The 115,343-nt window shown below is 42.7% G+C and carries 89 protein-coding genes and 3 pseudogenes; 48 read left to right on the forward strand and 44 right to left on the reverse strand.

Features of this window, described 5'->3' with window-relative positions; translation table 11 throughout:
- The first annotated feature begins 115 nt into the window (after positions 1-115).
- From L4D78_RS10170 to L4D78_RS10180, 3 genes are all read left to right on the forward strand, one after another.
- Positions 116-562 carry an NUDIX domain-containing protein gene (locus L4D78_RS10170; RefSeq protein ID WP_428466814.1) on the forward strand — a complete coding sequence of 149 codons (447 nt, stop codon included), beginning with the start codon at positions 116-118 and terminating at the stop codon, positions 560-562.
- A gap of 128 nt (positions 563-690) precedes the next feature.
- A complete protein-coding gene (locus L4D78_RS10175; RefSeq protein WP_428466926.1) occupies positions 691-1,410 on the forward strand; it encodes a DUF3581 domain-containing protein in 720 nt (239 codons plus the stop codon).
- A 166-nt stretch (positions 1,411-1,576) separates the two neighbouring features.
- On the forward strand, positions 1,577-2,122 hold the full coding sequence (locus L4D78_RS10180) for a hypothetical protein (RefSeq protein ID WP_428466815.1): 546 nt from the start codon (positions 1,577-1,579) through the stop codon (positions 2,120-2,122).
- Positions 2,123-2,181: 59 nt separating this feature from the next.
- On the opposite strand, the gene L4D78_RS10185 is transcribed toward L4D78_RS10180, so the two are convergent.
- Positions 2,182-3,768 (reverse strand): hypothetical protein, encoded by a 1,587-nt coding sequence (locus tag L4D78_RS10185; protein WP_428466816.1) that lies wholly within the window; start codon positions 3,766-3,768, stop codon positions 2,182-2,184.
- A gap of 394 nt (positions 3,769-4,162) precedes the next feature.
- On the opposite strand from L4D78_RS10185, the gene L4D78_RS10190 reads away from it, so the two are divergent.
- The 8 genes from L4D78_RS10190 (at position 4,163) to L4D78_RS10225 (ending at position 16,906) form a co-directional block, all read left to right on the forward strand.
- Positions 4,163-5,059 (forward strand): LysR family transcriptional regulator, encoded by an 897-nt coding sequence (locus L4D78_RS10190; protein WP_428466817.1) that lies wholly within the window; start codon positions 4,163-4,165, stop codon positions 5,057-5,059.
- A gap of 179 nt (positions 5,060-5,238) precedes the next feature.
- The gene (locus L4D78_RS10195; RefSeq protein WP_428466818.1) at positions 5,239-6,408 is read left to right on the forward strand and encodes an efflux RND transporter periplasmic adaptor subunit; all 1,170 of its coding nucleotides are present in this window, start codon (positions 5,239-5,241) and stop codon (positions 6,406-6,408) included.
- Between the two features lie 9 nt (positions 6,409-6,417).
- Entirely contained in the window at positions 6,418-9,552 is a 3,135-nt protein-coding gene (locus tag L4D78_RS10200; RefSeq protein ID WP_428466819.1) for an efflux RND transporter permease subunit, read from the forward strand.
- Entirely contained in the window at positions 9,549-11,045 is a 1,497-nt protein-coding gene (locus L4D78_RS10205; protein ID WP_428466820.1) for an efflux transporter outer membrane subunit, read from the forward strand. Before L4D78_RS10200 ends, L4D78_RS10205 begins: the two co-directional genes overlap by 4 nt.
- Positions 11,046-11,263: 218 nt before the next feature.
- Positions 11,264-12,268: an N-acetyltransferase DgcN gene (gene dgcN / locus L4D78_RS10210; RefSeq protein ID WP_428466821.1), complete on the forward strand. Its 1,005-nt coding sequence runs from the start codon at positions 11,264-11,266 to the stop codon at positions 12,266-12,268.
- Between the two features lie 12 nt (positions 12,269-12,280).
- A complete protein-coding gene (gene dgcA / locus L4D78_RS10215) occupies positions 12,281-13,249 on the forward strand; it encodes an N-acetyl-D-Glu racemase DgcA (protein WP_428466822.1) in 969 nt (322 codons plus the stop codon).
- A 426-nt stretch (positions 13,250-13,675) separates the two neighbouring features.
- Positions 13,676-15,145, forward strand: a complete 1,470-nt coding sequence (locus L4D78_RS10220) for a DUF1800 family protein (protein ID WP_428466823.1) — start codon at positions 13,676-13,678, stop codon at positions 15,143-15,145.
- A gap of 3 nt (positions 15,146-15,148) precedes the next feature.
- Positions 15,149-16,906 carry a DUF1501 domain-containing protein gene (locus L4D78_RS10225; protein ID WP_428466824.1) on the forward strand — a complete coding sequence of 586 codons (1,758 nt, stop codon included), beginning with the start codon at positions 15,149-15,151 and terminating at the stop codon, positions 16,904-16,906.
- A gap of 115 nt (positions 16,907-17,021) precedes the next feature.
- Here L4D78_RS10225 and L4D78_RS10230 read toward each other — a convergent pair whose 3' ends face one another.
- Positions 17,022-18,587, reverse strand: a complete 1,566-nt coding sequence (locus tag L4D78_RS10230) for a BCCT family transporter (RefSeq protein WP_428466825.1) — start codon at positions 18,585-18,587, stop codon at positions 17,022-17,024.
- A 338-nt stretch (positions 18,588-18,925) separates the two neighbouring features.
- Positions 18,926-19,876, reverse strand: coding sequence for a Gfo/Idh/MocA family protein (locus L4D78_RS10235; RefSeq protein ID WP_428466826.1), 951 nt, complete (start codon positions 19,874-19,876; stop codon positions 18,926-18,928).
- A gap of 151 nt (positions 19,877-20,027) precedes the next feature.
- Here L4D78_RS10235 and L4D78_RS10240 point away from each other — a divergent pair, with 151 nt between their 5' ends.
- Positions 20,028-20,771 carry a phosphatase PAP2 family protein gene (locus tag L4D78_RS10240; protein WP_428466827.1) on the forward strand — a complete coding sequence of 248 codons (744 nt, stop codon included), beginning with the start codon at positions 20,028-20,030 and terminating at the stop codon, positions 20,769-20,771.
- Between the two features lie 107 nt (positions 20,772-20,878).
- Here L4D78_RS10240 and L4D78_RS10245 read toward each other — a convergent pair whose 3' ends face one another.
- A complete protein-coding gene (locus L4D78_RS10245) occupies positions 20,879-21,235 on the reverse strand; it encodes a helix-turn-helix domain-containing protein (RefSeq protein WP_428459220.1) in 357 nt (118 codons plus the stop codon).
- Positions 21,236-21,937: 702 nt separating this feature from the next.
- Between L4D78_RS10245 and L4D78_RS10250 the strand changes: the two genes are divergently transcribed.
- Positions 21,938-22,387 carry a DUF411 domain-containing protein gene (locus L4D78_RS10250; protein ID WP_428466828.1) on the forward strand — a complete coding sequence of 150 codons (450 nt, stop codon included), beginning with the start codon at positions 21,938-21,940 and terminating at the stop codon, positions 22,385-22,387.
- 61 nt (positions 22,388-22,448) lie between these two features.
- Here L4D78_RS10250 and L4D78_RS10255 read toward each other — a convergent pair whose 3' ends face one another.
- Positions 22,449-23,423, reverse strand: coding sequence for a hypothetical protein (locus L4D78_RS10255; RefSeq protein ID WP_428466829.1), 975 nt, complete (start codon positions 23,421-23,423; stop codon positions 22,449-22,451).
- Positions 23,424-23,676: 253 nt separating this feature from the next.
- Between L4D78_RS10255 and L4D78_RS10260 the strand changes: the two genes are divergently transcribed.
- Positions 23,677-24,372 (forward strand): DUF2786 domain-containing protein, encoded by a 696-nt coding sequence (locus L4D78_RS10260; protein WP_428466927.1) that lies wholly within the window; start codon positions 23,677-23,679, stop codon positions 24,370-24,372.
- Between the two features lie 220 nt (positions 24,373-24,592).
- Positions 24,593-25,897 (forward strand): inosine/guanosine kinase, encoded by a 1,305-nt coding sequence (locus L4D78_RS10265; RefSeq protein WP_428466830.1) that lies wholly within the window; start codon positions 24,593-24,595, stop codon positions 25,895-25,897.
- Positions 25,898-26,062: 165 nt separating this feature from the next.
- Here the strand turns inward: L4D78_RS10265 and L4D78_RS10270 are convergent, their stop codons facing one another.
- The 4 genes from L4D78_RS10270 to L4D78_RS10285 form a co-directional block, all read right to left on the reverse strand.
- Entirely contained in the window at positions 26,063-27,028 is a 966-nt protein-coding gene (locus tag L4D78_RS10270) for an ABC transporter permease subunit (protein ID WP_428466831.1), read from the reverse strand.
- Positions 27,025-27,879 carry a taurine ABC transporter ATP-binding protein gene (locus tag L4D78_RS10275; RefSeq protein WP_428466832.1) on the reverse strand — a complete coding sequence of 285 codons (855 nt, stop codon included), beginning with the start codon at positions 27,877-27,879 and terminating at the stop codon, positions 27,025-27,027. The genes L4D78_RS10270 and L4D78_RS10275 overlap by 4 nt, the downstream gene beginning before the upstream one ends.
- A 25-nt stretch (positions 27,880-27,904) precedes the next feature.
- Positions 27,905-28,924, reverse strand: a complete 1,020-nt coding sequence (gene tauA, locus L4D78_RS10280) for a taurine ABC transporter substrate-binding protein (protein WP_428466833.1) — start codon at positions 28,922-28,924, stop codon at positions 27,905-27,907.
- A 217-nt stretch (positions 28,925-29,141) separates the two neighbouring features.
- A complete protein-coding gene (locus tag L4D78_RS10285) occupies positions 29,142-30,521 on the reverse strand; it encodes an aminotransferase family protein (RefSeq protein WP_428466834.1) in 1,380 nt (459 codons plus the stop codon).
- 219 nt (positions 30,522-30,740) lie between these two features.
- On the opposite strand from L4D78_RS10285, the gene pdxR reads away from it, so the two are divergent.
- The 4 genes from pdxR to ald all read left to right on the forward strand — a co-directional run bounded on the left by pdxR (position 30,741) and on the right by ald (position 35,011).
- Entirely contained in the window at positions 30,741-32,270 is a 1,530-nt protein-coding gene (pdxR, locus tag L4D78_RS10290; protein WP_428466835.1) for a MocR-like pyridoxine biosynthesis transcription factor PdxR, read from the forward strand.
- Positions 32,271-32,348: 78 nt separating this feature from the next.
- On the forward strand, positions 32,349-33,092 hold the full coding sequence (locus tag L4D78_RS10295; RefSeq protein ID WP_428466836.1) for a TSUP family transporter: 744 nt from the start codon (positions 32,349-32,351) through the stop codon (positions 33,090-33,092).
- A gap of 11 nt (positions 33,093-33,103) precedes the next feature.
- A complete protein-coding gene (locus L4D78_RS10300; RefSeq protein ID WP_428466837.1) occupies positions 33,104-33,871 on the forward strand; it encodes an SDR family NAD(P)-dependent oxidoreductase in 768 nt (255 codons plus the stop codon).
- Positions 33,872-33,889: 18 nt separating this feature from the next.
- Positions 33,890-35,011, forward strand: a complete 1,122-nt coding sequence (gene ald, locus L4D78_RS10305; protein ID WP_428466928.1) for an alanine dehydrogenase — start codon at positions 33,890-33,892, stop codon at positions 35,009-35,011.
- Positions 35,012-35,236: 225 nt separating this feature from the next.
- On the opposite strand, the gene L4D78_RS10310 is transcribed toward ald, so the two are convergent.
- Positions 35,237-35,557 carry a hypothetical protein gene (locus L4D78_RS10310; RefSeq protein ID WP_428466838.1) on the reverse strand — a complete coding sequence of 107 codons (321 nt, stop codon included), beginning with the start codon at positions 35,555-35,557 and terminating at the stop codon, positions 35,237-35,239.
- Positions 35,558-35,681: 124 nt separating this feature from the next.
- A complete protein-coding gene (gene hrpA / locus L4D78_RS10315) occupies positions 35,682-39,596 on the reverse strand; it encodes an ATP-dependent RNA helicase HrpA (RefSeq protein ID WP_489686020.1) in 3,915 nt (1,304 codons plus the stop codon).
- A 395-nt stretch (positions 39,597-39,991) separates the two neighbouring features.
- Between hrpA and L4D78_RS10320 the strand changes: the two genes are divergently transcribed.
- Together L4D78_RS10320 and L4D78_RS10325 are read left to right on the forward strand one after the other, a co-directional pair.
- On the forward strand, positions 39,992-40,525 hold the full coding sequence (locus L4D78_RS10320; RefSeq protein WP_428466839.1) for a hypothetical protein: 534 nt from the start codon (positions 39,992-39,994) through the stop codon (positions 40,523-40,525).
- Positions 40,526-40,751: 226 nt separating this feature from the next.
- Positions 40,752-41,201 carry a tellurite resistance TerB family protein gene (locus tag L4D78_RS10325; RefSeq protein ID WP_428458725.1) on the forward strand — a complete coding sequence of 150 codons (450 nt, stop codon included), beginning with the start codon at positions 40,752-40,754 and terminating at the stop codon, positions 41,199-41,201.
- A 91-nt stretch (positions 41,202-41,292) separates the two neighbouring features.
- Here L4D78_RS10325 and L4D78_RS10330 read toward each other — a convergent pair whose 3' ends face one another.
- Positions 41,293-43,677: a DEAD/DEAH box helicase gene (locus L4D78_RS10330; protein ID WP_428466840.1), complete on the reverse strand. Its 2,385-nt coding sequence runs from the start codon at positions 43,675-43,677 to the stop codon at positions 41,293-41,295.
- Positions 43,678-43,921: 244 nt separating this feature from the next.
- Here L4D78_RS10330 and L4D78_RS10335 point away from each other — a divergent pair, with 244 nt between their 5' ends.
- The 6 genes from L4D78_RS10335 (at position 43,922) to L4D78_RS10360 (ending at position 49,994) form a co-directional block, all read left to right on the forward strand.
- Positions 43,922-44,185: a hypothetical protein gene (locus L4D78_RS10335; protein ID WP_428466841.1), complete on the forward strand. Its 264-nt coding sequence runs from the start codon at positions 43,922-43,924 to the stop codon at positions 44,183-44,185.
- Positions 44,186-44,224: 39 nt separating this feature from the next.
- Positions 44,225-44,890 carry a PEP-CTERM sorting domain-containing protein gene (locus tag L4D78_RS10340; RefSeq protein WP_428466842.1) on the forward strand — a complete coding sequence of 222 codons (666 nt, stop codon included), beginning with the start codon at positions 44,225-44,227 and terminating at the stop codon, positions 44,888-44,890.
- Between the two features lie 203 nt (positions 44,891-45,093).
- Complete coding sequence (locus L4D78_RS10345; RefSeq protein ID WP_428466843.1) at positions 45,094-45,411, forward strand: hypothetical protein; 318 nt, start codon at positions 45,094-45,096, stop codon at positions 45,409-45,411.
- A gap of 499 nt (positions 45,412-45,910) precedes the next feature.
- Entirely contained in the window at positions 45,911-46,681 is a 771-nt protein-coding gene (locus L4D78_RS10350) for a PEP-CTERM sorting domain-containing protein (RefSeq protein WP_428466844.1), read from the forward strand.
- A gap of 173 nt (positions 46,682-46,854) precedes the next feature.
- A complete protein-coding gene (locus L4D78_RS10355; protein WP_428466845.1) occupies positions 46,855-47,751 on the forward strand; it encodes a 1,4-dihydroxy-2-naphthoyl-CoA synthase in 897 nt (298 codons plus the stop codon).
- A gap of 173 nt (positions 47,752-47,924) precedes the next feature.
- Positions 47,925-49,994, forward strand: a complete 2,070-nt coding sequence (locus tag L4D78_RS10360) for a di-heme-cytochrome C peroxidase (protein ID WP_428466846.1) — start codon at positions 47,925-47,927, stop codon at positions 49,992-49,994.
- Positions 49,995-50,087: 93 nt separating this feature from the next.
- On the opposite strand, the gene ltrA is transcribed toward L4D78_RS10360, so the two are convergent.
- From ltrA to L4D78_RS10380, 4 genes are all read right to left on the reverse strand, one after another.
- On the reverse strand, positions 50,088-51,371 hold the full coding sequence (gene ltrA / locus L4D78_RS10365) for a group II intron reverse transcriptase/maturase (protein ID WP_428466930.1): 1,284 nt from the start codon (positions 51,369-51,371) through the stop codon (positions 50,088-50,090).
- Between the two features lie 838 nt (positions 51,372-52,209).
- Positions 52,210-53,391, reverse strand: coding sequence for an OmpP1/FadL family transporter (locus L4D78_RS10370; protein ID WP_428466847.1), 1,182 nt, complete (start codon positions 53,389-53,391; stop codon positions 52,210-52,212).
- A gap of 44 nt (positions 53,392-53,435) precedes the next feature.
- Complete coding sequence (locus L4D78_RS10375; RefSeq protein WP_428466848.1) at positions 53,436-54,449, reverse strand: tetratricopeptide repeat protein; 1,014 nt, start codon at positions 54,447-54,449, stop codon at positions 53,436-53,438.
- A 12-nt stretch (positions 54,450-54,461) separates the two neighbouring features.
- Positions 54,462-55,784 (reverse strand): anaerobic sulfatase maturase, encoded by a 1,323-nt coding sequence (locus L4D78_RS10380; RefSeq protein ID WP_428466849.1) that lies wholly within the window; start codon positions 55,782-55,784, stop codon positions 54,462-54,464.
- Between the two features lie 243 nt (positions 55,785-56,027).
- On the opposite strand from L4D78_RS10380, the pseudogene L4D78_RS10385 reads away from it, so the two are divergent.
- Together L4D78_RS10385 and L4D78_RS10390 are read left to right on the forward strand one after the other, a co-directional pair.
- Positions 56,028-56,741, forward strand: a pseudogene (locus L4D78_RS10385) (formylglycine-generating enzyme family protein); the annotation flags it as partial.
- Positions 56,742-56,795: 54 nt separating this feature from the next.
- Positions 56,796-58,484 carry an alkaline phosphatase family protein gene (locus L4D78_RS10390; RefSeq protein WP_428466850.1) on the forward strand — a complete coding sequence of 563 codons (1,689 nt, stop codon included), beginning with the start codon at positions 56,796-56,798 and terminating at the stop codon, positions 58,482-58,484.
- A 100-nt stretch (positions 58,485-58,584) separates the two neighbouring features.
- Here L4D78_RS10390 and L4D78_RS10395 read toward each other — a convergent pair whose 3' ends face one another.
- Positions 58,585-59,103, reverse strand: a complete 519-nt coding sequence (locus L4D78_RS10395; protein ID WP_428466851.1) for a phosphoribosyltransferase — start codon at positions 59,101-59,103, stop codon at positions 58,585-58,587.
- 507 nt (positions 59,104-59,610) lie between these two features.
- Between L4D78_RS10395 and L4D78_RS10400 the strand changes: the two genes are divergently transcribed.
- The 4 genes from L4D78_RS10400 to L4D78_RS10415 all read left to right on the forward strand — a co-directional run bounded on the left by L4D78_RS10400 (position 59,611) and on the right by L4D78_RS10415 (position 63,646).
- Entirely contained in the window at positions 59,611-61,386 is a 1,776-nt protein-coding gene (locus tag L4D78_RS10400) for an SgrR family transcriptional regulator (protein WP_428466852.1), read from the forward strand.
- Between the two features lie 421 nt (positions 61,387-61,807).
- The gene (locus L4D78_RS10405; RefSeq protein WP_428466853.1) at positions 61,808-62,728 is read left to right on the forward strand and encodes a permease; all 921 of its coding nucleotides are present in this window, start codon (positions 61,808-61,810) and stop codon (positions 62,726-62,728) included.
- Positions 62,729-62,781: 53 nt separating this feature from the next.
- Positions 62,782-63,177 carry an ArsR/SmtB family transcription factor gene (locus L4D78_RS10410; protein WP_428466854.1) on the forward strand — a complete coding sequence of 132 codons (396 nt, stop codon included), beginning with the start codon at positions 62,782-62,784 and terminating at the stop codon, positions 63,175-63,177.
- A gap of 10 nt (positions 63,178-63,187) precedes the next feature.
- The gene (locus tag L4D78_RS10415; RefSeq protein WP_428466855.1) at positions 63,188-63,646 is read left to right on the forward strand and encodes a pentapeptide repeat-containing protein; all 459 of its coding nucleotides are present in this window, start codon (positions 63,188-63,190) and stop codon (positions 63,644-63,646) included.
- A gap of 64 nt (positions 63,647-63,710) precedes the next feature.
- On the opposite strand, the gene L4D78_RS10420 is transcribed toward L4D78_RS10415, so the two are convergent.
- Complete coding sequence (locus L4D78_RS10420; RefSeq protein WP_428466856.1) at positions 63,711-64,610, reverse strand: LysR family transcriptional regulator; 900 nt, start codon at positions 64,608-64,610, stop codon at positions 63,711-63,713.
- Positions 64,611-64,783: 173 nt separating this feature from the next.
- Between L4D78_RS10420 and L4D78_RS10425 the strand changes: the two genes are divergently transcribed.
- From L4D78_RS10425 to L4D78_RS10440, 4 genes are all read left to right on the forward strand, one after another.
- On the forward strand, positions 64,784-66,475 hold the full coding sequence (locus L4D78_RS10425; protein WP_428466857.1) for an L-lactate permease: 1,692 nt from the start codon (positions 64,784-64,786) through the stop codon (positions 66,473-66,475).
- Between the two features lie 33 nt (positions 66,476-66,508).
- Positions 66,509-67,648, forward strand: a complete 1,140-nt coding sequence (gene lldD, locus L4D78_RS10430; protein ID WP_428466858.1) for an FMN-dependent L-lactate dehydrogenase LldD — start codon at positions 66,509-66,511, stop codon at positions 67,646-67,648.
- A 97-nt stretch (positions 67,649-67,745) separates the two neighbouring features.
- Positions 67,746-70,586 (forward strand): FAD-binding and (Fe-S)-binding domain-containing protein, encoded by a 2,841-nt coding sequence (locus tag L4D78_RS10435; RefSeq protein ID WP_428466859.1) that lies wholly within the window; start codon positions 67,746-67,748, stop codon positions 70,584-70,586.
- Positions 70,587-70,895: 309 nt separating this feature from the next.
- Positions 70,896-71,603 carry a GntR family transcriptional regulator gene (locus L4D78_RS10440; protein ID WP_428466860.1) on the forward strand — a complete coding sequence of 236 codons (708 nt, stop codon included), beginning with the start codon at positions 70,896-70,898 and terminating at the stop codon, positions 71,601-71,603.
- Between the two features lie 50 nt (positions 71,604-71,653).
- Here the strand turns inward: L4D78_RS10440 and L4D78_RS10445 are convergent, their stop codons facing one another.
- Positions 71,654-72,853 carry an enolase C-terminal domain-like protein gene (locus L4D78_RS10445; protein WP_428466861.1) on the reverse strand — a complete coding sequence of 400 codons (1,200 nt, stop codon included), beginning with the start codon at positions 72,851-72,853 and terminating at the stop codon, positions 71,654-71,656.
- 474 nt (positions 72,854-73,327) lie between these two features.
- Here L4D78_RS10445 and L4D78_RS10450 point away from each other — a divergent pair, with 474 nt between their 5' ends.
- Positions 73,328-74,779: a PTS transporter subunit EIIC gene (locus L4D78_RS10450; RefSeq protein ID WP_428466862.1), complete on the forward strand. Its 1,452-nt coding sequence runs from the start codon at positions 73,328-73,330 to the stop codon at positions 74,777-74,779.
- Positions 74,780-74,881: 102 nt separating this feature from the next.
- On the opposite strand, the gene L4D78_RS10455 is transcribed toward L4D78_RS10450, so the two are convergent.
- From L4D78_RS10455 to L4D78_RS10490, 8 genes and pseudogenes are all read right to left on the reverse strand, one after another.
- Complete coding sequence (locus tag L4D78_RS10455; protein WP_428466863.1) at positions 74,882-75,811, reverse strand: LysR family transcriptional regulator; 930 nt, start codon at positions 75,809-75,811, stop codon at positions 74,882-74,884.
- Between the two features lie 141 nt (positions 75,812-75,952).
- A complete protein-coding gene (locus L4D78_RS10460) occupies positions 75,953-77,263 on the reverse strand; it encodes a BatD family protein (protein ID WP_428466864.1) in 1,311 nt (436 codons plus the stop codon).
- A complete protein-coding gene (locus L4D78_RS10465) occupies positions 77,256-78,956 on the reverse strand; it encodes a VWA domain-containing protein (RefSeq protein ID WP_428466865.1) in 1,701 nt (566 codons plus the stop codon). The genes L4D78_RS10460 and L4D78_RS10465 overlap by 8 nt, the downstream gene beginning before the upstream one ends.
- Positions 78,949-80,031, reverse strand: coding sequence for a vWA domain-containing protein (locus L4D78_RS10470; protein ID WP_428466866.1), 1,083 nt, complete (start codon positions 80,029-80,031; stop codon positions 78,949-78,951). Before L4D78_RS10470 ends, L4D78_RS10465 begins: the two co-directional genes overlap by 8 nt.
- A complete protein-coding gene (locus L4D78_RS10475; protein WP_428466867.1) occupies positions 80,024-80,530 on the reverse strand; it encodes a DUF4381 domain-containing protein in 507 nt (168 codons plus the stop codon). Before L4D78_RS10475 ends, L4D78_RS10470 begins: the two co-directional genes overlap by 8 nt.
- The gene (locus L4D78_RS10480) at positions 80,527-81,591 is read right to left on the reverse strand and encodes a DUF58 domain-containing protein (protein ID WP_428466868.1); all 1,065 of its coding nucleotides are present in this window, start codon (positions 81,589-81,591) and stop codon (positions 80,527-80,529) included. Before L4D78_RS10480 ends, L4D78_RS10475 begins: the two co-directional genes overlap by 4 nt.
- Positions 81,592-81,599: 8 nt before the next feature.
- Positions 81,600-81,947, reverse strand: a pseudogene (locus L4D78_RS10485) (AAA family ATPase); the annotation flags it as partial.
- Between the two features lie 80 nt (positions 81,948-82,027).
- Positions 82,028-82,607, reverse strand: a pseudogene (locus L4D78_RS10490) (AAA family ATPase); the annotation flags it as partial.
- Between the two features lie 439 nt (positions 82,608-83,046).
- Here L4D78_RS10490 and L4D78_RS10495 point away from each other — a divergent pair.
- Positions 83,047-84,612 carry an arylsulfatase gene (locus L4D78_RS10495; protein WP_428466869.1) on the forward strand — a complete coding sequence of 522 codons (1,566 nt, stop codon included), beginning with the start codon at positions 83,047-83,049 and terminating at the stop codon, positions 84,610-84,612.
- 139 nt (positions 84,613-84,751) lie between these two features.
- Here L4D78_RS10495 and L4D78_RS10500 read toward each other — a convergent pair whose 3' ends face one another.
- The 9 genes from L4D78_RS10500 to L4D78_RS10540 form a co-directional block, all read right to left on the reverse strand.
- Entirely contained in the window at positions 84,752-85,357 is a 606-nt protein-coding gene (locus L4D78_RS10500; protein ID WP_428466870.1) for a LysE family translocator, read from the reverse strand.
- Between the two features lie 20 nt (positions 85,358-85,377).
- On the reverse strand, positions 85,378-86,208 hold the full coding sequence (locus L4D78_RS10505; RefSeq protein WP_428466871.1) for a helix-turn-helix domain-containing protein: 831 nt from the start codon (positions 86,206-86,208) through the stop codon (positions 85,378-85,380).
- A 239-nt stretch (positions 86,209-86,447) separates the two neighbouring features.
- Positions 86,448-87,677, reverse strand: a complete 1,230-nt coding sequence (locus L4D78_RS10510) for a patatin-like phospholipase family protein (protein ID WP_428466931.1) — start codon at positions 87,675-87,677, stop codon at positions 86,448-86,450.
- A 291-nt stretch (positions 87,678-87,968) separates the two neighbouring features.
- Complete coding sequence (locus L4D78_RS10515) at positions 87,969-88,679, reverse strand: HAD family hydrolase (protein ID WP_428466872.1); 711 nt, start codon at positions 88,677-88,679, stop codon at positions 87,969-87,971.
- 222 nt (positions 88,680-88,901) lie between these two features.
- Positions 88,902-90,266 carry a TrkH family potassium uptake protein gene (locus L4D78_RS10520; RefSeq protein ID WP_428466873.1) on the reverse strand — a complete coding sequence of 455 codons (1,365 nt, stop codon included), beginning with the start codon at positions 90,264-90,266 and terminating at the stop codon, positions 88,902-88,904.
- Between the two features lies 1 nt (position 90,267).
- Positions 90,268-90,921, reverse strand: coding sequence for a potassium channel family protein (locus L4D78_RS10525; protein WP_428466874.1), 654 nt, complete (start codon positions 90,919-90,921; stop codon positions 90,268-90,270).
- A gap of 72 nt (positions 90,922-90,993) precedes the next feature.
- Complete coding sequence (locus L4D78_RS10530; RefSeq protein WP_428466875.1) at positions 90,994-91,692, reverse strand: response regulator transcription factor; 699 nt, start codon at positions 91,690-91,692, stop codon at positions 90,994-90,996.
- A gap of 11 nt (positions 91,693-91,703) precedes the next feature.
- Positions 91,704-92,723, reverse strand: a complete 1,020-nt coding sequence (locus L4D78_RS10535) for a sensor histidine kinase (RefSeq protein ID WP_428466932.1) — start codon at positions 92,721-92,723, stop codon at positions 91,704-91,706.
- A gap of 156 nt (positions 92,724-92,879) precedes the next feature.
- Positions 92,880-94,157 (reverse strand): YeeE/YedE family protein, encoded by a 1,278-nt coding sequence (locus L4D78_RS10540; protein WP_428466876.1) that lies wholly within the window; start codon positions 94,155-94,157, stop codon positions 92,880-92,882.
- 299 nt (positions 94,158-94,456) lie between these two features.
- Between L4D78_RS10540 and L4D78_RS10545 the strand changes: the two genes are divergently transcribed.
- The 4 genes from L4D78_RS10545 (at position 94,457) to L4D78_RS10560 (ending at position 100,145) form a co-directional block, all read left to right on the forward strand.
- Positions 94,457-95,491, forward strand: a complete 1,035-nt coding sequence (locus L4D78_RS10545) for a polysaccharide deacetylase family protein (protein WP_428466877.1) — start codon at positions 94,457-94,459, stop codon at positions 95,489-95,491.
- Positions 95,492-95,983: 492 nt separating this feature from the next.
- Positions 95,984-97,672, forward strand: coding sequence for an NAD-dependent malic enzyme (locus L4D78_RS10550; RefSeq protein WP_428458691.1), 1,689 nt, complete (start codon positions 95,984-95,986; stop codon positions 97,670-97,672).
- Between the two features lie 220 nt (positions 97,673-97,892).
- Positions 97,893-98,093 carry a hypothetical protein gene (locus L4D78_RS10555; protein WP_428458690.1) on the forward strand — a complete coding sequence of 67 codons (201 nt, stop codon included), beginning with the start codon at positions 97,893-97,895 and terminating at the stop codon, positions 98,091-98,093.
- Positions 98,094-98,663: 570 nt separating this feature from the next.
- Entirely contained in the window at positions 98,664-100,145 is a 1,482-nt protein-coding gene (locus L4D78_RS10560; RefSeq protein WP_428466878.1) for an alanine/glycine:cation symporter family protein, read from the forward strand.
- A gap of 84 nt (positions 100,146-100,229) precedes the next feature.
- On the opposite strand, the gene pepT is transcribed toward L4D78_RS10560, so the two are convergent.
- The 3 genes from pepT to L4D78_RS10575 form a co-directional block, all read right to left on the reverse strand.
- A complete protein-coding gene (gene pepT, locus L4D78_RS10565; protein ID WP_428466879.1) occupies positions 100,230-101,468 on the reverse strand; it encodes a peptidase T in 1,239 nt (412 codons plus the stop codon).
- 150 nt (positions 101,469-101,618) lie between these two features.
- Positions 101,619-102,980, reverse strand: coding sequence for a C4-dicarboxylate transporter DcuC (dcuC, locus tag L4D78_RS10570; protein WP_428466880.1), 1,362 nt, complete (start codon positions 102,978-102,980; stop codon positions 101,619-101,621).
- A gap of 146 nt (positions 102,981-103,126) precedes the next feature.
- Entirely contained in the window at positions 103,127-103,987 is an 861-nt protein-coding gene (locus L4D78_RS10575; protein WP_428466881.1) for a MurR/RpiR family transcriptional regulator, read from the reverse strand.
- A 676-nt stretch (positions 103,988-104,663) separates the two neighbouring features.
- Between L4D78_RS10575 and L4D78_RS10580 the strand changes: the two genes are divergently transcribed.
- The 3 genes from L4D78_RS10580 (at position 104,664) to L4D78_RS10590 (ending at position 107,612) form a co-directional block, all read left to right on the forward strand.
- Positions 104,664-106,649 carry a bifunctional metallophosphatase/5'-nucleotidase gene (locus L4D78_RS10580; protein ID WP_428466882.1) on the forward strand — a complete coding sequence of 662 codons (1,986 nt, stop codon included), beginning with the start codon at positions 104,664-104,666 and terminating at the stop codon, positions 106,647-106,649.
- 115 nt (positions 106,650-106,764) lie between these two features.
- Positions 106,765-107,043 carry a hypothetical protein gene (locus tag L4D78_RS10585; protein ID WP_428466883.1) on the forward strand — a complete coding sequence of 93 codons (279 nt, stop codon included), beginning with the start codon at positions 106,765-106,767 and terminating at the stop codon, positions 107,041-107,043.
- 203 nt (positions 107,044-107,246) lie between these two features.
- Positions 107,247-107,612 (forward strand): hypothetical protein, encoded by a 366-nt coding sequence (locus tag L4D78_RS10590; protein WP_428466884.1) that lies wholly within the window; start codon positions 107,247-107,249, stop codon positions 107,610-107,612.
- Positions 107,613-107,701: 89 nt separating this feature from the next.
- Here the strand turns inward: L4D78_RS10590 and L4D78_RS10595 are convergent, their stop codons facing one another.
- The 3 genes from L4D78_RS10595 to L4D78_RS10605 form a co-directional block, all read right to left on the reverse strand.
- Positions 107,702-108,466 carry a substrate-binding periplasmic protein gene (locus L4D78_RS10595; protein ID WP_428466885.1) on the reverse strand — a complete coding sequence of 255 codons (765 nt, stop codon included), beginning with the start codon at positions 108,464-108,466 and terminating at the stop codon, positions 107,702-107,704.
- A gap of 263 nt (positions 108,467-108,729) precedes the next feature.
- Entirely contained in the window at positions 108,730-109,530 is an 801-nt protein-coding gene (locus L4D78_RS10600) for a tetrahydrofolate dehydrogenase/cyclohydrolase catalytic domain-containing protein (RefSeq protein ID WP_428466886.1), read from the reverse strand.
- 216 nt (positions 109,531-109,746) lie between these two features.
- The gene (locus L4D78_RS10605) at positions 109,747-111,027 is read right to left on the reverse strand and encodes an L-lactate MFS transporter (RefSeq protein ID WP_428466887.1); all 1,281 of its coding nucleotides are present in this window, start codon (positions 111,025-111,027) and stop codon (positions 109,747-109,749) included.
- 485 nt (positions 111,028-111,512) lie between these two features.
- Between L4D78_RS10605 and L4D78_RS10610 the strand changes: the two genes are divergently transcribed.
- On the forward strand, positions 111,513-111,710 hold the full coding sequence (locus tag L4D78_RS10610; RefSeq protein ID WP_428466888.1) for a hypothetical protein: 198 nt from the start codon (positions 111,513-111,515) through the stop codon (positions 111,708-111,710).
- A gap of 97 nt (positions 111,711-111,807) precedes the next feature.
- Positions 111,808-112,539: a dipeptidase PepE gene (gene pepE / locus L4D78_RS10615; protein ID WP_428466889.1), complete on the forward strand. Its 732-nt coding sequence runs from the start codon at positions 111,808-111,810 to the stop codon at positions 112,537-112,539.
- Between the two features lie 104 nt (positions 112,540-112,643).
- Here pepE and L4D78_RS10620 read toward each other — a convergent pair whose 3' ends face one another.
- Both L4D78_RS10620 and L4D78_RS10625 read right to left on the reverse strand, forming a co-directional pair.
- Positions 112,644-113,183: a putative ATP-dependent zinc protease gene (locus tag L4D78_RS10620; RefSeq protein WP_428466890.1), complete on the reverse strand. Its 540-nt coding sequence runs from the start codon at positions 113,181-113,183 to the stop codon at positions 112,644-112,646.
- 237 nt (positions 113,184-113,420) lie between these two features.
- Positions 113,421-115,103: a hypothetical protein gene (locus L4D78_RS10625; RefSeq protein WP_428466891.1), complete on the reverse strand. Its 1,683-nt coding sequence runs from the start codon at positions 115,101-115,103 to the stop codon at positions 113,421-113,423.
- Positions 115,104-115,343: the final 240 nt, after the last annotated feature.

Raw genomic sequence — 115,343 nt, forward strand, 5'->3', positions numbered from 1 at the left:
AATCAATATTCATTACTGATAAGAATTTTACCGAATTATCAAATAATTTGCATCAATAAATTCAGTGTTTATCAATAATTTACATAAATTAACTGTAAAACATGAAGGACTTCACATGAAACCAAGGTTATCGATTCGTGCTGTTATCTATACTGACAATGCCATCTTGCTTTGCAAGCACCATGATGAGCGGGGTTTTTGGTATATCACACCCGGTGGCGGAGTCGAACACGGTGAAACCTTAGAAGAAGCATTTCATCGAGAACTCAAAGAAGAGCTTGGTGCGAAAGCGACAATGGGGGATGTTATTTGCATTCGAGATTTGATTTCAGATAGAGCCCCTACCCCATACTTACCTGACAACTTCCATCAAGTTGAAATTTTTGTATCCGCATCCAATATCGAGTTTCATTCTACAGCAACGAACCTCGACCCCAATCAAGTCGGCTACGAATGGGTCGCTATTGATAAACTTGAGGATATTCTTTTTTTCCCACAGGAACTTGCCGACCACTTTCGCCAGCAATTATTCTCCAAAATCTATCAAGGCCATAAGCTTTAGGGCTAATAAAGCGAGAATATTCATATAAAATCGAGTAAAATCATGTTTTTCACTGGCTAGACCATTCAGTGAGTACTTATCATGTAGAATGGCCTCAGTTTGATTATCAAGGTATCAATAAGTTAGGCATGTTTTTAGAATCTTATTACTCTGAACAGAATGGTGAATTCACATTTACCCGAGAGCAAGCGAGCCATTTTGCAAAAAAGATCGCTGGCGACTTTAACCCCATTCATGATGAAGACAACAAGCGATTCTGTGTTCCTGGAGATCTCCTTTTTTCTGTCGTTCTTGCTAAAGCTGGCTTAAGCCATAAGATGCGCTTTGAATTTGCAGGCATGATCAGTGATGGTGTCGCGTTAAAAGGCGCCCACAGAACATTCGATGATTTTTCTGTTGTTGATAACAATGCTAAAGAGTATCTACATATTACTCGTGAAGGTGAGATTAATACAGATCCCGCTTTAATTGAGCAAGTTACCAAAAGCTATGTGCAATTTTCTGGAATGAATTTCCCGCACATCATGGTGCCTTTGATGAAATCAAAAGACATTATGATTAACCCAACCCGTCCACTTGTGATCTATGAAAGCATGGAATTAGACTTCAGCCGACTAGACATAACAGCCCCAACTGTTGAGCTAATGGACTCTGAAATTGACGTTCAAGGCAAGCGTGGTAGTGTGACGCTTAAGTTTTGCTTTAAAGAAAACGATGAAATCGTTGGTACGGGTAAAAAGCGTATGGTAATGAGCGGTTTAAAACCTTATTGCCAAGACGATATTGATGATTTAGTTAGCCGTTTTAACCAACGCAAAGCAGACTTTTCATCACTACTAGCGGCTTAGTATCGCTTCTACTCAATAAAGGCTAGCAACTGCTGGCCTTTTTATTACCTTTTTCTACCTAGTTATTAATCCTGCTAACACCCATCTCTCCTATACTTTACTTTGTCTTTATCCTCCGATGCTGGCACCCCATGATGTTACTTTCAAATAATGTGGAGAAATAATCATGGTTAAAAAAACACTCTCGGCACTATGTGTCACGGCTTTACTCGGCTCCCCATTTTTAACTTCAGCAGTATTCGCCGAAGACGATGTAATGACAGATAAAATTGGTCGAGCTAAATCTGCAGCACCCGCTTCTATTAGCGATCATGCAACCGTCATTGTTGATGGCAAAGAAGTCGTTACAGGAACGAATGGCTGGACCTGTCTACCGGATACATTTCCCGGTGATGGTATGCCAATGTGTAACGATCAAGTATGGATGGATATGTTAGGGGCGATGGTAAATAAGGAAGATTTTACGGCGACTCAAATTGGCATTTCATACATGCTGCAAGGTGATCTAGGGGCTGGCGTTAGTAATTCAGACCCTTATCACTCAGAGCCTAAAAAAGCAGATGACTATGTCGAAACGGGCCCTCATTTAATGATCATCGTTCCGAAAGAAATGCTAGTAGGCATTACTGATGATCCTAGCTCTGGTGGACCTTATGTCATGTGGAAAGATACACCTTATGTCCACATCATGGTACCTGTTGCTGAGAAATAATATTTCCCCCGATATGGCTCATACGAATAATGCCTGAACATATCGGGGCTTTTAAAAGCCTAGTATTCAGTCACCGCTTGATTTAAAGCCAACGAATCAATATATGACTGGCTCTTAGTGACTTCCGGTTGAAGCTCAAGCCGCCTAACAACATAATTGCTGCGTTTTAAACGCTTGATAATCGTTTTTGTATATTGCTTTGTCCCTTTTTCATAATCGAGCAGTATCGTCAGTAATAGACAATTCAAATCAAATGAAAAAGGATAACGATCCATAACCGTTGGTATCTTGGCTAATTGATCTCGTTGGTGCTTTTGTTTTGTCAACCAATGGTAGGCCTTCTGAAGCTGGCTATAAGGTGAAGCTGCCCACTTAAATTGTTCAGGGTAGCGCTTTGACACATCTGGTACATTCAAAGTGTTTATGATCTGTACGCAGAGTTTAGCCTCTCCGCAAATTGCCAAACATCGAAGCGCCGTTAACACGAGTAGTACAGATGGCTTACGTTTACGTCTAACGACATTATGAAAGATATCTAATGCGATAGCTCTCGCTTTTAGTTGCTTACCTTCTCTATGAAAATGCATCGCCACCAGCAGTTTAACAGTTGCAGTATACTCCTCTCGTTTATCTAATGAGATACGCTTAGTTATAATTCTATTGATTGGGTGAATATACTGCTTATATTGCGTTGCACGTATTCCAACAGGCATACACATTAAAGAGTTAAACATTGAAATCACCAAAAACTGGTAACTATCAAGGCTTTTAGATATATAAAGTGTTCGTTTGGATACAATCGAAGCTAATGACTCTAACTTTCCCTGCCTTATTTCACAATCAATCAGCTGATTATAAGCGTCGCCATCAACAGGGTGGCACTCAAACGCACTATGACGATGATGGCTCATCGCTTCATAGTTTTTTAATAATCGATACTCTTCGGCTAAACGACAATGTGCCATAAATAAGCAATCATTCTTTTTTAAGACCCATTTTAACGATGCAATACTACGCTTGCTATCATCACAAAACTCACTAAATCGAATAACATTTATCGTGGATATCTCAGCTCTTTCATATTTATTATAAATAGAAATAAACTCTTCTTTATTGTGACTTTTATATAAAGATTCCAACGCTAAATTTATAAGAGGCTTACTTTTTATTTTATTATTATATTGAGTGACACTCTGTGAAAACAAATTATAATTCTTTTTTGCGCCAACGTATACTTTATCGTAAAACTGCTTAAGTGAAATAAGTCGATTTAGTAATTCTCTAAATTGCTCGTAGTTAATTAACCCTGTAATAACATGATCAGAGTTGAGCATTTTTGCACTATCAACATCAATAGCTTTTGAAAAATCAGGCAGGTTCAAGATAACAACTGGGTATGTTTTAAAGTACAACTTATCCTTCATTTTACGTGTAAAATCATTAAGTTCCCTTACATAATCATAAGAATACTCAAAAATACTTACATCATACTTTGTTACAGATGTTGCCTTAAGTTTTTCATGGTTAATAACATCAACATTGTTAACGCCTGCTTTAATAAACATTTGTTTAACTTGAGATGCTTTCTCCCTGTTATCAAAGCAAACTAACGCTGTTAAATCTGATAGCGGAATAATTGATGACATTGGTAACAGCCTTGATAGACGAAAAACATAGAACACCGAAATATACATTAGTCGTGGATAATCACACAACTAGCTTACAGTTATTTATGTAAAACAATATAAAATACATCCTAATCAGGTGCTAATATTTATAAACCCATCAACACTAGCCAATATACTGTCACCATCCTACTCAGTTCGTCAATATACTGTCATCACTCATTATTGTTTGTAAATCATACATATTCAATTCATATTCACCTTCTTGTGTATTATCAACGAAGTTACTCATACCAAATTAATGTAAGAGCTTCGTTCTGCGCTAGGTAATCATTAAATCTTGTATTATATTCGCCTTAGCAGCGTGAACGGATTCGAGAAATGTCGCTAGCCATTTTAACCGTAGGGATAATGAATGAACCTAAGACAAATAGAAGTTTTTTACGCCATAATGAAAGCAGGTTCAGTATCTGGTGCCGCTAAACTGCTACATGTCTCACAGCCGAATGTCACTCGAATACTCGCGCATACCGAACAACAACTTGGATTTACGCTTTTCCATCGCGCTAAAGGCCGTTTAGTTGCAACTGAAGAAGCTCAAAAGTTATTACCAGAAGCGGAAAATGTCTACCAACAACTGAACCGTTTTCACTCGCTAACCAGTAAAATCCAAAAAGGTCATCAGCATTTACGTATCGGTGCACCTCCTATCCTGGCCTCTTCTTTGTTGCCCAAGGTGATCAATCATGTTTGTGCCGATGAACAGATTTCAATCGAGCTTTCCACAGATAACCGAGCAGAGCTTTGTAATGCACTGATACAGAACCAATTAGATTTTATCGTTTGCTTTGGTAGCGAGATTCCACCCGCGATTTCGGGTGAATCACTACTCTCGACTAAAATGGTTGCGCTCCTCCCACTCGAACCACAAACAACGTTAACGCCTCACTTAACCTCACCTTTAACTGAGATCACGTTAAATCAGCTTGTCGATGGGTCATACAATATTATTGGCTTAGATGCACGTGACCCTTTAGGCTTTATTGTCTCGCAAGCTATTCAACAGATATCACCGCAATACCGTTATCAAATTTCGGTGCGTTCATATTCAGCGGCAGCTCAATTAGTCGCTCAAGGCTACGGAGTTGCAATCGTCGACCCTTGGACTGCGCAAATGGTTAATAAAGACGTACAGGTTTGCTCACTCAAGCATGCATTATCGATTGATGTTTCCATTCTATATGCTGACCATAACCCGCTTTCACCAATCGCGATGACATTTATTCAACAACTCAAACGAATGAGCCAATAGCCATATAAAGTACAGCGATATAGGCAATCGCTGTACTGTTTGATTGCATAACCTTCTCACCCCTTATAATTAAGACAGCCTCCTTCTCTATATCTAATATTCTTACGAATTAGCACATACATTACCTAGGGTGCATTGCCATTAATGCACTTCATCGCAAAAGGTTCGGTGGACGCCCAGTGAAAACACTAACTATCAAACCTCAGAAATTATTCAGCATTATTATTACTTTGCTTTTCACAATCATAATAATTGGGTGTAGCGAGGAACAAACGACTTCGCAACAGGGGCCTGTTTATGACATTGGGTATGTTGTAATCACACCCAAAACAATTGAGCTTCGCGATGAAATGCCAGGTCGAACGGTCGCCTCATTCGAATCGGAAGTTCGGCCACAAGTTGGCGGAATCATCCTGAAGCAACTCTTCGAGGAAGGTTCAATGGTGACAAAGGGCCAACCTCTGTATCAGATTGATCCTGCCCCCTTTCAACTTAGCCTTAAAAGTGCACAATCAGAGCTACGTAAAGCCAAGGCAAATCAGAATACAGCACGAAATAGAGCAGGACGTTACCAACGGCTTGTTAAAGAGCAAGCCGTTTCACGCCAAGATTATGATGATGCCGTTGCCACTTATCAGCAAGCGCAATCAGACGTTGCAAGTGCAGACGCCGCAGTTGAAAATGCAAAGATAAACCTCAACTACACCAAAGTTAACGCCCCTATTTCAGGGCGAGCTGGACGCTCAACGGTAACCGCAGGTGCATTAGTCACCGCCAATCAATCATCACCATTAGTTACCGTGCAAACCTATGATCCTATGCATGTTGACTTAACAGCCTCGAGCACTGAATTACTGCAGTTTCGTCGTGATTTAGCTAAAGGGGCTTTTTCGCGTAATCAAGATGAGCTAAGTGGCATTGATTTATTTCTAGAAGATGGCACCACGTATGATCACACCGGCAGCATCCTTTTTTCCGATATCAATATAAACCAAACGACTGGCTCCTTTGTTTTGAGGGTTTCTTTTGCTAATCCAGACCGTATCTTATTGCCCGGCATGTTTGTCAGAGCATCATTGCCTCGCGGGATCGTTAAAAGCGCCATTACGGTGCCAGCTAAAGCCCTATCACGCACGCCAAAAGGCGAAGCGCAAGTCAACGTGATTGGTAGCGATAATAATATTGAATTACGCACGGTAGAAACCCAGAGCATGATCGACAATAGCTGGTTCATATTAGATGGTTTAAAAGCCGGCGAAAAAGTGGTTGTAGAAGGACTGCAATTCATTCGCCCCGGCGCACCGGTCGCTAAGTCTCATGAAGTTACCACAACAAGTACAAAACAATAGGATTAAACCATGGCGCATTTTTTTATAAACCGCCCTGTTTTTGCTTGGGTACTTGCGATCTTAGTTATGCTCGCTGGCGTTATCTCACTGTTTATTTTGCCTATCGCTCAATACCCAACTATCGCCCCACCAGCCATTCAAATTTCGGCAGTGTACCCAGGGGCATCCGCTAAAACGGCAGAAGACTCGGTCACTCAAGTTATAGAACAACAAATGAATGGCTTAGATAACTTACTGTACATGTCTTCAACCTCTGATTCATTTGGTAATACGACAACAACACTTACTTTTGCTTCAGGCACCGACCCGGATATTGCCCAAGTACAAGTCCAAAATAAATTATCTGCGGCCACGCCATTACTTCCACTCGATGTTCAAAACCAAGGGGTACGCGTTGAAAAAGCCAGTAACTCCATTTTAATGGTTATCGGTTTCGTGTCTGAGGATGACTCTCTTACGAACGCTGATATCTCAGATTACATTTCAAGTAACGTGCTTGACCCCCTCAGTCGAGTTAATGGTGTTGGCCAAACTCAACTATTCGGTGCTGAGTACGCCATGCGTATCTGGTTAAACCCATATCAGTTGGAAAGTTTTAACTTAATGCCTTCTGATATCGTCGCTTCAATACAAGAGCAAAATGCACAGGTTTCAGCAGGCCAACTCGGCGCTGCACCCGCCGCGGCTGGACAAGAGCTATCTGCGACAATAACCGCACAATCTCGATTGCAAACCATTGAGCAATTCGAACAAATTCTACTAAAAGTAAACGAAGATGGCTCGCAAGTATTACTGAAAGACGTAGCTAACGTTGAACTTGGCTCAGCGTCATATCAAACCGTCTCGCTTTATAATAAAAAGCCTGCCACTGGTATTTCCATTGCACTTGCCACCGGTAAAAACGCACTTGAAACGGCAAATGCCGTCCGTGAAAAACTCGCAGAGCTAAAGCCTTTTTTCCCAGAAGGTATTCAAATTGTTTACCCCTACGACACAACCCCATTCATCGAAATATCAATCGAAGAGGTCGTTAAAACCTTACTTGAAGCCGTGTTTTTAGTTTTCTTAGTTATGCTGCTATTTCTTCAAAGCTTACGCGCGACACTCATCCCAACGATTGCTGTTCCTGTTGTTGTCTTAGGCACATTCGCTGTATTACAAGCGCTCGGCTATTCCATCAATACGTTAACCATGTTTGCACTTGTACTTGCTATTGGCCTATTAGTCGATGATGCCATTGTGGTTGTTGAAAACGTGGAGCGAATAATGGAAGAAGAAGGATTAGAGCCGCGTGCTGCTACCGAAAAATCAATGACCGAAATTACCAGTGCACTTATCGGTATTGGTATGGTGCTATGTGCCGTATTTATTCCTATGGCGTTTTTTGCAGGTTCAACTGGTGCGATTTATCGTCAGTTTTCAATTACCATCGTTACTGCTGTCGCCCTGTCCGTTTTAGTTGCTATCATTTTAACCCCGACCCTGTGTATCAGTTTATTGAAAACCACTGACGGCCATAAAGACACAGGGTTTGCAGGTTGGTTTAATCGCCATTTTAGCAAGGTAACGGAAAAATATACCTCTGCTGTGACCTTTATAACTCACCGAAGTGTACGTTTCATGTTGGTGTATTTAGGTATTGCAGCCATTATGGCCTTTATTTTCCTACGCTTGCCCACCAGTTTTTTACCCGACGAAGACCAAGGTACCATGATGAGCATGGTGCAGCTGCCGAGTGGTTCAACCCAAGAACAAACTCTGGCCATTCTTGATAAGGTGGAAAATTATTACCTTGAAGATGAAAAAGCCAATGTAAAATCAGTCTTTTCCGTCGCTGGGTTTAGCTTTGCTGGTGCAGGTGCAAATGCAGGCATGATGTTCATCTCATTAAATGATTGGGGTGAGCGTACAAATGATGCAGACAAGGTTAACGCAATTGTTGGACGGGCAATGGGTGCTTTCACCCAAATACCAGAAGCACTTATTTTTGCTTTTGCCCCCCCTGCTATCATGGAGCTTGGTAATGCCACAGGCTTTGATATGTTCCTTCAAGACCGAGCAGGACTTGGTCATGAAAAAATGACAGAAATTCGAAATCAATTATTAGGGATGGCAGCACAAGACCCTGAGCTTACGGCAGTGCGACCAAATGGGCTTGATGATACGCCTCAATATCACATAGAAATCGATCAGCTCAAAGCTCGAGCGCTGGGCGTATCGATTAATGACATCAACAGCACATTGGGCACCTCATTAGGCAGTAGTTACGTTAATGACTTTGTTGATCGAGGCCGGATCAAACAAGTTTATGTTCAATCTGATATGCCTTATCGCATGAACCCTGAAGACATTATGGAATGGAAAGTACGAAATGCAGAAGGTGACATGGTCGCCATGAGGGTCTTTAGTAAAGGGGAATGGACATACGGATCACCGCGCCTTGAGCGTTACAATGGCATTTCCGCGATGGAAATCCTCGGAGAGCCTGCCGCGGGCGTAAGTACAGGTGCTGCGATGGCCAAGATGGAAAGCCTGATTGCACAGCTTCCTGATGTGGGTGTTGAATGGACCGGCATGTCATATCAAGAACGTATCTCAGGTGGGCAAGCCCCCATGCTCTACGCACTTTCCATTCTCATCGTATTCCTCTGCCTTGCCGCACTTTATGAAAGTTGGGCCGTCCCTTTTTCTGTAATATTGATTATCCCACTAGGTGTACTAGGCGCAGTAAGCGCAACATCGCTGTTTGGACTCGATAACGACGTCTATTTTCAGGTCGGATTATTAACAACGATAGGTTTAGGTTCAAAAAACGCCATTATGATCGTGGAATTTGCTAAGTCATACCATGATGCTGGTGAGGAGTTATATAAAGCAACAATCCGCGCAGCCAAAATCCGTCTCCGCCCTATTTTAATGACATCACTGGCATTTGGTATGGGTGTTCTTCCCCTCGCTATTTCAAGTGGTGCTGGCTCTGGGGCACAAAATGCTGTCGGTACTGGTGTACTCGGTGGAGTATTAACAGCTACCTTCCTCGGTGTACTCTTTGTCCCATTGTTTTTTGTGGTGGTAACAAAAGTCTTTCTTGGTGAGGATGCAGAACACCCTATCGAGGCAAAAGCAAAGGAGCCAAAATTATGAAAATACAAATTTCATTCATGTTGGCAACCTCGGTATTAATGAGTGGCTGTGCCAATTTCATCCCTGATTATGCTCGCCCTGAAGCTCCGGTTAATACGCAATGGCCAGTCGATGAAAGTAATCAAACTTACTCTATCTACCAAACAGGCGATCCATCCAACAGTGTAAATAGTCCACCCCGAGCCTTCGTACCGAGCGTTTCACCCTATAGTGACTGGAGGAACTTCGTCACAAATGACAAAATCAAGAGTGTTGTTGACCTTGCACTAAACAATAACCGTGATGTACGTATTGCTGTATTGAACATACTTCGAGCTGAAGCACAATATGGTATTCAGCGTGCAAATCTTTTCCCTAACCTCGAGTTAAGCGCTGGCGGCACAAATCAGCGATTACCTGAAAATGTGTCTAACGGTAATTCCACCATTAACCGGCAATATAGCGTTGATCTAGGAGTGACCAACTATGAGATTGATTTTTGGGGGAGAATATCAAGCCTTGAGAAACAAGCTCTAGAACAATACTTAGCAACTGTAGAGGGCCGACGCAATACACAATTAAGTTTAGTCAGTAGTGTCATCGAAGCCTACTTAACCCTAATGACCGATGAGAATTTACTGCGCTTAGCGAATGAAACCCTCGTATCTCAACAGCGATCACTCGATTTAACCCTTAAAAGTTTCAACAATGGCGTTGCAACAGGGCTAGATGTCGCTCAAGCCAAAACCACTGTCGCTACTGCATTGAAAGATGTTGCCCGTTTTACCAGTCAGGTAAACGTCGATAAAAACGCGCTGAATGCATTAGTGGGGGCTACTGTCCCTATACACTTACTGCCTCAAGCTGGAGATAATAATCAGTTTGCCCCGGTTTACGTGGGGATGCCGTCAGATGTACTGCTACAACGGCCTGATATTCTTGAAGCCGAGCATCAATTAATTGCCGCTAATGCAAATATAGGCGCAGCACGAGCGGCCTATTTCCCAACCATTTCACTGACTGCAACGGGTGGATTACTTAGCGCATCTGCAAGTGATTTGTTTTCTGGTGACAGCCGCAGCTGGGTATTTAATCCTGCGCTGAACTTACCAATCTTCAACTGGGGAGAGCTAGATTCAAGACGTGATGTTGCTATAGCCGATCAACAAATTGCATTAAACAATTACGAAAAAGCAATACAAACCGCTTTTCGTGAAGTGGCTGATGCCTTAGCCAATCAGGCTACATTAAAAGATCAGGTCACAGCACAACAAATGCTTGTAGATGCCACAGGCGATAGCTTTAGGCTCTCAAACCTTCGCTTTAATGAAGGCGTAGACGACTATTTTACCGTACTTGATTCACAACGTTCATACTACACAGCACAACAAGAATTATTAACCACCAAGCTCTCTAAAGAACTCAATCTACTCACTCTTTATAAAGTGCTTGGTGGTGGCTGGGTTGAGACTGATGTCCCTATGCCCGAAACACTCTCACTGAGTGAAGAATAACGCTAAAGTAAATTTTATCGCTTTTTGCGAACGTTGAATTCACCTAACAGGACATTACAAAATACGTTAATGTCCTCGCAGACGTTTTATTCTCGACCTAAGCCCCGTCAAAGCTATAACGTCAAGTTATACCCCAAACACATTAAAGCATTCGTTAGCAATGCTGTTATTACATAGACTTAAGGAATCAAAGCAAATCACAAATTCAAGGATGTAATATGCTAATCCCTCAACCTTACTTACTATTCCTCGGCGATGTTACCGACCCGCTATCAGCTAAAACCGCTAAAGGGATCCAGCAATGGCGACCAGAACTTTGTGTTGGTCAAATCCGCCTGACAAAGGAAACCGTCTCGCTAGGCCTTAATGATTTGTCGTTGAAAGAAGCTAAAGCGCTAGGTGCAAAAACCTTGGTACTCGGTACAGCAAATGCTGGCGGTTACATTCCTGAACAATGGCTTAGTACTCTTTCAGATGCACTCGATTTAGGCTTTAATATCGCTTCGGGTATGCATCAGCGTCTTGTTGATTACCCTGAATTAAATGCAAAAGCAGCAGCCAATCAATGTCAGCTCTTTGATGTTCGCCATTATGATAAAACACTTGATGTTGGTAACGGCAAGCCACGTGACGGTCATCGCCTTCTAACCGTAGGAACAGATTGTTCAGTCGGAAAAATGTATTCATCTTTAGCCCTCGAAAAAGAAATGAATAAACAAGGCTTATCAACACAATTTTGTGCAACTGGGCAAACGGGCATTTTAATCTCAGGGCGAGGCATTTCAATTGATGCTGTGGTTGCAGATTTTATCTCTGGTGCGACAGAAGCCATTAGTCCTAGCTTTACCGATCACCAATGGGATGTGATTGAAGGACAGGGTTCGTTATTCAATCCGTCTTACGCTGGCGTTAGCCTTGGCTTGCTACATGGAGCACAAGCAGATGCCCTTATTTTATGCCATGAGATCGGCAGACAACATATTCGCCACTTATCACACATGGCTGTACCAGAAATTCAATCGACTTTAGATGCAAACTTGCAAGCGGCCAAGCTAACCAACCCTAACGCTAGATTCGTTGGTATTTGCCTAAATACCTCTTCGCTTTCCGAAACAGAAGCCCAGCAGCTATGTCACGAATGGAGCGAGCTCTATAATTTGCCAGTTACCGACCCTGTCAGATTCGGTGTCGCGAACATTGTTGATAAATTACATTCACTTTAATTAGGAGGGTTTATGAAAATCACCACACAGCATGAACGCTTCTCGATGGCGCAACCTTTTACAATTTCACGGGGCACTCGTACCCACCAAGATGTTGTCACTGTCGAAATTGCGCATCAGGGAATAACCGTAGTAGCTGAATGCACCCCCTACCCACATTACGGTGAAACTGTCGACAGCGTGATCTCACAAGTTCAATCTGCCTCAATGAGCTGCGATGATAACGCCCTAACACGAGATAAATTACAGTCAATACTTCCTCCTGGTGCCGCAAGGAATGTTATCGATTGTGCTTTATGGCGGTTAGAAAACCCTYCAACGTTTCCTACACCACGCTTTGACATTAAACATCGTATTGTGACGGCCATGACTGTATCACTAAGTGATGCCGATAGCATGGCAAAACAAGCCAAAGAGCGTTGCCAGCAAGGCGCGAAGTTACTGAAGGTAAAACTAGATGATAAAGCGATCATCGAGCGAGTAACTGCCATAAGAAAAGCGGCGCCCAACGTCGATATTATCTTGGATGCAAACGAAGCATGGGGAGAACTAGATCTACCTGCGCTATTTGAACAACTCGTTGCATTTAATATATCAATGATCGAGCAACCCGTTCCGAAAGGTGAAGATCACAAACTTTTGGGTATTCACCACCCTATCCCTCTTTGTGCTGATGAAAGTTGCCATACCCGCGCCGATCTCGATGCATTAGTTGGCCATTATGAAATGATAAACATCAAGTTGGATAAAACTGGCGGACTTACTGAGGCATTAGCACTTGAAGCTCAAGCGCGTGAGCTTGGCTTTAAAATCATGGTTGGATGTATGGTTGGCAGTTCACTTGCCATGGAAATGGCACTGCCTATCGCAACCAGAGCCGAAATTGTTGATTTAGATGGACCAGTACTGCTAAAACACGATAGAAATAATGGCCTGAAATACAATGATGGGTATTTATATCCGACTAAGAGCACACTATAAAATAACACCCACGAGCAGCATTTTGCTGCTCATTGCAACTGTCGATTCATTAAATCTACACAATCATTTTTCTTCTTCCACGCAAATTATAAACCAATTTTTCACCAGTTAATAAATATCAAGCATGCTGTCTATAGCATAATAGTTAATTATTCTCATCACAATAAACATAAATTAATTCAACCAAGATAGGGCTTCAAACAAGATATTTATTCCAACAGAATACTATAGCAAGACAACGCCTGTGCTATTTCCTTCAGAATATACTTTTATTAATTATGGACATAAACTCACAGTTATAAATCACTCGTATTTATGTATTCAACTGAATTGATACTGTTTTATCTCACATACAATCTTAACAGAAAAATAACGTCACTAGGTTTTAATCTATTCGCGTTTTTATTTCCGGCTAGGAGACAAATAATGTCAGAGCAATATCGTCAAGCATACAGGTCATTAGTGCAATGCACTTTTGGTCCCAAAGAACAAGATATCGATAACTTTCTTTCATTTACATCGATATCACAATGGGCCGAACAACAAAAAGCATTACCAAGAACATCGTGGCAGAGCTTATTTGAATACAACCAAAATAACCACGATAAACCAGGCTGGACTGATGTTCATCTAAATTGTAGTTGGATGCACATGACAATCGAAAAAGAAGATATCTTACGCCAGCGTATTGCTTATATTTTCACTCAGCTGTTTGTGATAAGTAAAAATGTTCCGACACTCAGAAGCCACGACCGCAAAATTGCCTTTGCAAATTATTATGATCAGTTATCACAGCATTGCCTTAGCTCTTTCCGAGATACACTTGGGGTAATGGCACGTCATGCGTTAATGGGCGAGTTTCTTACCTATCGTGACAACAACTATAAAGAAGGAAAAAACCCCGATGAAAACTTTGCGAGAGAAATTCTACAACTCTTTACCCTAGGCCCTATCAAACTCAATCAGAATGCTACGCCAGTACTTGATGATGATGGCAAAGAAGTACCAAGTTATACCCAAGCTGATATCGAAAACCTTGCTCGCGTATTTACCGGCTGGCAACTTGATAATGGTGATTGGCTGAAACCGATGGTTGATAGTGGCTCTCATGATACGAGCAGCAAATTCTTTCTTGGCCAAGGTATTCCAGGCGGCATGAGCGCGGATAACGAAATGGATCTAGTGCTGGATATACTGACAGACCACCCTAATACCGCGCCATATATAGTGAAGTTTTTTATCCAGAAAATGGTTACGGCAAACCCGAGTCCGGAATATATACAGCGCGTGGCCAATGAGTTTAGCCACTCTCAAGGTGACATGATGGCTATTCTTGTTGCCATCCTTGATGATCCAGAAGCAAAACAATCCGGTGGAAAATACGACGGAAAACTCCGAGAACCTGAGATTGTCTATATTCATGCCCATCGCGCCTTAGGCATACAACGTCGACCAGAAAAGTTAACTTGGGATAATTTATACTCGTGGCGTGGGCAGCGCTTTTGGCCAATGGCTGCCCCTTCTGTTTTTTATTACTACCAACCTGATGGCTCACCGAGTGATGAGGCCTTTGCGAACCATGCCAGTCCTGAGTTTGCAGTTTATAACTGGATAGACTGCCACTATTACCATGATCAAATCCGTCGTGCTTGCCATCAACACGGAGGCATTGAATATGACTTTTATCAGTTCAAGAGCCTATTTGAACAGTTTGAGGATGAAGCATTAATCACCAAGCTCGATCACCAATTGTTTGGCTATACCATGCCTGAAAAAGTTAAAGCTGCCGTCAGGAAATACCTTGTTGCCACCCCCAGCAATCGCAGTAGTAATACGCGATTATGGCAGCTTTTTATCCAACTTATTTTTTCACCATCATTTCATACTCAGGGGTAAACGATGAAACTATCTCGCCGCAACTTTTTAAAAACGGGTATGAGCAGCCTTGGTGTGTCGACTCTAACCTTGAACAGTTCATTTGCACGCGCGTTTGAAACCTGTGAGCAAAAACAATATAAAGCCTTAATTGCCATAAACTTGTCAGGGGGAAATGATGGCTTCAATATGTTTATTCCACGGGAGCAAGGAAAATACCAAGAATATGCATCATCAAGACAAAGTTTGGCAATAAAACAAGATGATATCGTCCCACTCTTTCTAAATGATGATAATAATCAGCTTGGGTTACACCCAGCAATGACAGCGTTACAGCCTTTATTTGATCTAGGCTTTGCTAGCCCTATTGTTAATACAGGCCCGCTGCTAAGGCCTGTTACCAAAGAGCAGCTAAGTAACGATCCAACCCTTTACCCTAATAGACTATACGCTCATGACTATCAATCACAGTTAGTGCAAACCAACACCGGAGCAAGCCTGGTTCAAGATGGTTGGGGAGCTAACGGCCTAGATCTCGTACTTAGTCACTTCAATCAGTTATCTTCTATGTACTCCATGACGTCGGCCAGCAATGTTTGGGCACAATCCAGAAATGTAGTACCGAACCTAATCGGTGATTCATTACCGCCATATCTTAATTTTGATGGTCATGATCAAGCAGAAGATCTATTCGATGACTTACATAACGCCGACTCGTTAGATCATAATATCCATCGTCAGCATTTCAGCACTGAAACTCAGCGAGCTCGGGAGCAATATTCACTCTTCGATGACATTATGTCAGACGAGCAAGACTACGGCTTTCCCAGCTCCGATTTTGGTCAACAGTGTCGACGCGTATATTTAATGATCCGAGAACAAGCTCAGCTTGCGCAAGACATTCAGTGCTTTTCACTAACACTTGGTGGGTTCGATACACACTCAAATCAATTAAGAGAACAACAGGAACTATTCACCACCCTCGCAGAAAGCCTCACGGCTTTATTCACTCGACTACAAGAAGATGGGCTTACCGATAGCGTTACGGCTTTTACCTTTTCAGAATTTGGTCGAACCATAGAGCCAAATGCAACTGGGACAGATCATGGTTGGGGAAGCAATCACCTCGTTATCAGCGGTGACTTAAACGGTAACCAACTCTACGGTGCTTGGCCGTCATTGGTTATTGATGGAGAGCAGTCTTTAAGTCGGGGTCGAATGATCCCGACCCTAGCCAGTGACCAGCTTCATGCCACTTTACTAAATTGGCTTGGTGTCTCTGAAGATGGCCTAAATTTTCTATTCCCATCGTTGAAGAACTTTAATCCTCAACTATTACCGCTTTTTGCGAGCTGTGGGAATGGCAGCAGTGATTACCAAGTCACTCCTGCCGCTATCGAAGCTGAAGAACAAAAGCCTAGCGAGCCACCGAGTCACGCCATCGATGGCTTGTTAGAAACAAAATGGTCAGCCAAAGGCATCGGTATCCCATTTACTTTGCACTTCAACAAACCACATCAGATTCACACGCTTAAAGTGGCACAAAATAAAGGGGATCTGAGACAGTATTTCTTTTCTGTCGAATATAGTGAAGACGGTCACAAATTTGAAAAGCTATCGGATATCACCACTCCTGGTGACTCTGAACAACGTATTAGCCTGAATCTAGGCAGCGTTTCAGCAAAAAGTGTCCGACTGATATGTAACGGCAATAACGATAGTCAAAACCAAAGTCTTAGAGAGTGGAATAACTTCAGAGTAATTGAGGTATGGGCGCGTTAACTTAACCGCTATTTCTGCTATAAAAAAACCGAGAGTGAAATAAATTCACTCTCGGTTTTTTCTATATAGCGTCTAACTCACATTAGCAGTGTGCTCATGTGGATTTACAAAGACATTAAAGCGTTTGACCAGCAACTTCTGTTTGTTGCCAACTCGCTTCTTTTTCTGCAACTTTCTGCTTCTTCATTCGAACAGCTGCAATAGGGCCTGTTACCAATGTCACCGCAATTAGCAACGATACTGGTACCGCTGTGATAACGATAAATGACTGTAGAGCATTCAAGCCGCCATCGCCCGCAACAAGTAGAACCGCAGCAATACAACCCATCGAAATCGCCCAGAATAAACGCTGACCTTTCGTTGGTTCATTATCACCAGAAACTACCATTGCAATGGAGTAAGCCATTGAGTCGCCTGTTGTCACAACAAATGTTGTCGTCAAAATCAGGAAAGCAGGAATAAGTAGATCGCTAAACGGCAGCTGAGCTAGTGTTGCAAGCAATACTGCTGGCAGTCCAGCTTCAGCCAATGGACCAGAAATACTACCTACTGTTTCTAGTTCAAAGAAAATGCCTGTGCCACCAAGTACAGTAAACCAGAAGTTCGTCACAATCGGAGCACCAATGGCAACCGTTAGGACTAATTCACGGATACTGCGACCTTCAGAAATACGTGCAATGAAGATAGCCATCATTGGTGCGAAACCAATAAACCAACCCCAGAAGAACCATGTCCACCACGGATTCCAAGTTGGGTCTTCTACATTGACACTCATTTCAGGGAAATGCTGTAAATACGTCGCAAATGCTGAACCAAAGTGTTGGAAGATAAACTGCGTTGGCCCAAACACTAGCATAATCATTAGCAGTGCAAATGCACCAACTACATTGAATCGACTAAGCCACTGAAGGCCTTTATCCATTCCAGTAAATGCTGAGATTGAGTAAATCGCGACAACAACCGCAAGAATACCCATTTGACTTGAGATAGTGTTCTCAATGCCCATTACAGCTTCAAGGCTATAACCTAACTGAGAAGCTAAGAAACCTATAGGACCAATTGTACCTGCTGCAACCGCAATGATTGAACAAGCATCAATCACAGAGCCCACCCAGTGGTTCTCAAGACGATCGCCAACAATCGGATATAGCAGTGCACGAGGACGTAGTTTTACGCCACCTTGATGGTGCGCATACATCAGTACAATCGTTGCTAATGTGCCCAGTACAGCCCAAGCAAGAAAACCCCAGTGCAAAAAGCTTTGGCTTAATGCTGGCGTTACAGCTTCAGCTGTTGCTGCTGTCACATCAGGAAAACTTGGAGATGGTGTTAAAAAGTGATAAATCGGTTCTGCTGCAGACCAGAAGACACCACCACCCGCAAGTAATGTGCACATAATCATCGCTAACCAGCGAAATGTACCGATATTTGGTTTTTTCAGCTTACCCATACGTGTTTTGCCGTATGGACTAAGTGCAACTACAACAGCAATGATAAAGTTAATTACCATTAGCCACTGCCAAAATTCACCAAAGTACGCAGCCGACGCAGCAAATGCCACACCAATAAAGTGGGTTACTGAACCTAGGTCAATGAGGGAAGATAGAAGAAAGAGTCCCATGAACCCGATCGTTAAAGCTGGAACAAGTTTGTCGCTACCTTTTGGGGTATTGCTTAGCATAATATTCTCACGCTGTGTGTGAGGGGCGGCACTTTACCAGCATGATCTTGACTAGACCAGTTAAATATTTCCGATCGAGCACTTGTTTTATCGAAAACATAGAAGCAAAAATGTGACAAATATCAAATTTTTACTGTGTTACTAATAAGTTAGCTTGTATAAAAGAAAAATGAAAAATATTTCGTGTACGAACCATTCTCTGTACAAATTTAAAGCATGAAAAGGTTGATTCAGATCTCAGATTGCAGCTAAGGGCTGGATTTTTATGCACCTTATAGAACGCACCTAAGCTACTCAAAACTGAATAAATATCGTTACATCGAACGTTTTCTGTTAAATCAGTCTATTTTGGTAAGCACTTTTTGATAAATAATTTCAGCTAAGCGGTGAGAATGTAAATTACGCATTGTAACCGAATGCATTTGCTTACCAGAACGAATGACATCGAGCCAATGCTCAGCCATACCTTGAAAACCCTTTGCCGCTAACATTGGTGTCCAGTCTGCAAGCCTCACGACTTCATGACTATTATCTTGCCATTTATTCCCTTCGGTAAATGAATCAAAGCGGAAGCTGGTATTCTTATAACTTGCGCTTATCACTTCATTCGTGACCCCATACAAGCGATTCATGGAAGCATGGAAGATGGCTCCTTCCTGCTGCCATTGCACATCTAATCGTGCCAGTTTTGTGGGGGTTGATGACAATTGATCACATTGGGAAGTGATGTAGAGATCATCTTCCGAGACTGACCCGTATACATTGATACTATCGAGAGGATGAATAAAGTCATCAAAGATAAACGTTCTCGCATCACCAACTAAGTTGTGACGATTCTTTTCCCAGCGCAACGACAGTAATGGGTTTGTCTCGCTCACATTGGCTGTTACTGTCGGCAAATGCTGTTGATATAGCGGTATGTAACGACGATTAAACCCTAAAAAGAGGGGCTGCTGCTTCTGCTCAGCAAAATCATGTAGTTGTTCGCACTCTTTATATGTAGAGGCCAACGGCTTATCGACAAAAACGGGAATGCCAACGTTCAAGAAAAAATGCGCAATTTCATAATGTGAAGCAGTTGCACTATGAATCATAACGGCATCAATATTTGCATTCACCAAGCTTTTATAGTCGGTATAGTACTCTTGAATCCGGTATTTGTTCGCTAATTGCTTCAGCCGCTCTATATTTCGAGTACAAAAGACAAGCTCAACCTCCTCAAATTGCGTCAATATCGGTAAATGAGCTTTCTCGGCAATGTCGCCTAAACCAACCACAGCTATTTTCATTTTCTTCCTTATTAAGTTCATGCATCGGTATGCATTCTGCCCTGCAACTGTACATTAGCTGAATACGTGACTTAATAAAATGACATTCTTTTTACAGTGAGAACAGTATCCTCTGTTAAACTTCAGCCCCTTTTAATTCATAGCAGCAATTATGTTTAATAAAGAATTTCTTACCGCAAAAGTCCCCGGCTATATAGCATTACTACTTTTTGCTACGATTTTATCGGGTTCATTAATGTTCTACTCTCAAAGCAATCTAGCGGGAGAAGTATCTAATACCACTGGCTTCGTCTTTTCAATGCTCAGTCATTCAGCAGGCAACCCTGGCTTCCTCATTGCTGTATGTTTATTCTGCTTGATACCTATTGCCCTTAAGCTTCCTAAGCAACAGATTTTAAAACTGCTTATTCAATTTGGTATTTTACTTGCGCTTAGCTTTGTCGCCAAAACAGCAATGAAGCACCTTACAGAGGTGCCCCGCCCTTATACGTATCAATTACAAGCATTAGGGATAGTTGAATCTCCAGACTCTTTTTATCAACTTTCAACCATACAAAAAGATGAAGCCGTACGCCAAGCAGAAGGAGAAGTAAGCCACTGGCGCATTTCGCATTGGCTAGGTGAAACCAATTATTCTCTTCCATCAGGCCACACCATTTTTGTTGCAGTGTGTGTAACGTTCTGGGGAGGGTTTTTCTTACGTCGGAAAAAGTTGATCCCTACCGCCGTTATTCTTTTGTGGGCAACAAGCGTTGGTATCAGCCGGATTTGGCTTGGTATGCATTGGCCGACAGATCTCATCGCTTCGCTATGTAGCGCAGCCTTTTTATACTTGTTCGTACCTGAATGGGGGCATAAATCAATTACTTCCATTCAGCCTACCACTAGCCACTAGTTCATACCCAAAATAACAAAGCCCTCGAATGAGGGCTTTGTTATTTAATATTGACTACTTCTTAGTGCTAGCAATTAACGTTACTTACTGCATTACCGTGAAGTCGACTAGTGAATATCAACGCTATGTACATATTCCACAATAATTTGATTACCACTATAACGAACGTTCGTGATATCACCGTCAACAATATAAGTATTTTTCAATGTCACAGAATTCGGCATATTTGCACTAACCTGATTTCTCAACGAAGGCAGGGTTATCGCAGGATCAACGCCAATATAATCGCAAAATTGATTAACAAAGCGGTGCTCTAAAGGCACTTGCCCGCGTAAAATATCTGAGAAGACTAGTTGACTAACACCCAGCTTCTTCGCCATTTCAATCTGTGTCACTCGCATCTTCGCTTTATAACTCATCCACGTATCATGAAGAACACGACGATCTTGTTCCGTATATTGCATAACCAAACGTCCTAGCACCTTGTATTTTTTCGTTGTACTTATTTAAGCCTAAACAGAGTTATGCTTTGTCAGCGTTTGGTAAGGGATTTTTTGTTTCTAACCCGCATCACATCAGCCGTAGACCGATTATTTACTCACTTAGTTGAAAAGATTTTGCCACATCAATCACTTGTCACTTTTTGTTCAATTGATAAGACTTTTATACATTTTGTGTGTGTTCTCCAACAAGGAACGATATACTCTTACCATTGGTGTTTTTAAGGTTTTATATGCGCTGCTTTCAACAAGTAATATCAAAGCTTGTGATTCTGACTATGCTGTTTGGTTCAGTACTGCCAGTAGTATCTGCTGCTCACCTACCTTCACCAGCCACTCCAATGTCATGCCACCAGTCAATGACTATGTCTTGTTGCATCGATCAAGAGACGATCTCGGTACAAGTAATAAACTTATTAGAATGTGCCGACATGAGCCCGACTCACATGGGCTCTTGTTGTGGTGATCACAACTGCAATACAACCAATATTCAGTTTGCTATTCTTACAAACACGCTTCACTTTTCATTGCCTTCAGTACAACCGATATTTACTGAACCGAATGGCAAAAGTCACCAAATAACCAATGTGCTATTAAGACCACCCGCTTATAGCTGATTTTTTAATTTCGTTATTTTTTAAAAACTCAGTATAAATAGGTATTATTATGAAACACTCGCTAAACGCACTATTGGCTTTTACACTACTAACTGCAAGTTCTCTCGTCGTCGCTCAGGTTATTAAAGGGACAAACTATCAATCCCCTTCTTGCGGCTGTTGTGGTGACTGGGTTGAGCATATGGAAGATAATGGCTTTGAGCTTGATGTCGTCTATGAAAACAACTTAACCCCCGTAAAAATTGACCTTGGTATTCGCCCACAATATGCCTCTTGCCATACGGCAGAGATTGAAGGCTATACGTTTGAAGGACATGTACCTGCAGAAGAAATTCTTCGCTTTATTGAATCGAAGCCCGATCGCATGGTTGGACTAGCGGTTCCAGGTATGCCTATGGGCTCACCTGGAATGGAATATAATAATCAGAAAGATCCGTATGAAGTGCTCGCTTTTGACGAAGATGGCAATACCACAGTCTGGTCTCGTCATAATCAATAACAAGCCCTCTTAGGTTAAATAAACAGGCACTCAAAGTGCCTGTTTTTGATTCCGAGCCCCCTTAATCGGCACGCTTCATTTGTTCAAATAAGCCATTATTCGGGTCTTCATGCACTGCCCATTCATGATCATCTTCTCGTTGTTCAAGGTAAATCTGCATGGCATTAAAATAGGTAAATGCGGTTAGCTCAGACTCTTTCCCGAAATGTTCAAAAAACGCATCTTCAACATCCGCCAATTGCTGCAATGAGCTAACCCCATGATTAAGAATCCATTGCGTTGCATGCACCGGTATTAATGTTCGATGTAAGATAAGTTCTTTAATTTCATCTAGTGCAATTTTAACCGCAGTATTTTTCACCATCTGCGTTGAAGATAGAGCCTGCTCTTCAGCCAATAACGCTTTCAAGCTGCCAATGCTCACGTCGCGCTCAGCTGAAGAATAACCATATGTCGTTTTAGCAAAACGAATGGCATATGCCAGACGTTCACGACCGACGAGCTGTACAACATCTTCTAAATAAGGTTGAGGTATCGCATAAGCTTTTGCTAACTGTTCTACAGCTTGGTTAATGCTGGTATAAGTAATACCATCAAACTCAATCTGAAAAGCGGTGCTCATACTCGCAATAGGCAGTCCATCGATGGCAAGTGGCCATCCAGTATAATTGACTCGCGCCTTCGCAATTTCAAACATTTCCCATGCGCTTTCTTTAAAGCCTTCAAGTGCTTTACCTTCGAACTCACAATCATCGAGTTCTTCTTTCGTCCAATTAACACCTATTTGAAGGTGCTTTTGGTACTTACGATGTAAGCTTTCTTTCACTTTATCTCGAAGTAGATCTAACCCACTCACTTTGATTTTATGGCATATACCAAAGCATTCATGACAACAAGGAACAAGTATAGGTAATGACTGATTATCGTAGTTCGGAGAAGGCATGAATGCATGCGATTCAAAGTAAGGCTCACCACAAAACCAGCAGGTATGGCGATATTCGAATGGCACGTCAATTGAATGATAAGTTACTGTCATGTCTTACATCTTTATAAGTTAGGTTCAATATCATTATGAGGGGCAACTTTAATAGACTCAAGACCCTTACACACTAAATCGCAATCTACCTAGATTCGTATACCATGCCGATTATTGCTTGATTTAACAGAGTAAACGTCCACCTAAAGCGCCATATTTTATACTCTATAGTCTGTATTTTTTACATCTAACGTTTGTGCTATACACATGAAAACGTTAAAATACGCCCCCTTTTAAAAAATGGTGTGAACGAMTGTCTGAACAAAAGCGAAAGGCGCTAAAAAAAATTGCTAAATGCCTAGAGCTGGGAAACTCTGCCAACATTAATGAAGCCGCTCAAGCGATAAGAATGGCACATCGCCTAATGCTTAAGTATGGGCTAGAGCAAGATGACATTGAGTTTATTCAGATGGGTAAAACAAAGGCTAGTACCCTATTGCCAACTGATGTTAGTCCGCAAATATTGAAAATAATTCGCGGTATTAACCGTCGATTTGGTGTCGAGTGCGTACTAACCAACCATAAAGGGTTGAAGCAAGCTGAGTTTATTGGTGTTGCAGAACGCGCTATTTTTGCCGCCTTTGCCTTTGATATCGTTTATCGTGAAATGAACCAACAAACAGGCCAATTCCGTAATAGCTTCCAAGGTACAGGGACAAGTAATGCCGAAGTCGCGCGTCGCGTTTCCTCTTTCCTTGCTGGCTGGCTTGAAGGGGCACTTGAAAAACTACCAGAGTTAAATACCGATGATGATCATGACAAGCGCATGAGCAACTATATTGACAAAGAATTCGAAAACATTGATCGCGAAACGTTCAAAAAGCAGCTTCAAGAAGCAATGAAAGCATTGACCGACGATTATGAAAAAGGCATGAAAAAAGGCCGTTCGATTTCTGTTAACCGCCCTGTTGGTGGTACGAAACCCCATAAGCCAAAAATGCTTTCTTAAGATTATATGTATGGCATAGTCATTCTTAACAGCCACTTGCGTGGCTGTTTTGCTATGAGAACAACTTACCAACAAGCAAATATTTCTTATCGCAAATCTCACGTGAGCAAAAAACCAGCAAAAGATCACATTTAGTCATAAGATTGCAGTGGAGTGAGATGTAACTCGCATTTTTATGATACAATGAAACAAAATCCCCATTAATCGATAGCCTTCACACATGAAATTCCCTGGTCAGCGTAAATCAAAGCATTACTTCCCAGTCAATGCCCGCGATCCATTAGTTGCTCAAATCCAGCAAGAAAATCCGCTATCTCGTACCCACATAGTTGGTATTGGTCAAACTATTGTTGATATTGAAGCTCGTATCGACGACGAATTTTTGGCCCGACATAGCCTAAGTAAGGGTCACTCTTTAGTTCTTGCTGAGGATAAAGCCGAGTTGCTTTATCAAGAACTGAAAGAACGCGATCTGATCAGCCATGAGTACCCAGGGGATACTGTTGGTAATACCCTTCATAACTACTCTGTACTTGCCGATGACCGTTCAATTCTTCTGGGTGTGATGAGCCAAGATCTAAAAATTGGATCTTACGCTTACCGTTATTTATGCAATACCTCAAGCCGTATGGATCTTGACCACTTGCAGCCTGTTGATGGTCCTATTGGTCGCTGTTATACCCTTATAACAGAAGATGGGGAACGAACATTTGCGATTAATGAAGGTGAAATGAATCAACTTTCACCGGAATTCGTGCCTGAAAGTGCCTTTGAAAATGCTTCGGCACTAGTACTGTCTTCTTACCTTGTACGTGGCAAAGAAGGCGACCCAATGAAGGCGTCGGCGCTTAAAGCCATTGAACATGCAAAAAAACATAACGTGCCCGTCGTGCTAACGCTTGGTACGAAATATGTTATTGAAGGTATGCAAGATTGGTGGATTCAATTTCTTAAAGATCACGTTACTTGCGTAGCGATGAATGAAGAAGAAGCGGAAGCGTTAACAGGTGAAAAAGATCCACTTGTAGCTGCAGATAAAGCACTTGAGTGGGTAGATTTAGTGCTTTGTACTGCTGGGCCTGTTGGTCTGTATATGGCAGGTTATACCGATGATGAGCTTAAACGTGAATCAACGCTACCACTACTGCCAGGTAATATTGCTGAGTTCAACAAGTATGAATTCAGCCGTCCAATGAAAAAAGAATGCTGTGAAAACCCTATCCGTGTTTATTCTCACATCGCGCCATACCTTGGCGGCCCTGTAGAGATTAAAAACACAAACGGTGCTGGTGATGCCGCACTTTCAGCACTGTTACATGACATGTCAGCAAACGGCTATCACAAAGCAAACGTGCCAAACTCAGGTAAGCATACTGCTTCGTTCTTAAGCTATTCATCGTTCTCTCAAATTTGTCAATACTCGAACCGCGCAAGCTATGAAGTATTAACACAGCACGCCCCTCGCCTATCGCGTGGCTTGCCAGAACGTGAAGACTGTTTAGAAGAAGCATACTGGGAACGTTAATCCCCATAATGTCTTTATCTACAAAAAACGGAGCATAAATGCTCCGTTTTTTATTTGTTATCAAGGCGATATTGCAGTAACTAGTGGTTCTAATTACAAAACATCTAACGTAGAGAACAACGGTTTTAATCAGTAAGACTGATCAAGTGCTTATGTTGCTTGGTATTAGTAGCCTTTCCAAGGTACTAATTTCTTTTCAGTCCAACGCATAAACAAATCAAACGCGTACGCAATAAGCCCGATAATGATGATGCCAGCCACAACCACATCAGTGACTAAAAACTCAGCGGCATTTAAAACCATATAACCAATACCCGCCTCTGCCGCGACCATTTCACTTGCAACTAAAGTTGTCCAGCCAAAACCAATACCAATACGCAGCCCTGTTAAGATTTCAGGCAGTGCACTTTTAATAATGACATGCCACAAGACTTGTAGTTTTGTCGCTCCCATCGAGTAGGCGGCCTGAATTTGCTCACTTTTTGCTGCAGTGACACCAGCCCTAGCGCTCAGGGCTATTGGTGCGAACATGGCTAAGAAAATGAGTGCAATTTTGCTCGTTTCATCAATCCCCAGCCAAATAATAACCAATGGTAGATAAGCTAAAGGTGGCAATGGACGGTAAAATTCGATAAGAGGATCAAAAATCCCGCGTACCCACACATTCGTGCCTATTAGTATTCCCAGTGGTATAGCAGCCAATGCAGCCAAAAAGAATGCACCAAACACCCTCGTTAAACTTGCAATCATATGCTGCCCTAGCGAGACACCGGAAAAGCCGCTAACAACCAAATCTCCTACCCGCTCCATTACCGATATAGGTGAAGGTAAAAACAATGGTTTCACCCAACCAGTTTCGGTCACAAGTGTCCACAACAGAAGACAAGTCACTACAGAAATCACCGAAACAATCCTAGCATTACCCTGCCCAGGTTCACCATAATAGCTAGGTGGCGTCTCCGTTTTTTTCTTTAATTCCTGAAACAACCAAGGGAATAACGGTAAATTTCCGTCCTTTCCAACTTCACTGCGATAATGTGGCTTAGGCTGCTGCTCTGACTCATAGTCGGCTTTTATTTTAAGGGCGTCTTCATCTGTCGATGACGGGATAATTTCGATTGATTGACTCATGCTGCTACCTCCGGCACTTCATCCTGATGAATTATCGACAGCACTTTTTCGCGCATTTCGATAAAGTCAGGCATTGATTTCACCATACGGGCATCACGGCATTCTAAAAATCGTTTGTTAAAATCAAGTTCAAAACTATGGGTGATACGCCCAGGTCGCGGTGACATTACGATTAAACGAGAAGCCATAAACAATGCTTCTTCAACACTATGCGTTATAAAAAACATCATTTTGTTCGTCTGCTGCCATGCATCGAGTAATAGTTCTTGTAAAGTTTCACGCGTTAACGCATCAAGTGCACCTAAGGGTTCATCTAGCAATAGAATGCTTGGGTCGTTGGTTAGTGCCCGTGCAATACCTACACGTTGCTGCATACCACCAGAGAGCTGATACACTTTATGGTGATGGAAGTCTTTTAGCCCAACAAGTTCAAGGTACTTTGCTGCTCGCTCTAGGCGAACTTGCTTTTCGATACCCTGTAACTTCAGTCCAAATGCCGTATTCTCTATAACGTCTAACCAAGGAAAAAGCGCATGCTTTTGGAATACCACTCCCCGCTCAGCTCCAGGCCCTGTAATTTGATCACCAACCTCACGGCCTAACGCAACACGAGGTAGCCCTTCAAGTTGTGAATAGCCTAATGTCAGATAACCGGATGTTGGCTGTATGAAACCGGCCATCAGGTTCAACAGTGTTGTTTTTCCGCATCCTGACGCCCCTAATGCAACCACTAAGTCACCTTGAGCAATGGTTAAATTTACCCCCGAGAGTGCAGTCACTGCTTCGCCACCATCACGGTCATCATAAACAACCGATACATCATGGATCTCTAATACCTTTTCCTTCGTCATACGCCTTCTCCTTTATAACAACAACTTACAGTTCAATTGCTGCGGCGTATGCCGGGTTAACAAACACACTATAGTCAGGTTGCAGACCTGAAATTTTCTTCTCTTCAAGCAAGAATTCAGAGGTAGATGTTAACGCTCTAACAGCACCACCTTCTGCACCACACCCTATCCATTGACACGACAGCTGTGAATTAACATCAAGGAATTCATACAGGCTCATTGCTTCTGGCACGGTACCTACATCACCTCCAGATAATTTGGCTACCGATACGGCAATAGGATGCTCAGGTGAAAATGTTTCTTTGGCTTGTCGGTAATCATCATCGGCTTTCGCGACCACCGTTAAAAATTTTGTCACGAAATCACTGTTCTCTGCGGTAAACTTTTTATTCGCAATCAATCCATCAAAAGTCGGCTTTCCCCAAGCACTTAACTGCCTTGATGAAATCAAAACTGAACCGTTTTGCTTAATTGTGCCTAATGCCGGATCCCAAATAAATGCGCCATCAATATCTCCACGCTGCCATGCCGCCGCGATCGCACTAGGCTGCATATTTAGCAGCTTTACGTCTTTTTCACCTAAACCAAATTGTTCCAAGGCAAATAGCATATGAAAGTGAGTAGTTGAAACAAAAGGTACCGCTAAGGTTTTTCCTTTCAAATCTGCTGGCGATGAAATCCCGCTACCATTGCGAACAACAAGCGCCTCTGCATCCGCAATATTCCCCATCACCCAGATAAGCTCCATATCAATGCCATTGCTTGCAGCACTGGCTATAGGGCTCGAGCCAGCGACAGTCATATTAACAGCACCAGAAGCCATTGCTGTAATCGCTCTAGCACCAGAATCAAATCTTCGCCACCTAATCGTATAACCATCTAGGTCATCGAATAATTGCTGATCTATCGCATATTTCATTGGGTTAAACATACCTTGGTAACCAACAGTCACTTCTTTCGCTGCCAAAGCCGAAAATGAAAACAACATTGCACTTACTAATACTGCAGCTTTGGTCTTGGTAACGGTCGCTTTAAAACTACTCATAATTTCTTCCTTTTAAATTAGAGGGACCGTTTTAAGCTACGCAAAGTATCCAAATGGCTGTAGTACCAATTCAAAGTTTTATTGGTCCAACGATGCGATAATATGATCATCCAAATTGGTGCAACCCAATAGGATAATTGTTCATATGCTGGAATAACAAAATGCAGCGCCATAAAGACGCTGCATTTTGGTTGGTTATATATTATGTATCGCCCATTTAAGCTGTGATCATTTCGAACGCTTCATCGAGTGCAGCAATAATAATATCAGCTTCATTTAACGTTACAGTCAGCATCGGGCTTAGACACAGAGTGTTATTAAAAAGCCGGAAAGATCGATTGGTTCGTCCAATTAATACACCAGATTTTGCGCAATGAGCCGCAACTTGCATGGCGACTTTTTCATCGACAGGTATTTTGGTTTCCCTATCAATAACCAACTCTAATCCTAGAAATAACCCTTTCCCGCGCACATCGCCGATGATGGAATGTTTATTCTTCAATTCAAGTAGTTGCGACATAAGGTACTCCCCAACATGGGCGGCATTCTCGACTAGCTTTTCATCTTCGATAATACGCAAGTTTTCAAGAGCGGCTGCAGGGCCTGCAGTACAGCCTCCAAACGTACTAATATCACGAAAGAAACTTTCCCGCTCTAACGGCTCTTGCTCAAACAATTCAAATATCTCATCCGTCACAACAGTACAAGCTATTGCGGCGTATGCAGAAGCAACTCCTTTAGCCGTGGTGACAATGTCTGGCTGAATACCGTAGTGTTGGTAACCAAACCAAGCCCCTGTTCTTCCCAAACCACACACTACTTCATCAATATGCAGTAATACATCGTATTTACGGCAGATTGCCTGAACAGCTTCAAGGTAACCTTCTGGTGGCGGGATCACTCCACCTCCAGCAGTTATTGGCTCGATAACAACAGCTCCAACGGTATCGGCACCTTCGCTTAAAATCACGTCTTCAAACGCTTTTGCAGCTAACTCACCGTAGTTATCAACATCACCATACTGGCTACGGTATTCACAGCAATGCGGAAATTCAACAAAACCAGGCGTAAACGGGCCATATTGAGTTCGCCTTTCTTCTTGCCCAGTCGAACTCAAACACGAAATTGTGGTGCCGTGATAGTCGCGTTCTCGGTAAAGAATTTTGTATTTTTTGCCACCATATTTTTTATGGGCGATTTGCCTTACAATTTTGTAAGCTTTCTCATTGGCTTCCGAGCCTGAATTTGAAAAATACACTTTTCCCATTCCCTGCATTTTCTCAAGTAACTTGGCAGAAAACGCCGCAGCAACTGGTGTCGCAGCAGTACCAGCAAAGAAATTTAATGTCAGTAATTGTTCCCGAATAGCATCAGCTATGGAAGTACGCCCGTAACCAACATTAACGCACCATACTCCACCTGCGGAAGCATCAAGATATCGCTTACCCGAAGCATCCCAAATGTAACTCCCTTCTCCCTTAACCATCATTACTGGCGTTTGCGTGGCATGCTGTGTCATGTGATGCCAAACCGACGATTTATCGAGTTCAATAACATTCTGATAAGTATCCGCGGTGCCTTCTTCTATCGTGAGCATAATTACCTCCTTGTCTTAATATTTTTACCCTAATTCACTTTTCTTCCCCTCCATAGCGCCAGAATTTAAATTTTACTGGCCATACAAGTAAGAAAAGTTAGGAGCAATATAATCAGGACTGGGAGTGCAAGCCTTAACAGCAATGCCTAAATCTCAATGCAAGAGTGGCATAGTTAATGCAGTTAAGTGATTAGAATTCATAAAGATAAGGATGTCCTCATGAAAAATGACCACTTAATTCATATTCAATTTTCTCCAGACAGAGGTCTGCAAGAACAAATTAGAGAGCATCTTTTAGCAAAGATTAATGAAGGGGCGTTTTCGAATAAAGCACTGCCTTCATGCCGTAAATTGGCATCAATGCTTCGTGTATCTCGCAATACGGTTACTTTGGTCTATGACCGTCTGGTTGATGAAGGTTACTTACTGGCTCATCAACGCAGCGGTTATTACGCAAACCCTAGAACAGATATACTGAGCGCAGAAGTGAATGATATAGCGCCCAATTATTGCACAAGAACTGCACAATTCTGGCGCAAACGACTGGCACTAGAAACAGGTTCAATGCGAAATATCGAAAAACCAAAGAATTGGCAACATTACCCCTATCCATTTATCTTCGGTCAACCGGACCATACGCTATTCCCCCTCAGCCACTGGCGCGAATGTTGTCGTTTAGCACAACGAGCGAGTGTAATTAAAGATTGGATCTCTGACTCGATTGACAGTGATGACCCAATGTTAATTAATCAGTTGCAAACAAATGTGTTAAGAAAACGTGGTATTCAAGCACGCCCTGAACAAATTCTCATCACGATTGGAACACAAAACTCCCTCTACCTTTTAGCTAATCTACTCGCAACAAATGGGGTTCGAGTGGGAATCGAAGATCCCGGTTACCCCGACGCCAGAAACATATTCCACAGCCAAGGTGCTTCCATTCAACCACTGGCAATTGATCAACAAGGCGTTGTCATTAACGAGCAACTTCGCCATTGTGATTACGTCTACACCACACCTAGCCATCAAGTACCAACCAATATTACGATGTCGATGGAACGTCGGGAGGAATTACTAGCCGCGGCGGAACGTGATGACTTTGTAATAATCGAAGATGATTACGACAGCGAAGTCAATGTCACTCAGCAACCTCACCCGTCACTAAAGAGCCTTGATAACCATGGCCGGGTTGTCTATGTCGGTAGCTTATCGAAATCGCTATCCCCAGGGCTTAGGGTCGGATTTATGGTCGCGGATGAATCGTTAATTACAGCAGCCAGGCAATTAAGACGCTTAATGTACCGTCACCCTCCCGCCAATAACCAACGGACCTGCGCCTTATTTATTTCAATGGGCTATTACGATACCTATCTGCGAAAACTTCGAGCGCACTATACAGAGAAGTGGCAAACGATGAGGAGGAGTATCGAAACCTACCTTCCTCAATGCATAACCAATGATACGCTGGGTGGCAGTGCGTTTTGGCTAAAGCTACCTGATGGCATTGAGAGTGCTTCTTTACAGGCCGCCGCTCGCGAGAAAGGGATTCTTGTAGAATCTGGTGATGTCCATTTTTGCTTGCATAAAAACTCAAGCCATCATGCCTCTAATCACTATATCCGGCTTGGATTCTCTGCGATCCATCACGATAAGATCGAAACCGGTATCAAGAAGCTCGCTGATGTATTTAATTCACTACAAAGTTGCACTGCTGCCACATCAAAAGGCATAGCTGTCCCTACAAATTAACCGAACTGGCTCTAATCAAACACTCTGTCAAAATTTATTCTTGTTGCATCAATCACTAGCAAGAACAAGGAAGGCAGAGTGTTTACATTGTATGCAGTACCATTGTCGCTATTCTTTGCAGCCTTTGTTCGTGGCTATACTGGCTTTGGATTTTCAGCAATAGCTATTCTGATCCTGACTTTGTCATACCCAGTTGCAGAGACGGTTCCAGCCGTTTTATTACTGGATCTCATTATCAGTTTACCTCTAGTTGCAACTAGCTGGAACCGTACAGACTTCAGCCAATTGCAAAAACTATTATGGGCCACCCTTCTAGGTATTCCGCTTGGGCTAATTCTACTCTGGAGCGCGCCAAATACTGTTTTACAAATCTTGGTACCAAGCACTATTTTATCGCTTGCGCTATTGCCATCGATTCGTACACCACTGGCAAGGCGAATGCTCGCATCCCCCTATCTTTGCGGCTTAATGTCTGGTTGGACGACCAGTGCAGTATCCGCTGGCGGTGCCCCTGTTGTCATTCATTTGCGGAACAGCAAGTTATCAATACAACAGCAGCGCGATACCTTGATTTGTTATTTCTTTCTAACAACCAGCCTAACCGTCGGGCTCGGTTATGCCTACCGTAAACAATTTTATTTTCTGCCAGAGCAACCGTTCATCATGGGTCTACTGTGCGTGTTCGGCGTACTTGCAGGTCGCTGGTGTTACCAGGTACGACAAATCGCGAGCATTCACCATTTTTCCTATTACCTATTACTCACACTGTCTGGTTTCAGCTTACTAAAAGCACTCGTCGCACTGGCAACGACACATCATTAAGGAGTATACCCATGACACAATCTAGCGTATTTATCACAGGTGCGACATCGGGCTTTGGCCTCGCGACTGCCCGCCTATTTGCACATAAAGGCTATCCACTCATTCTTACAGGGCGCCGATCTGAAAGGTTAGCCGCCGTCGCCGATGAACTGATGCAATTTACTGATGTATTCACAAGCACGCTTGATGTGCGTGATGAAAAGCAGGTCGTTGACGTTGTCGCAGCTCTACCCGACACATTTAAAAATATCGAAATCCTGGTGAATAATGCAGGGCTGGCACTAGGCACTGATCCTGCTCATCAAGCATCTCTGAGTGATTGGCAAACCATGATTGACACCAATGTTACAGGGTTAGTGAATGTCACCCATGCTCTGCTACCCATTCTTAATACACAACCCAAAGCGAGCATCATTAACCTAGCCAGTATTGCAGCTAACTGGGCATATCCCGGTAGCCATGTATACGGTGCCAGCAAAGCTTTTGTTGCTCAGTTCTCGCGTAACCTACGTTGTGATTTCGCTGGTACTGGCATTCGAGTAACTAGCTTAGAGCCTGGATTATCGGAAAGTGAATTCAGCCTTGTACGCTTCAATGGCGATCAAGCGAAATATAACGCCGTGTATGAAAACTCTTCACCACTACAGCCAGAAGATATCGCAGAGATGATTCTTTGGATTGCAGAACAGCCTGCGCATATCAATATCAATAGCTTAGAAGTGATGCCTACTTCGCAAGCTTGGAACAATTTCAACATCGTAAGAAACGACAGCATTTAAGATCACAAGGAGTGAATGATGATTATTGGCATACCAAAAGAAATTAAAGTACATGAGTACCGAGTCGGAATGACGCCTGCTAGCGTGCGTGAAGTATGCACACAAGGCCATACTGTATATTTAGAAACCGGTGCTGGGTTAGGTATTGGCTGTAACGATGACGAATATCGCCAAGCTGGGGCAAAGATTTTAGCTACAGCAGATGAAGTGTTTGCCATTGCTGAAATGATCGTGAAAGTTAAAGAACCACTTGCTGTTGAGCGTGCTCGTCTGCGAGCGAACCAGTTGCTATTCACTTATTTACACCTTGCCCCTGATATGGCGCAGACAGAAGATCTGATTCAAAGTGAAGCGGTATGTATTGCTTATGAAACAGTCACAGGCCCTAATAATTCACTGCCACTGTTAGCGCCAATGTCTGAAGTCGCTGGCAGAATGTCAATTCAAGCCGGCGCTGCTTGCCTAGAAAAGTCTCAAGGTGGGGTTGGCTTATTATTGGGTGGCGTAGCGGGCGTTGCACCTGCAAAAGTAACCATTATCGGTGGTGGCGTTGTCGGCGCAAATGCGGCACAGATGGCGGTTGGCTTAGGCGCTGACACCACAATTCTTGATAACAATATCGATACGCTTCGCCGCCTAAATGCACAGTTTGGCTCGAGCGTAAAAACGGTATATTCAAATCAACAAAATCTTGAAGATGCAGTCATCGGTGCTGATCTCGTCGTTGGTGGTGTACTGATACCTGGGGCGGCGGCTCCAAAACTAGTATCAGAGAAAATGGTGCAAGCAATGCGTCCAGGATCTGCTTTAGTCGACGTCGCGATAGACCAAGGTGGTTGCTTTGAGACTTCTGTCGTTACGACACATGACGCACCAACCTATATCAAACACGGTATTGTTCATTACTGTGTTGGTAATATGCCAGGTGCATTAGCCCGTACTTCTGCATTTGCACTTAATAACGCGACTCTGCCATACATCCTACGTCTGGCAAATCTTGGTTATAAAGATGCTTTGCTGAGTGATCAAAACCTAATGAATGGCCTTAATGTCATCCATGGCAAAGTAACCAACGAGAGTGTCGCTCGTAGTTTGGATTTATCGTTTATCAACCAGAGCACTGCACTGTCAGCCGCTTAATCACGGAAAGCTGAGCATAATGTTCTAAGCCGATCAGTTATCATAAATATGATCGGTTTAACGGCCCTTCAAAACTATCAAAATCCAAGTGTTTTTAATGCACTTGGATTTTTGGACGTTTCTCAAAATAAAAGAGCGGTTCTCCTTAAAAGAACCGCATTAGAACATTCAGATCTGTCTTTTCTTCAATCTATCTAACGATAATAAATTAGCAGTATGTGTTTATCACGACAAACAATTACATGTTACAGAAGGAACATATTTAAGCTCATTTGATAAAAATAACGAAAACCCTTCATTAATCGCTATCATAACGTCTTTTTCACTGAACACTACTGCGTGTTCAAAAACCCAACCACTACACCCATAACCAACCAATGGTAAATCCTCTGGCTGTATTGCAGGATCATCCGAAATTTCTAAAATTAAAGAGCTTGAGGTGGAAGACAGGCACCAACTATGATGATTGATAGTCCCGCTACCTTTTATTTTCTCACCAAGTTGAATAACTCCGTTCCAATTTTTCTCTTCAATTTGAATATTCATAATATTTCCCTATAAAACTAACACCAAACTATGGGCAACTATTTACCAAGAACAAAACTATAATAAAAACGCCAGAACTTGATAGTCTGGCGTTTACCGATATAGTTAATCTCAATTCATTAAATTAGCACGCGTTTATCGCATTTCGAACACGCTTATCAGATACCGGATACGGTGTGCCTAACTGCTGAGCGAAGAAACTCACACGTAGCTCTTCAATCATCCAGCGGATCTCTTTCACGTTATTCGGAACTGGTTGCCCTTTCGGGATCTTATTTAGCAACTCTTTATAGTCAGAGACAATCGACTCTACTTTCAAGATATGCATGCGATCTTTATTTGGGTCAATAGGCAGTTTTTCCATACGACGTTCAATAGCGCGCATATAGCGAAGAATGTCTGGAAGCTTGCGCCAACCACATTCAGTCGCAAAGCCCTTGAATATCAAGCCTTCAACTTGCGCTTTAATGTCAGACAGCGCAAACGCCATTGTTAGATCCACACGTCCTTTCAGGCGTTTATTGATACTGAAAGCTGTTGTCAGAATTTCTTCAACTTGCTTAGCAATCTCAACAACCGTGTCACCTAACTCACCTCGGATGTGCTCTTTAAGCGCTTCAAAGGCTTCTGGCTCCCATGCTATACCACCCTTCTGTTCAATCAACTTATCAATACCACAAGCAATGCAGTCATCAATCAAATCAAGCACACGGCCATACGGGTTAAAGTACAGACCAAGTTTTGATTTGTTCGGTAAGTTAGCATGTAGGTATTTGATCGGCGACGGTACATTCAAAAGAACTAAACGACGCTGGCCTTGCTGCATGGCATTACGCTGTTCTTCTTCAGTTTCAAACAGTTTAATGCCAACAGAGTCTTTGTTATCAACAATCGCTGGGTATGCTTTTACTTCAAAGCCACCGCGTTTTTGCTGATAACGTTCAGGCAGTTTGCCGAAGCTCCAAGTTTTCAGGCCTTCTTGCTCAATATCATCATCAGCTACTTTCGATAACGTTTCTTGAACTTTCTCTTTCAGGCCATCTTTCAAGCTGTATAGATCTTTGCTTTCTTTCAGCTTACGGTTGCGATGATCAACAACCCGATAAGTGATCTTCAGGTGATCTGGGATCTGCTCTAAGTTCCAGTCTTCACGCAGAACAGTAACGCCAGTCATTCGCTTAAGTTCTTTCTCAAGCGAATCTAGTAATGGCATCACCATTGCGTCTGCTCGCGCCAAGAATGCATCTGCATAATTTGGGGCTGGCACAAAGTTACGACGTACTGGTTTCGGTAATGCTTTAATCAAAGCAATAACCAACTCTTGACGTAAACCCGGAATTTGCCAATCGAAACCGTCAATATCCACTTGGTTCAAGATTGGCAGCGGCACATGAACCGTGACACCGTCACTACCTTCACCCGGTTCAAATTGATAGCTCAACTTTAGCTTCAAGTTTTCTTGATGCCAGAAGTTTGGATAATCCAAATCGGTAACATGGCTTGCATCGCCTCTGAACAGCATTTCGCGTTCAAAGTTAAGCAACTCATTGTTTTCACGGCTCGTCTTTTTCCACCACGCATCAAAGTGACGGCCTGAAACTACCGTGTGCTCGATACGCTGATCATAAAAATCGAACAACGCATCATCATCGATCAAAATGTCACGACGACGAGATTTATGCTCTAGCTCTTCAACTTCTTTAAGCAACTTGCGGTTCTGATGGTAGAACTTATGCTTGGTTTCCCAATCACCTTCCACCAGCGCCGAGCGGATAAACAACTCGCGAGATAAAACCGGATCAATCTGACCGTAATTAACTTTACGCTTTCCAACGACTGGAATTCCGTACAAGGTAACCTTTTCAAATGCAGCAACAGATGCCTGTTTCTTCTCCCAATGCGGCTCGCTATAGCTACGCTTCAGCAAGTGCTCAGCTAAAGGCTCAACCCACTCAGGTTGGATTTTCGCGGCGATGCGTCCCCATAAGCGAGACGTTTCAACCAGTTCCGCAACCATTACCCATTTAGGTTGTTTTTTGAAAATACCGGAGCCGGGGAAAATATTGAATCGTGCATTACGTGCACCTTGGTACTCATTTTTCTCTTGGTCTTTCAAACCGATATGAGACAACATACCGGCAAGAATAGCAGTATGAATACCTTGGTAACTAGCTTCTTGTTCGTTAACGCGTAACTCAAGTTCTTTAACGACTTGGTTAACTTGGAAGTAGATATCTTGCCATTCACGCACTCGCAAATAGTTCAGGTAATCTTTCTTACACTGACGACGGAACTGGTTGCCAGAAAGTGCTTTTTGCTGCTCTTGAATGTAATCCCACAGGTTTACAAACGTCATGAAATCAGAGTCTTTATCGTAGAAACGACGATGCTTCTCATCTGACGCTTGCTGTTTTTCTGAAGGACGTTCACGTGGGTCTTGAATTGAAAGCGCACATGCGATGATCATCACTTCACGTAATGCACCTTGCTTAGGCGCTTCTAGCACCATACGGGCTAAACGTGGGTCAATCGGTAATCGTGCTAACTGACGTCCCATATTAGACAAACGCTTACGTGGATCTTTCGCTTTGGTGTTAATCGCACCAAGCTCTTCCAATAAGCGAATACCATCTTGAATATTACGATTGTCTGGTGCTTCTACAAACGGGAACGCTTGAATATCACCAAGACCAATCGCCGTCATCTGTAAAATAACCGAGGCAAGGTTAGTTCGTAGAATTTCAGGATCGGTAAACTCAGGACGAGATAAGAAATCGTCTTCTGAGTACAAACGAATACAGATACCTTCAGCGACACGACCACAACGACCTTTCCGCTGATTTGCACTTGCCTGAGAAATACGTTCAATCGGCAGGCGCTGTACTTTAGTACGGTAACTGTATCGGCTGATTCGTGCCGTACCAGGGTCAATAACGTACTTAATGCCTGGTACAGTTAATGATGTTTCCGCTACGTTGGTTGAAAGAACAATGCGTCGACCTGCATGTGATTGGAAGATGCGATTTTGTTCACTTGCAGACAATCGTGCATACAACGGTAGCACTTCGGTATCACGTAGATTACGTTTTCCTAATGCATCAGCCGTATCACGGATTTCACGCTCACCATTCATGAAGATCAGGATATCACCTAATCCTTCATCACATAGCTCATCAACAGCGTCGAAAATGGCTTGCAGCTGATCACGGTCGCTATCGTCACCGTCTTCTGATACAGCACGATAACGCAGTTCAACAGGGAATGTACGGCCAGATACTTCAATGATAGGAGCATTTAAAAAGTGTTTAGAAAAACGCTCTGGATCAATGGTTGCCGACGTAATGATCACTTTCAGATCAGGACGCTTTGGCAATAACTCACGCAGGTAACCCATAATGAAGTCAATATTTAGGCTTCGTTCGTGGGCTTCATCAATAATGATGGTGTCATATTGACTTAAAAAACGGTCATTCTGGATTTCAGCCAGTAAGATACCGTCAGTCATCAATTTAACTTGGCTACGATCAGACACTTTGTCGTTGAAGCGAACCTTATAGCCCACGTAAGAACCGAGTTCACACTCAAGTTCATCAGCAATACGGCTAGCCACAGTACGAGCAGCAAGACGACGCGGCTGGGTATGACCAATCATGCCTTTAACGCCGAGCCCTAGCTCCATACAGATTTTAGGGATTTGCGTCGTTTTACCCGAGCCTGTTTCACCTGCAACAATCACAACTTGATTGTTTTTAATCGCTTCCGCGATATCGTCTTTTTTCTGACTAACAGGTAGCTGTTCGGGGTAAGTAATAGCTGGGCGCTGTTTAGTGCGCATCTCTACAACTTGCATTGATTTAGCAATGTCGAGCGCTATTTCATCAAATACAGCATGTTTAGCTGCATCTTTTTTTATTCTTGCCGCACCTTGTACACGCTTGTGTAAACGGAAACGATCGCGAATCATGCAATCTTTAATCGCGGCTTTTAACGTCTTTTCATTATTTAAAACGTCAGACTGAGAGGTATTCGACTGAGTCAAAGGAATTCCTGATATATCAGCTTGATATTAATTAACTGCGGCGATTCTATCACACTTCTTCAGTGTGTACGGCAATCAGGCTGCTACTTGATATACGAAAGTACTCCATCAAAATAAAAAAAGCAGCAAGGTACATTGATCCTTGTACGCTTCCCCCGTCGAGAAGAAGTCGAACATTGATAAACACCTTACTGCCTGAGATAACTGCTTTCACAGCTTACCAGTACAGATTTTCAATCATGGGCATCACAAGCAACATTCTATGAAAGAATATTGTTAGATATATACCTCATAGCAATATTTTTGCTACTTCCCTTCAATTGAATAAGTAACATATTGCAACTAAAGCCTTAATTCATGTAAGATTTTGCTACATTTATATCTAGGATGTAGAAATGAAAAAAACAATAATGAGCCTAGTGTTGGCAACGGTTATGGCGGCTCCAGCATTTGCAGAACAACCTATTCAGCTTTCAGTTCCAGGCAACAATCTACCTGATGGCAATGTTAAAGGTTTCCGTGCATCATTACTTTACGGACAAACACCACAAGTTACAGGTTTCCAACTACCTATTTTAGGTATCGCAGAGTCTCAAAACTTCACCGGCTTGAGTGTAGGTGTATTCTTCGGTGCAACCCGAGTGACAGGTAACTCAACTGGTTTAAAACTGGGCCTTGCTAACTGGAATGATGGCACGGCTAAAGGTGCTGATCTTGGTTTTGCTAACTATACGGGCAGTAACTTTACCGGCTTACAAATGGGTGCATTCAACTATGCAGGTAGTCTAGATGGCCTACAGCTTGGCTTCATCAATGCTACAGACCGCATTAATCAAGGTGTTCAGATTGGCCTAATCAACTACGATAAGTCTGGTACTTTTGTTAGTGACGACTTCCCTGTTTTCCCTATTATTAACGCACGCTTCTAAGTCGCGTATAGATAGTATGTCGTAAGCTAGAGGAGCAAACATGCTCCTTTTTTCTTGACCACTGCATACCTCCCCTTTTCAGTCTTACCTAAATACCCTCTAACATCTCCCTCATGATTTCTGTGGAACTTCTATGGAAAATGACGCTCATAACTAGATTGGTCGATTTTATGAAAACCGCCCACACTTAAAACGTTAGAAATAAAAATTGATACAGAGGTAAGGCATGTTCCAACAACTGCGTACGATTTTCCGACAAGTAATGCATGAAGGCACCGATGGTGGTGCAGTCGATACTCCATCACTACATTTGGCGATGGCTTGCTTACTTTGTGAAGTGGCTAATGCAGATCATAGTGATGATCCAAGAGAGCAAACCGCAAAACTACATTTGTTGGTTAACTTACTTGAAATCAGCGATGAGGAAGCGGCAGTCTTACTTGATGAAGCGAAGCGTAAAAGCAAACAATCTGTTTCGCTGTATGAGTTCACCACGAAATTACGCACTTTAGAACCAGAGCAACGCTACGCACTCATTGAAGCCATGTGGCAAGTAGCCTACGCTGACGGCGTGTTAGACCCAATGGAAGAAGCGGTAATAAGGCAGGTTGCTGAATTGGTATACGTTGATCATTCTGAATTTATTCGAGCCAAAATAGCAGCTCAACCTAAATAACGAATCGTATTACCGATAACAGCAGGCTGCAACCTGCTGTTTAAATCAAACGACAAATTTAAATGGCATGTTCAAATGGCATATTGAGTATTTATCGAATATCTATCGTCCTGCTTGCTTTACGATACTGAACTCGCCACCCCTGCCATCGCGGCAGCTCCCAACGCTTAGGATCTTGCTTACGTTTACCACTAGTGTGCACGGCAATCACTAGCTTACGAGCGATTTGATACTCAATCTTCATCGCAAGATCAGTTAAGATCACTTGATACGGAAAGGCATCATCAAAATCTGACCTTTTCCACACAGGAATGCCATCAAAAATAAAATCATCGGCAGTAAATAATTCCATGTCATCAATAGACTCTATACCCAACGCTTCAAACTGCTCAACCAGCCACAGCTTTACGTCGGTACTCTCCGCCAGCCTTGTGCAAACATCGGCTTGGTATCGCCCAAGTGCGAGATATAAATTCCATTGATGAATATCTGCAGTAAGACGTTCAGCAAGACCATTAAGTAGCTGCCCACTTAATGTCATATCAACCAAAGAGTCTAGCGCAGACTCACCTTGTGGTGGTGCCCATTGCGAGTCAATGACCCTGCCCGCATAGATTTTTTGGTATTCGACTAAACAACCGTTATCAGTCACTTTCGTTTCACCTGTCGCATCGTCACCAAAAGAGTGTTGATTTAACATTGATAAAGGCACTGGGGCCATGCACGTCGCCAAGACCAAGTTTTGTTTCACCCCTTTCCCTGGCACAGCAAACTGATCGAATACAATCGCGGCTTCTGCTTCTTCACTGTAACGGCTATCACGACCCACGCTCACTTCAACAAAACCATTACCTAGGGCTTGGCGTCTTTTTTGACGACGAACAAACACCAAATCTGGCATCGCAAGCATTATTGCTTCTAGCCATTTTTCACGGCGTAATGAGCTTGCAACCTCAAGTGCGGGTAATGACATCGCGGTTCGAATTTGTTCTGACAACTGTCTCGCTTCTTTTAAAAGTTCCGTATCAATATTCAAACACTCAGGTACAGGGCCACGTAATAGTTTAATTAAGGCGGTTGCATCACAACCATTCGGCTCCCATTTCAGTAACTGCTCTCGCTTTTCTTCCGATGAAGGCATTTGCCATAATCGCTGATAAATGCTCAGAGCGGCAGATAAGTCAACCATCGCTTCTTGGCTCGCCTTGTCAGGCATAGCAGTAATAAGGTGCGCAAACAGCGTATCTATTGGTAGCGGATAAAGGAGTTGGCCATGCTTTGTAACATCACCACTTTGATTAATTGCCTTCATGTTTTGAAGCTTTTCAGATGCGATATCTAGCGATTTTGCAGGCAATACGTCAACAAATGGTAACTGTGCCAGCTTGAAACCACAGCAGGCAGCCGCAAGCATCGGCTCTACCAGTTCTTCTCTATGCAATTCTGGTGGAGTGACCAACTCAAGTGGTGCTGCTTTACCATAAAGTCGAAGGCATACACCATCTTCAACACGTCCTGCACGCCCTTTGCGCTGCTCTGAGCTGGCTTTTGAAATAGCATGCAGCCCCAAAACGGTTCGTCCATTGCGCTGATGGGTTCTACGCTCTAACCCTGTATCAACAATTAATGTCACACCAGGGATCGTTAATGATGTTTCAGCCACGTTCGTTGCTAATATAATCCGTTGCTTATCACTCTCAGTCAGTGCACGATGACGCTCATCATCAGTAACCGATGAATGTAGTGGGATTATGTCGATTAATCCCATATCGACCTCAGCCGCAAGTGCTTGCTTCAACATCGATAAACATTGCTGAATTTCTTTACGACCGGGCAAGAAAACTAAAATATCGCGATGTTCTTGATAATGACTTAGCACCACATTTTTAACTTGCTTATCAATGTGACGGACATCAGGCATGTTCCGACTATCAGTGGCTAAGTGTGATGTTGTGACATGAAAGTTTCGCCCTTTGGCTTGCAAACAGTGTCCCGCTAGATATTCAGTGAGCCTTTGACTGTCTAGCGTTGCAGATGTCACTACAATGCGATGACTATCAAGTTGCTTTAATACCGCAAGTAACAAATCGGTATCCCAGCGGCGTTCATGAAATTCATCAATGATTACGGTGCTAAAACCCTCCAGTTTGTTTTCCGTTAACCAACGCAGGGCAACACCGGGCGTAACAAAAACAATCTCACTCTTGTCATCAAACTGATTATCAAAGCGAATAGCATGCCCTACCGACTGACCAACTTGCTCACCCCTTTGCGATGCCACAAATTCAGACAGTGACGTACAAGCAACACGGCGAGGCTCTACCACCAATACCCTACCTTGCTCAGCCGCCCACACCGGTAAATGAGTCGATTTCCCTGAGCCTGTTTCAGCTTGTACCACAAGATGGTGCTGGCTCAGTAAACTTAAAAACTCACTTTTAATCGATTCTATTGGCAGGCTATATGTGTAAGGCATGAAATTATCAGTCGGTTAGTACTCGAGCAGCTATTGTGTCAATTAATGGTAGTGATGTCATGATTTGATCGCTATTTGATATGAAAATTGCATTTTGCCACAAGGTAAACGATGTCATTCCATCCGAATAATCTCTTCAAATATCAACAGTTTTTATTTATTTACAAGTAATAATAACACTTGGAACGATTGTTGCTTTATTTAAAAACAAGCTTCCGTGATTTATTAAATAAAGGGTTTCAATATGAAGGTATTTAACACCGCCGTTATTGTAGGACTTTCGTTAAGTAGCACTTTCTCTCATGCAACCTTAGTCAATGTTGATAACTGTTTTGGCACTGCAGCAAACGGCCCTACAGTAACCTGTGAAATCACAGACTCACCAGCCAGTAGCATTACGGAAAACCCAAGTAACAATGAACTTATTGCTTGGGACAACGTTAAAAAACATGCCTTAACCGAAAGTTTAAAAGTAGATAACACTTTTAGCCCAAGTTTTTCAGATTAAATGATTAACCACCTCAACAATTTGTTTAAAGGAAATACCATGAAGTTATCTAAGGCTCTCATCACAACAATATTAACCACTGCTAGTTTTGCCTCTCATGCAACCTTAGTTAGTATTGATAACTGTTCTGGTACAGCAGCTAACGGCCCAGCCGTAACCTGTGAAATTACTAACTCTCCATCCAGTGTGATAACCCCAAACCCAAATAACAATAAACTCATTGCATGGGATGAAGTTCAAAACCACACCTTAACAGAAGACTTAGTCGTCGATCGTGTTTTTGACCCAACAGCGTCATTCATTGAAGACGCAGGTAGTGGCGATTATATAATCAAAGCTGGGACCATTGTTTCGAGTCACTATGTTCAGTGGGATCCCGATGGTGTAGGAACCATTGATGCTTCCATTGTTCTCGACTCTCAAGTTTTTGCCTTTATAACATCAGACCAAAATCTATTTGATAGTGATGATCAACTTGCTCGCACTGGCATTGATTATAATGACTTCACATTACGCGGTTTAGAGAATGCAGACACAACTGTTTTCGATGGTAGCAGCACTGATATTAGCTGGAGAGCGAGTGCTCCCGGTGATTGGACACGTTTAATTACTGCTTATTCGCCAGCAGCGCAAGTTCCAGAACCAGCGTCACTTGGCTTTATGCTCGCTGGACTCATTGGCATCATAAGTCGTCGTAAAAAATAAAGATGATATAGCTTTTTATATTATTGATTTGAGTCGAATAAAATACCTTATGTACGCTGGCGCAACATTCATATATCTCTTCCTCGTCGCACATATTATCCACGATAAGTATGTGCGACTCCGACGGCTTTACACTTAACAACGGACACCCACATAATGCGAACTTAATTTCATATAATCTAGGTTTATAGAAGGTCCGTACTATGTTTGGAAAACTCGCAAGTAAAGCAAAAGAATTATCATCATCCGATGTAGAAGAGAGTGAAAGTTCAAATAAGATCAACGAAGTAATTCAGTCACAGTGGCCTAAAATTGAAGCTATTCTGCTTGAACGTCTTGCTGCAACCGCAGGTGATAAACTCAACGATGAAGAATTCATTAATACCGCCTTCAAAAATACCTATGGATTCTTACCAATGCCTATACGTCTTGTATTATCCGAAGATAAATTTGTTTCCTATTGCATGCAACACAAAGAACCTCTCTTAGAAAAGCTTAATGAACTCAATACAGTTAGTTAATTTCAGATAGCTTGTTCTAAGTAAATACATTTCCTAACAGCGTTATGTTTTTGAATAATAAATAGTGGTGTTGTCAATTAAGATAGCCTTCAGCTAGAACGGTTTCGCAACATCACTTTCTTTAGCGCTTTGCATAATAATTTAACACTCAGCTCTAATTCTCTATTGAGCACCCTTCCTACCACCAACTTCATCGGTATCATTTGTCGTTACAAGCACCGTCATTAATTTAAGTTTAAAATAAATCCATTCGACTACTCATTATTGTGACTAATAAGTCAGTCATGGTTGCTAACTAATAGCAAAAATACGTCCTCACCCAATTTCACTGTCAGATTTTTTTACACTCGGTAAAAGCCTCTCTAACAAAAAATATTCAAGTAATTGATTTTATGTTGAAAAATAACAGTTGAAAAATTGGTACCCATATTGCATTTCAATTGAAGACGCATATTGAAATTGTTTTCAAAGTAATCAATAAACCAAGGTGAGGTAGGTTATGTTAAAGAGAAATCAGAAGTTAGTTCTATCATGCTTAATGGCATTAGGATTCTCTACAGCAACCCAAGCAGGGATGATTGTTTCAGGTATCGATAATGATTACCATGCCGTTAGAGGTGCAGGAGATCCAGGCGGTAACCAGTACAACTTATTACTCAACCAAGTAAACTTCTTAACTGGCGGCAATAGCGCCGATTCCTTTATCACCGCAGCAGGAATTGGTGGGAATTTTGGTAATCGTGAATTGGATGATGTTTTTTCCAGCGGTGATCTTGCTGGTAGTGTCGATCGTATTACTGAAACTGCCTTTAACGCCCTTAGCACAGCCGCCCTACTTTCCACCTACGACTTATTATTGTTTACTTGGAATAGCAGTACATCATTGAATGCAGACTGGGCAACGGTAATCAAACCCTACCTAGATGGTGGTGGCCATGTTATTTGGGAAGATGAAAATAACTTAGGTGATTTAAGTGCTGTGATTACTGGTTCAGAAAGCAATGGCTCTTTTGGTACAGGCTATCAAGTAAGTAATGTACCGGGATTAACCGATGGCATTAGCGGGAATTTTGTTAACCACCATATCGGGTTAACAAGTTGGGATCCGATGTTTACCTCATTCATCACAGGCCCAGCAAGTGACACTTACGCATCTCGCGGGATTTACTATAACTACGTACCAGAGCCAGAAACACTCGCGCTGTTTGGATTTGGTCTGATTGGGCTCGGCTTATCAAGAAAAAGAAAAATAACGCGCCTAGCTAACTAATAACTTGAGTTTAGGGCTAGCAGCGTACTAGCCCTTATCACTGTATTAACGGTCGCAGAGTAAACACTCATTTCATATTCCGCTATTAATATCACTACTTTTCCATTCAGAAATTGACATTTTCTTTCAACTCCCTAGCCTTATGTCATCCATTCGTTGAGGCTAATTTCAACATGACTGACAAAACAATTTTTAACCCAGAACTATGGGATATCGTTCCAGGCTTTGATTTTGAAGACATTACTTATCATCGTGCTAAAGCACATGGTACGGTGCGTATCGCCATTAACCGCCCAGATTGCTTAAATGCATTTCGCCCTAAAACCGTTGATGAATTATTCACAGCACTTGATCACGCTCGACAGTGGTCAGATGTTGGTTGTGTTCTCTTAACGGGTGATGGCCCTTCTAAGAAAGGTCAGTGGTCGTTCTCTTCAGGTGGTGACCAACGTATTCGCGGTAAAGACGGTTACAAATACGAAGGTGAAGAAGCGGGTAAAGCCGACGTAGCTCGTATGGGACGTCTACATATTCTGGAAGTTCAGCGTATGATCCGCTTTATGCCTAAAGTTGTTATCGCTGTTGTACCTGGTTGGGCTGTAGGTGGCGGCCATAGCCTTCACGTTGTGTGTGACTTAACGCTTGCTTCGAAAGAACACGCGGTATTTAAGCAAACTGATCCTGATGTCGCATCATTCGATTCAGGCTACGGCTCTGCTTACCTTGCGAAGATGATTGGCCAAAAGCGCGCTCGTGAAATCTTCTTCTGTGGTTTTGACTACAGCGCACAAGAAGCGTATGAAATGGGTATGGTAAATAAGGTTGTTAATCACTTCGAATTAGAAGAAGAAGCATTGCGCTGGGCAAAAGAAATTACCAGCAAATCTCCAACAGCAATGCGTATGCTTAAATACGGCTTCAACCTGCCAGATGATGGTTTGGTAGGTCAACAACTGTTCGCTGGTGAAGCAACACGCCTTGCCTATGGTACCGCTGAAGCGCAAGAAGGCCGTGATGCCTTCCTGGAAAAACGTGACCAAGATTTCAGCCAGTTCCCTTGGCACTATTAATCGCGTTTAGTTTTCACTAAAAACAATCAAGCCCTGATTTAGTCAGGGCTTTTTCGTTTTACTGCATCCCCATTCAATTTTAAATGAGATTAATAATGTAATAGCTAGGTAATAACCCGTGATGATATATGCCTCTAATCTATTTACGGTATAAACATCACTAAGGAAAGGTTATGTGCAAACTAAAAATAACTATCAATATATTCATTTCTACGCTGTTCCTTTTTAACTATCACGTTATTGCAAGCGAAGCAAAAAATCCGTTTTCAGAGCAATGGCTTAATGAAATCAAAAAACTCGCCGAAATAGAAGTATTACAACGAACAATTCCATTTCAAGATGGGACTGAATTAACCTACTCCATGCCAGTAGAAGGCAGTACCAACGAAGCCATTAATCTTGGTCAAGGTTGGACTGAAAAGACTCAACAGCAGTTCTACTCTACTAGTCAAGGTTCAAGAATAATGCCTTATGATTGGTATCTATATTTAGAACAAGTAGATGATACATCACTCTTTCGCGCTAACAATAATATAAGCAGTTACGGTTATCTCCCTAGCAAGATAACTAAAAATAATCCTGACGGACTAAGTATAGGTTTTGTAAAAGACACACCTTCAGCTAAAACTAAGAAATCACAGACTTACCCAGGAATGAGCGAAGAATCTTGGGTTGGTATGAATTGCGCGGCTTGCCATACAACGGAAGTGGAATATAAAGGCACGGTAATGCGTATTGATGGCGGCCCAACAATGGCGAATTTTCAGCAATTCAATGTCGATTTAGTTGCAGCCCTAGAGTCAACGATCAGAGATGATGATAAATTTGAACGCTTTGCCAAAAATGTATTACAAACATCAAACTATATCGATAGCACTGACAATAGAGATAGCCTGAAGTTAGATTTAATTAAGCAAACCGGCATACTTAATCACCGTAATAAAATCAATGTGCCGAATGATCATCAAGCGCCATATGGCTACGGGCGACTGGATGCTATCGGAGCGATTTTCAATCAAGTATTGTCGGTTTTTWACAATGACCCTCATAACGCGCGTGTTGCAAACGCGCCGGTAAGCTACCCATTTCTTTGGGGGACACATCAGTCGGATGTCGTTCAGTGGACAGGTTTTGCACCTAATGGTCCATTGAGTCTCGGCGCGCTGATCCGAAATGGCGGCGAAGTACTCGGTGTTTACGGACAAATTGAAATAGATAAAAACACCAATACCGTTGCTTACCCGTCATCTTTAGATTTTAAAGGCTTAGGTATTCTAGAAGCAAGAGTCGCACAGTTAAAAGCGCCACCTTGGCCACAGAGGCTATCAAGCATCGACACATCTAAATCGCAACAAGGTAAAAGTATCTATGCAAAAGAATGCGCCAGTTGCCATGCCGTCGTTGCTAAGTCAGATCAAGGTAAACCTTATAAAGCACAACTTACACCTTTATTCGATGTGAAAACCGATGCACAAGAAATCATAAACCTATTAGCTTATCGAGATAGTGGTGCATTTAACTCTCGCCATGAATTTGGCAAATTAGGCCCACAAATAGGTACTATTACAACGGGCTTAGATCCTTTGGTAAATTCGGTTGTAGGAACTATTTTATCGCAACTTAAAGAAGCTATGCCTGCCAGTTTCGTTGAATATGAAGGTGGAGTATTAGCAGGGGATCCGAGTCTAAATAATGGTATTGGCTTCAATGATACTCAACGTAAGGACTATGCAAAAAAAGCATTAAAGGGTCTTGACGACTTTAAACTAGCTTATAAAGACCTTCACGACACAGCTCAATTCATAAATTCCAAATGCAAATTGACGCCAAAGTTATGTAAAGAACTTCTGGATTCTGGTTTGGTTGTGGTTGATGTCAAGGGCTACATTAACAACCTCCAAACTACGCCGGAACAAAAAGCAATAAAAGCTGCGGTACGTGATGGGCAAGTTTATAAAGCTCGCCCACTTAATGGAATTTGGGCTACCGCTCCTTACCTTCACAATGGCTCTGTACTTTCACTAATGGAGTTATTAAAGCCAGAAGAACAGCGTTTAAAAGAATTCTACGTCGGCAGTCGAAAATTAGACGCTGTAAATGTCGGCTTTATCAACGAGCAGGTGCCCCACTCTTCATTATTTGATACCGGGTTACTGGGAAATAGCAACCGTGGTCATACATACGGTGTTGATTTAAAACAAAATGAAAAATATGCATTAGTTGAGTATATGAAGACGTTATAACAATAATTAAGTATTTCATGTCTTAACGAGTAGGGTGAGGCGTCTCCACCTCATCCCTCTCACAGAACCGTGCGTACGGGCCTCGTACACGGCTCATGCACGTTTCCATTCAGCATAATTGCTGAACACATACCCTGTCTTTATATGCTCAAGATTTACCAGACCCAGTTCAATGAACCACTGGTTTGGCATCGCATAGCTGGCCAAGGGACTCGCCGAACTTCTCCAACATGTCATTCGAATGTGCTTGAAGTGCGCCTTATACCCAAGTTGTTTCAGTCTCCTGTGTAACCTTTTGGCCGTCTTCCAGAGCTTCAACTGAAGGCTACGTAACCGCCTTCGAAGCCAAGTGGCGAGCCTCTTGAACTCCCCGTTGGCATTCGCTACTTTGAAGTACTGGCCAAAGCCTCTTAGCACCGGATTTAACGCTTTGATGACCTCGCATAGAGGCTTGCCCCTATTGCGCTTGGTCATGCTTTTGAGCCTATCCCTGAACCTTTGCACCTTCTTAGGTTGGATCCGGGTGTAATGACTCCCTATCTCCACACCCAAGAACTTCACACCGTCATGGCTATGGGCAAGATGGGATTTACTCTGGTTCACCGTGAGTTTCAGGCCTTTTTCCAGTATCTCCGTTGCCTGCCTGAGTGCATTCTCTGCACCCGAACGGCTTCGACAGAGGATTAAGATATCATCGGCATAGCGCACTATACGATGACCGCGTCGTCTCATTTCCTGATCGAACGCATCCAGATAGAGATTCGCTATCAATGGGCTTATTACACCGCCCTGTGGACTCCCGACTTCTGTCTCATACCAATGCCCATTCTCCATTACCCCACTTTTCAGGAACTGTTTTACCAGTTCAAGAACACTACTATCTGTGACCCGTTTCCGTATGCTTGACAAGATAAGCTCATGATCAAGCTTGTCGAAGCACTTGGACAAGTCCATATCAACGACATACTGCAGGCCATACCTGCGGATGAACATCGTGGCTTTGTTGATAGCATCGTGACAGCTTCTTCGAGGCCGGTATCCAAAGCTTGATGGATGGAACTGCTCCTCGAAGATGGGGGTAAGTAAATCATTCAGGGTTTGTTGGACAACTCTGTCCCGAACACTCGGGATACCCAGCAGCCTGACACCGCCATCGTCTTTCGGGATTTCGACCCGCCTGACTGGAAGGGGACAATACTGCCGAGTTTTCAGTTCGAGTAGGAGTTGGTCGAGGTTGTTACTCAGATTCGAGGCGAAGTCACTCAGGCTCTGCATATCAGTTCCTGCCGCACCCTTTGATTTCCACACCTTTTTGAACCCCTTGTACAGCCGCTCCTTATTAAGCAGTTGGCCATACAGGCTGTAATATACCCTCAACTTCTCTCCATACTCTTGGGTTGTGCGCTGTGTGGAGACAGTGTGCTTTGTCTTCATGTCGGTCTATTTCATCAGGCTCTGTAGCGTTCTAGCTCAATGGCAATCTACTACTGTCACTCTGATTACTCCCATGTACGGATTCACCCCTCAGTACCCTGCTTCCAGTTAACCAAGTGGGAATACCCCGGTAGCGAGCCGGCTTGTGTACCATGAAAAAAAACACCTGTTCATCACAGACTTGAAACGTACTTCCTCCCTTCGCAACGCGATGTGCTTTTAGCAGCATGGCGCCCCACCAGACATATTGCTGCTGGTCAGCTCGGTTTTCTCCTCCACGCCATTACTGGGCTTCACTGGCCGAGCCTTACTCACTACTACGGATTCATCTGCCACCTCACACCAGCACGAGCCTCGGCTTTCACCTTGTGCTTGCGCCTCCGGCGTTTGCCCGGATGCGGTGCCAGGCTTCCCCAGTTATTGCACTGGCTCCCTGTAAGGTATCCCACCCTCAAACACACCATTGGTCTGACTAAGTATTGGGCTTAACGCTATTTTGCACGCTTACCCACCAACAGTGCCGAAACAGGTTACGGTAAGTTGTGTACACCTTACTTCCTATGGCTTCCTTCAGACCCTGCCGTTGGCCAGCAACGCCCTTGCCATTTGGATTATCTTCCCCTTAGTCGGGGCGATTCAGGTTTCTTTCAACCTGACGGGTTTGCCAGCTTTGCTGGGCAAACAAAAAAGGCTCTACAGTTTCTGTAGAGCCAAATAGTCCTAGCAAGACCAGCAAAATTCAAAATAACATTCATTAGGACAGCGAAAATCTCGTACTGAATTAATAAGTAAAACTCACACCGACAAAATGTATCCGACCATCAAAGCTTCCGTTCAGCCTTGGGAGCGTACGCTGAATATCCACTTCACCTAAATCAGCATATTCATAGAACATATCAACGGTAATATCGTCCCATTTTGTTGCCGCACCGACCGAGTAGCGATATTGTTCGCCAACGGGTACATCTACCCATTGCTTAGTGGGATCATCCTGCGGCGACGTTTCGTAAGAGAAACCAGCTTTTAATCGCCACTCGTTGTTTAACTGATAATCGGCACCTAATGCGAACTTCCACACATCATCCCAATCTCGGTCTATTGTTACCCCGTCACGCCCTAACCCAAGATCAGTATCGGGGGTGAAGTTCATTACTGTATTATCCCATTCACTCCAACGATGCCACTGAACAGAGGCAAGTAGATCAAGTTGGTTATTCACTGCATAACTGGCACTGACATCGGCAATGGCCGGTAAGCTGATATCAGTTTGCAGCCGATTAATCAGGCCAATTTGAGTCGGCCCGGAAACACGAGTATCAAACTCATGCTCTAATTTTGTTCGGTAGCTCGCACTCAGTGCCAGCCTTTCATCATGCAGATACATCACACCGACATTGGCACCGAATGCCCAGTCTGTATCCTGCTTTACATCAAGCATTTTGGTTGACTGCTGTAATGCCGCCCAACTTAACTGTACACCAGCCCCAACTGACCATTGTGAATTAATTTTATAACTCAGGGCTGGATTAAATTGCATTGCCGTTAACGTGATCTCATCAAGGGCAGCCGCCCCAGCCCACTGATCACCATACGCAAGGCTTGAACCACCAACCGCGCCTAATGCCAAACCAAGGTGCAGATTATCGGTTACCTGATGAGCATGAAAAGCACCAAAGGAAGGTAGAACGGAATGCGCTTTACCATCCATATCTCGGTCAGCGTTATCCGTGTACTTCATTTCTAGGTCGAACCCTAACAAGTTAAACGTTGTAAGGCTCTCTCCCATGCCACTTATGGTTGCAGGGTTTACCCACATCGCGGCAGCCGAATCAGTATAAACACCATCACCGGCGCCTGCTGTACCAGCATTAGCAGTAACTGCTTCTTGCAAAAATATACCGCTCGCTTGTGCGGGCAAAGATAAGACGGACATTATTGCCAATGTCAGTTTTAATGGTCGCATTTTTATTCTCAATACATTTCACGTAGGTTGAACAAGGCAAAGCATTAGCCTTGTTTATATTTCAGTTTTTCTATTACATATGCAGGGGCTATTTCTTCTAGTTGAGCGAGGCATTGTTCAGCCTGATCGTTATTGGTACGAACGTAGATATCGCAAACCGCATAAAGCTGTTCTGGTGCACCTGAAATTAAATAAGCTTGTTCGAATGACTGTACTGATTTTGCTATATCGATCGGCTCTTGCAGCACGCCGTTCAAGTACCAAAAATAGCTATTATCTTCTGCCAATTTAGCTGCCTTTTCGATGGCTGCAGCTGCTTGTGCTTTTTTATCCAACCTTACTAGCGTTAGCGCTTTCGAATAATGAAGGTTAGCCGCTTGAGGCTGTAATTCGATCGCTCTACCCAGCGAATTTAACGCTTCCGTATCTTTACCTTGGGCACGAAGGTTATCTGCAACACTGAGCCAAACCTGAACATTATTTGGTGTCTTTACCAATAAGTTTTCATAGAGCGTTTGTGCTTTGCCCCACTCTTGATGCCAACGGTATACATCCGCAAGTAACAATACTGAGTCAGTATCCGGTTGAGACTTCAAATAAGTCAGTAGCTCCTGATATGCGGGCTCTATCGCGTTTTGCTGCTCAGACGACATGCTGGAATAGTCTCGAATCAAGCTTGTCGTCGCCGTGATCCTTACTCGGCTGCTACTGTCTTGCAATAATGGCGCAACGATACGCCAGCGATGTTCGAACTGATAGGGGTCTGTACCTATGACAGCTGCTTCACGAATAGTCGCACTTTCATCTTTTAGTGCGCGCGCTACAGCAACCAAGCTGCTCTGATTGGGATAACGAGCTAGCTGACGCAAAGCATCAGCCCTAATATCATCACCCTGACGTTTATCTTGCGCAGTATAAACAAGTTGTTGAATGTGCTCAGCACTTGCTTTCTGTACCGCCACCTGAGAATTTGAAGGGGAAGTAACAACATTGTCGCTGGCAAATACTGACGATGACAGCAAGGCAATGCTGGTTAAAATGGCTAATGACTTCTTCATAGAAACCTACACCTAATACTTTGATGCAAAAGCGGGACCATGACTTGCTTGTGCATGCCTTAATTCATCACGATACTTTCCGTAAGCTACGGGGTTTCCGGTCATACGTAATACATAAGCGATAGCGTTATCTGCATGACTGAAAAACTTCTTCCAACCAGCGCAAAGGTAATTAAGCCCTGGCTCGCCATCTTTGGTTCTAATAAAGCGATTTTTGGGGCATTCACCATGACACGCAAATTTATAGTCACATTGCTGACACTGCGTCGTCAGTGTTCTTGATTTAGCAAAACCAAATTTTTTCTGCTCTTCCGAGTAAGCCATATCATCCAACTTTTGATGATGAATGTTGCCGACTTTATATTCTGGGTATACATAGTGGTCACAGGTATAAACATCGCCATTAGGCTCCATTGCTAAACCTTTTCCGCATATTTCGCCAAGCGTACAAAGCGGGTTTTTTCGTCCCATCCATGTTTCTACACTGGCTTCGAAATATTGAACGAACACTTTGCCAATATCGTTTTTGATCCATTCATCAAAAACAGCAATAAGAAAATCTCCCCACGCATCAGCCGATACACACCACGGTTCAACTACCGACTGCTTATGCCATGGGTTAAGTCGCTTATCGCCTTGGCGCAGTTGTTCTTGAGGTTCCCATGTTTGCGGGGCTGTCGTACGGAACGTTTTCTGTTCCACAATAGGAATGAACTGCATTTGAGGTGATTTCACGACATCACGCAAAAATCGATAAACCTCTAATGGGTTCTTGCTGGTTAGGTTATTCACACACGTTAATGTCGCAAATTTCACATTGTGCTTATGTAGCAAGTCAACGGCGTTCATGACTTGCCTAAAAGTACCACGTCCAGCTTTGTTGGTTCGGTAGGTATTATGCAATAGCTCTGGGCCATCAATACTTAATCCAACGAGGAAATGATGGGACGCAAGAAACTCGCACCATTCATCATTAAGCAACGTACCGTTTGTTTGTAGGTCATTTGAAATTATCACACCTGCTGGCTGATACTTCTTTTGTAACTCAACCACTTTTTGGAAATACTCGAGCCCAAGCATTGTAGGCTCTCCCCCCTGCCAAGAAAATATAATCTCAGGGGTATTTTGACCCTCAATATATTGTCGGATATACGTTTCAAGAGTGTCGTCATCCATCTTTGGCGAACAGCCTTTTTTATACTCAAGCAAATCCTGTTTGCTCAAGTAATAGCAATAAGTGCAATCAATGTTGCAAGCTGCGCCAATTGGCTTAGCCATTACATGCAAACGCTTAGATGCCTTACCGTTAAACTGTGGACCTTGAGTGACTAACATATCTCACCTATACGCAATTTATTCAGGGAGCAACAATGTTAAATCGCGACTAAGAGAATTGCTTGTTATACCCCTTATAACCAATGGGAATGTCGTAATCACCTACAATGCGCTCTCCATCGGCTTCGGAGGTGCATACCCGTGTTTTCTAAATTATCTAAGTTCTCAAACCTACCTAAACAATCACGCATCGCACTAGTCATCGGTGCTGGTGCCATTGTATGGCTAGCAGTCAGTAACATATCAAAGCCTCCCCACCCAATTAAACAACAAATTGAAACTGACATGGTACTCGTTGAAGGCGGAAGCTTTGTGATGGGATCCAATTCAGCTAATGCAAAAAAATCAGAAACACCTGCGAGAGCTGTTTCAGTAAACAGTTTTTACATGTCTAAGTTTGAGGTAACGCAATCGTTGTTTGAGTCAGTCATGGGTTCGTCTCTCAGCTACTTCAAAGCCCCTGATGTCCCTGTAAATAACATCAGCTGGCAACAAGCCAATTTCTTTATTACAAAACTGAACGAACTTACTGGTGTTAATTATCGTCTACCCACCGAGGCCGAATGGGAATTTGCAGCGCAAGGCGGCAACCTCAGCCAAGGCTATACCTACAGCGGCTCAAACAATATTGATGATGTAGCGTGGTATGCAGGTAACTCGAATAACCAAGCGCAACCTGTCGGCCAGAAACAACCGAATGAGCTCGGCTTATACGACATGACGGGGAATGTCGGCGAGTTTGTGATTGATGCCTTTGATGATGGCTTTTATCGCTATGGCCCTGCAAGCAACCCAAATAATGCCCACGATACAGACATTGGTTTGGCACATAAATCGGTCCGTGGTGGCAGCTTTTCATACGATGCCAACGAGTCGGAAAACTACCGACGAGATTTCGCTAGTCAATCCATTTTGATGTCTGACATGGGACTAAGACTCGTTAGAGATGAGAAGTAATAAGCCCGAAGGCACACAGAACACGGATACACTCTTAATCAAAGGAAAGCAATAATGAACAAACCTTGGTTACCTTGCATGCTTATGACTGGATTGCTCGCCATGCCAGCAATAGCGGCACCAGAGAAACCCAAACTCGTACTTCAAATTACCGTTGATGGGCTACGTGCCGACCTACTGGAGCGCTATAAACAAAACTTTAGCGATGATGGCTTTCGTTACTTAATGGATCAAGGCACTTATTATACCAATGCTCATTATCAGCACGGGAACACCGAAACCATTGTTGGCCATGTATCCCTAGCTACAGGGGCACCGCCGAGTGTACACGGTATGGTGGGTAACGTTTGGTATGACAGGCAACTTGATCGTCTAGTCTATAATGTCGAAGATGGTAACTACAGCATGCTAAGTGCTAATGCTGGCGTTGACCAATCAACCGAAATCGACCCGACACAGAAAGCCGCACAACTGGATGGGCGTTCGCCAGTGCCAATTTTATCGACAACCTTCAGTGATGAGCTTGCAGTTGCAAGTAACGGAGAATCCAAGCTCTTCTCGGTATCAATTAAAGATCGCGGTGCTATTTCACTTGCTGGACATTCAGGTAAAGCGTTCTGGTTTTCCAAGGCGCAGTCTGAATTTGTAACCAGTGAATATTACTATGACCAGTACCCAGATTGGGTAACGGATTGGAATAGTGCTGATCATACAGCCCAATATTCCAAGCAACGTTGGACGCTCTCGCTACCCGAAGATCAGTACACCCTTAAAGAAGGCGAAACAGATCATAAGGTGGATTTAGCCGGCTTTAAACGCAGCTTTCCGCACCCTTATGGACCTGCCAGCTATCCGTATTTCAGTACCATGTTAACGTTAAGCCCTGCAGGCGATGAATTAACCGAAAGTTTTGCCTCTACCCTTATCGAAAAAGAGCAATTAGGCCGTGGTAAATTCACAGACTACCTTGCTGTTAGTTTCTCATCAAACGACTATGTCATTCATATGTATGGGCCTTCTAGCCTCGAAGCTGAAGATAACTTAATCCGACTAGATAGAACCATTAGCAAGCTACTTAAACAGGTTGATGCCAAAGTAGGCCTTGAGAATACGTTAATTGTTTTATCTGCTGATCACGGTGTGCCGGAAGCAGCACCTACCGTTAACGCTCTTGGCTATAATAGTGCAAGCTACTTTAATAAAGACGCGATCATCACACCTGCTCTATTAGATCAATTAAAGATCCGCTTTGGTCTTAGCGAAGACGTAATACGGCTCTATGCTCAACCTTACATCTACCTAAACCATGAAATGATTAAAGAAAAAGATCTTAATCTTGCAGAGGTACAGCGTGTCATTGCAGAACAAGTAAGCAAAGTTACAGGTATCTCTTATGCGGTAACAAGTACCGATATTCAAACTAATAAGCTACCTGATACCCATATTATGCAGTTAGTTAAAAATAACTATCACCCTCAACGCTCAGGTGATATTTACCTTGTATTTGCCCCGCGCACCTACATTAATGACATGGACGGGCTTACCATTGCTTCAACGCATGGCTCACCTTGGCGCTATGACACCCATGTCCCTGTTATATTTGCGGGTAGCTCAGTGCAAACCAACAAGGTATCTCGTGCCATAACGCCTTACGATATTGCCCCAACGCTGTCTAATATTTTGGGTATTACTCAACCAAGTGGTGCTACGGGTGAAGTGCTGAAAGAAGTCTTAGAACGCTAATTATTTTCAGGCGATACACCCAATAGGCTCATATTAAATGAACCTATTGGGTTAAACTTTTTGATCTTGCGAGTAGTTAGAATAAAACGTATCAATAACACTACTTAACTAACTTAGATATATAAGGAATATTTCTAAGTTTATTCTCCCAAGGCAAACCATAACCAACTAAGAGATCATCATTGGGCATTTCATAAGCAAAATATTGAACAACTGGAATATCTACTCTGCTTGGTTTGACGAATAGTGTCGCAATCGAGAGTGATTTTGGTGAAAAGTTATCCGACAAATGTTCAATAAGACGCTTCATTGTACCACCAGATTCAATAGCATCATCGATAACGATAACGTCTTTATCTGTTATATCGATATTATTGTGATAAACAATCTCTGAAGTATTGTTACTGTCACCTGGTGTATGGGGACAAGAAATATAATCCATGCAGATATCAATGTTGAGTTTACGTACAAGGTCAGCCGTAAAAAGGATCCCTCCAGGTACAACCGTTATGATTACAGCCTCTTTAAACACTTTATTAAGCATCCCTGCAACGGTATTTGCTCCCTCCTCTATCTGTTCCTTGCTTAAGACCATTTCACCCACATGTGGATTTTTCATCTTGTTTCTCCGCTAATGACTAATATTTTGAAAATATACGAGCAAGGTTACCGCTAATCACACCTCATCGTTATGAGATCACTCGTATATCGATAATCGTTATTTGGCATTTTTTCCTTTTTTGCATCTGCTCGTCATTTCTTGCTGACAATCAGATTCGTACAATGACAATAAAAATTCCTTACTAACACTTCGATGCGTTGTTGGTTTCAACTCAGAGAGTGACATCAATGATTGCGTAGATAGAATAGCCTCAACTTCCACCGAGCTCGTCACACTCAGTAATCTGCTTTGATAATACTCGCTTAATGGCATCTCATTTTTGTTACATATCACGCGCTTAATTACATCAAACATGTACGAGTCTCCTCTTATAATTCGAGAATATTATCTCGCTAAAATATGAAGAGTAAAACAGAAGATATTTCTTTTAACTGTTCCTCATTAAGGGCTAAAATTGACAAATTCAATAGGTTATATCAAAAAAAACATTAAATGAGRAATAGAATGGAAGAGAAACAACCTGTTTTTAGTGCTAAAAAACAAGTTCTCTATTACTCACGATTAGTTAAATATGGGGTCAATAATGAGATCTCCGTTACGCTTGCTGAAGTCGCCGAGATGATGTTCACCAGCACCAGACATTGCCGTACATTATTAAAACAAATGCATGAGCTTGGCTGGATTGAGTGGAGCCCTAAAGTCGGACGCAACCAAAGATCGACACTCCTCCTTAAATATAGTCTTACGGCCCTCAAGGCAGATTTAGCTCAAAAAATGATTGCCGAAGGTGACTATGAGAAAGCTATGGCACTTATCGATAACGATAAAGCGCTTTTTGGACAGTTATTGATCAACACTTCTGGCACACAGCTACGTGAAGGCCAAGTACATATTCAACTAACCTATGATCGTAATTTCTCGGCATTATTACCGCACATACCACAACGAAATAGTGAGCGATTTTTATTACGCCAAGTATATAGCTGCCTAACAAAGTGCGATAAGCATGGTCTCATCAGCGCCGATCTTGCACACCACTGGGTATATAATGAAGAAGCACTAAGTTGGAAATTTCACCTCCGTCCACAGCTCTCTTTTCATAACGGGAATGAAATTAATGCTGAACACATTGCGAGTTTATTTAAGGGGCTAAAAGAACTCTCTCCTTTTAAAAAAGATCTCGCACATGTTGTGAGCATTACTGCTGCTAGTCCACTATGCATTGAATTCAAACTCAATAAACCAGACCCCGGTTTAGCAGGGCTGGTTGCCGATGTGAGATACTCCATACAACCCATCACTCAACTATCTTCCGTTACAGAAGTTATCGGTAGCGGTGTTTTTCAGGTTAAAGAGCATTCAGACAAAAGATTGATGCTAAGTGCAAACAATCATTTTCATGGCTATCGTGCTCTTACCGATACCGTCACCATTTGGCAAGTTCCGAGCCAATACAACTTCAAACTTGGTGAGACAAATCTCGACACCGAGTTAGCAAACGAAAAGCTAAGTTCAACTTGCGTAAACTACGTAACACTAGACAACCACCAGCCATCATCCCAATCAGACGTATACAATCAAATTGAAGATGGTTGCTTGTTGGGGATCTTTAACTACCGAGCCAACTTATCGCTGCTACAAAGAAAACTAATAAGCTATCTGCTCACGACGGAAGATGCTTTAAAATCTGAATTACGTGCTCACTCTAAGTATGAAATAGAAGCGGTAACAGCCCAAAACATATTACCGAGTTGGGTCAAGGTGCTTCCTGGTACGGAGGTAGAAACCTGCTTGCCGCCCACATTGACTATCGCCCTGTTCAAGCACAAAGCACTCGAAGAATGTGCTAATGCCATCTCTGCAATAATGCAAAGAGCAGGTATTCAATGTGAAATAAATTGCTATTCATTCTCTGACTTTTATCGCCACGCTTTTGCTAACGATCTCACCGAAGATCTTATTCTTACCAGCCTAAACTTTGATGATAATCTCCCTTCTTCTATTCTATGTTGGATGCTATCCGATCCAATCCTACATCAAAGCCTGCCTGAGAGTGACCGTTTATGGCTAGAGCAAAAGTTAATCGCGCTAAGATCAAAACACACATCAGATAACTATCTTGTTGAGTTAGAGCCAATATCAACAACCCTTATCTCCTCACACTTGTTACTACCTTTATTTCATCACAAACAGGCACTCCATTTTAAAGACTTAATCAAAGGCGTAACCATGAATGCATGGGGGTGGCCGGAATTACAAAATGTCTGGATTGACCAATAGTGAGTCTCGACAGCATCATTCTGCAAATAATGTATCCGCAAAAACGTTGTACTCGACAACGTATATCACTATTACTAATACGAACTCAACTTCACATTGAGTTCGTATTGGCTAGGTGATGATATACCTCACCGATACACTAATTAAAAAGCCTTATACACTCCCTTCAATCTAACCAATCACCAGATTCATTACTCATGTACACCACAAAATTAATTCATCGATAGTGGGTGCCGGAGCGACAATAGCTTTATCTAATAAAGTTATTTTTCATACTGTTAGAGACTTACGAACTAATTATTACGCTGTGAATAATTGGCTTTTACTTTTTAAATTTGCCCTCAACTACACATACACACTTGCACAATCGCGCATGCGTGTATATGATTCGCATCTCTTTTATTTGTTCGAGATTCCAATTGTGGATGCAAAATTAGTTATTGCGTTAAATGAATTCTTTTATGTTGCTAAAGGCTTAGTCGTTATCATCGCTGTTGTGTCGGTTCTAACTGGCTTAATGCGCGAGTATATCCCTCAAGATAAACTCCAAGAGAAGTTAACCAAACATGAGAAATGGGGTTCATTGTTAGGTGCATTATTCGGCATGCTCACACCGTTTTGTAGTGCTGCGGTTGTACCTGTAACGATGGGGATGGCATCGATGGGGGCTTCACTAGGTACCGTGATGAGTTTCATCATCTCTGCACCACTATGTAACTTTATCGTACTAGCAATGGTTTATGCTGCATTCGGTTTGAAGATCACCGTTATTTACTTCTTGATTACGTTTACTGCTGCTGTTCTTGCCGGTCTATTTATATCCAAATCACCTTGGAGAAATGAGATTAAACGTGGTGATGAGCTAGAAGATACCAAAGCAAAAGGTTGCAGTAATAATAAAACCAACTCTTGCGGTAATACCGCAACTTCAGCATCAAAAATGCGTAATGCGATGAATAGTGCTTGGTCTTTGTTTAAAAGAATTATTCCATACGTACTGCTAGGTGCTGCGATTAGTGGGTTTTCTGCTGCGTATCTACCTGCTGACATGGTAGAGAAGTATGTTGGTGGTGATAGCTTCCAATCGATTGTTGTTGCTTCTCTGATTGGTATCCCTCTTTACCTACGTATTGAAATGGCAATTCCTTTACTCAACGTGTTAATTGCTAAAGGTATGGGCTTAGGTGCTGCATTAGCATTAATTATTGGCGGTACAGGTGCAAGTTTACCTGAAATCGCGCTAGTATCAGCAGTTCTTAAAAGAAAAGCTGTTATAGCGTTTGTCGGAATAGTATTAACAACTGCCATCATTGGCGGGGCTATCTTCCAATACGTTGTATAAAAGCTTCGCGCCACTCAAATGAGTGGCGCTATGAGTTATATAAGGTAACAACCATGATGGATGAAAAGTATATTGATTCGTTAAAAGCATTGTCAGAACCCAATAGATTACGGTTGTTTTGGCTATTCCTTCACGTTGACGAATGCATGGCTGTTGCAGAGGCAATGGACATTATCGGTGATACTCAATACAACGTCTCTCGTAATCTTAAAATGTTGTATAAAGCAGGGTTACTAAACCACGAAAAGAAAGGTAAATGGGTGTTTTACACCTTGAAAGAACAAACCGCACCTCACTGTAAAGCCCTAGTTGATTCAGTAAGGTTTTTGCCTGAAGACGACTTTAATGAAGTGGTCAAACGTTGCCTAATACGCTTATCAATGAGAGTTGATGGTGAGTGTGTAATCGGTGCAGATAGCGATATATGGCATGACAAAATAAAACAGTAGTTAGCTGACTATGAAAAAATATACTCGACAAGAACTTGATTACATTCTCGAACAACACCAGCTATGGTTGGAAAACAAAGGCGGTAAGCGTGCTGTCTTTCGTAATATCGACTTAAGTAATTTTGACCTTAATGGCGTTAACCTTCGTCGAGCTAACCTGATACGAGCCAATTTTAATGGCTCTAACCTTAGTCATGCCGATATGAGTTACGCTGACATAACGTATGCTAGTTTTAGAAATGCGAACCTAAACGATGCTATTTTCCGAGATGCCGACATACGTAATGCTGATATGAGTGATGCGAAAATGCTCAATGTGGATTTATATGGAGCAGATTTGTATCGTACTGACTTAAGTAACGCCATTTTAAACACTGATATTTTTGATCGTGCTGCTCCAAGTGGCACAATTATAAAACTACGTGACTCTAGCCGAGCCCTTTGCCTTGCTGTAGGTAAAAATACGTAATGCTGACCACGGAAAAGACAGCAGTCAGTTTCGAAATATACCGTAAATTAGGCGCTTTCATCGGTTAAAAGTAATGAGAAATCGTTAGATATCTCGTTTTAATATGTTCAATCAGTAACTTTACTTTCTGTGGTGGCTGACGCGTAAATGGGTATACAGCATATATACCGAGCCTCTTCCCCACTAATTCAGGGAAGATATCGACCAATTGGCCATTGCGGAAATCGTGATAGACCAAACAGCGCGGTACATAGGCGATTCCATGTCCACCAAGTGCCGCTTTGCGGAGTGCCGTCGCATTATCGGTCGTGAAACTACCTGTCACCCTGACAATATAATTACCTTCATCGCCTTTGAACTCCCAGTCAGTCGCTCCCGTAGTTTGATAGGCATATTGCAAACAATTATGCTGGGTTAAATCTTCTGGGTTTAATGGCTTGCCATTACGGGCGATATAGGAAGGGGAAGCACATACTACCCATTGAGAATCAAGGATATGACGGGCAATCAAGCTAGAATCTTCGAGGTAACCAGTACGGATCACCAAATCAAAACCACCATCAACCAAATCGACAAAGCGATTATCGAGTGACATGTCAACTGTCAGGCCAGGGTGCATATTACAAAACTCAGCAACAGCATCAGCCAAGATCAGATCACCCGATATAGTCGGCACCGACATTTTAATATGACCGCTAACATTTTCGCCAAAGCCTGAAACTGCGTCCATAGCCTCCTGCGCGGCCTGCTTCACATTTTTGGCACCATGCATTAACGCCTTGCCAGCTTCTGTCAGAGTTAATTTTCGCGTTGTTCGATACAATAGCTGAACGCCAATCTCCTTTTCTAATCTCGCAATCCTTTTGCTAACCACCGAGTTTGTAAGGCTATTTTGCTCTGCAACCTTACTAAAACTACCCAGTTCTACTACCTGAGAAAACAAAATTAAATCATCTGCACGCATTGGATTATGTCATTTTTGGAATTAATCATTTTCATTATTTCCCTATATTAATAAAAAAGAAAGGGGTAAGTTCACACCTTGTTAACACCAAGATCACAAATACAATAATTACAAAACTTCATCAGCCCCTTTCTAAAGGACGAATGAAACAATACCTGTACGAGGATGTACCAATGAGTGAAACATTACTGGCCTTAGTGGCTTTCTCACCAATTGTGGTAGCAGCAATACTGCTGGTCGGCCTCAATTGGCCTGCAAAAAGAGCCATGCCTGTCGCCTTTGGCCTTACCGTTATCATTGCACTGACATTCTGGGATATGTCCGCTAATCGCGTATTAGCTTCTGTATTTCAAGGATTCGGCATTACGGTATCGGTACTATGGATTGTGTTCGGCGCAATCTTCCTACTCAACACACTTAAACACACTGGCGCGATAACCACTATCCGCAATGGATTTACCAACATCTCTCCGGATCGCCGCATTCAAGCCATAATTATTGCCTGGTGCTTCGGTTCGTTTATTGAAGGTGCTTCTGGTTTCGGCACCCCAGCCGCTATCGCCGCACCACTGCTCGTCGCCATTGGCTTTCCTGCCCTTGCTGCTGTACTAATGGGCATGATGATCCAATCAACACCGGTATCATTCGGTGCGGTGGGTACGCCAATTATCGTTGGCGTCAACAAAGGGCTAGATACTCACAACATTACTGAAACGTTAATCGCAAACGGCTCAACGTGGGAGGCTTACCTTCAGCAAATTACATCAAATGTCGCGCTGATCCACGCATCGGTTGGGACAATGATCCCTGTACTAATGGCAATGATGCTGACCCGCTTCTTCGGTAAAAACAAAAGCTGGACTGAAGGACTTGATATTGTGCCATTCGCACTATTTGCCGGTGTCTCTTTTACTATTCCTTATGCATTAACCGGTGTTTTCCTAGGTGCAGAGTTCCCATCACTGATTGGTGGGCTGGTTGGCTTAGCCGTTGTGGTTTCAGCAGCTAAACGCGGCTTCCTTGTACCTAAATCAACATGGAACTTCGAGTCAGAAGATAAGTGGCCAGCAGAATGGTTAGGTTCACTTAAGATCAACCTTGATGAAAATAAGACTAAACCAATGAGCATGGTACTGGCTTGGGCACCTTATGTCTTGCTAGCCGTCATTCTAGTCGCTAGCCGCGTTAGCGCAGACTTCAAAGGGATGCTGGTTAGCGTAAGCCTTTCTTTCACCAATATCCTCGGTGAAACAGGCATTAGTACCGCAATTCAGCCACTATACCTACCGGGAGGCATTCTAGTATTCGTTGCCCTGCTAGCAGTTCTGCTTCAGTCACGTCGTGTCGCCCCACTTGCCAAAGCTTTTGGTGAGTCGAGCAAAACGTTAATTGGTGCAGGCTTTGTTCTGGTATTCACCATTCCAATGGTCCGTATCTTCATCAACTCAGGAGTGAACAGTGCCGATCTTGCCAGTATGCCTGTAACAACCGCGAATTTTGCAGCTGGCCTTGTGGGTGATGCTTTCCCAGCGCTAAGCGCAACGGTCGGTGCTCTGGGTGCCTTCATCGCGGGTTCAAACACGGTATCAAACATGATGTTCAGCCAATTCCAGTTCGAAGTCGCACAAACGTTAACCATATCAAGTGCTGTTGTTGTTGCCCTTCAGGCCGTTGGTGCAGCAGCCGGTAATATGATCGCCATTCATAACGTGGTTGCAGCATCTGCCACGGTCGGATTGTTAGGGCGCGAAGGTGCAACGCTGCGTAAGACGATTATCCCAACAATATATTATTTAATCATGACTGGCGTGATTGGCTTAGTGGTGATTTACGGCTTCCAAATTACAGATGCACTCATGAAGTAAGCGCCAGATTAACTTCTTACTAGGATTAGATTTATGATTATTTCAGCCTCAACAGATTACCGCGCGGCCGCTAAGTCGAAGCTACCACCGTTTCTTTTTCACTATATTGATGGTGGCTCATACAACGAACACACTTTGGATCGCAATACCGACGATCTAGCAAGTATCGCCCTGCGCCAGCGTGTACTAAACAACATGTCTGAGCTAAGTCTTGAGAGCGAGCTTTTCGGTGAAAAAATGGCATTACCTATCGCATTGGCGCCTGTTGGACTAACAGGAATGTATGCTCGACGTGGTGAGGTTCAAGCAGCCCAAGCAGCTGCGAACAAAGGTATCCCGTTTACCATGTCAACGGTCTCTGTTTGCCCAATTGAAGAGGTTGCCCCAGCAATCGATCGTCCGATGTGGTTCCAGCTATACGTGCTCAAAGATCGTGGCTTTATGAAAAACGTACTAGAGCGCGCCAAGGCCGCAGGGGTAACAACTCTGGTCTTTACTGTCGATATGCCAGTACCGGGTGCTCGATACCGTGACATGCGCTCTGGAATGAGCGGTCCGAATGCCGCATTTCGTCGAGTATTTCAGTCGATGCGCCACCCAAGTTGGGCGATAGATGTCGGTCTTTTGGGCAAACCTCACGATCTTGGCAATATTTCCACCTATAGGGGTTCACCAACCAAGCTAGAAGATTATATTGGGTGGTTAGGAGAAAACTTCGATCCTTCAATCAGCTGGAAAGATCTAGAGTGGATCCGTGAATTCTGGGATGGCCCAATGATCATCAAGGGGATTCTTGATGAGGAAGATGCCAAAGATGCAGTCCGCTTTGGTGCCGATGGTATTGTTGTATCAAACCACGGTGGCCGCCAACTCGACGGAGTGTTATCTACAGCCAGGGCGCTACCGAACATTGCTGATGCCGTAAAAGGCGATTTGAAGATCCTCGTCGATTCAGGCATCCGGACAGGTCTCGATGTGGTACGTATGCTGGCACTCGGTGCTGACTGCACCCTACTTGGCCGATCTTTCGTCTACGCACTTGCTGCACAGGGTGGCAAAGGCGTTGAGAACCTGCTCGATCTGTATGAAAAGGAAATGCGAGTTGCCATGACACTTACTGGTGCAAAAACGATTTCTGACTTGTCCCATGAGTCGCTAGTAAAAATGGGTTAAGCAAACATAAAGGATATCGCAGGCGATCAAACAACATCACTAATACAATAATTATCCTCAGTGATATCGCCTGCGGCTCAACAAAAGGAAGCAATTGATGGCAAACGCAATTACAAATGCCACGTATCAACAACTGGAAGGTATCCTTGCTGGGCGTATCGACCAAGAGCGCATCATAACCCAAGAAGCCAAACGCCTAGCCTACGGCACCGACGCGAGTTTTTATCGCTTGGTGCCGAAAATCGTTCTACGCCTTAGGGATTTGGATGAAGTAATTTTTGCCATCCAATGCTGTCGTGAACTGAGTGTTCACTTTACCTTCCGCGCTGCAGGCACCAGTTTGTCTGGTCAGGCAGTGTCAGATTCGGTGCTTATCACCCTCACCGACGATTGGCGCGGACATCAGATTACCGATAACGGCCATAAAATCACTCTCCAACCCGGTGTAATTGGTGCTGATGCCAACAAATACCTTGCACCATTTCAGCGTAAAATCGGCCCAGATCCGGCCTCAATCAATACGTGCAAAATTGGTGGCATTGCAGCCAACAACGCTAGCGGTATGTGCTGTGGTACAGCGCAGAACTCTTACCGTACCGTCGATAGCATGAAAATCGTGTTTAGCGATGGTTCACTGCTTGATACTGCCAGCAGCGAGAGTATCGCGGCATTCAAAACAGCTCGCCCTGAATTGCTACAAGGTATTCAGGCACTCTGCCAAGAAACAGCCGAGAACACTGCGCTTACCGAGCGTATTCATCATAAATACCGCCTGAAAAACACCACCGGTTACGCTCTTAATGCCTTGGTTGACTATCAAACCCCAGTAGAAGTACTCGAGCACTTAATGATTGGCTCTGAAGGTACTTTGGGGTTTATTGCCGAAATTACCTACAACACGGTGATTGAACACCAACATAAAGCCTCTGCCCTGTTGGTGTTTGCCGATATCGAAGAAGCCAGTAAAGCGGTCACAACACTATCAAAAACACCAGTAGCTGCCGTCGAACTCATGGATGGCAGAGCGATGCGCTCCGTCGCCGATAAACCCGGCATGCCCGAATTTATCAAATCACTAGATCTTGAAGCGGCAGCACTGCTGGTTGAGTCTCACGCGAGCTCCCAAGCAGACATAGACAGTCAATGCATTCAGATTATGGATTCACTGTCGGATTACACCATTATTGAGTCGGTACCTTTTACTTCGAATCCTGCTACTGTTGCCACCCTTTGGGGGATCCGTAAAGGCATGTTCCCTGCCGTTGGGGCTGTACGTGAGGTGGGCACCACAGTGATCATTGAAGATGTTGCCTTTCCAGTTGAAAACTTGGCAAATGGTGTTCGCGACCTGCAAGCATTGTTCGATAAATACCAATATAGCGAAGCCATCATTTTCGGCCATGCACTAGAAGGTAACTTACACTTTGTCTTTACCCAAGGCTTTGAATCACAGACTGAAATAGAGCGCTATGGCGGCTTTATGGACGATGTAGCCGAGTTGGTAGCCGTTAAGTATCAAGGCTCATTGAAAGCCGAGCATGGCACAGGCCGAAATATGGCGCCTTATGTTGAACTAGAATGGGGTAAAGACGGCTATGCCTTGATGCAAAAGATCAAGGCACTGTTCGACCCTGAAAGCCTACTTAATCCGGGGGTGATCATTAATGACAACCCCAATTCACACATTGAGCACCTTAAGCCAATGCCTGCGGCAGATGAATTGGTTGATCGCTGTATTGAATGCGGCTTTTGTGAACCAGTCTGCCCTTCTCGTACCCTCACCTTGTCGCCACGCCAGCGTATTGTGCTATATCGTGAATTACAGCGCCGCCGTGCGGCTGGAGAAAGTGTTGAAGCGACCGAGCTAGAAAAAATATTTGAATACCAAGGGATCGACACCTGCGCGGCAACCGGGCTTTGTGCCGATCGCTGCCCTGTCGGTATTAATACTGGTGACTTGGTAAAACAGCTGCGCACAGCGAAATACCAAAAATTCACTCCAATAGCCAAATGGACTGCCGATCACTTTTCGACCACAACGGCACTGGCTAGAGCCGGGCTCAAAGCCAACCAGTTAGCCGTTAAAGCGCTAGGAGAAAACTGTATTGGTAAGGTTACCAATGGTATGCGTAACCTCACCAAAGGGACAACACCACAATGGATCCCAGAATTACCGCAAGCGAATTCGAGAGATCTCACTGATATGGCAGCGTATCAACCTAAACAACTGAAAAAAGTCGTTTATATGCCATCCTGTGCCAGCCGCAATATGGGGCAACAAACCGATGCTGCTGACCAGAGACCATTGACGGAAGTTACACTCTCATTGCTTGAGAAAGCGGGATACGAGGTAATTATTCCAGCCTCGCTCAAAGACCAGTGCTGCGGCATGCCCTATGACAGCAAAGGCATGAACGATATCGCCACTAGCAAGTCACAGCAGCTTGAAGATGCCTTGTGGCAAGCGTCTCAGCATGGTCAGTTTCCTGTATTGATGGATACCAGCCCATGTGCCAAGCGTAGTATTGAGCAATTTACCCAACCACTGAAGATATTCGAGCCAACAGGTTTTGTCAGCAAGTTCCTATTAGAGCATTTAACCATCTCCCCTGTCGATGAAACCGTTATACTGCACATTACGTGTAGCTCGCGCCGTATGGGGTTGGAAAGCGATATGCTGAAGCTCGCTCAGATGTGTGCATCTGATGTGATTGTACCTGAACATATTCAATGCTGTGGTTGGGCTGGTGACAAAGGCTTCACGACCCCTGAATTGAATGCCGCCGCTGTACACCCTCTAAAAGCTCAAGTCCCAGAAAACTGCCGACGGGGGTTCAGTAACAGCCGAACCTGCGAAATTGGCCTGTCACACCATAGTGGCGTGCCTTATCAGTCAATTCTTTATCTGGTCGATGAGGTCTCTCACCCTACCATTTAAGGAAATAGTTATAAAAAGCCTGTCAAAGCAGAATTTATGACAGGCTTAATTTCTTTAAATCAGAGTCATTGATTCTTTATCTCTTGATTATCTTGCCCACTATATGAAAGCTTCGCGATCTAACGATTCGATAATGCTGATTAAACATAGCTATCTTATACGTTTCACGTAGACGTTTAGCTTATATGGTGGGTTACTTAAATACACACCACGAATCTATTTCACCAGCTAAGATGACCAATCCTAATTGAATAAAAACCAATATTTCCCTAGAATGTCTGTAAATAGTTTTAAAAAATGAACATCACCATGAAGAAGTATGATTTTGTCGTTCAAKATATTCTTAGCAAGATTTATCAGAATAAAATAAGCATTAAACTTCCCGCAGAAAGAGAACTTGCAGAAAGCTATTCAGTATCAAGGTTTACGATAAGAAAAGCCTTGAGTAAACTCGAAGCGATTGGTGTAGTAACAGCAAAATTAGGTGCAGGTCATTATGTCAAAGAGTCTGTACGGGATAATCCTCTCATTTATAATTCAATAACAGAAAACAGCTTTAACGAAATAGCATATAAAAAAGTAAGCTTGCACAAAAAACTAGCAACGGGTCATGATAGAAATATATTCCAATTTGGAGAAGATGATTATATTTGGGATATAAAGAGATTGCGTTTAGTCAATGGTAACATTGTACAATTAGAAAATACTAAATTACCCGTTAGCTTATTTAGCAAAATGAATGCTGAGATTATTGAAAGCTCATTACAAAACCATACGCTTAATTTAGGTTATGATATTGCCCGCTACTTAACTAACTACAAAGCCGTTAATGTAGCCAAAGACGATGCAACATTACTAGGGTGTAAGAAAGGTATTGCCGCTATGAATATTACAAATCGGGGTTTCCTTTCTTCTGGTGAAGTGTTTATTGTTAGTGAAGTGATCGATATCGATTATAACTGTACTTACCTTGTACCATTCAATGATGAAAACATTAAACTACGAGGAAAAAAATAGCCACGTATAGCGGCTATTTTCATCGGCTGAAAATCAATTAAGTATCTGATTTATGGTGTATGGATTGTGCCATCAGGTAAGCGGCTTTGCGTCCACTCATGGGGCCGATAAGTCACAGGAAAGTCTGTCGCCTTCTCGACATTCATCTCAACACCAATACCGTCTTGTTCTAATGCGTACAAGAAACCATTATTAGGCTCTGGGGCATTAGGGAATACGGCTCGAGTATTTTCTTTATATTCAACATGCTCTTGAATAGCAGCATTATGCAGGTGAACATTCATATGCGTATTCACAGCAGCACCAATCGGCGTCATATCTGGCGGACAATGCCAAGCAAGTCGAACCCCAAATGTCTGGCATAAATGCGCCAACTTCAGTGCTGGTGTAATGCCACCAATTTGAGAAACATGGCAACGAATGAAGTCGATACGACGATTAATAATTAGCTGCTTCCACTCTTCAGGGTTATTGAATAACTCCCCCAAGCCCAAAGAAACCGAGGATTGACTGCGGATGTTATCAAGCCACTCTGTTTGGCTTGGTGGCAGAATATCTTCGATGAAGTACGGTTTATATTGTTCAACCTCTTTGGCAAACTGTATCGCTTGATTAGGAAATAATCGCTCATGTACATCATGAAGAATATGGAATTGGTTACCATATTTTTCACGAAGTAACTTAAACATGGTTAATGTATTTTCTATATATTGGTCTTGATCGAAATATGACCCTTCGGTTGGATTAACCGTTGTATGAATATTCTCAGGCACGCCACCATAAAAACCTAACTGGCAACGAATATGTTTATAACCTTGTGATAAAAACTCATCGACCATGGAATATATTCCTTCCATGGTGTCACTGGTAGCATGGGTATAAACAGGGATTGCATCGCGCGATTTACCACCAAACAATTGGTGCAAAGGCATTTTAGCTAGTTTCGCCTTAATATCCCATAACGCCATATCAACACCTGAAATAGCGTTATTAATAACCGGTCCATTACGCCAGTAAGCGTTAACCGTCATCATCTGCCATAAGTCTTCAATATTATTAGCATCTTTACCAATAAGTAGTGGTTTCAGGTATTCATCAACCATGGTTTTTACGGCTAATGGACGCTGCTGAAATGTAGCACAACCATAACCAGTAACACCTTGTTCGGTCTTTACGATTACCGTAATTAAGTTATGTCTATCTGGCTTAGTAATAATGCAATCAATATCACTGATTATGTTTTTTTCCACAATGAATTCTCATCTGAACCGAAATCTATTTTTATATATACCAACTAAAAACAGGCCTAATCAAGGGCAATTTTTAATTAAATTTAATTGGTATGGTAAGTTAGCAATTCTTGTAAAAAAAACAGACCAATCATAATAAATCGGTTTTTTGGGCACCTAGCAGCAATGAAAACGTGATTGAACTCTCAATTTAGTCCGTTGGTTTTTTATTTGGGTCCTATATTATTCTCCTACATCGAACGTCGATATGTAGGTGTAGAAGAATTACTAAAATGCAACTTGCTGCATTAATTAAAAAATTGGACGTTAAAGATAATTAGAGTATGGCGTTGTATCTCAAGGTTAAAATTTACCTGAAGGCCGTACAGATATAAGAATCTCATGTATTAAACCAATCAGATATGTGATTAGGGCTGTTTTACAAAAAGTAAGTAGTCCACTAGATTTATTTTCTGGAAGAGAGTTAATAATATTATGCAAATTAGTGAGTCAATGGGTGCTTTTGGAAAAAAGAAGACAGCATCATCGAAGAAAGATAGCGTTGAGCAAAAGCTATCTCTCATGATTGATGCTTTGGGTGGTACCAGTAATATTGCTGATGCGACACATTGTATGACCAGATTAAGGCTAAAGCTTAAAGATCAATCTCTTGCTTCTGAAGAGACCCTAAAATCGATAAGCGGAGTTCAAGGTGTCGTTTTTTCACAAGACCAAACTCAAATTATCATTGGTGTAGATGTCGAGAAGTGGCATAAATCGCTACAGTCCATGCTCCAAAATGACAACACGGCAATTGATAATGACATTGCAGTTGTCGCTAAAGACGGTAAGTTATTCCAAAACGCAATGCGTATCGTTGCGGGTATTTTTGGACCAGTCGTGCCTGCTATCGCAGGTGCAGGCATGTTAATGGGCTTACTATCAGGCCTTATTGCAACCAATGTTATTTCTGAAAGTTCAGACACGGTCTTTTTCTTCCGCTCAATCTCGGTAGCAGTGTTCTTCTTCTTACCTATGCTGGTATCGTTCTCTGCTGCGAAGATGTTCAAAGTAAATGAATACATTGCTTTGGCGGTTGCCGCAGCGATGCTCTCTCCACAATTGATTGAAAAGGCTGCAGCACTCAAAGCGGTAAGCGAGGCTGCCGAATTGACTGTACTTGGTGTCGTACCTATTGAATTAATGAACTATGGCGGTTCAATCGTACCGACTATCTTAGCGGTATGGCTACTATCTAAAGTGACACCGCTAGTTGATAGCATCGTTCCAACGGTCGCTAAGCCTGTATTGACACCATTGTTTGCTTTCGCAGTTACCGCCACAGCTACCCTATCCTTTGTTGGTCCATTGGGTATGTGGCTAAGTAATGGTGCAGGCTGGGTTGTTGGCTCACTACTTGAAATCTCACCAACACTGACTGGCTTTGTATTTGGTTTAACTCGCCCAATTACTATCGTATTCGGTATTCACCACAGCATGACGCCAATCAGCCTAAACAACTTCGCCCTGTACGGTAAAGATTTACTCATGCCCATCATGTGTTTGGGCAACCTAGCAATTGCGGGGGCTACATTTGCTATCTGGCACAAGCAACGCAAAACAGTGTCAAAAGAGCAATCTTCAATTACTGCTGGTTCAGGTGTGACTGCGATTCTAGGTATTACTGAGCCCGCTCTATTTGGTGTCCTCACCAAATATACGAAAGCAATGTTCACAGCGAGTTTAGCTGCAGGTATATTTGGCGCTATCTCTGTATCGCTCGATACGCACCTAACAAGCTACATTTTATCATCTGTATTTAGCCTTCCAGCTTACTTATCGGGTGGTACACAAAACTTCATTCAAGCTGTGCTTGGTGTGTGTGGCGTGTTTGTACTTTCTTTCGTGCTGACTAGCTTGTTTGTAAAGCTAGATGACGAGAAATAAAGCATCTGATTAAACATCTGGTGTTGTACCTAAAGCCGTGACTATTATAGTCGCGGCTTTTCTGCAAGATAACATCACTAAATACATTTTTAAAACAATTGCTTATCCAAACCTGAAATTGCTATCTGTTGAGTTTAAATCTTTCGCCACTTTTTGAATCAGTTGCCTCAGCCAGCGATGGCTACTTTCCGAGGATCGGCTTGGGTGCCAAATAGTACATAGGTCTTGAACCGTTTGGCCGGAAGGTAATTCAAGAGATTTAATGCCGTATTTATCCGCGAACTCTGACAATGTTGATTGAGGTAAAATACCGATCATCTCAGAGCTTCCCACAATAGGGAGCATTTCAACAGCACCCGCAGCACGCACCACAATGTTACGATTGTCTAACCACGGAATGTCTTCAGAATTTAATAAGCTTCGGCGGCTGTGCCAACGCGCTACAACAACATGATCTTCAGCTAAAAACTCATCCACTGTTATCGTGTCACCAATACGAGGGTGATCTTTACTGCACACCACTTTGAGCGGCTCAGAATAAATCACTTCTGTTTTAAGCAGTGTTCTACCACGAGGGGCCATATCAATGATTAAATCGTATCGCTGCAAACGCAGGTCTGCTTCCATGTCTTCAGTAAACAAAGGGTGAATTTCAAGCGCTACATTTGGCGCTTCTTTTCGAAGTAAAACGATTAATGCAGGTATAAGTAAATAGCTCGCCACTGAGACGCAAGCGATTGAAAAAATACGGGTCGACGTTTTAGGATCAAACTCGCGTGAGGCTGATAATGTTGAACTGAAGTTTTTCAAAGCTGCTGACATCGCGGGGTATATATCACGTGCAAACGTTGTTGGCTCGACCCCTGCAGTGTTGCGATGAAATAGTGGATCGTCGTAAATTTCTCTCAACCGTTTTAATGCCTTGCTTACTGCAGGCTGGCTGATGTCCATTCGAGCAGCAGCCCGAGACAAGTTCTGCTCTTCAAAAATGGCGACAAAAATAGGAATTAAATTCAGCTCTGTGCTTTTCATACTTCTCGCTAATCACTGAAAGCCCATCAAATTACAAAAACTTGATGAGCTTGTGTTATATAACTCTAGTGTAAAAACTCGCCCTTCATAGGGCGAACTCTATCGCTTGCTTATCGAACGCTTTTTCTCGGCAACCGATCTTCAGGCCAATTTGTCCAATGGCAAAGCCCTTGGTATGAGGTGCCGTTTTTTAAACGGCCTCTTCAACTGAAACCAGATAGAGATAAGCATAAACCGTGAAGGTGGGTTTAGCTGTACAGCACGACTTTTTTTCTGCCAATGTGATTCAGAGCAATAACGACTGAGCTCAAGTTGATTTGCCAAGTATCTCTGTTTTCGGTACACCAATACCCTTGCTGTGGCCCACTGTTTATTTTTCAAAGCACGAACAAACTGTAGCCATAAAGGCAGCGGCCTGTTGGTATAAAAACGTCGTATTTCTCTTGCGCCGAAGCCGCAGCCAAGAAGCCCCACCATCACCATAAATAATACAGTACCGTATTGGGTAAGCATTGATCGAAAGGTGTGTTTGACTGAAAATGTTCTGCCTTCTACTTGTAATACTTCTAATTGTTTTGTTTTCGTATTCCACCAATACATCGCAATAGGTGACAATGTAACCTCACCACCACTTTGAATAACGTAAGTGACTTCCTCTTCTCGGCTTGAGATATATTTCCCCCGCACCTGAGAATCTATGAGGACATCGGGCTGAGCGTAACTTTGTACATCCCCCAGTGTCGGCGCTATCAGCGGAGGAATTAAAACCGACAATGTATCAGTGCCCTCAACCTTCACCTTTCGTGTTACGACATCCCCAACTTTTAATACTGTTTGTGACACATCTTGCACACCACGACTATCTGTACCTCGCATGACCGTCCAATCTTGCTGTACAGATACATCGCTAGCTGCCAACCAACTCACCTCGTCGCTTAACATTACAGACGGTAAATTCACCATAAAGCTTAATGGCTCAGTATATAAAGTAGCCCTGACATTATTACCACCAGGAGCCGATACCTGAGCACCAACCGCTATTGGAGGTAGCCGGTATTGACCCGAAGCTTGTGGGTAGAGTGTTATTTCCCAGTGCTGTATAGACCAAGTTTGGCCATTGCGTCGCTCTGTATAGTTTGTGGCCAATGTATTGCGCTGCTTAACGATAACATCGGGCATTTCAATGCTACCGATACGTGTTCCTCCGGTTAACCAGCGGGGAGTCGACACCTCAATATTTAAAATGATTTGCTCATTTATCGCATAGGTTTGAAGTCCCTCTTTTGCACTGTCACCAAGCCACGCCTTAACTTCAATCAACCCATTTTTATCTTGAGTTGATAACGACGATTCGTTCACCTCCGTGGCCAGCACTGTTTGCCCGCAAAACACTCCAATTGAGACAATGCATAGCAACAACAAACGTTTAATACGCACCATGGTATTATTCATTATGCTCTCCTGCATTAGCTGTTACTGGTTGCGATACTCGATCTAATAGCTGCAATTGGAATTTTGCACGTAAGAAATACTTTGGATCAGCTTCAACACGTCTTAGCCATTTATCGGCAAGCTCTTCACTGCCTAAGATTTCATTCGCATTCAATGTCTCACGTACCATCATCGATGCGCTCACCTCTTCATCGGCGCCATCTGCGGTTCTTGGTCTATCCCCTAATTCAAAAGACTCTTCAGGACCATCAGTTGTACCTGACTGACTTTCACTTACGCGGTTAATTTCGTCGACTATTCCTTGCAGTACCTGATAATTTTGCTCGGAGTGCTGTCTGATCTCATCAGATTGCGCATTTTGAGATAAATCCTGGTAAACATCTCTGGCTGCCAAGTACTCACGTTGCCGTGCCAGAGCATTTGCCGCATTAAAAAAGCCAAGCTCACTGCCGACTTGAAGAAAGGCTGTATGGGCGAGCTTATATTCGGCGGCATAGTAATAAGCAACGCCTTTATATAACGGGTCAGAATAATGTTGTGCTGCTTTCAAATAATTCTGCTGATTGAAATAATATTGCCCCTGTTGGTCTGCTGTTAGCCACAAATTCATCCACCATTGCTCAGCCCGATCGTAAAAGGTGATCTTCTCTGGCTCAGCGCTTTGAACCGCGGTCACATGAACAGTTTCAGCCATAACTGACGGCGTATACATAGTCGGTAATATGACCGCTGCAACCAAACACCATTGCACGAGCCAGCCTCTACGAAACCAAAGCAACAGAATAATGAGGATTGGCAGCAACAAGTAATACCCCATATCTTTCCATGGCATTGCCGATTCATTATTGAGTTGCATATGGCGTTCAACGTAACGGTTCAAAGTATCGACATCGCTATTGTCGATACTAACTTGCACCAGCTTACCGCCGGTTTTATTAGACAATGTTTGTAATGCTTTTAGATCTAAAGGGCTTGAGCTGTTCACGCCTGAATTTCCAACCGCAAGAATAAGTAACTGGTGGTGACTATTGGAAAAGTACTGTTCAAATGCATTAATCGTCGCTGGATTTGCGCCATCAGTAATCAGTAATACAGAGCCAGCTTGGTCAGTTGTTAACTGGGATGAGATTAGCGGAAGTACTTTTTCTGCAGCCTTACCAGCAATGGGCATAATAGTCGGTTCAATCGCAGCTAAAAATGGCGTAAATACTGCGGTATCTTCTGTCGGCGGCATCGAGATATGTGCTGAGCCGCTAAAAACAGCTAGCCCCGTTTTACCGCCCTGCCGTAGCTGCAATAAATCACGGATTTTTTGCTTACCGCGTTCCAACCTATTCGGTGCTAAGTCAGTTGCCAGCATCGACTCACTGGCATCGAGCACAATCAACATCTCTGATTTATCTTCACCAAAAGGAGAGGCTTCTCGCTGCCATGTCGGGCCTGCACAAACAACAATCCCTAACGCCATCAATATTGTCAACGCTTTCAACGGTAACTGCCGCTTCCAACCTTTGTCTCCAATTGTTAGTACGTCACGTAGATGTTTGGGTAATATTTGTTGCCATTGAGCATCAGCCTCCTGCTTCCAGCGGAAACGTACTATCATGGCAAAAGGGAGCAACGCCAATAACCAAAAAGGACGGATGAAATGGAATGAATTCCACAGCTGCTGCCAAAAAAGAGAATCAAACATACTCTCCTCCTGATTGATTAATTTGTTTTCTCCGCTCAAAAACATTTCGCAGTGTCGCGATGACAAACGCCATTAAATACAAAGTGACGACAACAGCGACGAAGTAGTGGTGAACCGTTTGTTTTGGTCTGTAAGYTGTACTCTCATAGAGTGCAGGCTCAAGTTCACCAATAGTGATATAGGCTTGCTCTAATTCTGCTTGATTTAACGCTTCAAAAGATTGCCCTCCGGAAAGTGACGCGACGCGTTGAATCGTCTCCATATCGAGTGCTTGTTCACCGACTGTTGTGGGGTCACCCATCGCGACCATGTGGATCCTTACGCCCTTCGCGCCCGCAACTTTTGCTGCATCAATCGGCTCGACAAAACTACCAGTATCATTACCATCGGTCAGTACAATGACCACTTTTTCTCGGGGTGTATTACTGGAAGTCTTACTGAAAATACTACCTTCAGGTACTTGCTCAAACACTTTAATGGCTAAGCCAATTGCATCACCCAGATGGGTACTTTGCCCTGCCATCGCAACATCCGTTTGTTGAAGCAGCTCAAGCCATACTTGCTGATCGGCGGTAAAGGGCGTCTGTATAAATGCTGCATCACCAAATAAAATCAGTCCAAGCCTGTCACCCTCTCGGGTTTGGGCAAAATCTGTTAATACCTGCTTCGCTGCGCTTAAACGAGATATCCGTTGACCTTTTTGCTCGCCTTTGGTGGCAACAAAATCGCTTTCTGCCATCGAGCCAGATAAATCGACGACAACCATTACATCGCGACCAAGTTGCTCCCGGGTTTGAGGCTCGCCAAGTATCATTGGTTTTGCTAATGCCGCCACTAATAGCACCCATGACAAAACCAAGATGGCCCGTTGCCACCAGCGTGGGGCGAGTTGACTTGCACCAGCTGAAGGCACTGCATCAAGCACATCAACAATGGTGTTAAAAAATGGCACCTTAATGGCGTTTTTCTTCGTACGATAAGCCGGTATCAGCCAGTAAATGATGAAAGGGAGCGGTAACAGTAGAAAGCTATAAGGGTGTGCAACTTCAATCGATAAACCAAACAAGTTAACCATTCTCCCCCCTTGTACTAACCTGATGCTCTGCCAACCACATACGCGTATGACCGATTAAAATAACAAGCTCTGACTCGCTAAGTGACTGACGCGTTGTTAACGTCGACGCTAGCCATGCTTTACCTATGTCACTATTAAATTGAAAGTGGGTTGACGGATATAACTTATCGAGCTCATTCAGTAATGGTTCGCCAAATAAGCTCGCTTTTTTCGGATCGAGGTAGGTCATCACCTTTTTAAGCAGTGAAAATAACGCTCTTGCCGTTTGAGGTGGTGTCGTAGGATTCAGCGTGTTTAACGCTGATATTGCTTCTTGACGATAGCGGTTATTCCACCAATATTTGGCACGTCGATATAGCAAAACAAAGCACACTAACATAATGGCTGCAGCAAGGATTTTCCAACCGACCGTTTGCGGCCACCATACAACAGAGTCAGGTACAGAAACATCAACCATTTTACGCAATATATAAGTGCTCGGAGGTGTATGAATACTCATAATCCTCCCCCGACAGCACGCTTAAACTGTTCAATATGTTGACCTTGAGTATCTAACTCAATCATTGGTAAGCGCTGTATCGCCATCAGCTGGATCAATTGTTGTTTTTTCAGCAACTGGTGTTGCTGTAATCCGTGACTTGCGCGTTTTATTTGCTGTTTACTTTGTAAATTAAGCTGATATTCACCATCACCAATAACCCAGTGTATTAATTGATTAGGCTTCGTGTCGGTTTGAATTGGCTTAGCGACCTGAGTTTGATTAAGCACCTGAGCTTGATTGGCTACCTGAGCTTGAGCTTTTGTACGAGAGTTAGGTTTAATACTGAGTAATGAGCTTTCCAATGGATCTGAAATTAAAATACCCAACACATCATTGTGCCTCTGTAAGTGTTTTAAATGTCGGATATCGTCATCTGTTACACCAGACCAATCACTAAGAATAATAATGGTGGTATTTCGGCACTTTAATCGTCCTAGTAACGATGTAATGGATGACAAACTCACATCATCGCAGTCTCGACTTGCCACGTTTAGCTGCTGATTAGCATCGGCTAATTGGCTTAACTGAAATAACGTATCAGCTTGGGATCGTTTGGATTTACTCCAATGAACACCATTATGTCGGCAGATCACAAACCCGACCCGATCGCTATCTTTCAACACCCGCCACGCTGTTAACGCTGCAATTTCTGCGGCAACAACCGACTTCATGACAGATACCGACGAAAAGAACATACTGCTACGCTGATCGACACAAATGATGACACTTCGATCTTTTTCTTCTGTATAGCTACGTACATGCGGCTTACCCGTTCGCATCGTAACTTTCCAATCAAGGTTGCGAATATCATCACCACGCTGATAATGACGCAACTCTTCAAAATTAAGCCCTCGGCCACGAAAAGTAGAGCTGTGCCGACCCGACAGTGCAGTACCTGCTTTCAGCTGTGGCAATAAGCTAAAGCCGCCGACTTGATTCTGTAGCTTGACCAATCGTGAATAATCACTGTAAATCCGGCTATCTATCGGGCTTGTGCTCGCGTTAAGGAGACTAACCATATCACCACCTAACCAATAACTACGTGGTCGAGTAATTCATGAACAACATCTTGCCGTGTTACACCGTCAGCAAGAGCGTCGTAGCTCAGGGTAAAGCGATGACCTAGCACGCTCGGGGCAACAGCTCTGACGTCATCAGGATCAACATAGGTTTTACCTTGTAGCCAAGCATATGCTCGTGAACATTTATCCAATGCGATAGATGCACGAGGGCTCGAACCAACATCAATCCATCTGGCTAGCTGTGAATCTGAATAACGCTCTGGTTTTCTGGTCGCCATAACCAAACCAACAATATAATTTTCCACCAGCTCAGAGACTTCGACTGCTGGCAGCTCACGGCGGGCTGCCAATATTGCCGCGGGATCAATGGCAATAGGCTGAGCATGATCATTTGCATCAGTGGAGAGTGACTTGTTTGGTGATTGCTTTGGTGATTCTTCGGCACGCACTAAACGAATAATATCTAACTCGGCATCGTCCTCGGGGTAGTCGACTGTCACTTTCATAATGAAGCGATCCATTTGCGCTTCAGGTAATGGATACGTCCCCTCTTGCTCTATTGGGTTTTGCGTCGCCAATACCATGAACAACTCTGGTAATTCGTGGGTTTTATCGCCAACAGTGATCGTGCCTTCTGCCATCGCTTCGAGAAGCGCAGCCTGCACTTTGGCTGGTGCGCGGTTAATTTCATCAGCCAGAACAATGCTGTTGAAAATAGGTCCGGCTTGAAAATGCAGCTGGGGAGTGCCATCCGTGTCTTGGTAAATCTCGGTGCCTGTTACATCTGACGGAAGAAGATCCGGTGTAAACTGAATACGGCCAAAACTAGTATTGAGTGATGTCGCCAATGCTTTTACTGAGCGTGTTTTCGCGGTACCGGGTAACCCTTCAAGTAATACATGACTATTCGTTAACAAACCAATCACCAAAGAGCGGACAACATGTTGTTGACCAATTACCGACTTCTCAACTTGCTCAATAAGCGATGAAATCGCCTGCTGTGATACGTTCATATTGCCTCCAGAATACGGGGAACATTGATAGCAGGCATTTTATTCAATCACTTCATAACTATTGGTTATAGTGGCTATCCAGCTTCGAACCTCGACCTGTACTGATAAAAAAGGCCAGCTACGCTGACATACTCATTAAGTTGCAGTGGCTTCTGTACAGACATGTCTTCAATATTGACCTAGTTCACACTATCGGCAAACGAACATCTTTCACAACGAAAATAAGCACGCACAATTCTTATAAAACAAATAGTTAACATGCAGTTATAACGAATGGTTATAGTGACTATAAAGCGACATCACGCTTTCCTCGCATTAAATTTACAACCAACAAACGCCCTCGGTGTTTTATCCAAATTGTTAATTCGATCCTTGTGGCTTCAACAGCTTGTTCGATTTAACACTTTATTTATCATCAATTAGGTTGGATGCATTCTCTATGACGAATCATTTAAGCAAGGTAGCAGTAAGCGTCAGTTTATTAGCCACCACAGGTGCAGCAGTGGCTGCTGATCAACCCAACATACTGGCTATTTTTGGCGATGATGTGGGTTACTGGAATATCAGTGCCTATAACCAAGGCATGATGGGTTATGAAACCCCAAACATTGACCGCATTGCTAATGAAGGTGCATTGTTTACCGATCATTATGGTCAACAGTCTTGTACTGCTGGACGCGCAGCTTTCATCACTGGGCAAGAGCCATTTCGTACCGGCCTTCTAACAATCGGGATGCCTGGTTCAGATCATGGTATCCCTGATTGGGCGCCAACAATGGCAGACTTGTTAAAAGATCAAGGCTATATGACCGCTCAGTTTGGTAAGAACCACCTTGGTGATCAAGATAAACACCTGCCAACCAATCATGGTTTTGACGAATTTTTCGGTAACCTTTACCACCTGAATGCGGAAGAAGAGCCAGAGTCTTACTACTACCCGAAAGATCCTGAATTCCGTAAAACGTACGGTCCTCGTGGTGTTATCAAATCATATGCTGATGGCAAAATCGAAGATACAGGCCCAATGACCCGTAAGCGTATGGAGCATGCCGATGAAGAGTTCCTAGAAACTTCATTAGCCTTCATGGAAAAAGCCGTCAAAGCGGATAAGCCTTTCTTCATTTGGCACAACACGACACGCATGCACGTTTGGACTCGCCTACAAGAGAAGTACCAAGGTATATCAGGCGTCAGTATTTACGCTGATGGTATGATGGAACACGATGACCAAGTTGGTATTCTGCTTGATAAACTTGATGATTTAGGTGTCGCTGACAACACTATCGTTATCTACTCTACAGACAACGGTGCAGAAACAGTTACTTGGCCTGATGGCGGTGCAACCCCATTCTATGGCGAAAAAGGCACAACTTGGGAAGGCGGTATGCGCGTTCCTCAACTTGTCCGCTGGCCGGGTGTGATTGAACCGGGTTCTAAAATCAATGACATGATGGCTCACCAAGATTGGCTACCAACGCTTTTAGCCGCAGCTGGCGTTGATGATGTAAAAGAGAAGCTAGCCGAAGGCTATACCGCAAATGGCAAGGACTGGAAAGTTCACATTGACGGTTATAACTTCAAGCCATTTTTCGAGGGTAAAGCCGACGAAGGTCCACGAGACTCGCTAATGTACTTTAGTGCCAATGGTGAACTAAATGCAATTCGCTGGAACGACTGGAAACTGAACTTTGCTGTCATGGAAGGTAGTATCGTAGATGCTGTACGTTTCACTCCGAACTGGCCGCAAATTATACACTTACGTGCAGACCCATTTGAGAAAGCACCGCATGAGTCTGAAATGTACATGCGCTGGATGGCAGACAACATGTGGCTGTTTGTTCCGATTCAAGATGTGATTGCAGAGTTCTTTGAAACACTACCGGGCTACCCAATGCAAACAGGCACAATGTTAAACCCTGCAAGCATTAGCTCACAATCACTTGGGCTTCAAAATAAACTGAAGCAAATTGATGAACTGCAAAAGCAAGTTGATAGTATGAAGTAATAAAAAGTGCCTACTCGGTAACTTTTCAATACTTTGAAACTTGTTCTTTAAAGATAAAACCCACTTCGGTGGGTTTTTTATATCACATTAAAAACATTCAAACTAAGCGTGTTACAGTACAATGCGTAAATAACAGCTATCAATAGTAGATATTTAAATAAACATATTCATAGCCAATATTCAAAGCAACAGATATAAGTAACACCGACATAGCCCTATTGAATATTTTAAAATAAATGGGATTGTTCAACTTCTTTCCGATCACTCTCCCAACCAAGGAATAGCTTAATGGTGCGCCAAAGGCAAGAATAGATAAGGCCATCGACCAAAGAACAATACCGCTGCCTTGAATATTTTCAGCGGGGAATTGAATAGTCGCAATAGGTATGGTTGCAAGGAGTGCTTTTGGATTAAGCAATTGCATAAAAAAACCATCCCAAATTGATAAAACGCTACTGTCTTCCAATGAAGAGTTCACTCTTACATTCGCCTTCAATACTTTCCATGCGATATATATGATATAGCAACAACCTAGCAAGCTCATATAGGGAACAAACATTGGGTTTATAAATGTATTCCCTAGAAATCCAAGGGCCATAAATAAAATAAACATTGCACAGGCAATACCGGAAAAAAAGCCGACATGACCTCGCGTTTTACCACTTATCCCCGTGTGAATGCCTAGCAAGTTCACAGGCCCTGGCGTGTACATAACGCCAAATGCGTATGCAAGAATAGTTAACATATTAAAATCCAACGTCAGTATTATAAAGAAAGCTGTATTTGGAAACGCTTAGGTGTCATGCCATATATTCGCTTAAAATGACGATTCAGGTGGCTATTATCAGCAAAGCCAGCCTCGAAAACGGCTTGGTTTATTGATTGGCCAGATCCAATAACTTTACGAGCCAAATTGACACGGCAACTCAACACATATTGGTGCGGAGTAATGCCGAATTGCTGGCGGAACTGGCGGATAAAGTGGAACTTAGACATATTAGCAGCATTAGCAATATCATCGATTGAAAAATCATGCCCAAGGTTTGCCAATATATAGTCTCGTGCTCTTAAAAGTAACTTATCTGTTCGCTTGCTAAGTTGCGTCGTTATATCAAGAGTACCCGACATGGCAACCAATGATTGGGCTATCTGAAATAAGCCTGACTCAAATTCCACTTTAGAATAATTTGTTTTTTGGATAGTTGACGACAATCTGAGTATTTGATGCCGTAATATAGGGTTATCAACTATCGGTTGGTCTACTCTTAATATCGGATTACCTTGATATCCAAGCGCCCGAAATAAAGGGGTAAATTCATCGGGATGAACATATAGCATCGTATATTTTAATTCTTGATCACCACCAGAATGACCATCATGTACATCTTCAGGATTAAATAACAGCACACCTCCAGAGGGGCTTCGGTGATAAGCACGTTGGCAAAAGAAATCTTGCCGCCCTTGAAGAGTGACCCCCAAGGAATATTCCTCATGAGCATGCTTAGAGTATGAGAAATCGTTCATCGTTACATCCAGCAAGCTCACGTTTTCGCATTCACCGCTATTGATAAATTGAAATCGATTCTCTTTACTCATGGAGTTACCCTTACGACTCTTAATCATCTTATTCTTTCAGCCAGTATAAAGAGGCGATAATCAAAAATCTTGAACAATGTTGCTCAAATGGAGGCTGCACAACTTAAGATGAAATCTACTCCCCTCACGTTCAATCAACTGAGGTTAAACGCGACTACGGTATTGAGTGCCGCGATACAATCGTAAGCAAACAAAATATCACCTCTGCACGTTACAAGAAAAGCGCTGAGCTAGTGACCTCACTCGCCAATGCTCGGTGGGATATCTACCCAAAGTTCGCCATCCAACGTTTTCTGATAACCATATTGATATAACGACTGCATGTACCTAAGGTACTCTGACTCCGGTACCTTTCGCTCGAAGTCTTCATCAATATACGCAAGCATAAAGTTCAGCTGATGTTCCGCCGCATGATGGTAAATATATTCTACATCTCCCACACCTTGATTTCGGATAAGTGTGGATATAGCGCTAGAGGATATGTCAGCAAGATCATTTTCAACATTTCTAAAGCGAGGTTTCAGCTCTCCGTTTCGAATCAGATAAATGGTTCGTTCTCGAGGTGTATACTCCAACTGATGGCGCAACCATTGCGGAATTAAAAACACCTGTCGCGAAACGCCACCGTCGACATGTAATTCATCGTATCGCTCTACCCCATCTTCTATCTGGATAAGTTTCGCGGGGAATGCCCCAGGGATTGAACTACTCGCGATAATCACATCCTGAATCAACGCCTTTGCCTCGTGGGTTCCAACTTTGGCAATATTACCTATATCCCATATTGCCATTTTTTCATTATCAAGGTTCGTAGTTCCAATAAGGAGTATCCTCCCTCTTTCCCTTTCCTTGGCAAGATCGCGTAACATTTGGTCATTGATAACACTGCGTACCTTTCCCTCGAACCCAGCTGTATCTACGAGCGAGTTTTGAGAGATAGTCCGAAAAATCGAGTTTCGTCGAAACATTTCCTCTGGTGGGGTTTCAGTATAGTAATAGCGCAACTCAGCGTCATACTCATGACCAAGATAAGCAAACACCGAAACCAAAGCCCCAGTTGATACCCCACTGACTATATCAAATTCAGGACGATCACCACGCTCAGTCCAAGCATTAAGAATTCCGGCAGAAAGTGCACCATTAATCCCACCACCAGATAGTGCAAGATGGTTTATTGGTTCTCCCTCTTGCTTATTAGCGAGCAACAAATCAAACTCATCATTAATATAATAATTGCTGGTATGGCCGGGAAAAGCATCCCAAAATCTTAGCTGAGGAGTACCCAAAGGATTTAGGAATTCCGAATCTGGCGAGGAATTCCTAGCGGCAGGCGACGCACATGCAGTAAGCAAAAAGATAGCAGGTACAATAAATATGCGCCCAATATTGAACTCACCTCTCGTCGTGTCTCCATTACCTTTATAATCTAATATTTCAAACATTCTAGCTGCTCTACGATTGTCGGTCATTTTTGACACTCATATTCCCGAATCAATTCCGTAGCTGATTTCTATACTCACACCACGCTTCATAAACCATTGTTATGCGTAATTTAAGTAACTAGGCAAAGCTTCGATAATAAATAATATCATCCATATCTAATACAATTTAAAAGTACAATTCGCTAGCTTGACCAAGCCTGTATGGCCGAAAGTTCATTGATCCATTTTTGTTCGAAGTTATGTCGAGAAGAATATCCAACTAGGCAGTAAAATAAAAAGTAGTCATCATTCGTGAATGATGACTTTACCGATGCCTGATTATAAAAACTGCTCACAAATGGTAGTAAGTTCGCATGGAGACCGAATGATAAAGTCAGGCTTCACCTCCCAACTTTCAGGCGCTGCACCACTGTAAGCCACTGCGACAGAAATGACGGTAGACTTTTGACCTAATGAAAATTGCAGGTTTCGAGCAAATTGTACGTCGGCTTCATGGTCACCAACATACATAATGGTCTTATTTTCAGGGCTATCAAACAATTGGTCGAGGCATTTTAACCCACCCTCCGGTGATGGTTTCTGGCCATGTTGCGACACATCGTCATAACCTATTACAGCTTTAAAATAGGCATCAACCTGAGCTTCAGATAAGACATTTAATATATTCTTTGAAGAGTTTTGAGAGCAGATCCCATGAGCGACAGAAGATAAACTGCGTACCGCGTCATCCACTCCAGTAAACAGTTTTACGGAGGTGGTATTGCTTAACTGGTGTTCAGCCCATAACGATCCTGCCGCCAACATTTCAGCTTCGGTCATGCCATAGTAATTAACATAGAGATCTTGCCAGTTTTTCGCAGCATGATTTGCTTCATGGTACGCCGTCTCACACTGTAGGCATTGAGGAAGGTTATCCCCTGTTAAATTGGGGGCTACAATGGATAAAATGCTCTTTGTAATATCTATGTTTTTAGGGACCGAATTGACTATTGTTCCGTCATAATCCCATAGGATAGCATCTAATYTCATTATTCTTATCATCCTTATATAGCTTGGTAGCACCGACAATATATATAATTTTTAACGTCAAATCCCACTAAACTCGTCCACATATGGAAACAATGCGTTGACTGCTTTAGCGATACAAAGAACATTAAGAGCGCCATGAAGTTGATTTTAAAACGACCGTTGATTACCGAAGTAAGGTAGGCTCTATTGCAGTAGCAGAGATTGGTTGAAAAACGATAGCACTTAACCGACCGCCAATTTTGTTTCTGCGTAGCGTAGCTTTTTACTTCTTGGGCTTGCCAAAAAGTACGCCAGTGTCAACGGCCCCAACCTGCCGATAAACATCAGAAGTATGATAATGAACTCGCCAGATGTTGAAAGGCTGCTTGTTAGCCCGCGAGATAACCCCACAGTTCCGAGCGCCGATACCGCCTCAAACACAATATCGATCATTGGGGCATTTTCACTCAGCAATAAAGCAAAAATAGCCATCCATGTCACTCCCACCGATATCATAGTGAGCGCGACGGCCTTACTTATAGTCTCTTTTGCGATTTCACGTTTAAATACATAAACTTGTTCATCACGCCTCAAATAGCCATAAGTAGATAAGATTAGTACCATTAAAGTGACCACTTTTATACCACTTGCAGTACTTAATGAACCACCACCAATAAACATCAGTACCAACATAATCGAAGTCGTAGCATCTTCGAGTTGGTCTATAGCTAACGTATTAAACCCTGCAGTTCTAGGCGTTACAGCCTGAAACCAAGAAGCAAGCCACTTCCCTGTTTCGCTCAATGGCGCTAATGTATTGGGGTTATCATATTCAATCAGGTAAATGGCAATAAGTGCCAGCGCATTAATGATAACCGTACCGATAATCATCATTCGGCTGTACACCGTTAGTTTTGACCAACAACGGTGGCGTTTCAAATCCAACCAAACAGAGAACCCCAGGCCACCGACAATAAAGAGCCCTGTAATGGTCAGGTTAATAACAGGGTCATCGACATAAGGCATTAAGCTATCCGCACTCAATGCGAATCCAGCATTATTGAATGCACTAATAGTGTAAAAGAAACCATGAAATAAGCTGGTTTGCCAGCCTAACTCTGCACTCCAATAAGTGCTCAAGATAGCCACTCCAACCAGTTCAACAACCAGCGCAAACACAAGTACCGATTTAGCCGTCGCAACTAAAGTTGAAGAGTCTGTCTGATTGAACGCTTCTTTAGCGACAATACGCTCCAGAAAACCGATTTTACCACCAAGGGTAATCAAGGTCACAATGGCAAAAGTCATCAAACCCAGCCCACCAAACTGAATCAGTAAGGCGATGACTGTCTGGCCAAACAGGGTAAATTGCGTCCCAGTATCAACCACAGCTAACCCTGTCACGGTAATAGCAGAAGTAGCCGTAAATAAACTCTGAATCCAACTAATGGGTTCATGGGTTGCTATCGGTAATTTTAGTAATGCAGTTCCTAACAAAATCAAGAATAGAAAACTACCACTTAAAATAAGTGGGGGGGCTGCGAGTATCTTCTTACCAGCTTTAGGCTTACGTTCAACCGGTGATACAGAAGGATGCCACAACACCATGCTACACCAACCTTGGCGCTAAAGATTTGAGTTCAACCTGCGTACCACAAAGCAAAACTATATCGTTGGCTTTAAGTACAAAGCTCTCTTTAATATCGGTTAATACAAGTTGTTCACGCTTGACCATTACAGTTTTCACGCGACTTTTTGCATCACCCAGCACCTGCAATAGAAGCGCTTCATGTAAAGCTGGTTTTATGTGAATCTCGACAACGTAAAGGCCATGCCCAATAGAGAGGTAATTATTGACCATTGGGTAATTTAGCGCTTGTGCTACACGGACCCCCATCTCCTCTTCAGGGTGAATAATTCGCTGGACTCCGAGCTTAGACACAATCGTATGATGAGCCTTAGTACTGGCTTTCACCCATATTTCTTTCACCCCCACGTTTTTTAAAGCCAATGTACATAGCAGGCTGGACTGCATATCTTCGCCAATAGCAACTAAAACAGCGTCACTATTAGCTAAATCTAGATCCCTTAGCCCACTCTCATCGGTTGAATCACAAATAACTGCTTGGGTAAGATCTTCAACGTATTTCTCCACAAGTTTCGGGTTTATATCTACCCCTGTCACTGTATGTCCAAGAGTAATTAACTCTAGGCTTGCCGCTACACCAAATCGCCCCAAACCAATCACAGTAAAATGTGCCATAACATAGCCTTTATTATTTTTTAAAATATGGGAATAACATCGTCGGGGCAGTCCAAAATCTGATCGAGAGTATTAAACACGGTCCACACCTGATGACACCAAGCGATAACCTAAACCCGATTCCGTCTTAATTACCTGCTGTTCATCGGCACTGTCATTGAGTTTTTTACGTAATTGACTCACAAGGATGCGCAAGTAATGGGTATCCTCAATATGGCTTTTACCCCAAATTTTCTCGAGTAACTCTGTTTGTTTAACGAGTCGCCCAGCATTACTGATTAGCATATCAATGAACGCAAACTCTTTTTTTGTGAGCATGATTTCAGTTTCACCGAGCCAAGTTTGGTTGGTGCTTTTTCTTACGGTTAATTCTCCAAAACATTGAGTATCTAGTTGCTCAATTTCATCCACTAAATCACGAACTAATACTTTAATTCGAACGATCAATTCTCGAATACCAAAAGGTTTACTTAAATAGTCATTAGCCCCTGCCTCTAATAGGCGAATTTTCTCATCTTCTTTATCACGTGCCGTTAAAATAAGTACGGGGGTTTTGGCAGATTGGCGTATCGTTTGAAGCAAACTTATACCATCGCCGTCTGGTAAACCAAGGTCTAATACAATGACATGAGGAGCATGTTCATCAATTTTCTGTTTAGCCGTACAAATAGTATCGGCACCAATATACTCAAACCCCTCAGCGGCCAGTGATATTCGAATAAAGGTGTGAATTTGTGGTTCGTCGTCCACAACCAGAATTTTATAGTTCATAGTGAATATCCTTAATTACTGGAAGGTAAGCAAATGCGTATCTGACAACCTTGAGGCACAACAATACATTCAATCGTACCGTGGTGAGCGTTGATCACACCTTTAGCAACAGCAAGCCCAAGCCCTGAACCAGAGTCGGTTGTTTTCGTTTCCTCTCCTGTATAGAAAAGATCAAAGATACGCTCTGCTTCCCTATCAGTCAGCGATTTCCCCTTATTAAGGATATCAATAACAACAGTATGTGTTTGCTGGAACACAGCCACAGTCACGGGCTCTTCATTAGATGAATAACGTAGTGCGTTATCCAATATATTGAACAATGCTTGCTCAATTAACGAACTGCTGACTGTAACAAGACCAATAGCGCCATCAACACCGACGATAATCCGTTCTGGGGGCAAGGAAAAACGAGCAATGGTGTTATTTAATATATGGATAAGCGATTCTTGGTTTTTTCTAACCACCATCGCACCGTGCTGCAATTTTGTCGCCTGTAGTAGGTTTTCAATATATTGATGTAAGCGATGGCTCTCTGTTGTCGCACTATCAAGTAGCTCATGTTTCTCAGCCTCACTCAGTTGAGGCATATACTCTTTCAGAGTAGTTAAATTACCGATAATACCAGCAAGAGGTGTTCGTAAATCATGAGATACCGAGAGTAAAATTTGATTGCGTAATTTGGCCTGTTTAAGCTCACCTTGCTGACGTCGATAACGCTCGGCCAATTGACTGGTCGTGAAGGCCACAATAATAAACACAACCAGATTGATGATATCGTCCAGATGGAACATCTGTAGAGAGTAGCGTGGTGTCGTAAACAGAAAATTGAAGCTCAACGCTTCTATCACAGCCGCAATATATGCGATAGGAGAATGGCATTGGAGCGCAATCACTACAATAGAGAGTTGGAGTATGAGTAAAACCGCAATGGTAGACCCCAACCATCGTTCAATACCCAAAGACACTAAAAGCGCAGCAGCAAAAACAGTTAAGGAAACAAAATAGCGATTCTGATGCCAATACGTTGTCATAAGGAAAAAGCCAGAAGAAATAACAGAGAGTGGCACTCTACCAAATACCACTCCCACCTTCGCGTAAAAAAAGCGTAAAAACGACTTCTTAAGTATTAACTAGAAAGAGTAACCTACCAGCCTATTTATTCGTTTTTTATGTTTACAACGGTAGTATTAAGGTGTGCTTGGCGCACTTTTGAACTGGCATGCCGGAGCTGCAGCAATCAACTTTACCTTTCTGGCAAACTGATTACCCATAATGCCACCAGCAACAATGGTCGCGAAGAATATCCAGCCAGACAGCGAGAAATTTGCAATCGGGGTATACAAGGCACCAACATTACAACCATTCGCAAAACGTGTACCCAACCCCATTAGTACACCGCCCAATGCAAACAGTAAGTACTGCTTGAATGAGTAACGCGCTTTACATGGCGAGCTAAACTTTCCTATCCATAACACTGCTATCAGTGTGCCTAGCAAAATGCCGGCATTTTGTACTGATACACCGTGTTCAAAAAATGGCGTTGTAAACACTTGTTGAGGGCGGCCTGTAAAGTCAGTGATAGTTTCAATTCCGACACCAAAAGTAAGCAGCAGCTTACCAAACCAAAAACCAAATGGTGATGAAGCGCCCCAGCCAGATGATGTTGTCGCCATCATCACACCAAATATTACAGCAATGACTAAAGCAGCAGTGTTCATGCTCCATAATGAACGAAGCCAAGAAAAGCGCTCAACATCACGCTCACCTAATTGGCTTGGTTCACGGTTATGCTCAGCATCGACGCCCAAATATGTCCCATCTTGCTTTCGCTTATTCTCATACTTTTTAGCAAGCTTGATAGTTATAGCGGCAAAAGCAATAGTGACCAAAATCGACATCAAATAACCGTTCAATGGCCCCCATGCAAACAAGTCTGGTAAAAATACACCCTGCCCTTCGTAGCTCACAGTAGAGAAAAGCGTTTCCGTCACTAGCGGCGAGCTAGATTGAATTGGAAAACCAATAAACACACCAAAACCAAATGCGACTAAGGTTGTTAAAGCACGTGGCACATCGCTTACCATTTCAACCATTACACCGGATGCGCAGCAACTAGATAATGTCATACCAAAGCCGAACATTAAGCCACCGACGATTAAGCCAATGTTAATCGGGTTAACCCACAAATTGTAGGTACCCGGATCTGAACCATATAATAGCCCAGCATTGATAATGGCTGTCGCAACAAAAAGAAGCATGAGGGTCTGAAGTAACTGGGTCGATCCCCTTCTATATGCCCTATTAATGCTTCCGGCAAAGCCAATCGCCCCTTTTGTTAAAGCAATGCCTAACGCTAAGCCCAGCAGAAGCCGTAAGTACACGCCTTGCTCTAAAACAAAAGCACCAAATATTGAAATGGCCAGCGCCAAAGTTATACCCATATGGAGTTGACGTATTCCCGTCATTAAATCGTCCTTGATTATATTTTTAATTTGAAGGCTTGCTATTCTAGTGACAATCTAACGTTAATGATTGAATTATTAATTCATATATAATTCAGCAAAGTCATAAGCTTAAAAATGCTTCTGATGATTTATCGATGAGTAAAGCCATTTTGTAAATAAACTTGAAGTGAGTAGTGAGTTCCATTCTAGAAGAAAAATAACCATAGGCAGTTTTATTCCTGTATGAGATGAGTACAATGCCGACGCCTCGATAAGCACTAGAGGCCAAACAACAATATTTTTCTCGACAAGTAAGTAATATGACCACTTTTATTCGTACTGTTTTTCTATTATCCCTCTGTTGGTTCTCTCTCGCCTCAACAGCGAGTGCTCAGCCGCTTAATATTCTTCTCTACCACCATATCGCTGATGACACACCAAACTCTACATCGACGACCATTGAGCAATTCAAAGCTCAGCTAGATCACTTCGAAGCAAGCGGTTACCAGATTGTCGACTTAACAGATGCCATTAAACGTGTACAAAAAGGTGATGCACTTGCTGAAAAAAGCTTAGTGCTAACATTTGATGACGGTTTTGTCTCTGTTTGCGAAAATGCCTATCCTGAACTCAAACGTCGTGGCTACCCGTTCACCGTTTTTACAACAACCGATCCTGTCGATAAAAATTACCCAGGTTATTGCTCATGGAAACAACTCAGAGAAATGGCGGAGAATGGAGCGACAATCGCTAATCACACCACAGATCACGCTTACCTTGTCCGTGAGGCTTTTAGTAATAAGAAATGGTTAGCTGAAACCCAAAACAATATAAACGCAGCCCAACAACGAATTAAGGACGAAATAGGTACGGCACCCATGTTGTTTGCCTACCCATACGGTGAATACAACAATGAGCTTAAACAGTGGCTTGAAGAACAAGGCTATATTGCCTTTGGTCAGCAATCTGGCTCTATAGGCGTAAACAGTGATTGGCAGGCTTTACCGCGATTTAATGCCGCAGGTAACTATGCATCGATAAACTCACTACGTCATAAGATCAGCGCTTACCCACTACCGATGCTGTTCACCGAATTACCCGATCCCCTGACACAACAGCAGCAACCTCCACTGTCTATCAAACTGATTGAGTCCCGTGAGGCACATTACCCTCATTTACAATGCTATTTAAACGGGCAATCGATTGAGGTTAACTGGAAAACAGAAACATCTTTCGACGTCTCGCCACCAGCACCACTTGGTAACGGCCGACACCGTTTAAACTGTACAGCACCACATCGCAATGGCTCGCCGTTTTATTGGTTATCTCAGCAATGGCTAGTCGTCGACAGCTAGTCAATTAAGGGAGCAAATATAAACGAACGCCCATTACTGAATGATGGGCGTTTTCTTTTACATTTATGTTGGTTGTAAATTGATGAGAAATGGCACCATACTGAAACGTTAAAGGATCAAGATAGAGTCAAAGAAGAAACCAAATTAGATCCACAACGCAACAAATTAAACATAAACCCCACAAAACAAAGCGTATCCACACCAAACAAGAGAGGTTAAATTTACCACTCAAAAACCAACCACAAAAAACAACAATTTAGAATTAAAAATTCATCATAAAGATCATCAATCGCAACAAGTACAACATAAAAGTGACGATTAAAATTTTACCGTGTTAAAGACTGTAAAAAAATACCAAAAAACATGATCTCTTTCTCGAAAAATATGCGGTTTCCCTTTGAATTAAAAGCCTTGTAGATCTACGATAAACACCTAATCGAAAAACAGCGATGCTTTTCTTAAATTGTCTATCAAAGAAACAGAGTCTATTGCATGAACAACAATAAACGTCCTCTCTACATTCCCTACGCTGGTCCTGCGTTACTAGAAACACCTTTACTTAACAAAGGTAGTGCATTCTCTGTCGAAGAACGCATGTTCTTCAACTTGGAAGGTTTACTTCCAGAAGCTATCGAGACGATTGAAGAACAAACAGATCGTGCTTATCAGCAGTATCAAAAGTTTGATAAAGACATGGATAAGCACATTTACTTGCGTAATATCCAAGATACCAACGAAACGCTTTTCTATCGTTTAGTTGAAAACCACATCTCTGAAATGATGCCTATCATTTACACGCCAACCGTTGGCGCGGCTTGTGAAGACTTCTCGAACATTTACCGCCGTGGTCGTGGCCTATTTATCTCGTATCCAAATCGAGATCGCATTGAAGACATGCTAAATAACGCTTCTCGTCACAACGTGAAAGTTATTGTTGTAACTGATGGCGAACGTATTCTTGGTTTAGGTGACCAAGGTATCGGTGGTATGGGTATTCCTATCGGTAAACTAGCACTATATACCGCTTGTGGCGGTATTAGTCCTGCGTACACCCTACCTGTGGTACTGGATGTAGGTACGAATAATCCTCAACGCCTTTCTGATCCTATGTATATGGGTTGGCGTCACCCTCGTATTACTGGTCAAGAATACGACAACTTTGTTGATGAATTCATTACCGCTGTTAAAGAGCGTTGGCCTGAAGCATTAATTCAATTTGAAGACTTTGCACAGAAGAACGCAATGCCTTTACTTGAACGTTATAAAGACGAAGTTTGTTGCTTCAATGATGATATTCAAGGTACAGCAGCAGTAACTGTTGGTTCTTTACTTGCAGCATGTAAAGCAGCAGGCAGCCAACTTTCTGACCAACGCATCACGTTCTTGGGTGCAGGTTCTGCTGGTTGTGGTATTGCAGAGGCTATCATTGCCCAAATGGTATCTGAAGGTATCAGCGACGCACAAGCCCGTAGTCAAGTATACATGGTAGATCGCTGGGGTTTACTTGTTGACGACATGCCGAACCTGATTAACTTCCAGAAAAAATTGGTTCAAAGCCGTAGCACAATTAATGAGTGGGATACTGAAGATAACAATATCTCTCTACTTGATGTTATGCGTAATGCTAAACCAACAATTCTGATTGGTGTATCAGGTGTACCAGGTTTGTTTAGCGAAGAAGTTATCCGTGAAATGTACGCCCACTGTGAGCGCCCAATCATCTTCCCGCTATCAAATCCAACAAGCCGTGTTGAAGCAACACCTGCTGATTTGATCCGCTGGACTGACGGTAATGCACTAGTTGCTACAGGCTCACCATTCGAACCTGTGGTACACAATGGTAAAACTTACCCAATTGCACAATGTAACAATAGCTACATCTTCCCAGGTATTGGTCTAGGTGTGCTTTCAGTCGGTGCAAGCCGCGTTACTGACGAAATGCTGATGGAAAGTAGCCGTGCGCTTGCTGAATGTTCGCCTCTAGCCATTAATGGCTCAGGTGCACTTCTTCCTCCGCTAGAAGACATTCAAGATGTCTCTTGTAAAATCGCTTTTGCCGTAGCAAAGAAGGCGGTAGAGCAGAAGAAAGCATCAAAGAATACAGATGAACGTATTAAAGAGAAAATTAACGACAACTTCTGGCAATCAGAATACCGCCGTTATAAGCGTACTTCTTTCTAATCGTCCTTTCTGCGATTAAAAGCAGAACTATATACAACATAAAAGCCCGCTCTCGCGGGTTTTTTATCGCTTATACTATTATGTTATTAAATACAATTTAGTTTTATGACAAAGTTGCAAACTTTGTCCTCAATCCAAAATTATTCACGCTTCATTTTTAAGTWCAAAAAACACCGATTATGATTAGCTCCATATTAATAACTATAATAAGGAGTAAATAGTGTCTAATCACCCGGTGTGCAGCCAATGCGGCCAAGATGAAGAGTTTTTAGTTTCACCCGATAACCGCTACCTATGTTTGTGTGGTCACCAATTTTCAGTAATAGCCTCGACGAGCCAAAAATCTTCGCGACAAGAGCTCAAAGCGCAAGAGTTGAACATAACGCAAGCTCAAGCTATCACACCCGCTTATCTTCATTAGTATTCATTTATTATTCACCCTTCTATAAAGCCGCATACAAATGCGGTTTTTATTTAACAAAATCAAACCAGAAACAGAACAAACATCATCACCAATTCTTACCCGTACGGGTAAATGTTAAGAAAATCAGCAGATACAAAAAGTCATAAAGGTTAAATATTCTGCAAAATATTATTAACACAGTGTAAAATTCAGATAAAAACTCAATTGAACAACGTTTCTTTTTCAGGTCGGGTACAGCTTTAACGATATAGATAACCATTTGATATTAATAAAAAAGATATACAGAACGATAGACTGCAAGTGTATTTCTCACATAAATCATTCAAAAAACGTGACATTGATCTCACTGCGTTTTGCCATATTTCATGCTAACTTACAGCCCCGTCTAAAGATGAAACAACTGATTCAATGTTTCATAAATGTAACTAGATAGCGTTACACATAGATACTCAATGATGAGTAATAAAAAATATAAATTCAGAATCATATTCATGAACTGACATATAAATGGACGTTCCAGTTAACCCAGTAAGCTTTATTACAGGGTGTCATTTACAGGAAAAAACTATGAGTGTTACAAACGAATCTTTGTTAACTTCGTTGAATGACGGTTTGATGACCGTTATTGGCGCAGTTAATGGTGTTTTATGGGGCCAAATCCTTGTTTACTTACTGGTTGCAGTAGGTGTGTACTTCACTTTACGCTTGGGCTTCATTCAAATTCGCCAATTCAAACATGCAGTCGCTGTACTTAAGAGCGGTAAAAATGCTGATGAAGGCATTAGTTCTTATCAGGTATTTTGTACTTCGATGGCAGCGCGTGTAGGTACAGGTAACATGGCAGGTGTTGCTGTGGCACTTACCGTAGGTGGCCCTGGTGCTATCTTCTGGATGTGGGTTATTGCCCTGTTCGGTATGGCAACAGCGTTCATCGAATCAACACTGGCTCAAGTTTACAAAACAAAAGATGTTGACGGTCAGTACCGTGGTGGCCCAGCTTACTACATGGAAAAAGGCTTAGGTATGCGCTGGATGGGTAGCCTGTTCTCAGTCTTCCTAATCATCGCCTTCGGTCTGGTCTTCAATGCGGTACAAGCAAACACAATTACTGACGCACTAAGTCATTCTTTTGGTTTTAATCAAACCATCATGGGTGTGATTATTGTTGCTTTCTCTGCCTTCTTTATTATGGGTGGTTTACGTAAGATTGCTGTCGCTTCTGCACGTATCGTACCTGTAATGGCCGTAGGCTACCTTGCAATTGCACTTGTGGTTGTTGTTTTAAACATCACACAGCTTCCAGCGGTACTTTCGCTGATTGTTAAGCATGCATTTGGTTGGCAGGAAGCTGCAGCTGGTGGTGTGGCTTACACAATCGCTCAAGCAATGCAAAGTGGTATCGCTCGTGGTCTATTCTCGAACGAAGCAGGTATGGGTTCAGCGGCAAACATTGCAGCAAGTGCAACACCAAATCCAAACCACCCTGCTTCACAGGGTTTTGTTCAAATGCTAGGTGTATTTGTTGATACTATCGTTATCTGTACAGCGTCTGCTGCGATGATCATGCTAAGTGGTGTGATGGATCAGCCTGATGCAGCATCAGGTATCGGTCTGCTTCAACAAGCGCTAACAAGTGAGCTAGGTGGCTGGACTACATACTTCATGGCAGCCGCTATTCTACTGTTCTGTTTCTCGTCAATCATTGCGAACTACAGCTACGCTGAAACAAACATCATGTTCCTAAACGGTAACACGAAGAAAGGCCTATTTGCTTTCCGTCTGTGTGTACTAGGTATGGTGATGTTCGGCTCTGTTGCTTCTCTACCGGTTGTATGGAACCTAGCAGATGCCTCTATGGGTATGATGGCGCTGATTAACATCATCGCACTGCTACTACTATCTAAGCTAGCAATCAAAGTAATCAAAGATTACGAGACGCAGCTAAAAGCAGGTAAAGTACCTGAATTTGACCGCTCTAAGTTTCCAGAGCTAGACGATCTAGATGGTGCTTGGCACCCAGAAGATGCTAAACCAGCTACTGTAAAATAGTAATAGTTAGCAAAGCATAAAAAAAGCCAGCATTATGAATGCTGGCTTTTTTATTGGCGTCAATTCAGGCTTTGCTCAAACAGGTTAATATTTCCCTTCTGCTGTAATTCGAATAACGTCAATCACGACATTACTTGCAGCCTGTAGCGATTGCACCGGAAGATACTCATAAATCGAGTGGAAGTTATGGGCACCAGTGAAAATATTTGGACAAGGCAGCCCCTTCTGTGACAATACTGCACCATCATAGCCACCACGCATCGGAATGGCTTTCATTGTGATGTCGTTACGCACATAAGCCGCTTTAGCAATCTCGATGGGAAATTTAGCGTCACCTTCAAGGCTATTAGCAACATTTTCGTAGCGGTCAGACAATTCGATATCAATGCACCCGTCTCCCCATAGCGCTTGGCAACTATCTGATAGCTTTTGCAGGAATAACATGCGCTCTGCATAGCCCTGTTTGCTGAAATCACGGATATCCATTTTCAAAACGGTTTTCGCACTATTACCTGCCAGCTCTTTCACCCAGTAGTAACCTTCTCGGCCTTCTGTGTATTCAGGCGCCTCACCAGCTGGTAGCATGGCGATAAACTTATGCGCCATTAACAGCGAGTTCTTCAGCTTACCTTTGGCTGACATCGGGTGCGCAGATTGACCCGTAAACGTAATAACCGCATTACCAGCATTCCAGTTCTCATGAACAAATTCACCAATACCGCAGCAATCAAGGGTATAACCAAAATCAGCCCCGAAGCTTTCAACATCAAACGCCTTTGCACCACGCAGCCCCTGCTCTTCATCCGGAACAAAAGCAACTTTCACATCACCATGTTCAATTTCAGGGTTAGCTTTTAGTACTTGCAGGGCATGCATAATGGCAGCAATGGCCGCCTTATCATCCGCTCCTAGCAAGCTTGTGCCATCAGTAACTATGATTTCTTGACCTTCATAGGCCTCAATTTCGGGGTATTCTGATTTTTTAAGGACAATATCCAACGCTGAATTTAAAACGATATCACCGCCCTGATAAGAAACGATTTTGGCCTTCGTGTCGTTAGTCTGCTCAGCACTGGTATCTAAGTGGGCAAAAAATGAGACCGTTGGAATGTCTTTCTCTGTATTGGCGGGTAATGTAGCGGTTAAAATTGCAGTGTCGCGTAAGACAATATCTTCAAGTCCCAGCACCTCTAATTCGGCCACCAGCAAGCGTGCTAGCTCCATTTGACCCGGTGAAGAAGGCATGATGCCAGCGGCACCATTTTCTCGGTTTGTTGTCGTATTAATGCGTGTGTAACTTAAAAAGCGATCAACAATATTCATTTATACTCCGGCATGTTCACGATATGAGAACAAGTAAGTTCTTTCATAACTTCTGAGATAGAAAATAAGAACAGATAGGTTTTTAACAGCGAGGTAACGTATTAGATCAAGCGAGATCCTCAGCGATCTCGCCAGCCTGTTTAATCGCCCCTACACCAACACTTGTGAACAAATCACGACAGTCAATAATCCGCCTAACATTGGAATTGCGGTACGCTTAGCAAGTTCAATTGGCGATACATTCGCAACAGCTGCACATGCAATCACAACCCCAGCGACAGGTGATGCTGAACGCATTAGTCCAGATGCTAACTGCATAGGCAGCGCAACATGTGCAGTCGCGGTACCTACTTGAGCAGCAACGTCGGGAGCCAAGTTTGAGAAGCTAAAGAAAGCGGCATTGCCCGAACCCGATAGCATGGTGATCGTCACAATAATCGCGACTAGCACCACTACCATTGCTGAATATCCTAGCCCCATATTTGCAGCAGAGTTTAGAAGTAAATCAATAAAACCAATTGCTTTTAGCCCCGTAACAAAAACCTGAGCAGCAATGATTAGCGTAACGACACCGGCAAATACATTTCCCATACCTTCCAAGTACACTTTCAATGACGCGGCTACCGTCTTACCATCGCGGGTATAGAGGAAATCACATACCATAGACACGAATAGCGCAATGAACATAGCGGTTACAACGTCCATTTTCACTGACGTTATTGCAAACTTACTGAAAGTAAGAAGCAGCATGAGGGGAAGCACAGGTAAGATAGCAAACCATTTCGGCGCTTTACGTTGCTCTTTCGCCTCTAGGTTAAACTCATGCTTGATGCCTTTCTCGGCGTCTTTTTGATCAAAGTAACGCTGACAAACAAAATGCAGTGCAGCGACAACAAACATTGCGACCATAGCCACAGGTAGCTGATAGCTGGCAAAATACGTGGCAACATCAATATTTGAAACTTCAGCCGCTTTATTTGCAGCTGAAGATGCAGGTCCCAAATCTAAGCAGCCCGTTGTCGCAACAACAGCTGCCGCAGCAGCAGGATTACAGCCAACACCAACTAACACTGGGTACATCGCAACAAGTAGAAGGAGTGCGAGGCCTGTTGCACTAGGAATGAAAATATTAATTAACTGGCCAATAATATAAGCCATTGCCAGCACCATATACGGGTTTTTAACCGCTGATAGCGGTTTGGTCGCTATTTGCACCATCGCATTGGCCGCACCAATATGGCCCATATATTTAGAAAAGCCACCCACAGCCATAATAATTAAACCAAGCTTGGCGAGTGTAGTTGATGAAATGACTTTAATGACTTCAAAAAAATCGACAACAATCGATCCAGTATGCGTCCCCCCCTTTGGTAAAAAATCAGGATTTCCGTTAATAACGCCAAGAGCAATCATAGTTAAACCGGCAAGGAATAGTACTGCCTGGGTATTGTATTTTTTGACAATAAAATACCCGACACCAAATATAGATGGTAAAGCTAAATATGTAATCATAGAAACCTCTTCATGAGTGAAGCAAATTAGAATTTAATTAAATTTYTTATTTAGACGCAGGTGTTGCTGCACATTATTTGTACAGCCAGATGCCATACAAACAATATGAATATTCTTAATATTTTCTTTATTTATTTTTGAATGGCTTAGCTTTTAAATACGCTAAATTCATCARATAATCCTTCAATTCGTTTAAAACGATTATCCTTTTCATTAGGTTGTGATAGCCCTTTTATAAATGCCTCAATTAATGAAAACCCTGCTGCACGGTTATTGAAAAAACCGCTACCTGCACTTTCTACATTAAATTGAACATAGCAATAAGGCACAAAAGGGTTTACCGCTTGATCTGTTACAACAATAATGTGCCCACCACACTCACTGAACCAACGCACCAACCTTACCGTGATATTAGAATAGCGGTGATACGAAATGGCGAGCAATATGTCGTCACTTGTTACATCAACCAACTGATGTGGTAGCGTTGAGGTATCAGCATTAAGCAATACAACATCTCGACGTAAATACCTTGCTAATAAGTAAAAATAATTTGCTAAGGCTTCAGATGAAGCACTGCCCATTACGTATAACTTTCCTTTCGGTTGGCGCATTAAGCTCACGGCTTTATCAAAGTCATCTTCAGAAATAGCCTGATAGGTTTTTTCCATGTTATCCATGACTTCATTGTAATGGTTTGCCAATACACCTTTCATGTCAGCAGGCAATGGGGCAGTGGTATGGCACTCATAACGTTCAATGGGCGTCGTTAAAGTTTGAGTTAGGTCGTCTGTTACCCGTTTTTTAAATTCGATAAACCCACTAAAACCAATTCGCTGCAGAAAGCGACCGAGTGTTGCCTTTCCTACACCAATTTGTTTGCAAAGATCATCAATTTTAGCAAATGGCAGAACAGTATAATTCTCCATGAAATATTGAGTAATACGCTGCTCGGCATCAGTATGCGATTCAATCGTATTTACTGTGTTAATAAAGTCTTGTTTATTCATGGGGGAATTTTCCCGTAAATTCTTCAACACGGGAAATTTTTCCATTTCATTGATTATCTAGCAAGGGAATAGCATTTTCCCGTCACTAATTTGTGATCATAACCTTATATAAGGTAAGGGGATGTGTTTTATTAAATTTATTGTCATTAATTTTTTACAATAACGTAACAGCGTATTGGTGCTTCGCCTATTTTTAACTCATCGACACCTTATTTATGATAATTTTTCTTATCATAAATACTCAGCTCAGCGGATACAGCTCATTATTTCATGTATTCCATTCATTTTTCCCCCACTCGGTCATTGTTTGGGATATTTTTCCCGTCGCTTATATAAAAAGATAAATGAGTATTGTTGAATTACTCAACACCTGATTGGTCGTAACATCACCAATCAGTGGTTTGTAACAATTTTACGTACTTTATCAAGATAGACACTCACCCCGTGCTTCATAAATACTATTTATCTATGAATCAATCACCTGCAGCCTCGATATTTAAGCGATTGCGCAAACGAATCCTATACCGTGATCTCAGTTTAACTTTTTTGCAATTGCTCGCATTTTTCAACTCAGATATAGTGCGCAAGTCTCGAATTTTCCGGACTTTTTCACTCTAGGTGCTCAATTAGCACCTTTATATCGTCCATATGTAAATAACTTTGAAAAGGTAGTTGAATGAAGTTTTCAAAGCCTCTTATTGCAGTGTCCATTACATTGGCACTTGCTGGCTGCTCACTGACACCATCACAGTCAAATGAGTCTTTTTCTTTAACCGTTGCCCACATCAACGATACGCACTCTAACTTTGATCCTGTTAAATCTAGCTTCAAAGCAAATGAAACCGTTGTGTATAACGAATTTGGTGGCTTCCCACGCCTACAAACAATGGCTGAAGAATATAAAAAAGCCGCGGAAGATCAAGACAACAGTTTCCTATTCTTGCACGGTGGGGATGCTTGGCAAGGTAGCGCATACTTCAAACTAAATGAAGGTGCAATGAATGCCGAGCTATTAAGCCGTATGGGCATTGATGCAATGGCGCTTGGTAACCACGAGTTCGACTTGAACAATACCAAGTTGAACCAGTTCATAAGTGACATCAACTTCCCAGTTCTTGCTGCAAATATCGACACAAGTGAAGATGCTGACTTAAAAGATCAGACAAACTTAAAGCCTTACACGCTTTTCGCTTTTGACGGCAACCAAAAAACCGTTATCGAAGACATCAATAACTTGCCTACGGGTAAAGATATTGTCGCGGTATTCGGCATTGCATTAGATGATATGCCGAACCTTTCACCAAATACGGGTGACGTGCAGTTCTTCGATATGGTTGAATCTGCGCAAGCAACTGTTGATATGTTCAAGGCCAAAGGCATTAACAATATCATCGCTCTAACGCATATCGGTAACGCGGTTGATGTAGATATTGCATCAAAAGTTAACGGTATCGACCTTATCGTTGGTGGACACTCTCATACACTGCTAGGTGACTTCACTAACATTGGTCATGACCACTCTGGCACCTATGCACAGATGGTAACTAACCCGAATGGCAACAGCCAAACTTGTGTTGTTCAGGCCGGTGAATATTCACAAGCAATCGGACAACTTGAAGTAAGCTTTGACGGTAATGGTAATGTGACCTCATGTGCAGGTTTAAACACCCTACTAACCAATGACGAGTATTTCCACTCGCCATTGCGTGAAGCTGAAAGCAAATTTAGCGTAGAAGAAAACGCCGCAGTCGTTAACTTTATCGAAGGTGAAGAAAACATCATCATCACCGATGAAGAAGCAACAATGCGCAACCTTATCGACACCAAGTACAAGCCAGCCGTTGATGAAGCTTACGGTAAAGTGATTGCTCAAGTACCTGTAGAAGTTATCCATGAGCGTCGTCCAGGTGATCGCGGTACTGATAAGCACGGTTCAGATGTTGCCGCTATCATTGCAGCAGGTCAATACTACTGGGCTAACTCTCCAGAAGTTGTTGAAGTGACTGGTATGAAAGTTGACTTCTCACTGATTGGTGCAGGCGGCATTCGCACCAACATTGAAGCTGGTGAATACCGCGAAGGTAACGTTTCTTTAGAAATGCTTCCATTCGCCAACTTCATGTCTGTTGTACCTGTACAAGGCAAAGTCATTAAAGAACTAATTGACGGTACTGTTTCAGCAACGCTACCTGAAGGCTCACATGCAGGTAAGTTCCCGTACGGTGGCTACATTCGTTTCCAATACACTGAAACGACGCCAAACCAAGCTGGTAAGCTAGATTACGTAGAAGTAATGACAGGTACAGCTGAAAACCCAATCTGGACCCCGCTGCAAGACAACAAGACTTACAACGTTGCTGTTAACAACTACAACGCAACAGGTAACGATGGCTGGACTCCGCTGTTCACTGCCCAGCAAAAGAGCACTGGCCGTGTTGACCTTGCTTACGTAGACGGTCAACTAACTGCCTTCAACGTTAAAAATATTGAAGAGCAAAATGGTCGATACCTTGTGAACTACGAAGGCCAAGCGCCAAATTGTAAAGCCGATAACACACGCTGTAATACCGATGCACAAGCGGTTATCGACTACATCGCACAAGAAATGCCTGTTATCAAACCGCTAAGCTATGAAGTTGTTACGTTCGAACGTGCAATGTAATTCGCTAAGCGAGTAATGATAAAAAAAGGGCCTATTTTTATAGGCCCTTTTTTAATGAAAATAGGTATGATTAAAAACCTTGTCACGTTCATCGATAACAATGGGAAACCCAGAAATGAACAAAGATACCCCTACTCTGTGGCAACGCTTTAAATCAGCAGCGATTGAAGTCATGGATTTCAAAAGCCGTGTTTGGGTAATCAATATTCATAGCAGTGTCCTACAGGACGAATCATTTGTCATAAATGAAGATAGCTTCCAGGAGCCGCTACAATGGATGAAAAGAAGACAATACACTTCTGACATGCAAGCTAAAGTCGAACAGATGAAAACATCGCAAGTGTTAGTTTTCCATATTGACGGTGTACGTCATCGCCTTATGCGAGTGAAGTAAACATCGTCGCAGCCATTATGCACCAGCAATATCTCTTACCGCTCTCAAGCTTCTGTATTTATCTCCCTCTCCGCTCTTCCTCCCTGTGCGTTTTTTCACCAAATGACGAAGGGGAAATGAATAAAGCTTTATGACTCATCACAGCTCTATTACTATTCATCCTCGTTAAAATACGTAAAACGACGTCAAAGGACATACCGCCAATGCAACAAGTGAACATTATCCCGAACCCACAAATCGCGATTATTTTTAAAAGCTGGGCTGAAGATTGGGCGAAAGAAAGCCAAAGCGATAAGAAAGATATGGCGACAAAGTTTCACACCGTTTATAAAATTGCGGCCGATATGTTCACCAAAGGCGGTGATGTTGAAATGCAGTTTTTATCAGCACTATTTGAAGACTGTAAACAAAAGCTTGAAAATGCCGAAGCCATGAACGAAAAAGTAAAACTGGCATTCAAAGATGACGATGAACGTGCCCAAGCCATTATTGCTAAAGTGAACAGTGCCGCACAAGATGCCGCACACGTTGTTCGCTACCTTGGCCAGTTATTAAAGCCCGCTCAATAGCATCCAGACAGATAAAGCAGGCCAATAGCCTGCTTTATTGTTACGTTTTTCTCACGCAACGCCACTATGACCCAATTTGTTCAACGGTTTTATTCAACGTTTACATCTTCACCTATATCACAAATCGTCGCCTGAAGAGCGATACCATACCGATCTAAGAGCGCATTATAGCGACCATCCCGGCACATCCTATCTAACTGATAGTTAAAGTTGTCTCTTACTTCCTGATTTTTAAAACTGGCCTTAAAGTGGGTAACTGGTGGGAACAACGAATGAAGCACCACCTCATCCATCGATTTGCCTAATTCTTTACTGAAAAAATTAAATATACTACGGTCGATAACAGCAATACTGCCAGTATCTAACCAAAACTGCTTAACTTGATCTGCCTGATCTGCAAACTCAATATAATTTTTGCGTTGCGGTGAATCTAATGAAAACAGCTTTTCAAAATCAGCACCTAAATCTAAATAGGCATTCTGCCAAGTAAGTACTCGATGGTCTTTTAAATCGCCAACAGATTCTATCTGTGCATTATCTGACTTTTTACTGATAGCAAAATTCGCGAATGTTATATAGTGATTAGAATAAAAGACATCGCTATCATCAACTAATACGCTCATTGCAACATCAGCCTTCCCTTGTTGAACGGCTGTCTGTAATTGAGCAAAAGGCATCTGTAAGAAATTTATTGAATACTCATCAAGCGCATTAGTAACAACATCTATTTGAAAACCTTGTGTTGCGCTGTCCGTTACATAAGGTGGCATATCGGTTGAAACCGCAACATTTAGCGTTGGTTTCTCGGCATAGCATAGCGAAGTTAATGTTTGCCCCATCAATAGGGTTAACACGATTATCCGTATAATATTTCGATATAAAAGCAAAAACAGGTAAGAAGTATGATGTAGGGTATTCATCTTGACATAGCCTCTGGCATGCTGCCTATCGGTATTATCAAGTGTAACACCTCTTTCTCAGACTGCTTGCCAAAGCAAAAGAGGTTACTTCTTACTGAACACTCATATGTGTGTCGCAGTAAGAAGTAACCTCTTCTGTTTCCAATTCAGGCTCGTTTATATGAACGAGCTACATAAACAAACGTTTACTCAACCGATCATCCAACCAGCTTTATTGCATTACCCAGTACATGAAGACACGTCAAACGCCCTACACCACCCGGAACAGGTGTAATTGCCGCAAGTGATAAGATGTCATCATGGTGTTTTATATCGCCAACCAATTTACCATCAACACGGTTAATACCCACATCAATGATCAATTGGCCTTCAATAAATTGACTGTTATCTAAAATGCCATGTGCGCCTGTCGCAACAACAATTACATCAAATTGCTGCCAGTTAACTGCACCTAAATCTGAACGGCTATTAAAACTTGCAACAGTACTCTGACGGTTAATGAGCTCTATCGCTAACGGCTTACCGACAATATTGCTACGGCCAACAACCGCAACCTTTAACCCAGCAAAGTTTGATTCACCACACTGAGACGAAATGATATCGATCGTGGCTTGTACGGTACATGGAAGAATTGAATTTTGACCAAGCACTAATTGGCCTAAGGTTTCAGAGCCAAAACCATCGACATCAATTGCGGCAGGTAAATCGGGAGCAACCAACCCGTTAGGTAATGGGAGTTGGAACAAAATAGGATGATCGGTTTGCTCAGCAAGCGTATCTAAATCATCTTGTTTAGTGACAGCTTCATCAAGCGTAAGGTGATTACATTCAAGGCCAAGCTCATCAAACAAACGAACTTTATTGCGAACATAAACCTTACTTGCCGGATCATCCCCCACCGTCACAATAGTTAAACGCACAGGTTTATTTAATGTGACTACTTGTTCTTTTAGTTCAGCCAGCTTGGCTTCATAAATTGCACTAATTACTGATTTCATTAAGGTCACACACGGTAAAAAATTAATGAGTATTTTATATCTATCTGATTTTAGATGAACCATGCGTTAGAACAAGTTATTTGCCTTTCTGAGCACAGATCAATCATACAAAGACAACAATACCGACTGACTATTCAACACTATTGTATTTCATAATCAGTCGGTAGATAAATTGGTAGTAACGAATAACAACTTATGACACTGTTATCCTAACAACTATGAGGTTGCCATTTTCAGCGGCGCTTCTTTACTCATTGCTCGCTGAGTCTTTGCTACATACAGTTTCATTGCTAGCGAAATGACTAGCGCCACAGACAAAATACCAACAAAGATATACATCGTCATCGTATAGCTGCCTGTTAAGCCTCGTACATATGCAGCCAGAGATGAGCCCGTTAAGCCAGCTAATGCCCATGCTGTTAATACATAACCGTGAATCGCCCCAAGTTGCTTCGTACCAAACAAGTCACCAATATAGGCCGGTAGTGTCGAAAAGCCACCGCCGTAGCATGTCATGATGAAGAAGACGACCACTTGGAACATCAGTGCATGCGACAATGAAGGAAGCAGCATAAATGCACCAATTTGGGCAACAAAGAAGATAATGAAAGTATTTGGTCGAGTTAAGTAATCAGACGCAGACGACCAAAATAGACGACCAAGACCATTTAGCAAGCCCATGATGCCTACCATTGTCGCGGCTTCCATTGCAGTTAATCCAGCAATTTCTTGTGCCATTGGAGATGCAGCAGAAATAATTGCTATGCCACAAGTAATGTTGATAAAAATCATCACCCACAAGCCCCAGAATTGCGGCGTTTTAACGGCATCATTCGCGTTCTGCTGACTTAAATCACCTGTTGGCTTAACTTGTTGCTTACCATTTTCGGTTACTTGCATGCTCTCTGGCACCCAATCAACAGGTGGCTTTTCTAAATAAGAAGAAGCGGCCAACATAACGATAAAATACGTACCGCCCATAATGTAAAAAGTAGCCGAAATACCCACACTGCTAATTAATGCTTGAATAACAGGGCTTGCAATCATCGATGCAAAACCAAAACCCATAATTGCCAGACCCGTTGCTAAACCACGGCGATCTGGGAACCACTTTATCAAGGTAGATACTGGTGTAACGTAGCCCATACCTAAACCAATACCGCCTAATACACCGTAGCTAAAATACAGTAGGTACAAACTTTCCATGCTGGTTGCAATACCCGCACCAGCAACGCCAGCACCAAAGAACAATGCTGCGATAGTACCTGTAAATCGCGGGCCTTTTTTCTCAACCACATGCCCCATCACCGCTGCAGATGCGCCAAGGAAGAAAATAGCAATACCGAAAGTAAAGGAGATTTGCTGTAAATCCCAACCGAATGCTTCATGAAGTGGATTTGAAAAGACACTCCACGCATAAATAGAACCAATAGAAATATGAATACCAACAGCAGCAAGTGCAATTAACCAACGATTTTTTACATTAGACGACGGCATTGGGAACAACCAGTAAGTAGTAGAAGCCGATACACTAACTGATAATTYAATCGAGAAGAATAGAAGCCAATTATGGCTTTCATTAATAAAAATAAATATAGAAACATCTACTTTCATCAGTATACATTATGAAATCGAGCATCTTTTTGCTAAACAAAAAAACAAATATCATAAAACACTAAGGTACTGATTAAATTAGATATATATTGAAATCACTCGACTATCTCAATCTCAATACCTCGGTTAAACCTCGGTGTTAAATCGGCCACACCTGTGCGCTGCAATCTAAAATTTCAAAATTGATCCAAACGGGCGAGTTTATATGAAATGCGTTCAATAACATCAATTCAATATAAATTATACATAATTGATCTAATTTAAATTTATTTGATGTGAAATTTACATTTCCTTAAAAGTACTCTGACAATTGGATGCTTTAATAAACGTATTCAAATTCGGCTTTATTAATGAATACTGAGGAAACTATGGATCAAGCAGCAAGCTTAAGAAGCATATTCTTACAACGTAAATGTATCCAGCGTGTTAGAAGCTACCACGCTAAAATTCGTAAAGCGGTTTCTACCGGCGATCTTCATGATGTCTCTAGCCTATTAAAACAGCTTGAAGTCGCGCAATTACAATTAGAAGCCACTTTTGAACGTCAAAATAGAATGGCTTCTTAGCCTCTCTTTCAAGAGGTATTTTTGTGCTACACCTCAATATATTAAGCTGTAAGTTGCTTTACTATTAACGCTCTTTAATAAAGACAGAGAATTTAAGATGGATCTCTTACTATTGAGCAACGGTAAGGTTGCAGGCAACACCAAAGTGATGGAATTTGCATTACCTGCGATTACCGAAGTATTTAACCGTAAGCAAGTTAAAAACGTTGTTGTGATTCCCTATGCGGTGATACGTAGCAGTCATGATGACCGTACAGCTATGGTCGCTGAAAGTCTTAACCACTTAGATGTTAACGTTACTGGATTACACAATGCAGCAGATCCAGTACAAGCCATTCGTGAAGCCGATGCTATTGTCGTAAGCGGTGGTAACACTTGGGTACTAAACAAAACACTGCATGATCTTGGCCTAATCGGCCCTATCCAACATGCCGTGACTAAACTTGGTATGCCTTATATTGGTTGGAGTGCTGGCACAGTTATTGGTGCACCAACAATTCGTACCACCAATGACATGTGTATTGTCAGCTCAGCTATTACCCCATCGTTAAGTTTTGTGCCTTTCCAAATTAATGCGCATTACGTCGATGCCACCATCGAAGGCCACATGGGCGAAACCCGCGACGAACGCATTGAAGAATTCTTAATTGTTAACCCACACCAATCTGTTATTGGTATACCGGAAGGTTCTTGGTTAGCAGTATCGGGTGACAAAATGACTTATGAAGCCGCAAACGATAAGCCGTTACATTGGTTCAAATTAAACCAAGAACGCCGCATTATCGAAGCTGGCTCTGATGTAACTGAGTTAATGGCGCTAGATTGCTAATCTCCCTTACTCAATTAGAGTAAAAAAACCAGCGCGCTTACGACTGTATAAATCTCACTTTATACTTTAGGGCGCGCTAATTGTTAGATCGACACTCGCCTTTGCTATACCCCGTAGACACTCGGTTGCGACACATCTACTAGGTAGTTACACGCTAAAACATTCCTACCAATCAGTAGCTTATCAGTCATTAGACTACGATCTTTTAAATTTACTTCTACAATGTGCTCTTGGCCAGACATACTGAGTTCAAGTTCAATGCTATACCTTAGTTCAGAGCCAAGGGAGTTTTGGATCTGCCTAACATGCGTGATCTTCGAGCTCATATGCACGCTTTCACCCAGTTCATTGGCAGTAATGAAGTTCACCACTTTACCGACATTTTCACCGGCATCAGGTGCAAAGCCTTCAATTTCAAGATTTGTTGCATGAAGTGAGGTACGGGTAGCCCCTGTGTCTATTCTCGAACGAAAGTTTAAATCTGCCGCCTTAGAATAGAACACTTCTTTTTGTCCGATTAAAGCGAGTGGAGAAGAGTCACCATCACATGCCAACGAATAATCACTTGCGAATGCAGTGGTAGACAATAATACCGAGGCTAGCCCGATTAGGGCAACATTGAAACATCCTTGCTTCAGATCCATAACGATTCCTTGTTTTAACATCATAAGAGGCAATTTCCTTCTCATTTCATGTTATCTAAAAAACAATCACAAGGTTTAATTAATAGTAACAGTGTGTTACCTCGCAATAACCACGCATGAATCGTCTCCACCTAATACCGAAAACATAAATCCCCAGCTTTAGGCTGGGGATTTTGTACGCTTCATTTAAACTCACGTTTAAGAGCTGACAAGGTAAGTTAAAATAAAAGGCAGTATTTAACCGAGCATTTTTACCCAGTTTTTCCCGTGCTGGTGTACCAGATTCAGTTTACTAGCGAACGACTCTGCAAACGTTAAACGTGCCGCTCTATTTTTCTTTTGTGCCGAATGTGCAGCAAACACGATGAAACTAGTAACCGTTCCTGAAATAACCGCAAGTACAGGTTCAAAGAAAAAAGCCACCACTGTTGCAATCAATAATAGGCTCACGACCCACCCTGTCATGCCACCCAAGCTGAAGCTTGAAATACACTCTTTATCCCAATAAAGGTTCTTACTTAAGTTGTAGTAAAATTGCTGGTAGTCATGCTCACCTGCTCTATCTAATTTCAACAGACTGCGAGCCACCACAACATGGTCCCCCACATCGGTATTACTCAGCTGATTACTCCCTGGATTGTAGGCGACCTCATCCCCATCAATAGTTTGTATCACAACATAACCATTTAGGTTTGAACGACGATGGTCCTTACGGCTTAATACTTTTGTTTCAGTTCGCGAGCGACCATATCGATTGGTATAGGTTGTTTTTTGTACATTTTCTGTACGCCAACTATTAATATTAGAGGATAGATCACGGTGGATCACCGTACCCAAAATAACATCAGATACCATATTCCCAGTAAGAGAGCTACCAACCGCAAATTCATGGGTATAGTCTGATTCAACTTGCTCTATAACAGGTGCTATTTGCTCGAGTAACTGTGACTTAAGTGACTTTCTTTGAGGAGCTACCAGCCCTTCACCGTGTTCAATAATAATCAAACCGTCGCCCGTGTCGCTTAACTCTCCCTCACAACGTTGAGTATCAATACTCAACGTAACCGACACTTGCTCGTGCCCACAATGGCAGCAATACTGAGTTTGGTTATCGATTCTGGCTTCACATTTGCCACAAAGACTATCATCAACCAAACGAGGCCGCTTGATTTGAGTCCCCTCTAGTTGATAGATAGTGGTTTCTCTAATCAATGTAAGGTAACGCCGTATCATCTGATAATATTCATCTTGCTTATTAAACCGCGCTTGGTCTTTTCGCATGCGTAAGTAAGAGATTCCTCCCCAGAGCACCACACCTGCAATCGCATACGCTTCAGCACTAAACAGCATCCTCAAGTGTAATAGCCCATATCCGCCAGCGGCTAGTATAAACAAACCGATAATGAATGATGTTTTAAGGATATAACCCGTTTCCAAGCCATCAGGCTCATAAATACGACGAAGCGAAGATTGCTGGCCATCCATTCCATGCTTCACAACAGCGCTAGCAAAGTCATCATTGGTGATGGTGTCTTCCAAACCATTCTGCACCTGATAAGTCAGTACTCGAAATGTTGGACAATAGATAGTAACGATATCCCCTTTATTAAGGCTATCTTCTAATTCAGATTCTGACTGCAAACTAATTTCACGGGTCGTTTCACCATTATCTAGCGTAACCCACCAATAGCCATATTCTCGGTTATTCTCTTTATCGACAACAACCCGCTTATATCGCAATGTGTTTTTAACAACCCCAGTAAATACCTCGACCTCTGGTAAGTCATTATTGATATTACCGAAATCTGGCACTATATCCTTACAAGCTTTAATCAGCATCGGTGCTTCATGGTAATGCCCACAATCAGGACAATATGAGTCAGAGAGAAAACGTGCAGACTCGCACTTAGAACAATGCATAACGCTCCTTTTTAAATGCAACTTATTTAATTGCAATTACTTGCTTTTAATTCGGGAGCGAGTCTAGCACTAAAGTTTTACTTATCAATAAATTAGAATAAATTAAAGGTGTTTGGTTATTTTATCAACGCGATATACTTAGAAGGGATGTAATTTGGTGTTCAAATAAAAAGCACAACATTTTCATGTTGTGCTTTTTAATATTTCAAGAGGATTTCTGTTCTGCAGGAAATTACCTTT

It is taken from the genome of Photobacterium minamisatsumaniensis (genome assembly GCF_050336695.1).
Classification (GTDB): domain Bacteria; phylum Pseudomonadota; class Gammaproteobacteria; order Enterobacterales; family Vibrionaceae; genus Photobacterium; species Photobacterium minamisatsumaniensis.

Bases quoted from the DNA above. Each gene is read 5' to 3' on its own strand.
- L4D78_RS10170 (WP_428466814.1), top strand. From the start codon at position 116: ATGAAACCAAGGTTATCGATTCGTGCTGTTATCTATACTGACAATGCC.
- L4D78_RS10175 (WP_428466926.1), top strand. From the start codon at position 691: ATGTTTTTAGAATCTTATTACTCTGAACAGAATGGTGAATTCACATTT.
- L4D78_RS10180 (WP_428466815.1), top strand. From the start codon at position 1,577: ATGGTTAAAAAAACACTCTCGGCACTATGTGTCACGGCTTTACTCGGC.
- L4D78_RS10185 (WP_428466816.1), bottom strand. From the start codon at position 3,768: ATGTCATCAATTATTCCGCTATCAGATTTAACAGCGTTAGTTTGCTTT.
- L4D78_RS10190 (WP_428466817.1), top strand. From the start codon at position 4,163: ATGAACCTAAGACAAATAGAAGTTTTTTACGCCATAATGAAAGCAGGT.
- L4D78_RS10200 (WP_428466819.1), top strand. From the start codon at position 6,418: ATGGCGCATTTTTTTATAAACCGCCCTGTTTTTGCTTGGGTACTTGCG.
- L4D78_RS10205 (WP_428466820.1), top strand. From the start codon at position 9,549: ATGAAAATACAAATTTCATTCATGTTGGCAACCTCGGTATTAATGAGT.
- dgcN (WP_428466821.1), top strand. From the start codon at position 11,264: ATGCTAATCCCTCAACCTTACTTACTATTCCTCGGCGATGTTACCGAC.
- L4D78_RS10220 (WP_428466823.1), top strand. From the start codon at position 13,676: ATGTCAGAGCAATATCGTCAAGCATACAGGTCATTAGTGCAATGCACT.
- L4D78_RS10225 (WP_428466824.1), top strand. From the start codon at position 15,149: ATGAAACTATCTCGCCGCAACTTTTTAAAAACGGGTATGAGCAGCCTT.
- L4D78_RS10230 (WP_428466825.1), bottom strand. From the start codon at position 18,587: ATGCTAAGCAATACCCCAAAAGGTAGCGACAAACTTGTTCCAGCTTTA.
- L4D78_RS10235 (WP_428466826.1), bottom strand. From the start codon at position 19,876: ATGAAAATAGCTGTGGTTGGTTTAGGCGACATTGCCGAGAAAGCTCAT.
- L4D78_RS10240 (WP_428466827.1), top strand. From the start codon at position 20,028: ATGTTTAATAAAGAATTTCTTACCGCAAAAGTCCCCGGCTATATAGCA.
- L4D78_RS10245 (WP_428459220.1), bottom strand. From the start codon at position 21,235: ATGCAATATACGGAACAAGATCGTCGTGTTCTTCATGATACGTGGATG.
- L4D78_RS10250 (WP_428466828.1), top strand. From the start codon at position 21,938: ATGAAACACTCGCTAAACGCACTATTGGCTTTTACACTACTAACTGCA.
- L4D78_RS10255 (WP_428466829.1), bottom strand. From the start codon at position 23,423: ATGACAGTAACTTATCATTCAATTGACGTGCCATTCGAATATCGCCAT.
- L4D78_RS10265 (WP_428466830.1), top strand. From the start codon at position 24,593: ATGAAATTCCCTGGTCAGCGTAAATCAAAGCATTACTTCCCAGTCAAT.
- L4D78_RS10270 (WP_428466831.1), bottom strand. From the start codon at position 27,028: ATGAGTCAATCAATCGAAATTATCCCGTCATCGACAGATGAAGACGCC.
- L4D78_RS10275 (WP_428466832.1), bottom strand. From the start codon at position 27,879: ATGACGAAGGAAAAGGTATTAGAGATCCATGATGTATCGGTTGTTTAT.
- tauA (WP_428466833.1), bottom strand. From the start codon at position 28,924: ATGAGTAGTTTTAAAGCGACCGTTACCAAGACCAAAGCTGCAGTATTA.
- L4D78_RS10285 (WP_428466834.1), bottom strand. From the start codon at position 30,521: ATGCTCACGATAGAAGAAGGCACCGCGGATACTTATCAGAATGTTATT.
- pdxR (WP_428466835.1), top strand. From the start codon at position 30,741: ATGAAAAATGACCACTTAATTCATATTCAATTTTCTCCAGACAGAGGT.
- L4D78_RS10300 (WP_428466837.1), top strand. From the start codon at position 33,104: ATGACACAATCTAGCGTATTTATCACAGGTGCGACATCGGGCTTTGGC.
- ald (WP_428466928.1), top strand. From the start codon at position 33,890: ATGATTATTGGCATACCAAAAGAAATTAAAGTACATGAGTACCGAGTC.
- L4D78_RS10310 (WP_428466838.1), bottom strand. From the start codon at position 35,557: ATGAATATTCAAATTGAAGAGAAAAATTGGAACGGAGTTATTCAACTT.
- L4D78_RS10320 (WP_428466839.1), top strand. From the start codon at position 39,992: ATGAAAAAAACAATAATGAGCCTAGTGTTGGCAACGGTTATGGCGGCT.
- L4D78_RS10325 (WP_428458725.1), top strand. From the start codon at position 40,752: ATGTTCCAACAACTGCGTACGATTTTCCGACAAGTAATGCATGAAGGC.
- L4D78_RS10330 (WP_428466840.1), bottom strand. From the start codon at position 43,677: ATGCCTTACACATATAGCCTGCCAATAGAATCGATTAAAAGTGAGTTT.
- L4D78_RS10335 (WP_428466841.1), top strand. From the start codon at position 43,922: ATGAAGGTATTTAACACCGCCGTTATTGTAGGACTTTCGTTAAGTAGC.
- L4D78_RS10340 (WP_428466842.1), top strand. From the start codon at position 44,225: ATGAAGTTATCTAAGGCTCTCATCACAACAATATTAACCACTGCTAGT.
- L4D78_RS10345 (WP_428466843.1), top strand. From the start codon at position 45,094: ATGTTTGGAAAACTCGCAAGTAAAGCAAAAGAATTATCATCATCCGAT.
- L4D78_RS10350 (WP_428466844.1), top strand. From the start codon at position 45,911: ATGTTAAAGAGAAATCAGAAGTTAGTTCTATCATGCTTAATGGCATTA.
- L4D78_RS10355 (WP_428466845.1), top strand. From the start codon at position 46,855: ATGACTGACAAAACAATTTTTAACCCAGAACTATGGGATATCGTTCCA.
- L4D78_RS10370 (WP_428466847.1), bottom strand. From the start codon at position 53,391: ATGCGACCATTAAAACTGACATTGGCAATAATGTCCGTCTTATCTTTG.
- L4D78_RS10375 (WP_428466848.1), bottom strand. From the start codon at position 54,449: ATGAAGAAGTCATTAGCCATTTTAACCAGCATTGCCTTGCTGTCATCG.
- L4D78_RS10380 (WP_428466849.1), bottom strand. From the start codon at position 55,784: ATGTTAGTCACTCAAGGTCCACAGTTTAACGGTAAGGCATCTAAGCGT.
- L4D78_RS10390 (WP_428466850.1), top strand. From the start codon at position 56,796: ATGAACAAACCTTGGTTACCTTGCATGCTTATGACTGGATTGCTCGCC.
- L4D78_RS10395 (WP_428466851.1), bottom strand. From the start codon at position 59,103: ATGAAAAATCCACATGTGGGTGAAATGGTCTTAAGCAAGGAACAGATA.
- L4D78_RS10400 (WP_428466852.1), top strand. From the start codon at position 59,611: ATGGAAGAGAAACAACCTGTTTTTAGTGCTAAAAAACAAGTTCTCTAT.
- L4D78_RS10410 (WP_428466854.1), top strand. From the start codon at position 62,782: ATGATGGATGAAAAGTATATTGATTCGTTAAAAGCATTGTCAGAACCC.
- L4D78_RS10415 (WP_428466855.1), top strand. From the start codon at position 63,188: ATGAAAAAATATACTCGACAAGAACTTGATTACATTCTCGAACAACAC.
- L4D78_RS10420 (WP_428466856.1), bottom strand. From the start codon at position 64,610: ATGCGTGCAGATGATTTAATTTTGTTTTCTCAGGTAGTAGAACTGGGT.
- L4D78_RS10425 (WP_428466857.1), top strand. From the start codon at position 64,784: ATGAGTGAAACATTACTGGCCTTAGTGGCTTTCTCACCAATTGTGGTA.
- lldD (WP_428466858.1), top strand. From the start codon at position 66,509: ATGATTATTTCAGCCTCAACAGATTACCGCGCGGCCGCTAAGTCGAAG.
- L4D78_RS10435 (WP_428466859.1), top strand. From the start codon at position 67,746: ATGGCAAACGCAATTACAAATGCCACGTATCAACAACTGGAAGGTATC.
- L4D78_RS10450 (WP_428466862.1), top strand. From the start codon at position 73,328: ATGCAAATTAGTGAGTCAATGGGTGCTTTTGGAAAAAAGAAGACAGCA.
- L4D78_RS10455 (WP_428466863.1), bottom strand. From the start codon at position 75,811: ATGAAAAGCACAGAGCTGAATTTAATTCCTATTTTTGTCGCCATTTTT.
- L4D78_RS10460 (WP_428466864.1), bottom strand. From the start codon at position 77,263: ATGAATAATACCATGGTGCGTATTAAACGTTTGTTGTTGCTATGCATT.
- L4D78_RS10465 (WP_428466865.1), bottom strand. From the start codon at position 78,956: ATGTTTGATTCTCTTTTTTGGCAGCAGCTGTGGAATTCATTCCATTTC.
- L4D78_RS10475 (WP_428466867.1), bottom strand. From the start codon at position 80,530: ATGAGTATTCATACACCTCCGAGCACTTATATATTGCGTAAAATGGTT.
- L4D78_RS10480 (WP_428466868.1), bottom strand. From the start codon at position 81,591: ATGGTTAGTCTCCTTAACGCGAGCACAAGCCCGATAGATAGCCGGATT.
- L4D78_RS10495 (WP_428466869.1), top strand. From the start codon at position 83,047: ATGACGAATCATTTAAGCAAGGTAGCAGTAAGCGTCAGTTTATTAGCC.
- L4D78_RS10500 (WP_428466870.1), bottom strand. From the start codon at position 85,357: ATGTTAACTATTCTTGCATACGCATTTGGCGTTATGTACACGCCAGGG.
- L4D78_RS10505 (WP_428466871.1), bottom strand. From the start codon at position 86,208: ATGAGTAAAGAGAATCGATTTCAATTTATCAATAGCGGTGAATGCGAA.
- L4D78_RS10510 (WP_428466931.1), bottom strand. From the start codon at position 87,677: ATGACCGACAATCGTAGAGCAGCTAGAATGTTTGAAATATTAGATTAT.
- L4D78_RS10520 (WP_428466873.1), bottom strand. From the start codon at position 90,266: ATGGTGTTGTGGCATCCTTCTGTATCACCGGTTGAACGTAAGCCTAAA.
- L4D78_RS10525 (WP_428466874.1), bottom strand. From the start codon at position 90,921: ATGGCACATTTTACTGTGATTGGTTTGGGGCGATTTGGTGTAGCGGCA.
- L4D78_RS10530 (WP_428466875.1), bottom strand. From the start codon at position 91,692: ATGAACTATAAAATTCTGGTTGTGGACGACGAACCACAAATTCACACC.
- L4D78_RS10535 (WP_428466932.1), bottom strand. From the start codon at position 92,723: ATGACAACGTATTGGCATCAGAATCGCTATTTTGTTTCCTTAACTGTT.
- L4D78_RS10540 (WP_428466876.1), bottom strand. From the start codon at position 94,157: ATGACGGGAATACGTCAACTCCATATGGGTATAACTTTGGCGCTGGCC.
- L4D78_RS10545 (WP_428466877.1), top strand. From the start codon at position 94,457: ATGACCACTTTTATTCGTACTGTTTTTCTATTATCCCTCTGTTGGTTC.
- L4D78_RS10550 (WP_428458691.1), top strand. From the start codon at position 95,984: ATGAACAACAATAAACGTCCTCTCTACATTCCCTACGCTGGTCCTGCG.
- L4D78_RS10560 (WP_428466878.1), top strand. From the start codon at position 98,664: ATGAGTGTTACAAACGAATCTTTGTTAACTTCGTTGAATGACGGTTTG.
- pepT (WP_428466879.1), bottom strand. From the start codon at position 101,468: ATGAATATTGTTGATCGCTTTTTAAGTTACACACGCATTAATACGACA.
- dcuC (WP_428466880.1), bottom strand. From the start codon at position 102,980: ATGATTACATATTTAGCTTTACCATCTATATTTGGTGTCGGGTATTTT.
- L4D78_RS10580 (WP_428466882.1), top strand. From the start codon at position 104,664: ATGAAGTTTTCAAAGCCTCTTATTGCAGTGTCCATTACATTGGCACTT.
- L4D78_RS10585 (WP_428466883.1), top strand. From the start codon at position 106,765: ATGAACAAAGATACCCCTACTCTGTGGCAACGCTTTAAATCAGCAGCG.
- L4D78_RS10590 (WP_428466884.1), top strand. From the start codon at position 107,247: ATGCAACAAGTGAACATTATCCCGAACCCACAAATCGCGATTATTTTT.
- L4D78_RS10600 (WP_428466886.1), bottom strand. From the start codon at position 109,530: ATGAAATCAGTAATTAGTGCAATTTATGAAGCCAAGCTGGCTGAACTA.
- L4D78_RS10605 (WP_428466887.1), bottom strand. From the start codon at position 111,027: ATGCCGTCGTCTAATGTAAAAAATCGTTGGTTAATTGCACTTGCTGCT.
- L4D78_RS10610 (WP_428466888.1), top strand. From the start codon at position 111,513: ATGGATCAAGCAGCAAGCTTAAGAAGCATATTCTTACAACGTAAATGT.
- pepE (WP_428466889.1), top strand. From the start codon at position 111,808: ATGGATCTCTTACTATTGAGCAACGGTAAGGTTGCAGGCAACACCAAA.
- L4D78_RS10620 (WP_428466890.1), bottom strand. From the start codon at position 113,183: ATGGATCTGAAGCAAGGATGTTTCAATGTTGCCCTAATCGGGCTAGCC.
- L4D78_RS10625 (WP_428466891.1), bottom strand. From the start codon at position 115,103: ATGCATTGTTCTAAGTGCGAGTCTGCACGTTTTCTCTCTGACTCATAT.